General features: G+C 71.9%; 89 protein-coding genes and 7 pseudogenes (1 of these 96 running past the window's edge). 54 read left to right on the plus strand and 42 right to left on the minus strand.

Going from position 1 to position 115,343, the window contains the following annotated elements; translation table 11 throughout:
- Together IEZ04_RS08215 and IEZ04_RS08220 are read left to right on the plus strand one after the other, a co-directional pair.
- The coding region (locus IEZ04_RS08215; protein ID WP_189216064.1) for an alpha/beta hydrolase at positions 1-196 on the plus strand (196 nt) is incomplete at its 5' end.
- 7 nt (positions 197-203) lie between these two features.
- Positions 204-458, plus strand: a complete 255-nt coding sequence (locus IEZ04_RS08220; RefSeq protein ID WP_373296273.1) for a hypothetical protein — start codon at positions 204-206, stop codon at positions 456-458.
- 99 nt (positions 459-557) lie between these two features.
- Here IEZ04_RS08220 and IEZ04_RS08225 read toward each other — a convergent pair whose 3' ends face one another.
- The gene (locus IEZ04_RS08225) at positions 558-3,815 is read right to left on the minus strand and encodes a DNRLRE domain-containing protein (RefSeq protein ID WP_189216065.1); all 3,258 of its coding nucleotides are present in this window, start codon (positions 3,813-3,815) and stop codon (positions 558-560) included.
- A gap of 453 nt (positions 3,816-4,268) precedes the next feature.
- Between IEZ04_RS08225 and IEZ04_RS08230 the strand changes: the two genes are divergently transcribed.
- The gene (locus tag IEZ04_RS08230) at positions 4,269-12,230 is read left to right on the plus strand and encodes a polymorphic toxin-type HINT domain-containing protein (RefSeq protein WP_189216066.1); all 7,962 of its coding nucleotides are present in this window, start codon (positions 4,269-4,271) and stop codon (positions 12,228-12,230) included.
- A 3-nt stretch (positions 12,231-12,233) separates the two neighbouring features.
- Positions 12,234-12,650 carry a hypothetical protein gene (locus IEZ04_RS08235; protein ID WP_189216067.1) on the plus strand — a complete coding sequence of 139 codons (417 nt, stop codon included), beginning with the start codon at positions 12,234-12,236 and terminating at the stop codon, positions 12,648-12,650.
- Positions 12,651-12,741: 91 nt separating this feature from the next.
- Here the strand turns inward: IEZ04_RS08235 and IEZ04_RS08240 are convergent.
- Positions 12,742-13,284: pseudogene (locus IEZ04_RS08240) on the minus strand (tyrosine-type recombinase/integrase); the annotation flags it as partial.
- A 366-nt stretch (positions 13,285-13,650) separates the two neighbouring features.
- Between IEZ04_RS08240 and IEZ04_RS08245 the strand changes: the two are divergent.
- The 4 genes from IEZ04_RS08245 (at position 13,651) to IEZ04_RS08260 (ending at position 16,175) form a co-directional block, all read left to right on the plus strand.
- Positions 13,651-14,088 (plus strand): GntR family transcriptional regulator, encoded by a 438-nt coding sequence (locus IEZ04_RS08245; RefSeq protein WP_189216068.1) that lies wholly within the window; start codon positions 13,651-13,653, stop codon positions 14,086-14,088.
- A gap of 418 nt (positions 14,089-14,506) precedes the next feature.
- Positions 14,507-14,782 (plus strand): hypothetical protein, encoded by a 276-nt coding sequence (locus IEZ04_RS08250; RefSeq protein ID WP_229820899.1) that lies wholly within the window; start codon positions 14,507-14,509, stop codon positions 14,780-14,782.
- Positions 14,779-15,174 carry a type II toxin-antitoxin system VapC family toxin gene (locus IEZ04_RS08255; protein WP_229820900.1) on the plus strand — a complete coding sequence of 132 codons (396 nt, stop codon included), beginning with the start codon at positions 14,779-14,781 and terminating at the stop codon, positions 15,172-15,174. The genes IEZ04_RS08250 and IEZ04_RS08255 overlap by 4 nt, the downstream gene beginning before the upstream one ends.
- Before the next feature lie 590 nt (positions 15,175-15,764).
- The gene (locus IEZ04_RS08260) at positions 15,765-16,175 is read left to right on the plus strand and encodes a hypothetical protein (protein ID WP_189216069.1); all 411 of its coding nucleotides are present in this window, start codon (positions 15,765-15,767) and stop codon (positions 16,173-16,175) included.
- A gap of 1 nt (position 16,176) precedes the next feature.
- On the opposite strand, the gene IEZ04_RS08265 is transcribed toward IEZ04_RS08260, so the two are convergent.
- The gene (locus IEZ04_RS08265) at positions 16,177-16,434 is read right to left on the minus strand and encodes a hypothetical protein (RefSeq protein WP_189216070.1); all 258 of its coding nucleotides are present in this window, start codon (positions 16,432-16,434) and stop codon (positions 16,177-16,179) included.
- Between IEZ04_RS08265 and IEZ04_RS35575 the strand changes: the two genes are divergently transcribed.
- Positions 16,433-16,555, plus strand: a complete 123-nt coding sequence (locus IEZ04_RS35575) for a hypothetical protein (protein WP_268245657.1) — start codon at positions 16,433-16,435, stop codon at positions 16,553-16,555. The two genes, IEZ04_RS08265 and IEZ04_RS35575, sit on opposite strands and share 2 nt — an antisense overlap.
- Before the next feature lie 63 nt (positions 16,556-16,618).
- On the opposite strand, the gene IEZ04_RS08270 is transcribed toward IEZ04_RS35575, so the two are convergent.
- The 5 genes from IEZ04_RS08270 to IEZ04_RS08290 form a co-directional block, all read right to left on the minus strand.
- The gene (locus IEZ04_RS08270) at positions 16,619-17,377 is read right to left on the minus strand and encodes an iron ABC transporter ATP-binding protein (protein WP_189216071.1); all 759 of its coding nucleotides are present in this window, start codon (positions 17,375-17,377) and stop codon (positions 16,619-16,621) included.
- Positions 17,374-18,414 (minus strand): iron chelate uptake ABC transporter family permease subunit, encoded by a 1,041-nt coding sequence (locus tag IEZ04_RS08275; protein ID WP_189216072.1) that lies wholly within the window; start codon positions 18,412-18,414, stop codon positions 17,374-17,376. The genes IEZ04_RS08270 and IEZ04_RS08275 overlap by 4 nt, the downstream gene beginning before the upstream one ends.
- On the minus strand, positions 18,407-19,378 hold the full coding sequence (locus IEZ04_RS08280; protein WP_189216073.1) for an ABC transporter permease: 972 nt from the start codon (positions 19,376-19,378) through the stop codon (positions 18,407-18,409). The genes IEZ04_RS08275 and IEZ04_RS08280 overlap by 8 nt, the downstream gene beginning before the upstream one ends.
- 51 nt (positions 19,379-19,429) lie before the next feature.
- Positions 19,430-20,443 carry a siderophore ABC transporter substrate-binding protein gene (locus IEZ04_RS08285; protein ID WP_189216074.1) on the minus strand — a complete coding sequence of 338 codons (1,014 nt, stop codon included), beginning with the start codon at positions 20,441-20,443 and terminating at the stop codon, positions 19,430-19,432.
- A gap of 290 nt (positions 20,444-20,733) precedes the next feature.
- Positions 20,734-22,200, minus strand: coding sequence for a non-reducing end alpha-L-arabinofuranosidase family hydrolase (locus tag IEZ04_RS08290; protein WP_189216075.1), 1,467 nt, complete (start codon positions 22,198-22,200; stop codon positions 20,734-20,736).
- Between the two features lie 556 nt (positions 22,201-22,756).
- On the opposite strand from IEZ04_RS08290, the gene IEZ04_RS08295 reads away from it, so the two are divergent.
- The 6 genes from IEZ04_RS08295 to IEZ04_RS08320 all read left to right on the plus strand — a co-directional run bounded on the left by IEZ04_RS08295 (position 22,757) and on the right by IEZ04_RS08320 (position 32,152).
- Positions 22,757-24,187, plus strand: coding sequence for an endo-1,4-beta-xylanase (locus tag IEZ04_RS08295; RefSeq protein WP_189216611.1), 1,431 nt, complete (start codon positions 22,757-22,759; stop codon positions 24,185-24,187).
- A 100-nt stretch (positions 24,188-24,287) separates the two neighbouring features.
- Complete coding sequence (locus IEZ04_RS08300; RefSeq protein WP_189216612.1) at positions 24,288-25,589, plus strand: RICIN domain-containing protein; 1,302 nt, start codon at positions 24,288-24,290, stop codon at positions 25,587-25,589.
- A gap of 300 nt (positions 25,590-25,889) precedes the next feature.
- Positions 25,890-26,849, plus strand: a complete 960-nt coding sequence (locus IEZ04_RS34650) for a cation:proton antiporter regulatory subunit (RefSeq protein WP_229820901.1) — start codon at positions 25,890-25,892, stop codon at positions 26,847-26,849.
- 3 nt (positions 26,850-26,852) lie between these two features.
- A complete protein-coding gene (locus IEZ04_RS08310) occupies positions 26,853-28,106 on the plus strand; it encodes a cation:proton antiporter (protein WP_189216076.1) in 1,254 nt (417 codons plus the stop codon).
- 455 nt (positions 28,107-28,561) lie between these two features.
- Positions 28,562-29,002 (plus strand): pyridoxamine 5'-phosphate oxidase family protein, encoded by a 441-nt coding sequence (locus IEZ04_RS08315; RefSeq protein ID WP_189216077.1) that lies wholly within the window; start codon positions 28,562-28,564, stop codon positions 29,000-29,002.
- Positions 29,003-29,767: 765 nt separating this feature from the next.
- A complete protein-coding gene (locus IEZ04_RS08320; RefSeq protein WP_189216078.1) occupies positions 29,768-32,152 on the plus strand; it encodes a phosphoketolase family protein in 2,385 nt (794 codons plus the stop codon).
- A 477-nt stretch (positions 32,153-32,629) separates the two neighbouring features.
- Here IEZ04_RS08320 and adhE read toward each other — a convergent pair whose 3' ends face one another.
- The 4 genes and pseudogenes from adhE to ppdK form a co-directional block, all read right to left on the minus strand.
- Positions 32,630-35,284 carry a bifunctional acetaldehyde-CoA/alcohol dehydrogenase gene (gene adhE / locus IEZ04_RS08325; protein WP_189216079.1) on the minus strand — a complete coding sequence of 885 codons (2,655 nt, stop codon included), beginning with the start codon at positions 35,282-35,284 and terminating at the stop codon, positions 32,630-32,632.
- 165 nt (positions 35,285-35,449) lie between these two features.
- Positions 35,450-36,055, minus strand: a pseudogene (locus tag IEZ04_RS08330) (CBS domain-containing protein); the annotation flags it as partial.
- A 112-nt stretch (positions 36,056-36,167) separates the two neighbouring features.
- A complete protein-coding gene (locus IEZ04_RS08335; protein WP_189216080.1) occupies positions 36,168-36,551 on the minus strand; it encodes a hypothetical protein in 384 nt (127 codons plus the stop codon).
- A 102-nt stretch (positions 36,552-36,653) separates the two neighbouring features.
- Positions 36,654-39,350 carry a pyruvate, phosphate dikinase gene (ppdK, locus tag IEZ04_RS08340; RefSeq protein WP_189216081.1) on the minus strand — a complete coding sequence of 899 codons (2,697 nt, stop codon included), beginning with the start codon at positions 39,348-39,350 and terminating at the stop codon, positions 36,654-36,656.
- A gap of 233 nt (positions 39,351-39,583) precedes the next feature.
- On the opposite strand from ppdK, the gene IEZ04_RS08345 reads away from it, so the two are divergent.
- The 12 genes from IEZ04_RS08345 to IEZ04_RS08400 all read left to right on the plus strand — a co-directional run bounded on the left by IEZ04_RS08345 (position 39,584) and on the right by IEZ04_RS08400 (position 53,772).
- Entirely contained in the window at positions 39,584-40,531 is a 948-nt protein-coding gene (locus tag IEZ04_RS08345; protein ID WP_189216082.1) for a universal stress protein, read from the plus strand.
- Between the two features lie 49 nt (positions 40,532-40,580).
- The gene (locus tag IEZ04_RS08350; protein WP_189216083.1) at positions 40,581-40,724 is read left to right on the plus strand and encodes a hypothetical protein; all 144 of its coding nucleotides are present in this window, start codon (positions 40,581-40,583) and stop codon (positions 40,722-40,724) included.
- Between the two features lie 117 nt (positions 40,725-40,841).
- Positions 40,842-43,100, plus strand: coding sequence for a formate C-acetyltransferase (pflB, locus tag IEZ04_RS08355; RefSeq protein WP_189216084.1), 2,259 nt, complete (start codon positions 40,842-40,844; stop codon positions 43,098-43,100).
- Positions 43,097-43,870: a pyruvate formate-lyase-activating protein gene (gene pflA, locus IEZ04_RS08360; protein ID WP_229820902.1), complete on the plus strand. Its 774-nt coding sequence runs from the start codon at positions 43,097-43,099 to the stop codon at positions 43,868-43,870. Before pflB ends, pflA begins: the two co-directional genes overlap by 4 nt.
- A 302-nt stretch (positions 43,871-44,172) precedes the next feature.
- Positions 44,173-45,096, plus strand: coding sequence for a carbamate kinase (locus tag IEZ04_RS08365; protein ID WP_189216085.1), 924 nt, complete (start codon positions 44,173-44,175; stop codon positions 45,094-45,096).
- Positions 45,097-45,753: 657 nt separating this feature from the next.
- A complete protein-coding gene (locus tag IEZ04_RS08370) occupies positions 45,754-46,383 on the plus strand; it encodes a DoxX family membrane protein (protein WP_189216086.1) in 630 nt (209 codons plus the stop codon).
- A gap of 152 nt (positions 46,384-46,535) precedes the next feature.
- The gene (locus IEZ04_RS08375; RefSeq protein ID WP_189216087.1) at positions 46,536-47,441 is read left to right on the plus strand and encodes a universal stress protein; all 906 of its coding nucleotides are present in this window, start codon (positions 46,536-46,538) and stop codon (positions 47,439-47,441) included.
- Between the two features lie 43 nt (positions 47,442-47,484).
- On the plus strand, positions 47,485-48,507 hold the full coding sequence (locus IEZ04_RS08380; RefSeq protein ID WP_189216088.1) for a zinc-dependent alcohol dehydrogenase: 1,023 nt from the start codon (positions 47,485-47,487) through the stop codon (positions 48,505-48,507).
- Positions 48,508-48,515: 8 nt separating this feature from the next.
- Positions 48,516-49,382, plus strand: coding sequence for a universal stress protein (locus tag IEZ04_RS08385; RefSeq protein WP_189216616.1), 867 nt, complete (start codon positions 48,516-48,518; stop codon positions 49,380-49,382).
- Between the two features lie 640 nt (positions 49,383-50,022).
- Positions 50,023-51,801 carry a sensor histidine kinase gene (locus tag IEZ04_RS08390; RefSeq protein WP_189216089.1) on the plus strand — a complete coding sequence of 593 codons (1,779 nt, stop codon included), beginning with the start codon at positions 50,023-50,025 and terminating at the stop codon, positions 51,799-51,801.
- A gap of 361 nt (positions 51,802-52,162) precedes the next feature.
- Positions 52,163-52,855 (plus strand): response regulator, encoded by a 693-nt coding sequence (locus IEZ04_RS08395; RefSeq protein ID WP_189216090.1) that lies wholly within the window; start codon positions 52,163-52,165, stop codon positions 52,853-52,855.
- A gap of 557 nt (positions 52,856-53,412) precedes the next feature.
- Positions 53,413-53,772: a CoA transferase gene (locus tag IEZ04_RS08400; protein WP_229820903.1), complete on the plus strand. Its 360-nt coding sequence runs from the start codon at positions 53,413-53,415 to the stop codon at positions 53,770-53,772.
- A gap of 45 nt (positions 53,773-53,817) precedes the next feature.
- Here the strand turns inward: IEZ04_RS08400 and IEZ04_RS08405 are convergent, their stop codons facing one another.
- Positions 53,818-55,464: a glycoside hydrolase family 27 protein gene (locus IEZ04_RS08405; protein ID WP_189216092.1), complete on the minus strand. Its 1,647-nt coding sequence runs from the start codon at positions 55,462-55,464 to the stop codon at positions 53,818-53,820.
- A 605-nt stretch (positions 55,465-56,069) separates the two neighbouring features.
- Between IEZ04_RS08405 and IEZ04_RS08410 the strand changes: the two are divergent.
- A pseudogene (locus IEZ04_RS08410) lies at positions 56,070-56,489 on the plus strand (glycoside hydrolase family 6 protein); the annotation flags it as partial.
- 549 nt (positions 56,490-57,038) lie between these two features.
- The gene (locus IEZ04_RS08415) at positions 57,039-57,923 is read left to right on the plus strand and encodes a fructosamine kinase family protein (RefSeq protein WP_189216093.1); all 885 of its coding nucleotides are present in this window, start codon (positions 57,039-57,041) and stop codon (positions 57,921-57,923) included.
- A 179-nt stretch (positions 57,924-58,102) separates the two neighbouring features.
- On the opposite strand, the gene exaC is transcribed toward IEZ04_RS08415, so the two are convergent.
- The 5 genes from exaC to xylB all read right to left on the minus strand — a co-directional run bounded on the left by exaC (position 58,103) and on the right by xylB (position 64,722).
- Positions 58,103-59,626, minus strand: coding sequence for an acetaldehyde dehydrogenase ExaC (gene exaC, locus IEZ04_RS08420; protein ID WP_189216094.1), 1,524 nt, complete (start codon positions 59,624-59,626; stop codon positions 58,103-58,105).
- 57 nt (positions 59,627-59,683) lie between these two features.
- Positions 59,684-61,060 carry a GAF domain-containing protein gene (locus IEZ04_RS08425; protein ID WP_189216095.1) on the minus strand — a complete coding sequence of 459 codons (1,377 nt, stop codon included), beginning with the start codon at positions 61,058-61,060 and terminating at the stop codon, positions 59,684-59,686.
- A 64-nt stretch (positions 61,061-61,124) separates the two neighbouring features.
- The gene (locus tag IEZ04_RS08430) at positions 61,125-61,733 is read right to left on the minus strand and encodes an N-acetylmuramoyl-L-alanine amidase (RefSeq protein ID WP_189216096.1); all 609 of its coding nucleotides are present in this window, start codon (positions 61,731-61,733) and stop codon (positions 61,125-61,127) included.
- 185 nt (positions 61,734-61,918) lie between these two features.
- Positions 61,919-63,136, minus strand: a complete 1,218-nt coding sequence (locus IEZ04_RS08435) for an ROK family transcriptional regulator (RefSeq protein WP_189216097.1) — start codon at positions 63,134-63,136, stop codon at positions 61,919-61,921.
- A 140-nt stretch (positions 63,137-63,276) separates the two neighbouring features.
- Positions 63,277-64,722 carry a xylulokinase gene (gene xylB / locus IEZ04_RS08440; protein WP_189216098.1) on the minus strand — a complete coding sequence of 482 codons (1,446 nt, stop codon included), beginning with the start codon at positions 64,720-64,722 and terminating at the stop codon, positions 63,277-63,279.
- 125 nt (positions 64,723-64,847) lie between these two features.
- Between xylB and xylA the strand changes: the two genes are divergently transcribed.
- Positions 64,848-66,014, plus strand: a complete 1,167-nt coding sequence (xylA, locus tag IEZ04_RS08445) for a xylose isomerase (RefSeq protein ID WP_189216099.1) — start codon at positions 64,848-64,850, stop codon at positions 66,012-66,014.
- A 436-nt stretch (positions 66,015-66,450) separates the two neighbouring features.
- On the opposite strand, the pseudogene IEZ04_RS08450 reads toward xylA, so the two are convergent.
- Positions 66,451-67,389, minus strand: a pseudogene (locus tag IEZ04_RS08450) (ATP-dependent helicase); the annotation flags it as partial.
- Positions 67,390-67,659: 270 nt separating this feature from the next.
- On the opposite strand from IEZ04_RS08450, the gene IEZ04_RS08455 reads away from it, so the two are divergent.
- Positions 67,660-67,842 carry a tail-anchor membrane protein gene (locus IEZ04_RS08455; RefSeq protein WP_189216100.1) on the plus strand — a complete coding sequence of 61 codons (183 nt, stop codon included), beginning with the start codon at positions 67,660-67,662 and terminating at the stop codon, positions 67,840-67,842.
- 309 nt (positions 67,843-68,151) lie between these two features.
- Here IEZ04_RS08455 and IEZ04_RS08460 read toward each other — a convergent pair whose 3' ends face one another.
- Together IEZ04_RS08460 and IEZ04_RS08465 are read right to left on the minus strand one after the other, a co-directional pair.
- Complete coding sequence (locus IEZ04_RS08460; protein WP_189216101.1) at positions 68,152-68,448, minus strand: hypothetical protein; 297 nt, start codon at positions 68,446-68,448, stop codon at positions 68,152-68,154.
- Positions 68,449-68,615: 167 nt separating this feature from the next.
- Positions 68,616-69,215, minus strand: coding sequence for a class I SAM-dependent methyltransferase (locus IEZ04_RS08465; protein WP_189216102.1), 600 nt, complete (start codon positions 69,213-69,215; stop codon positions 68,616-68,618).
- Positions 69,216-69,537: 322 nt separating this feature from the next.
- Here IEZ04_RS08465 and IEZ04_RS08470 point away from each other — a divergent pair, with 322 nt between their 5' ends.
- From IEZ04_RS08470 to IEZ04_RS08480, 3 genes and pseudogenes are all read left to right on the plus strand, one after another.
- A complete protein-coding gene (locus IEZ04_RS08470) occupies positions 69,538-70,143 on the plus strand; it encodes a GTP-binding protein (RefSeq protein ID WP_189216103.1) in 606 nt (201 codons plus the stop codon).
- A gap of 214 nt (positions 70,144-70,357) precedes the next feature.
- Positions 70,358-70,771, plus strand: coding sequence for a roadblock/LC7 domain-containing protein (locus IEZ04_RS08475; protein WP_189216104.1), 414 nt, complete (start codon positions 70,358-70,360; stop codon positions 70,769-70,771).
- A gap of 128 nt (positions 70,772-70,899) precedes the next feature.
- A pseudogene (locus IEZ04_RS08480) lies at positions 70,900-71,850 on the plus strand (DUF6397 family protein); the annotation flags it as partial.
- 110 nt (positions 71,851-71,960) lie between these two features.
- On the opposite strand, the gene IEZ04_RS08485 reads toward IEZ04_RS08480, so the two are convergent.
- Entirely contained in the window at positions 71,961-72,836 is an 876-nt protein-coding gene (locus IEZ04_RS08485; RefSeq protein ID WP_189216106.1) for an acyl-CoA thioesterase, read from the minus strand.
- A gap of 25 nt (positions 72,837-72,861) precedes the next feature.
- On the minus strand, positions 72,862-75,375 hold the full coding sequence (locus tag IEZ04_RS08490; RefSeq protein WP_189216107.1) for a DEAD/DEAH box helicase: 2,514 nt from the start codon (positions 75,373-75,375) through the stop codon (positions 72,862-72,864).
- Positions 75,376-75,520: 145 nt separating this feature from the next.
- Between IEZ04_RS08490 and IEZ04_RS08495 the strand changes: the two genes are divergently transcribed.
- The gene (locus IEZ04_RS08495) at positions 75,521-76,315 is read left to right on the plus strand and encodes a metal-dependent hydrolase (RefSeq protein ID WP_189216108.1); all 795 of its coding nucleotides are present in this window, start codon (positions 75,521-75,523) and stop codon (positions 76,313-76,315) included.
- Between the two features lie 47 nt (positions 76,316-76,362).
- Here IEZ04_RS08495 and IEZ04_RS08500 read toward each other — a convergent pair whose 3' ends face one another.
- From IEZ04_RS08500 to IEZ04_RS08515, 4 genes are all read right to left on the minus strand, one after another.
- Complete coding sequence (locus IEZ04_RS08500) at positions 76,363-76,650, minus strand: type B 50S ribosomal protein L31 (RefSeq protein WP_189216109.1); 288 nt, start codon at positions 76,648-76,650, stop codon at positions 76,363-76,365.
- 49 nt (positions 76,651-76,699) lie between these two features.
- The gene (locus IEZ04_RS08505) at positions 76,700-77,191 is read right to left on the minus strand and encodes a DUF5709 domain-containing protein (RefSeq protein ID WP_189216110.1); all 492 of its coding nucleotides are present in this window, start codon (positions 77,189-77,191) and stop codon (positions 76,700-76,702) included.
- A 136-nt stretch (positions 77,192-77,327) separates the two neighbouring features.
- Complete coding sequence (locus tag IEZ04_RS08510; protein ID WP_189216111.1) at positions 77,328-79,109, minus strand: ABC transporter ATP-binding protein; 1,782 nt, start codon at positions 79,107-79,109, stop codon at positions 77,328-77,330.
- On the minus strand, positions 79,106-80,971 hold the full coding sequence (locus tag IEZ04_RS08515) for an ABC transporter transmembrane domain-containing protein (RefSeq protein ID WP_189216112.1): 1,866 nt from the start codon (positions 80,969-80,971) through the stop codon (positions 79,106-79,108). The genes IEZ04_RS08510 and IEZ04_RS08515 overlap by 4 nt, the downstream gene beginning before the upstream one ends.
- Positions 80,972-81,431: 460 nt before the next feature.
- On the opposite strand from IEZ04_RS08515, the gene IEZ04_RS08520 reads away from it, so the two are divergent.
- Positions 81,432-82,184 carry a hypothetical protein gene (locus IEZ04_RS08520; protein WP_189216113.1) on the plus strand — a complete coding sequence of 251 codons (753 nt, stop codon included), beginning with the start codon at positions 81,432-81,434 and terminating at the stop codon, positions 82,182-82,184.
- Positions 82,185-82,349: 165 nt separating this feature from the next.
- On the opposite strand, the pseudogene IEZ04_RS08525 reads toward IEZ04_RS08520, so the two are convergent.
- Positions 82,350-82,784 (minus strand): annotated as a pseudogene (locus IEZ04_RS08525) (MarR family winged helix-turn-helix transcriptional regulator); the annotation flags it as partial.
- 111 nt (positions 82,785-82,895) lie between these two features.
- Here IEZ04_RS08525 and IEZ04_RS08530 point away from each other — a divergent pair.
- Both IEZ04_RS08530 and mltG read left to right on the plus strand, forming a co-directional pair.
- Positions 82,896-84,698 (plus strand): ABC transporter ATP-binding protein, encoded by a 1,803-nt coding sequence (locus tag IEZ04_RS08530; protein ID WP_189216115.1) that lies wholly within the window; start codon positions 82,896-82,898, stop codon positions 84,696-84,698.
- Positions 84,699-84,741: 43 nt separating this feature from the next.
- Positions 84,742-85,614, plus strand: a complete 873-nt coding sequence (gene mltG / locus IEZ04_RS08535; RefSeq protein WP_189216116.1) for an endolytic transglycosylase MltG — start codon at positions 84,742-84,744, stop codon at positions 85,612-85,614.
- Between the two features lie 36 nt (positions 85,615-85,650).
- On the opposite strand, the gene IEZ04_RS08540 is transcribed toward mltG, so the two are convergent.
- A complete protein-coding gene (locus tag IEZ04_RS08540; RefSeq protein ID WP_189216117.1) occupies positions 85,651-86,733 on the minus strand; it encodes an NAD(P)-binding domain-containing protein in 1,083 nt (360 codons plus the stop codon).
- 84 nt (positions 86,734-86,817) lie between these two features.
- Between IEZ04_RS08540 and IEZ04_RS08545 the strand changes: the two genes are divergently transcribed.
- Positions 86,818-87,240, plus strand: a complete 423-nt coding sequence (locus tag IEZ04_RS08545) for a YjbQ family protein (RefSeq protein WP_189216118.1) — start codon at positions 86,818-86,820, stop codon at positions 87,238-87,240.
- Between the two features lie 278 nt (positions 87,241-87,518).
- Here the strand turns inward: IEZ04_RS08545 and IEZ04_RS08550 are convergent, their stop codons facing one another.
- Positions 87,519-90,233 (minus strand): heavy metal translocating P-type ATPase, encoded by a 2,715-nt coding sequence (locus tag IEZ04_RS08550; RefSeq protein ID WP_189216119.1) that lies wholly within the window; start codon positions 90,231-90,233, stop codon positions 87,519-87,521.
- A gap of 149 nt (positions 90,234-90,382) precedes the next feature.
- Positions 90,383-90,517 (minus strand): hypothetical protein, encoded by a 135-nt coding sequence (locus tag IEZ04_RS35770; RefSeq protein WP_308429787.1) that lies wholly within the window; start codon positions 90,515-90,517, stop codon positions 90,383-90,385.
- A 283-nt stretch (positions 90,518-90,800) separates the two neighbouring features.
- Between IEZ04_RS35770 and IEZ04_RS08555 the strand changes: the two genes are divergently transcribed.
- The 7 genes from IEZ04_RS08555 (at position 90,801) to IEZ04_RS08585 (ending at position 95,198) form a co-directional block, all read left to right on the plus strand.
- Positions 90,801-91,064, plus strand: coding sequence for a hypothetical protein (locus IEZ04_RS08555; protein WP_189216120.1), 264 nt, complete (start codon positions 90,801-90,803; stop codon positions 91,062-91,064).
- A gap of 22 nt (positions 91,065-91,086) precedes the next feature.
- Positions 91,087-91,383, plus strand: coding sequence for a hypothetical protein (locus IEZ04_RS08560; protein ID WP_189216121.1), 297 nt, complete (start codon positions 91,087-91,089; stop codon positions 91,381-91,383).
- Entirely contained in the window at positions 91,376-92,044 is a 669-nt protein-coding gene (locus tag IEZ04_RS08565) for a methyltransferase family protein (RefSeq protein WP_189216122.1), read from the plus strand. Before IEZ04_RS08560 ends, IEZ04_RS08565 begins: the two co-directional genes overlap by 8 nt.
- A gap of 6 nt (positions 92,045-92,050) precedes the next feature.
- Entirely contained in the window at positions 92,051-92,704 is a 654-nt protein-coding gene (locus IEZ04_RS08570; RefSeq protein WP_189216123.1) for an ABC transporter ATP-binding protein, read from the plus strand.
- Positions 92,701-94,242, plus strand: coding sequence for an ABC transporter permease (locus IEZ04_RS08575; RefSeq protein ID WP_189216124.1), 1,542 nt, complete (start codon positions 92,701-92,703; stop codon positions 94,240-94,242). Before IEZ04_RS08570 ends, IEZ04_RS08575 begins: the two co-directional genes overlap by 4 nt.
- Positions 94,239-94,649 (plus strand): hypothetical protein, encoded by a 411-nt coding sequence (locus IEZ04_RS08580; RefSeq protein ID WP_189216125.1) that lies wholly within the window; start codon positions 94,239-94,241, stop codon positions 94,647-94,649. Before IEZ04_RS08575 ends, IEZ04_RS08580 begins: the two co-directional genes overlap by 4 nt.
- Positions 94,650-94,856: 207 nt before the next feature.
- Positions 94,857-95,198, plus strand: a complete 342-nt coding sequence (locus tag IEZ04_RS08585; protein ID WP_189216126.1) for a hypothetical protein — start codon at positions 94,857-94,859, stop codon at positions 95,196-95,198.
- Between the two features lie 187 nt (positions 95,199-95,385).
- Here the strand turns inward: IEZ04_RS08585 and IEZ04_RS08590 are convergent, their stop codons facing one another.
- Positions 95,386-96,027, minus strand: coding sequence for a DUF305 domain-containing protein (locus IEZ04_RS08590; RefSeq protein WP_189216127.1), 642 nt, complete (start codon positions 96,025-96,027; stop codon positions 95,386-95,388).
- A gap of 107 nt (positions 96,028-96,134) precedes the next feature.
- Entirely contained in the window at positions 96,135-96,554 is a 420-nt protein-coding gene (locus IEZ04_RS08595; RefSeq protein WP_189216128.1) for a DUF6153 family protein, read from the minus strand.
- Between the two features lie 146 nt (positions 96,555-96,700).
- Between IEZ04_RS08595 and IEZ04_RS08600 the strand changes: the two genes are divergently transcribed.
- The 5 genes from IEZ04_RS08600 to IEZ04_RS08620 are packed head-to-tail and all read left to right on the plus strand — an operon-like array spanning position 96,701 to position 100,033.
- On the plus strand, positions 96,701-97,549 hold the full coding sequence (locus tag IEZ04_RS08600) for a DUF4158 domain-containing protein (RefSeq protein ID WP_189216129.1): 849 nt from the start codon (positions 96,701-96,703) through the stop codon (positions 97,547-97,549).
- Positions 97,476-97,838 carry a hypothetical protein gene (locus tag IEZ04_RS08605; protein ID WP_189216130.1) on the plus strand — a complete coding sequence of 121 codons (363 nt, stop codon included), beginning with the start codon at positions 97,476-97,478 and terminating at the stop codon, positions 97,836-97,838. The genes IEZ04_RS08600 and IEZ04_RS08605 overlap by 74 nt, the downstream gene beginning before the upstream one ends.
- Before the next feature lie 55 nt (positions 97,839-97,893).
- Complete coding sequence (locus IEZ04_RS08610) at positions 97,894-98,082, plus strand: hypothetical protein (RefSeq protein ID WP_189216131.1); 189 nt, start codon at positions 97,894-97,896, stop codon at positions 98,080-98,082.
- Between the two features lie 27 nt (positions 98,083-98,109).
- Positions 98,110-99,174 carry a Tn3 family transposase gene (locus IEZ04_RS08615; RefSeq protein WP_189216132.1) on the plus strand — a complete coding sequence of 355 codons (1,065 nt, stop codon included), beginning with the start codon at positions 98,110-98,112 and terminating at the stop codon, positions 99,172-99,174.
- 4 nt (positions 99,175-99,178) lie between these two features.
- On the plus strand, positions 99,179-100,033 hold the full coding sequence (locus IEZ04_RS08620; protein ID WP_189216133.1) for a Tn3 family transposase: 855 nt from the start codon (positions 99,179-99,181) through the stop codon (positions 100,031-100,033).
- On the opposite strand, the gene IEZ04_RS08625 is transcribed toward IEZ04_RS08620, so the two are convergent.
- Both IEZ04_RS08625 and IEZ04_RS08630 read right to left on the minus strand, forming a co-directional pair.
- Positions 99,983-102,055 (minus strand): HelD family protein, encoded by a 2,073-nt coding sequence (locus tag IEZ04_RS08625; RefSeq protein ID WP_373296274.1) that lies wholly within the window; start codon positions 102,053-102,055, stop codon positions 99,983-99,985. The genes IEZ04_RS08620 and IEZ04_RS08625 overlap by 51 nt on opposite strands.
- 114 nt (positions 102,056-102,169) lie before the next feature.
- Positions 102,170-102,332 (minus strand): annotated as a pseudogene (locus tag IEZ04_RS08630) (IS5/IS1182 family transposase); the annotation flags it as partial.
- Positions 102,333-103,151: 819 nt separating this feature from the next.
- Between IEZ04_RS08630 and IEZ04_RS08635 the strand changes: the two are divergent.
- Positions 103,152-105,272, plus strand: coding sequence for a LamG domain-containing protein (locus tag IEZ04_RS08635; RefSeq protein WP_189216135.1), 2,121 nt, complete (start codon positions 103,152-103,154; stop codon positions 105,270-105,272).
- Positions 105,273-105,396: 124 nt separating this feature from the next.
- On the opposite strand, the gene IEZ04_RS08640 is transcribed toward IEZ04_RS08635, so the two are convergent.
- From IEZ04_RS08640 to IEZ04_RS08660, 5 genes are all read right to left on the minus strand, one after another.
- A complete protein-coding gene (locus IEZ04_RS08640) occupies positions 105,397-106,266 on the minus strand; it encodes a geranyl diphosphate 2-C-methyltransferase (RefSeq protein ID WP_189216617.1) in 870 nt (289 codons plus the stop codon).
- 91 nt (positions 106,267-106,357) lie between these two features.
- On the minus strand, positions 106,358-107,449 hold the full coding sequence (locus tag IEZ04_RS08645; protein ID WP_373296275.1) for a family 2 encapsulin nanocompartment cargo protein terpene cyclase: 1,092 nt from the start codon (positions 107,447-107,449) through the stop codon (positions 106,358-106,360).
- Entirely contained in the window at positions 107,446-108,957 is a 1,512-nt protein-coding gene (locus IEZ04_RS08650) for a family 2B encapsulin nanocompartment shell protein (protein WP_189216137.1), read from the minus strand. The genes IEZ04_RS08645 and IEZ04_RS08650 overlap by 4 nt, the downstream gene beginning before the upstream one ends.
- 555 nt (positions 108,958-109,512) lie before the next feature.
- Positions 109,513-110,208 (minus strand): HAD family hydrolase, encoded by a 696-nt coding sequence (locus IEZ04_RS08655; protein ID WP_189216138.1) that lies wholly within the window; start codon positions 110,206-110,208, stop codon positions 109,513-109,515.
- 37 nt (positions 110,209-110,245) lie between these two features.
- Positions 110,246-110,800: an Lrp/AsnC family transcriptional regulator gene (locus IEZ04_RS08660; RefSeq protein WP_229820904.1), complete on the minus strand. Its 555-nt coding sequence runs from the start codon at positions 110,798-110,800 to the stop codon at positions 110,246-110,248.
- A gap of 274 nt (positions 110,801-111,074) precedes the next feature.
- Between IEZ04_RS08660 and IEZ04_RS08665 the strand changes: the two genes are divergently transcribed.
- Positions 111,075-112,562 (plus strand): FUSC family protein, encoded by a 1,488-nt coding sequence (locus IEZ04_RS08665; protein ID WP_189216139.1) that lies wholly within the window; start codon positions 111,075-111,077, stop codon positions 112,560-112,562.
- Positions 112,563-112,759: 197 nt separating this feature from the next.
- The gene (locus IEZ04_RS08670) at positions 112,760-113,863 is read left to right on the plus strand and encodes a lactonase family protein (protein WP_189216140.1); all 1,104 of its coding nucleotides are present in this window, start codon (positions 112,760-112,762) and stop codon (positions 113,861-113,863) included.
- Between the two features lie 183 nt (positions 113,864-114,046).
- Here IEZ04_RS08670 and IEZ04_RS08675 read toward each other — a convergent pair whose 3' ends face one another.
- Both IEZ04_RS08675 and IEZ04_RS08680 read right to left on the minus strand, forming a co-directional pair.
- Positions 114,047-114,970: a sirohydrochlorin chelatase gene (locus IEZ04_RS08675; protein ID WP_189216141.1), complete on the minus strand. Its 924-nt coding sequence runs from the start codon at positions 114,968-114,970 to the stop codon at positions 114,047-114,049.
- A 201-nt stretch (positions 114,971-115,171) separates the two neighbouring features.
- On the minus strand, positions 115,172-115,343 hold the end of the coding sequence (locus tag IEZ04_RS08680) for an N-acetylglucosamine kinase (RefSeq protein WP_189216618.1). Its footprint extends 782 nt past the window's final position; only the last 172 of its 954 coding nucleotides appear in the window; its start codon lies off the right edge, out of view; it ends in the stop codon at positions 115,172-115,174.

Raw genomic sequence — 115,343 nt, forward strand, 5'->3', positions numbered from 1 at the left:
GGCCGACGTCCTGCGCGACGAGGGCGAGGCCTACGCGAACAAGCTGCGCGCGGCCGGCGTGCCCGTCACCGCCGTCCGCTACCAGGGCGTCATCCACAACTTCGTCATGCTCGACGCCCTGCGCGAGACCCACGCCGCCGAAGCCGCGATCAACCAGGCCGTCGCCGTCCTGCGCACCGCCCTGCACACCGCCTGAGGCCGGTATGGGCACGAGCCCCACACCTGCCGTCGTCCTCGTCCACGGCGGTGGCACCCCCGTCGAGGTCACCATCGCCGAGGACGCCTCCCCGTCCGTCCTCGCCGCCGACGTGCCCGAGGGGGGCACCAGGGGCCTCGCCGCCGCGAAGCGGGCCGGGGCGGCCGTCGTCGAGGCCGAGGGCGCGTTCCACGCGGTCGCCGGCTCCCGGCCGGGGGCGGTGGCCGAGCTGATCCTGGAGGCGGTGCGCGCGACGGGCTGACCGGACGCGCGGCGGTACGCGAGAAGCCCCGGACCATGCGATGCGGGTCCGGGGCTTCTCGCGTACCGCGTCAGCGGGACGGAGGGGAGGGCGGCGGGGTCAGCCGAAGGCCTTGACGGCGCTCCAGTCGGAGGAGATCACCGTCTTCACCGGGGCGTTCGTGTTGGTCTTCGACGGGTGGTAGACCTTCACGTTGCCGGTGTCGGCGAACCGGGCCCAGAGGTCGGGGATGCGGTCCCCGTTGACGTCCGGGATGCCGATGACGGTGTCGACGTTGGCGGCCGTCCAACTGGTGCCGTAGACGGTGTCCTTGCCCTCCCTGGAGACCGCCGCGGTCTTCAGGGAGCCCAGGTCCACACTGCCGCCGACCGCGCCGGGCTTGCCGTGGCGGACGTACATGTTCCCGTTGACGGTGTTGCGCCACAGCAGGTCGGGAGTGCCGTCGAGGTCGATGTCGGCCACGTTGACGATGTCGCGGTCCGCCCACGCCTCGTAGTGCAGCTCCACCGCCTGCTGGAAACTGCCGCCGGTGTACCCGAGCAGCGCCCAGAAGCTGTCGCCGGTCCGCAGGAAGAGGTCGGGACGCTCGTCGCCGGTGACGTCGCCGACGGCTTTGATCTGCAGCCATTTCGCCGGATCGGGCGTTCCCGCGGGCAGGCGCACCCGCAGCCGCTCGTCGACGTCGAAGCTGCCGTAGCCGTCACCCGGGTAGAGCCAGAAGCCGCCGTCGGGTGTGCGGGCGAAGAGGTCGGTGATCCCGTCACCCGGGTAGGCGTCGCCGTACTTGGTGATCAGGGCCGCCTTGCCGGTGGCCGGGTCGTACCAGTGTCCGGGCGGGTTGAGCTTGCCGTCGCTCGTGTAGCCGGCGGCGAGGGAGGTGTAGAGCTCGCCCTCCTCGATGCCGGGGTAGGAGCGCAGGTTGCCGCTCGCGTTGATGGTGAGCAGGTCGGGGATGCCGTCGCCGCCCACGTCGCCGGGGCCGTCGGCGGTCTCGCTCGGCGGCAGGTAGAAGACGTAGTCGGCGCGCTCGCTCTGGTTGCCGACGGCGTCGCGGGCGTAGACCAGCAGGGCGTTGGGTCCGGCGTTCGGCGGTTTCAGGGTCAGGGTGACCGTGCCGACCGGGTTGCCGGCGTCGTCGGTGGTCTGGGTGGCGTTCACCTCCGTGTAGGAGTTGCCCGCGAACCCGTACCTGATCTTGGTGGCGCCGGCGGAGGTGACGGTGAACGAGCCGCTCTGGCCGAACTTCTTGCTCGTCCAGGTCGCTCCGTCGTCGGTCGCCTCGTCGAAGTCCTCGCTGACGATCTCCGGCTTGGAGGGCGCGGAGGCGTCCACGGTGAACTGGCAGGGCGAGGTCCCGGGCGGGAAGTAGCTGGAGAGGGCGCCCTCGGAGTCCTCCGCGCGGACGTCCCACTTGTACGTGGTCTTGTCGGTGAGCTTGCTGGAGGGGATGTCCAGGCTGGCCGTGCCGCTGCTGTTCGGCGTCACCAGGGTGCCCGAGGGTGTCGCGTCTCCCGACTTCCACCAGCGGAAGCGGAGCTTGTGCAGGTTGCCGTCGGGGTCGGTGGCGGTGGCGGTGAGCCGGATGTTCGTCTTGCCCACCGGCCGGGACTGGGGCGTGACCATGCAGGCGCCGCCCGGGGTGGTCTTGCCGTTCTTGGGCTCGTTCGGCTTGCGGTTGTAGACGAGCTGGATGGTCGCGGAGGTGGCGCGGAACTTGCGCCAGGTGTAGACGCTGGTCTCGTCGCTGGCGCGCATGCCGAGGGTGACGGTGGACGCGGCGGCGTCCGCGGCGTACTGGGCGGCGTCCTCGACGTCCCACGCCACGTACTCGTCGGAGCAGCCGTAGTCGCCGTTGCCGTGGGCGAAGGACAGGTCCTGCAGGTGGTCGGTCCAGCTGGGCTGCTTGTTCCAGGTGGTGCCGGAGGAGATCGCACCGGTCCGGTACAGCTTGAACTGACGCTTCTCGCAGGACCACGAGTGGTTGTTGAGCACCTTGAACGTGGCCTTGGTGACGGTGGCCCCCTTCGCGCTGCTGGGGAACTCCATCCGCCAGAAGGAGCGGGCGGTGCCGCGGGTCTCGTTCTCGTAGCCCACACGGGCGTCGGAGGTGCCGGAGTTGAAGTTGGTGCCGTTGTAGAAGCTGCTGTTCGGGTACGGCTTGTAGGCGACGGTCCACGCCTTCCAGCCGGGGTTGAGCGTGGGGTCGACGAACAGCGGGTACCGGACGTCGTCACGGCCGAGCAGTCCGGCGCCGGCCACGTCCAGGGAGAGACGGACGCCGGAGCCGTCCCTCTCCAGCGCGGTCCGCAGCGAACTGCTCCGCGCGCCCGGCTCGATGCCGCTGAGGCCGGAGAGCTTCAGGACGTCGGCGGCGGTGGCGGTGGAGGTGCGGGTCTCCGCACCGGGGGCGAGGTCGGACTCCTGGCCGGAGGAGTCCCACGCGAACGGGGTCGGCACGGAACCGATCTCGTCACCGGTCTTCGGGTCGAGGACCCGCACGGTGTCGGTCTCGGCGTCGTGCTCGAACTCGGCGGTGTCGGACCGCAGTCCGTAGTCGAGGGTGCGCAGGGCCGGGTGGTCGGCGGCCTCGCGGTTCTTGAGGATGAGGAGCTGGGCGAAGCCGCCCTCCTCGCGGGCCACGAGCAGCAGGTCGACGCCGGGGAGGACCTCCTGGTACAGGGCGCGCGGGCCGTCGAGGACCGGCTCGGGCAGTGAACCGGGCCAGGTGTACGCGACGGTGTGGCCGCCCAGTTCCACCTCGGCGAGGACGGTGTCCCCGTTCCCGGCCCCACTCCCGTTCCCGTCTCCGTCGGCGAGGACGCCGCGGCGGTACGAACGGTCGGCGCGGTCCCGGCCGTCCTCGTCCGTCCTGCCGCCGCCACCGTCGGCGAAACGGACGGGGAGGACCGGGTTGACGGGGCTGATGCCCAGTCCGTCACCGGCTCCGGCTCCCTCGTCTCCCTCGTCGGAGCGGTCCTCGGTGCGACGGAGGTCGGTGTCGATGGGGGCCCACCGGCCGTCGGCGGTCTTCGCCCGCTGCGGGGCCGCGTGGATCTGGGTGCGCATCCGGCCACCGGGCAGCGCCCACGTCTGGGCGGTGGCGGTGGTGGCGGTCTCGACCAGCACCTCCTTGCCGGTGCGCCGGGCTTCGGCGACGGCCTCCGCCTCGTCGCGGGGGCCGTCGCCGGCCTGTTCGGCCTTGGCGGTGCCGTTACGGGTGGCCTGCGCGTCGTCGTCGGGTCCACCGACGAACCACGGCAGCAGGGAAGCGATGAGTGCGGTCAGCACCAGGCCGAGGGTGAGGGACAGCCTGGCGCGGGTGCGCACGAGTGGTCTGAGCAGGCGGGGCGCGGTCACGGTGGTCGTCTCCGTAGGGACCGGACGAATGGGGCGGGCAGCACGAACAGCCCCGTTCGGCGGACCGCGGGGGTGCAGGCGCCCGCACCTTCGCACGCCAGGGCTGTGAACGCCCAGTGAGAGCACTGTTGTTGATCTGTGATCAACACGTGGAGTGACGTCTTCCAGACATGGTGTGGCGCGATCCGCAGGGTTTAGCCGCTCCGGACTTCGTGACTCCGTATGGCTTTCCGGCCAAGGCCCGACTTGTCCGATCAGTCGGATCGCTGTGAGTACGGGCGTGACCGACATCACCAGTGGCCACGCTCGGTCACTGTGCGTGCACTTGATCAAGAGACGGGGCGTGCAGGACGGTATGCGGCGCGAGCCACCGGGCGTGCGCTCTTTGACGTTCGCGCACCTCGTTTCGCTTTGTTTCCGCTGTTCCTTCACGCCTGGTGGGAGTCGACGCGTATGCGTGCAACAGGTCCGCGGCCCTGGTGGGGGGCCGCCCGGTCACCCTCGACCGAGTCGGGGCGCCGTCGGCGCCGGCACGCCCGCACGGCGGTCGTCGTCGCCCTGGCCTCGACGCTGACATGGACCAGCCTGTTCGCCGGGACCGCGATCGCGGTCCCGCCGCAGCCGCGCGAGAAGACGGCGGTCGACCTCCCGGACCTGCCGGAGAGCGAGAAGGTCGGCCAGGACGAGAGCGCGGAGCAGCACCTCACCACCGCGCCCGAGGTGGAGAACACCCCGTACCAGCCGGTGGCGGTCGAGCCCTGGACCGCGGGCACGGGCACCGCCGACCTGACCGGGGCGCAGCCCGGCCAGACGGTGCCCGTCGAGAACGTCCCGACCGTGTCCCTGGGCGTGCCCGAGGACGGCGACCCCGCGGCGCTCGCCGGTGAGTGGGCCGTCGACCTGAAGGCCCCGGAGGCGTCGGAGACCGCCGAGGTCGCGGGCCTGCTGATGGAGATCACCCCGCCGGCCACCGCCGACCCGGAGGCCGAGGTCACCGTCGGCGTCGACTACACCTCCTTCGCCGACCTGTACGGTCCGCAGGCCGCGGACCGTTTCGGCGTGGTGCTGCTGCCCGACTGCGTGATCGACTCCCCGGGCAGCGGCGACTGCGCGCCCGAGGAGGCCACCGGGGAGGACCCGGACTCCTCGGCCGATCCCGGCACCGCGGCGTCCGCGCTGATGGAGCCGCTGCCCAGCGAGATCGAGCTGGTCGACCAGGCGGACACCACGAAGCCGGCCACCACGGCGAGGACCGCGGGCCTGACCACGACCGCGAGGACCGCGAGCCTGGCCGCGACCGCCGCGGACGAGGGCGACGACAGCAAGGCGCCGCGGAAGCGCCGGACGGTCACCGCCAGCGTGCCGGTCGGCGAGCTGTTGGGCGACGCCCCGGCCGAGACCGCCGGCGCCGACGGCAGGACCGCCTCCGACACCGGCGTGTCGGCCATGTCCCTGAGGTCGGCCGCAGCCGACACCGGCTCCCGGGCCCTCGGCGTCCTCGACACCGGCGCCTCCGCCGCCGGTGACTTCACGGCCACCCCGCTGCAGTCCTCCGGTTCCTGGGCGGCCGGTTCGTCCTCCGGCGCGTTCACCTACGGCTACCAGGTGCAGGTCCCGGAGGCGGTGGGCGGTCTGACGCCGCAGGTGGCACTGAGCTACTCGTCGCAGTCCGTGGACGGCCGTACCTCCGCCACCAACAACCAGGCGTCCTGGATCGGTGACGGCTGGGACTACAACCCCGGCTCGATCACCCGTACCTACGCGAACTGCCGCGAGGACTCCAAGAAGGCCGGCTCCAACAACGCCAAGCACCGCACCGGCGACATGTGCTGGGGCTCGAACAACGCCACCCTCACCCTCGGCGGCGCCACCACCGAGCTGGTGTGGGACGAGGACGCGAAGACCTGGACCACCGCCAGCGGTGACGGCTCCAAGGTCGAGCAGAAGAAGGACACGAGCCTCGGCAACGGCGACGCCGACGGCGAGTACTGGATCGTCACCACCCGCGACGGCACCCGGTACCACTTCGGCCTGCACAAGCTCCCCGGCTGGTCCGACAACGGCTCCGCGACCGACGACCCGGTCACCAACTCCGTGCTCACCGTGCCGGTCTACGGCAACCACGAGGGCGAGCCCTGCTACAAGGCGGGCGACTGGGCCGGCTCCCACTGCAAGCAGGCGTGGCGCTGGAACCTCGACTACGTCGAGGACGTGCACGGCAACGCGATGTCGCTGTGGTGGAAGCGCGACACCAACTACTACGCCCGCAACTTCAACTGGAAGGCGCCCGTCGCCTACCACCGCGACGGCTACCTGTCCCACATCGACTACGGCCAGCGCCGCGACAGCGTCTTCGACGCCACCGCTCCGGGCCGCGTCAGCTTCACCGTCGCCGAGCGCTGCTTCCCCGAGGACGGACTCGCCTGCAGCGACGAGAACTTCAAGTCGAAGGACCCGGGCAAGTACCGCATCTGGTACGACACCCCGGCGGACCTGCGCTGCGAGTCCGGCAAGATGTGCTGGAACGCGGCCCCGTCGTTCTGGTCGACCAAGCGGCTGGAGACCATCCAGACCTCGGCGCAGCGGCGCACCGACACCGACGCCCGCCAGGTCGTGGACCGTTACAACCTGACGCAGTCCTTCCCGGTCCTGCGCACCGGCCCGAACACGGCGCTGTGGCTGGAGTCGATCAGCCGTACCGGCTTCGCCCGCAACGGCTCCACGGACAAGAGCGTCACCCTCAACCCGGTGCGCTTCGAGCCCAACGCCGACGACATGCCGAACCGGGTCATGCGCGGCGAGAACGACCCGCGCCCCGGCTTCTCCCGCCTGCGCGTCGCCCGCGTCATCAACGAGTACGGCGGCGAGACCGTCATCTCGTACAAGCAGCCCGAGGGCCAGTGCGCCACCGGCACCGGCCTGCCCGGCAAGGGCGACACGGCGCAGCTGAAGTCCAACACCCGGCTGTGCTACCCGGTCTTCTGGCATCCGGACCCGGAGAAGGAGGACATCGACTGGTTCCACAAGTACGTGGTGGAGAAGGTCGAGGAACTGCCGAACGTCGACGGCTCCTACTCGACCGAGACCGCGTACGCGTACAGCGGCGCCGGCTGGAAGCTGGCCGAGCAGGAGTTCACCAAGAAGTCCACGCGCACGTACTCGCAGTTCGCGGGCTTCGAGCAGACCACCGTCATCACCGGTGACGACGACGAGGCGATCGGCAGCAAGCGCACGAAGGCCGTCACCCGCTTCTTCCGCGGCATGGGCGACGACGTCCAGGTCAAGAGCGTCACCGGCGCGCAGATCGCCGCCGACGAGGAACCCTTCGCCGGCCGCATCGCCGAGGAGCTGACCTACAGCGAGGCCACGGACGCCGACGACAAGTGGCTCACCCGCTCCGTCACCGTCCCGACGGCCACCGAGCTCGCCCGGCGCGACCGCGGTGACGGCCTGAGCCCGCTGCGCGCCTGGCGCGTCAACGACGCCCGGCAGATCACGTACACCCGGGACAGCAAGGACGTCGTCCACGAGCTGGAGACGAAGACCACCTACGACACGACGTACGGCCTGCCCGTTCAGATCGAGGAACTCGGCGACAAGACCGATACCGGTGTTACCGGCGACGTCTCCTGCACCAAGCTGGAGTACGTCCACCACACGGGCAAGAACCTGGTCGGTCTCACCAAGCAGACCCTCACCTCCGCCACCACCTGCGCCGAAGCCGACTTCGGCGACCTGGAGAAGCTGGCCTCCGGCTCGCGCACGGCCTACGACAACGGCGCCTACGGCGCGGCCCTCGGCGACTCCACCCGTGGCCTCGTCACCCAGACCTGGTCGCTGAAGGCCGACGGCTCCGGCTTCCAGAACGACGGTGAGGTGGACTTCGACCCGATCGGACGCGTGGTGAAGACCACCGACCCCGACGGCAACGCGTCCACCACCACCTACGACCCGCCCACCGGCCAGGCGTTCCGCGTCACCGAGAAGAACACCCTCGGCCACACCTCGACCCAGGAGGTCGAGCCGGGCCGCGGCACCACCCTGAAGACGACCGACGCCAACGGCCACGTCACCCAGTCGGTGTACGACCCGCTGGGCCGCCTCTCCCAGGCGTGGGGCCCCGGCCGCACGCCGTCGTCCTCGGCCGTCCCCGACTTCGAGGCCGAGTACAACATCCCGGTGATCGAACCGGACGACCCGGACCGCAGACCGCCGTACATCGTCACCAAGACGCGCGGGCACGAGGACCGGGTCGAGAGGTCCGTCACCGTCTACGACGGCCTCGGCCGGGAGCGCCAGTCCCAGGAACCGGCCACCGGCGGCGGCCGCCTGATCACCGACACGCTCTACAACAGCTCCGGTGAGGTCTGGCAGACCAACAACGCCTACCTCGCCGACGGTGACCCGAGCGGCGAGCTCTTCACCCCGCTCGCCGACACGGCCGTCCCCAACATGACCCGGTACACCTACGACGGCCTCGGCCGCGTGGTGAAGGAGCTCCCGGTCCTCGGCGGCAGCCCGATGTCCTCCCGGGCCACCTCCTACGAGTACGGCAAGGACTGGTCCACGGTCGTCAACCCGGAGGGCGCCCCGTCCTACCGGGTGTGGTCGGACTCCCTGGGCCGCACCACCCAGGTGGACACGTTCACCGACCGCGAGCGCACGAAGTACACGTCGATGAAGTACGAGTACGACGCGCTCGGACAGCTGGTGAAGGCCACCAGCGCCCAGAACGCCAAGCGCACCTGGAGCTGGACCTACGACCAGCGCGGCCGGATGCTCACCGCCACCGACCCGGACGCCGGCACCACGAGGACCACGTACGACCACCTCGACCGCCCGGTGACCGTCACCAACGCGCGCGGCATCACCATCTGGACCGGCTACGACGACCTGTCCCGCCCGATCGAGACACGGCTCGACAGCAGCAGCGGCACCAGACTGTCGTCGAGCACGTACGACACCGCGTCCGGCGGCAAGGGCATGCCGGCGACCTCGGTCCGCTACACCGACGGCCAGGCCTACCAGCTGACGGTCGGCGGCTACACCTCCGACTACCAGCCGAAGTCCACCACCCTCACCCTGCCGGACGCCGTCACCGCCCCCTGGGGCTTCAAGAGCACCTACACGAACACCTACGAGTACGACGACACGGGCCTGCTCCTCAGCGGAACCCTCCCGGCGGCCGGTGGCTTCGACGCCGAGAAGCTCGTCGTCCGCTACAACGAGGACGGCCTCCCGCTCTCCGTCTCCGGCAAGGACTGGTACGGCGCGGAGACGGCCTACTCGCCCTACGGCCAGGTCCTCCGCTCGACCCTCGGCGCCCAGCCGTACCGGGTCTGGACCTACTCCACGTACGACGACGCCAGCGGCGCACTCACCGACCAGCAGGTCTTCCGCGAGCAGACGGGCGACACCTCCCGCGTCAGCGGCAACCTGGTCTCGCACCGCTCCTACTGGTACGACAGCGCGGGCAACGTCACGGGCATCCGCGAGCGCTCCACCGGCATCGCGGAACGCCAGTGCTTCACCTACGACCCGCTCGGCCAGCTCACCGAGGCCTGGACCTCCGCCGACCTCGACCACTGCGTCGACGGCCCGGTCAAGGACGACGGCACCCCGAACGTGACCGCCGGCCCGGACGACTCCGGTTACTGGCAGCAGTACGAGTACGACCTGCTCGGCAACCGCAAGAAGCTCACCGAGAAGAACCTGACCGGCGACACCGCCAAGGACGCGGTGACGACGTACGCGTACGGCGACCAGGAGGACGGCTCCCAGCCGCACACCCTCACCAAGGTCACCAAGAAGTACGTCACCGAGGCCGGCGCCCAGGTGACGGCCGAGGCGGAGCGCCTGTACGAACTGACCGGCGAGACGAAGCAGGTCACGTCCGTCGACAGCGGCGACACGCAGTCCATCACGTGGACTCCGGACGGCCAGGTGGAGCGGATCACGGGGCAGGGCTCCGGCGGCAGGTCCGCCTACGTCGGCCCCGGCGGCAAGTGCCTCGACCTGAACGCGGGGATCACCACCGAGAAGCAGCCGGTGCACCTGTACCCCTGCACCGGTGTGCCCGGGCAGAAGTGGGCCTTCCGCGTGGCGCCCGGCCAGTCCGACCCGGACCTGGGCACCATGACCGTCTACGACGACAAGTGGTGTCTCGCCCCGGCGTCCGGCACGGCCGGCTCCGCCCTGCAGCTCCAGAAGTGCAACGGCACCTCGGCCCAGCAGTTCAAGCGCACCGCGGACAGTCAGCTGATCCACGCGGCGTCCGGACTGTGCGTCGCGGTCAAGGACGGCGCGACCGCCGACAAGACCCCCGCCGTGCTCGCCACCTGCTCGGCCACGTCGACCGCGCAGAAGTGGGAGCCGCAGGACGAGACCCGCTACATCTACGGCCCGGACGGCGGCGCCCTGCTGACCGTCCAGGGCAAGCAGGCCACCCTGCACCTCGGTGACACGGAGGTCACCACCCAGCAGGGCGGCAAGCTGGTCAGCACCCACCGCTCGTACAGCGCGCCGGGCGGCACCGTCCTGCGCTACCTGTACGGCATGAGCAGCGGCGACGGCCGGCTCGTCGCCGTCACGGGTGACCACCAGGGCACCACCTACGCCGAGGTCGCCATGGACGGCGACATGCAGGTACGGATCCGCAAGCAGGACCCCTTCGGCAACCAGCGCGGCGCGTCCACCTCCGGCAGCAACCTCCAGACCCACGCCGGCTTCCTCGGCGCCACCGAGGACGACGCCTCCGGTTACACCCCGCTGGGCGCCCGTCTGTACGACCCGACGGTGGGCCGCTTCCTCTCGGCCGACCCGGTCCTGGACCTGGCCGACCCGCTCCAGGCGAACGGGTACGCGTACGCGCACAACAACCCGGTGACGCTGTCGGACCCGACAGGTCTGGCGGTCTCGCTGACGGCATCGGAACGGGCCGCGGCCCTGGCGGGCGCGGGTCTGTCGGCGGCGCAGGTGGCACAGGCCCAGTCGGACTCCCGGCGCTCGCTCAGCTCGGTGGTGCTCTCCGTCGCCTGGTCGACGCTGAAGGACTTCATCGGCATCAGCGACGCGATGGCCTGCTTCGGCGGCGACATGTGGTCCTGCGGCAGCCTGATCATCGGCGCGATCCCGTGGACCAAGCTCGGCAAGATCCCGTCGGTCCTCAAGGCGGTCAACCGCACCATCAACGCCATCCAGGCGTGGCGCTCCGCGAAGAAGAAGGCGGAGAAGGTCCTGGCGGCGGCGAAGGCGGCCGAACGGAAGGCTCTGTCGGCCAAGAAGGCGGCCATCGAGCGGAAGAAGAAGGCGGCCCAGGAGGCGAAGAAGAAGGCTGCCGAGAAGAAACAGACGACGAGTAACGCGGCAGTCAACCAGACGAAGAAGACAGGCAGCCCGGTCCAGAAACAGGCCCAGGCGAAGGCCGCGCCGAAGGTGTCGTCCGCGGCGAGCACGCACAAGAGCTCCGGCGGCGGCGGCAGCAAGGCCGGCTCGTCCAAGTCCGGTGGTTCCTCGGGCGGGTCGTCGCGGAGCAACGCGGGCAGCAGTGGGGACAGCGGTGCCGGCAAGGCAGGTGAATCCGGCGGCTCCTGTCCGATCAACAACAGTTTCGTCCCCGGCACCAAGGTCCTGATGGCCGACGGTTCCACCAAGGCGATCGAGGACGTCGAGGTCGGCGACAAGGTCCTGGCGACCGACCCGGAGACGGGCGAGACCACCGTCGAGACGGTCACCGCCGAGATCAAGGGCGAGGGCCTCAAGCACCTGGTCAAGGTCACCATCGACACCGACGGCGACAAGGGCGACGCAACTGCCACGGTCACCGCCACGGACGGCCACCCGTTCTGGGTGCCGGAACTCGGCGAGTGGATCGACGCCACGGACCTGACGGCGGGCGCGTGGCTGCAGACCGGGGCCGGCACGCGAGTGCAGGTCACGGCGGTCGAGCGGCGGACGGTGCAGGGCGCGACGGTTCACAATCTGACCGTCAGTGACGTGCACACGTACTATGTGCTGGCGGGGGCGACACCGGTACTCGTTCACAACTGTGGGGACGTGTATCGCAGCGACACCCGGGATCCCAGCGAAATCTTCGATGGAGGATTCGCGCCCAAGGGAGACAATATGAATCTAGAGGAGCACGTAGCGGGTGTCTCCGGGGTCTATACCCCCGACTCTGGATTCGTGTCGACGACCACCTCGAAGTCTCACGCGCTGAGCCGGAAGGGCCACACTTACGTAATCGACTCCAGAGGTGCATCTGGAGGGATTGACGTGAACAAGAGGATCCCTGGAAATGTTCACGCAAACGAGGCAGAGATAGCTGTTCCGCGTGCCATTGATTCATGTCACATACGTGGGTGCTGGCATGAAACAACAGGAGAGTGGATCCCAAATCCGAACTATCGGGAGTGAGGCATGGAGTCGGTTGAACTGCTGGCTGTAGGACGAGGTTCCTCAGTCGTTCCAGTCTCATTCGAGATCCTTGACAGGGAGGGGGCGAGCTTGAGAATGAAGTTCTCAGACGGAGACTGGAAGTCCTTCACTGAGTCGAATCTGTTCAAGTGTCTCCTGAGCGCTCGAACTGACCTGGAGAAGGAAGATCTCCTGCTTTGCTGCCAAGGCGCGCGACCAGACGTCTTTCCATCCGGAATGCAGCAACAGATGGATAATGGCCGCTTTGCTGCAGTCCTCTCCCGGTCCGCCGAAGAGAAAGAGATTGTCGACATCTTCGCAGCGGCGGAACCGTCGCAGGTGACTTCCGTGGAAGGCCAGCGAGTAGCCGTATATCAGTTCTTCAACTTGCCGATTTCTGATGCAGGCAGAGACGCGTAGAAGGACCTGGATCGGCGTGTGACGGCAACGCTGACGGCAACAGGGCCGAACGTCGGTGCCCCCCACGAGACCTCGTGGGGGGCACCGACGTTCATAGAGTGCACCAGCCGTCTGTTGCTGTATGGGGCGGATGGGCGAGGGGCGTCCCTTGTAGCGCGTTCCCCAGGGCGTTGATGGCTTGGCGTTGGAGCCGGAGTCGGACGTGGGCGTAGACGCCGGCGGTGACGCCGATGTGGGCGTGACCCAACAGCTCCTTGATGACGACGAGGTCGACGCCCTGTTCCAGGAGCAGGGTCGCGGTCGAGTGTCGGAGGTCGTGGAAGCGGATGCGGCGGAGCCCGGCCCGGTTGACGATTCGGCCGAAGCGGCGGGTGAGGTTGGCGGGGTGGAGAGGGCCGCCGGTCGGGGTGGTGAAGACGAGCCCGCTGTCTGACCAGGCAGTCCCGGCGACTCGGCGCTCTTCCTGCTGCCGTTCCTGGTGGGACTTGAGGGAGTGGACACATTCGGTGGGGAGGACGATGCGGCGTTCGGAGGCGCGGGTCTTGGTGTGCAGGATGGTCAGGCCGCCGGTGGGGGTGCGCTGGAGGGAGCGGTAAATGCTGGCGGTGCCGCCGTCGAGGTCGAGGTCTTTCCAGTGGCCGGAACAGTTGGGGAGTACGGGGGTTGGAGCTGTGCGGGCATGCGGAACGGGGCCTTTCGGCGGGAGCGCGGAAGTGGTACGGCGCGGGGTGGCGTGGGCAGGCCGAAGTGATCGGCTCACAGGGGAACGGGGCGCCTCGAAGTCGGGCGCGGGGCCGGACCAGTGGGGGCTTGGTCGGCGGGGCGCGGTGGTGATTACCGGCGGGTGCGTGACGTTAACATCACCTCACGGGTGCATTCAAGTGCATCCCTCCTCATTCCTTTCTGTGGGGTCGGGACGCGGGTAGTGTGGGGCCGGTTTCCCGGTTCGGACGGGCCGGATATTGCTGGTAGATGGCGTGGAAAGCGGGGGTGACCGGGCGTGGTGGTGGGGCGGCGCGGGCGCAGGCCGGCGGGCAGCGGGGTACCGCTGACGTTCGAGGTCATCGCCGAGACCCTGCGCGAGCGCATCCGCTCCGGCGGGCTGCGGCCGGGTGATGCGCTGCCGACGCAGGCCGTGTTGATGCGGGAGTTCGGGGCGTCGAGCCTGACCGTGCAGAAGGCCATGGTCCTGCTGAAGCAGGAGGGGTGGGCGGTTTCCCGCCCCGGCAAGGGCGCCTTCGTCGCCCACCACGACCACGCAGATGACGCCGGTGACGCTGATGACCTCGACGGCCCCGAGGCGACCGCGCCCGCCACCGGGACGGCGGCCCGCGTCGAGGCGCTGGAACGTGCGCTGGCCGAGGCTGCTCAGCAGATTGCCGACCTTCGTGGCCGCATCGAAGCCCTGGAGTCAGGCAGCGGCGAGGGGGGCCGCTGACCCGCCGTGCCGCGTGGCCCAGGACCGGACAAGCGTGGCCTGGGGGCGTGCGTCCAGATTTTCTCTACGAGGTTCAAGGCGGGCACCGCCCGCCGAGGCTGGCCGCCGTCGCCGGCGAACTCCGCCGTCCGCTCCCGCGATCAGGCGCTACCGGAGGCACCGAGCCGTCGCGGTAGCCGGGCTGCCGGGAGGGGCAACCGGCCAGATCGCCGGGATGACCGGGGCCGGGCTCCTGGCACAGCAAGCTATCGCCTACGACCGTCCTACGGCCGGATCGCAGGCAAGGGCCGACCAGGGGGCCGACTCTTCACGCGCGTCGCGCAGGCTCGCCGAGGGCGGTGGCCGGCACCACACCGGCGGGGGTGAACCTCTGCCGATCCGGCTGCCCCAGGCCGCAGGGTCGTCCTACACTGCTGGCGTGACCGCTGCATACGACTACGAGGACATGCACCACCTGGTGGACCGGCTCACCCCGACCCAGGTGCGACGCCTGCGCCTGCTCGTCACCCAGGATGAAGAACTGTCCCAGGTCGCCCAGTCGCTGCCGGCGGTCGACGCGAACGAGGACGAGGAGTCGGTCCCGGCCGGGCTGCTGGCCTTGATCGGCAGCGTGAACGGCCCAGAGGATCTGGCTGAACGGCACGACGACTACATCCGCGAGCGGATGCGCGAGCGCTTCGGCGACACGGCGTGATCGCCACGGTCCTGGACACCGGACCCCTGGCCGCGGCGTTCAACGCGGCCGACAGGCGCCACCCGGAGTGCGCCTCCCTGCTGACGTCGCTGACCGGCCGCCGTCTGCTGTCCAGCCCGGTCATGACCGAGGTCTGCTGGCTGCTGGAGCGCTGGCCCCAGGTCGAAGCGGCGTTCCTCGCCGAGGTCGCACGGGGAACATTCGAGCTGGTCCACCTAACTCCCACCGACCTGACACGCATGGGTGAGCTGGTCTTCCAGTACGCCGACTTCCCGCTCGGCGGGGTCGACGCCTCGGTCATCGCGGTGGCCGAGCGCTTCGGCGTGGACCGGATGCCACCCTCGACCGGCGGCACTTCAGCGTCGTCAAGCCCGCCCACGTCCCCGCGCTGACACTCCTGCCGTAGCCCGTCCAGTGGGGCTGTACCTCTGACGGCAGCGCTGACGGCAACAAGCACGGATGCCAGGGCACAGCCACGGACGCCGACGGAGCACGAAACCGCCGATGACCTGCGAAAACGCAGGCGGGGAGGGGTCGCGTAGCACACGTACTATGTGCTGGCGGATGCCACGCCGGTGCTCGTTCATAACTGCGGCACAACCGACTTCTACACCGTTCAAGGAGCGGATGATGCGGCTCGCCTCAGTTCCGGCGGGCACCCCTTCCCTACCGAACCGCACAGGGCGCACTTCGGGCCCGGTGTTTACTCATGGGGTAGCCGCGCCGAGGCCGAGGCTTACGCGGCAAACAAGCCCGGGGCTCAGATCATGAGATTCACGGTCCGAAACGAAGACCTCGCGGGTTTCTCCCAAGCGCATCTCGGGAGCATGTCGGACGATGCAGTGACGGACTTCATGAACAGACACAGCCTTCTGTGGGACGGTGAACCCAACCATGGCCTCGCTTACATCTCCAGACCGACAGCACGCGGAACGGAACACTTCTTCTCTTCTGCGGTATTCCACCTGTTGAGGTTTGACTGATGAGGCAATCCAGAACGTACGTATACAAGGTCTTGCAGTCCTCCTGGGGAATCAGGATCGCCATCACGGCGACGGCCGAACTTCAGGCGGGGCGCGAAGAGGAGCGCCTGGCATCTGATCTTCCTGTCTGGCTTGCCTTCGCCGGATCGGCCGCTGAACTATCGCCTCTTGATAAGGAGAGACTGGCTGAAGGGCTGTCGTCGGTTGCCTTCGAGGTCTCTCGCCGTGTGGACGGGCGCCCCGTCACTGTCACGGTAGGGGAAGTCTCGTACGTCGAATCCGACTTTCAGATCGAGGGACTCTCGGTGGCGATGTGTCGCTGGGCTGAGGCTGAGTTCAATCTCCCTCAGCGACAGATCATCGAATCCTTCGATCGAGTAGCCAACCGATATCTCTTTGATTGGCAGTAAGTCAGTACGCCAGATGCCCCGCCGTCATCCGCAGCGGGGCATCTGTGGCGAAAGCCCCCCGGCCGCCGTACTCGAAGCCGCCGACGTCCTGTGCGCCGCCATACACGAGGGCGAGCTGCGCCCAGGCGAGCGGCTTCCCGTAGCGCGCGAGTCGCAACGATGCTTCGGTGTTGCCGGCTCGTGCGAGCCGGCCGTCCCGGATCTGTGCGGATGACTGCCCAGCGCCGAGCGGACGAGGAAACGGCACGACCAGCGACATGACTGACGACGAGGTTGCCGCCGACGAGGAGCTATGCATCGAGGCCGGCACCGAGTCCGAAGCCGCCACCGCTCACCGCAACGCCATGTGCGCCGCATGTGGTCGGGTTCCGGATGCGTGAGCCGCTCCTTGCGCGCCCGTAACGTGATCATCATCGGCCCGGCGGTCGGCGGTGAGGAGCAGCTCAGCGGTGATGGACCGCCAACGGCCTCCCGTCCACCACGTGCACCCGCACCGGCGTGTCGAAGATGCCGCTCAGCGTCTCCGGCTCCATCAGTTCCTCCGGCGTGCCATGGGCCTCCACCTTCCCGTCGCGCAGGGCCATGACGCGGTCCGAGTAACCGGCCGCGATGTTGATGTCGTGGACGATCAGAACCACGGTCTTGCCCAGGTCGTCGGCGGCGGCCCGGAGCCGCTCCATCATGCGTACGCCGTGCTTGATGTCGAGGTTGTTCAGCGGCTCGTCGAGCAGGACGTAGTCCGTGTCCTGGGCGAGCACCATGGCGACGTAGGCGCGCTGGCGCTGGCCGCCGGAGAGCTGGTCGAGGTAGCGGCCCGAAAGCGCGGTGAGGTCGAGGAAGTCCAGGGCGCGGTCCACGTGCCCGAGGTCCTCGGACGTGAGGCGGCCCCGGCTGTGCGGGAAGCGGCCGAAGGCGACCAGCTCGCGGACGGTGACCCGGGCGGTGAAGTGGTTCTCCTGGCGGAGGATGGCGAGCTTGCGGGCGACCTCGGCCGAGGGCGCCTTGTGCACGTCGACGCCGTCCAGCGTCACCGTGCCCGAGGTGGGGTCGGTCAGCCGCCCGAGCAAGGTCAGCAGGGTGGACTTGCCGGCGCCGTTGGGACCGATCAGGGAGGTCACGCCGCCGCGTTCGATCCGGCCGCTGACCGGACCGAGGACGGTGTGGTCGCCGTAGGACTTGACGAGGTCGTGGAACTCGATCACAGGGAGCCCCTCCGGAGCAGGTGGGTCAGGAAGACCGCGCCGCCGAGGAACTCGATGACGACGGTGAGCATGCCGGACGCGTACAGGACGTGCTCCATCACGAACTGGCCGGTCAGCAGGGTCAGCAGGCCGAGCAGGAAGGCCATCGGCAGCACGAAGGCGTGCTGGTGCGTGCCCGCGAACTGGTAGGCGAGGAGCGCGGCGGTGAAGCCGAAGAACGTCATGGGGCCGACGAGCGCGGTGGAGAACGACACCAGTACGGCGACGACGATCAGCGCGGTGGTCAGTTCACGCCGGTGGTCCAGGCCGAGCCCCCGGGCGGTGTCCCGCCCGAGCAGCAGGACGTCGAGCCGGTGGCGGCGCCGCCAGAGCACCACCGCGCAGACCGCGCAGACGGCGAAGGCGAGCGGGAGATGGGTGGCCTCCACGGTGGAGAGCCTGCCGAACAGACGCGTGGACAGGACGTCGTAGTCGGCGGGGGAGAGGAGTCGCTGCAGGAAGACGGAGAGCGACTGGAAGGCGATGCCGAGGACGACGCCGGCCAGCAGCAGCACGTGCAGCGAGCCGGTGGGGCCGCTGAACAGCCACCGGAAGAGCAGGGTGGTGAACGCGACCATGAGCAGCGTCTGCGTGAGGAGCTTGGGCAGCCCGTCGGTCGTGGCCAGCACACTGCCGCCGAACACGAACACCATCAGGGTCTGCATCAGGGTGTAGACCGCGTCGAAGCCCATCAGCGACGGGGTGAGGATGCGGTTGTGGGTGACCGTCTGGAAGACGACCGTGCCGACGCCCTGCGCGAACGCCGCGACCGTGATGGCGCCGAGGAGGATGAGCCGCCGCTCGATCGCGAACTCGAAGGACCCCTTGACGAAGAGGGAGAGGAAGCACGTGGCGGCGACGGCCACGAGGACGGCCACGACGATCAGGCGCCGGGCCGGGGAGGGCTGCCGCTTCGTCGCCGCGGCGGGCCGGGACGGGGCGGATCCGCGCACCGCGGCCGTACGCGTCCCGGTCGCTGCCGTACGTGTCTCAGGCATGGACCGCTCCCTTCAGGGCGCGTCGGCGCAGGGTCATCGTCAGGAAGAGGACGGCGCCGACCGCGCCGAGCACCACCGAGGCGGGGATCTCCAGCGGCGCGACGACGGTACGTCCCACCAGGTCGCACACGATCAGCAGAACGATCGCGGCCAGTACCGTCCAGGGCAGGTTGGAGCGGACGTCGTCGCCGCGGACGGCCGAGACCAGGTTGGGCACGACGAGGCCGAGGAACGGCAGGAAGCCCACGACGATCGAGGTGACGCCGGTGGCGAGCGCGACCATGGCCAGGCCCAGGAAGAGCACGCGCTTGTAGTGCAGGCCCAGACTGGTGGCGACCGAGCGGCCGAGGCCCGCGATGGTGAACCGGTCGGCGGCGACGTACAGGACGACGACGATGACGCCGACGACCCAGAGCGGCTCGTAGTGACCGCGCACCACCGAACTGAAGCCGCCGGACCGCCAGGCGGACAGCGTCTGCATCAGGTCGGTGGCGGAGGCGATGTAGAGGGTGACCGCGCCGACGACGGCACCGAGCATGATGCCGACGATCGGCACGATCACCTGGGACCGCAGGGCGATCCGGTTGAGCAGGGTGAGGAAGAGCAGTGTCCCGGCGAAGGCGAAGACGGCCGCGCAGGCCATCTTCACCAGGATCGGCGCACCGGGGGCGAGGAGCGTGAGAAGGAGCACGCCGAGCGCCGCCCATTCGCTGGTGCCGGTGGTGGTCGGTTCGACGAACCGGTTCTGCACCAGCATCTGCATGATGACCCCGGACACCGCCATGGCGGCGGCCGCGAGCACCAGGGCGAGGGTGCGGGGCACCCGTGACACGAGGAACATCCGGCGTGCCTCGGGATCGTGCAGCAGGGTGTTCACATCGATGTCGTATCCCCCCGTCATCAGGGAGGCTGCCACCAGGGCCAGGGTCACCAGGACGGCGGCGGGCAGGGCTAGTCGGCGCATCGGGCGGTGCTCTCTCGGCTCCTCGTCACTCGGTCAGGTCGGCGGGGCCGGTTACGCGGCGGCCTTCTCGAAGGCGTCGGCGACCTCCTGGAAGGCGTTCGTGTAGGCCTGCGCGCCCTCGGTCACGTAGAAGTCCGCCGGGAGGTAGATCACCTGGTTCTTCTCCCGGAAGGTGGTGTTCTTCCAGGCCTCCTGGCCCTCGACGAGCGTCTTGGCGGCCGTCGTCTCCTGCCCTTCCTCGGCGACGGCGGCGTCACGGTCCATCAGGATCATCCAGTCGGGGTTCAGCTGGGCGATCGTCTCCGGGGCGAGACCGGAGTCGTTGTGGACGGAGGTGTCCTCCTGGCCCTCGCCGCCGAGCACGTTCTTCAGGTTCAGCGGCTCGGCCAGCCGGCCGATCCGGGAGGCGCCGTTGTCGACCTTGCCCGCGGTGACGACCCCGAGGAAGACGGACTCCCCGTCGGTGGCGTCCACGGCGGCCTGCTCGGCGGTGTCCAGGGCCTCGACGATGTCAGCGGCCTGTTCCTCCTTGCCGAAGATCTTGCCGAGCGTCTCGGTCTGGGTCTTCAGCGACTCGACGTAGCCGCTCTCGGCGTCGTCGGACGGTGCGACGTCGATGGTGTCGGCGATCTTCGCCAGCTGGTCCTGGTGGTCACCGAACCGGTAGCCGCCGATGATGAGGTCCGGTTCGGCGGCGTTCAGCTCCTCGAACTTGGGTTCGCGGTGGGTGCCGACGTCGGCGATGGAGTCGTCCTCGGCCCAGTCCTCGAAGCCGTTGGCCGGCAGCAGGCCCTTGGGGACGGCGACCGGCTTCACGCCGAGCGCCTTCAGGGTGGCGAACGAGGTGTTGTCCAGGGCGGCGACGCGCTCCGGCGCCTTCGGCACGCTCTGCTCGCCGAGGTTGGTCGCGATCGTCACCTCTTCTCCGGAGCCCTTCGCCTCCGCCTGCCCGTCACCGCCGGAGGAGCAGCCCGTCAGCAGGACGGCCGTGCCGGTCAGCGCGGCGACGGCGAGAGCGGGTCGCGGGCGACGACGGAACAGACGGGAGGGGCGGGACTGAACCATGGTGCGGCCTTCCGAGCCTGCCAGGGGCAGGCGACAAGCGGGGACAAGAGCACGACGAAGCAACCGGCACGACGGATCACCGCCGTGCCGGGCCTGCGACTTAGGTAAGGCTAACCTGTGTTTTGCCTGCGCTTGGCGTGGGGGTCCGCCCATGAGGCCAGGGCGCGATGCCGGCGCGCTGTCGGACGTGTCGTGCCGGAAGAGGTCGGCGGCCTGTGGGGGCCGGTGGTGACCGGGGCGACGGCCACCACCGGCCCCGCACCGGAGCCGGACCGTGTCGTGTCGTGTCGTCAGCGCCGCAGTGTCAGCAGACCCGGACGGTAGGGCAGGAGGCCGTAGTCACCGCCCGAGCTGGGGCTGCGCCCCTGGTAGAGCAGCTGCAGATTGCAGGGATCGACGGTCATGGTCTGATCGGGGCTGGTGCGGATCAGTTCGCCATGGCTGATGTCGTTGGTCCAGGTGGCGCCGCTGTTGGCCTTGCCGGCGAAGGGGTTGCTCTCGCTCGTGGCCTGGGGGGTCCATGAGCCGTTCAGGCTGGTGGCCGTGAACGAGCGGAAGTAGCGGCCCTGCGAGCCGATCGCCTCGACGATCATGAGGTAGCGGTTCTGGCCCTGCAGCTTGTAGACCTGCGGGGCTTCGAACAGGTTGTTCGTCGTGTCGCTCATGACCACGGTCGAGGCCGTGCCGAAGCTGCCCGGGAAGTTCCCGATCGGCATACTGGCCCGGTAGATCTTGCCGTTGTCACCGGCGAAGAACAGGTACATGTTCGTCCCGTCACCGATGAGCGTCTGGTCGATGGGTCCTGTCGGGGAGCCGGAGATGCCTCCGGAGAAGAGCACCTGCGGGGACGACCAGCCATTCGGGTTGGTGGGGTCGCTCGACGTCCGGTAGGAGAAGGCGGTCCCGCCCCACTGGTAGGCGAGCACCCAGATGTTCTTCGGCGCGAAGTAGAAGAGCGTGGGCGCGACGGTGGCACTCGACATCGTGTTCTGGCTGGCCGAGGCCATCTCCGACCAGTTGGTGAACAGGCCGAAGTTCATCGAACCCCAGCTCGTCCCCGTGTCGTGCGTCGTCGCATAGACGAGCTGCCTGCCGTTGTAGGGGGCGACGGTGAAGTCCTTGAGCGAGACCCACCCCGGCTTGGGCTGCGCCAGCGCGCCCGTCGACGTCCAGCGGTATGTCGACGGAAGGTCGCACTGGCCGGGATTCCCGGCCCCGACCCGGACGAGCTGCCACTGCTGGTTGGTGCCGCCCCAGTCGTCGTACTGGACGATGTTCGCGTTGTCGGCGGTGGAGCCGCCCTGTACTTCGAGTGCCTTGTTGCTGTGGCGCGACACGATCCTGACGTAGCCGTCCGAGCTGTCGGCCAGCCGCCACTGCTGGTTGGCGGCGTTCAGGTCGGACCACTGGACGATCGAGCCGCCGTTCGCGGTGGACCAGTTGTAGACGTCCAGCACCTTGCCCGAGTGGCGGGACTTGATGCGGTAGTAGCCGTCCCCGGAATCGACGAACTGCCACTGCTGCTGGTTCTGGTCGTTCCTGGTCCACTGGGTGGTGCGGGCGCCGTCGTCGGTCGCCATGTTGTAGACGTCCAGGGCTTTGCCGCTGTTGCGGTTGACCAGCACATACCAGGCGTTGGGGTCCACGGTCGCCGCGCCGGCGGGCTGGGCGCCGAGGAAGGCGGCCACGAGCAGCAAGGGCGCAAGGACGGCGAGTAATCGTCTTGGGCGGACCGGTGACGGGTGGCGGAACCTCATCAAAGGGCCTCCTTCGGGGGCGGGGGTGAGGTGACCTCGATGAATTGCGGAGCGGACGTGCCAGGGGGAGGGGCCGTCTCGAAAGGTTTCGAAGAAGGCCCGGAATCTTCGACGCCACAAGCTAGGAATGCGGGGCCCTCCGGTCAAGACTTGTCGCCAAGTTCGCAAGAGTGATCGCCATTCTCGAGGGTTGTGGACAGAAGGGCGATCCCGAAAGTTTCGGGCGAAGAGCGGAAACTTTTTCTGCGGGGAGTATTGACGATCTTCGTCAACACCTCAATCATCCCTGTCTGAGGAACCGGCCGTGGTTCGGGATACCGAACCATGCCTGCCCTGCCCTGGGCGGTCAGTGCTGCACGACAGATCCACGCAGCACCGAAGCACCCTGCGCCACCCCGTTCTGTACCGGTGAGTTCGCAGCAGCGCATCCTGACTCTTCGCGCAGTCGGAGAGGTACGCGACGCCGCGTGGCGGCCCCCCGGCTGAGCCGCGATGGAGTACCCGCATGCCTCTGTCGAAACACCGCCGTCTCGATCCCGATCCTGGAGGCACAGCCATGGGCTCGTACGCCCTTCCCAGACCCGTTGTCCGCCGGAGGGTCCGCGGGCTGCTGTTGGCGCTGCTCGTCGGCGTCCTGGGTGTGGTCACCGCACTGGTCGCGCCGCCGGCCGCACACGCCGCCGAGAGCACGCTCGGCGCCGCCGCCGCGCAGAGCGGCCGCTACTTCGGCACCGCCATCGCCGCGGGCCGGCTGGGCGACTCGACGTACACGTCGATCGCGAACCGTGAGTTCAACTCGGTGACGGCCGAGAACGAGATGAAGATAGACGCCCTCCAGCCGCAACGGGGCCAGTTCAACTTCGCCAACGGTGACCGCGTCTACAACTGGGCGGTACAGAACGGCAAGCAGGTGCGCGGTCACACCCTGGCCTGGCACTCCCAGCAGCCCGGCTGGATGCAGAGCCTCAGCGGCAGCGCACTGCGCCAGGCGATGATCGACCACATCAACGGCGTGATGGGCCACTACAAGGGCAAGATCGCCCAGTGGGACGTCGTGAACGAGGCCTTCGCCGACGGCAGTTCCGGAGCCCGGCGCGACTCCAACCTGCAGCGCACCGGCAACGACTGGATCGAGGTCGCCTTCCGCACCGCGCGCGCCGCCGATCCGGCCGCCAAGCTCTGCTACAACGACTACAACGTCGAGAACTGGACCTGGGCCAAGACCCAGGCCATGTACAACATGGTCCGGGACTTCAAGCAGCGCGGCGTGCCGATCGACTGCGTGGGCTTCCAGTCGCACTTCAACAGCGGCAGCCCCTACAACAGCAACTTCCGCACCACCCTGCAGAACTTCGCCGCCCTCGGCGTCGACGTGGCCGTCACCGAACTCGACATCCAGGGCGCCTCGCCCACGACCTACGCCAACGTGGTCAACGACTGCCTGGCCGTCGCGCGCTGCCTCGGCATCACCGTCTGGGGCGTGCGCGACACCGACTCCTGGCGAGCACAGGACACGCCGCTGCTGTTCAACGGCGACGGCAGCAAGAAGCCCGCCTACACCTCCGTCCTCAACGCACTCAACGGCGGTACCTCCACGCCCCCCGCGGACGGCGGACAGATCAAGGGCGTCGGTTCGGGCCGCTGCCTGGACGTGCCCAGCGCCAGTACCTCCGACGGCACCCAGGTCCAGCTGTGGGACTGCAACAGCGGCACCAACCAGCAGTGGACGTACACCGCCGCCGGTGAGCTCCAGGTCTACGGCAACAAGTGCCTGGACGCCGCCGGCACCGGCAACGGCGCCAGAGTCCAGATCTACAGCTGCTGGGGCGGCGACAACCAGAAGTGGCGCCTCAACTCCGACGGATCCATCGTCGGCGTCCAGTCCGGCCTGTGCCTCGACGCCGTCGGGAACGGCACCGCCAACGGCACCCAGATCCAGCTCTACTCCTGCTCGAACGGCAGCAACCAGCGCTGGACCCGCACCTGACACGGCCCGCCACGAACGAAGGGGTGAATCGATGACGGCCCACGATGCGGCCCTCCTCGTCCCTCCACGAAGACATCGCTGGTGGTCCCGGATCGCCGCCGTGGTGGCGGCGACCCTCGCGGTCGGCATGCTCGCCGCGGTGGATCCGGCGCCCGCCGAGGCGGCGACGGTGGACACCAACACCTGGTACGTCCTGGTCAATCGCAACAGCGGCAAGGCGCTGGACGTCTCCGGCGCGTCCACCGCCGACGGCGCGCGGGTCGGCCAGTGGACGCGCAACGACGGAGCCAACCAGCAGTGGCGGTTCGTGGACTCCGGCGACGGCTTCTACCGCCTCAAGGCCCGGCATTCGGACAAGGTTCTCGACGTGGCCGGCGCCTCGGCCGCGGACGGTGCCGCGATCCAGCAGTGGGCCGATCACAACGGGGCCAACCAGCAGTTCCGCCTGGCCGACTCCGAGGCGGGCCACGTCCGGCTGATCAACCGCACCAGCGGCAAGGCGGTGGAGGTGCAGGGCGCCTCCACCGCCGACGGCGGCAACGTCGTCCAGTACACCGACTGGGGCGGCGCCAACCAGCAATGGCAGATGATCAAGCTGTCGTCGGGTGGCGGCGGCGGATGCGGCAGCGCCCCGACTCTGGCGAGCGGTACGCACACGATCCAGAGCGGTGGCAAGAGCCGCAGCTTCATCCTGAGGGTCCCCACCGACTACGACAACAACCGCCCCTACCGGTTGATCTTCGCTTTCCACTGGCGGGGCGGAACCGCCAACGACGTCGCCTCGGGCGGCACGAGCGGGAGCGCATGGTCCTACTACGGCCAACAGGAACAGTCGAACAACAGCGCGATCCTCGTCGCCCCCCAGGGCCTCGGCAACGGCTGGGCCAACTCGGGCGGTGAGGACGTCACCTTCGTCGACGACATGATCCGGCGCATCGAGGGCGGCCTCTGTGTCAACCCGGCACAGCGTTTCGCCACGGGATTCAGCTGGGGCGGCGGTATGAGCTACGCACTCGCGTGCAGCCGGGCGAACGTCTTCAGGGCCGTCGCGGTCATCTCCGGCGCTCAGATCAGCGGGTGCAGCGGTGGCACCCAGCCCATCGCCTACTTCGGGATCCACGGCATCAGCGACTCCGTCCTCAACATCGCGCAAGGGCGGTCCCTGCGCGACAGGTTCGTCAGCACCAACGGCTGCACTCCCCAGAGCCCGCGCGAGCCCGCGCCGGGCAGCCGAACGCACGTCACTACCACCTACTCGGGCTGCCGTGCCGGACACCCGGTCCAATGGGCGGCGTTCGACGGAGACCACATACCCGGTCCGGTCGACGGCTCCCCCTCCGAAAGTGGCGTGGCCACCTGGACCAAAGCAGAGATCTGGAGGTTCTTCGCACAGTTCCAGTGACACGCACGCACCACGGAGTGGAGCCGGGACGATCCTGGCTCCACTCCGTCGACGTCCATGCGCGTGGGGCGGCGGTGAGACCGGGGCCCGGCGCGGGTCGAGGCGCTCCTCGAAGAAGGCGGCCGCGGCAAGCGCGTCCTCCGCCTGCGGAGCGACGAGACCAGGGCCGTCGACGGTGGCGGCACGGACCCCGGACAAGGGCTGACGGCCCTCGGTGAGGACCGGGTGGCCCTTGTTCACGCGCCGGCATCGACGCGACGCTGACACCGGGAGAAAGACCTGGTCATGGAGGTGTGCGTCATGGTTCCGCCTGTTGCCGCCGGTGTCGGCGGCTCCGCCGGGAGCCTCGCTGCCGCCGAGTGCGCGGCCGGCGGGACCGCATGCCGCGAACGCCCGCTGCGACTGCCGCACGCCCGCAACCGGCACCCACGCCAGGGCGGCGGCGAGGCCACGGACGCGGCCCGGCGGCATCCGGCCCGGCGCGTCCCGCGACAGGCGCACGGGCGTATCCGTACGGCCTGCCCCGGCCTGCGCGTGGACGACGAGCAGACCGAGGGGCCGGTGACCGGGGCCCTGCTGAAGGCCGCCGAGGACGCCGAGCCGCTGCTGCTCGGCTCCCGCGGACCGAGCGGGACCACCGGATCCCTCGTGGGTTCCGCATCCCTCCTGCGGCCGGGGCCGGTGCCCGGGTGCCCTGCGGTACGTGCCGCAAGCCCCGGGTACGGCAGGCCGGGCCCGCAGGTCCGCACAGATACCGCAACGGCCGACGGAGTGATGCATGTGGACGTCAACGAGGTGCTGCTGCCCGGCGTGGGACTGCGCTACGAGTTCACCAACCACGAGGGCGAGCGGGTCGGTGTCGTCGCCCAGCGCTCCGGGGAGTTCGAGTTGGTGGTCTACCCGGGAGAGGATCCCGACGAGGCCAGGCCGGTGCTCCGGCTCACCGGCGAGGAGGCCGACACCCTGGCCGAGATCCTCGGCGCCCCGCGCATAGCGGAGCGGTTCGCCGATCTGACGCGCGAGGTGCCCGGACTCGGCGCGGGACAGGTGGAGGTCCGGCCCGGCAGCCCGTTCGCCGGCCGTCCGCTGGGGGAGACCCGGGCCCGGACCCGTACCGGCGCCTCGATCGTGGCCGTCGTCCGCGGGGAGGACGTCATCGCCTCGCCAGGACCGGCCCAGCGCCTGCGGGCCGGTGACGTCCTGGTCGTCATCGGCACCCGCGAGGGCATCACCGGAGTCCAGCACATCGTGCAGGGCTGACCGGTGCACACACCCGTCGCCCTGCTGCTGGAGCTGGGGATCATCCTGACCGCGTTGAGCGTGCTCGGCGCCGTCGCCCGGCGCTTCGCCCTGTCACCCGTGCCGTTGTACCTGTTGGCGGGGCTGGCCCTGGGCGACGGGGGACTCGCCCCGGTGCCGGCTGCACGCGAGTTCGTCGACACGGGTGCCGCCATCGGTGTGATCCTCCTGCTGCTCACCCTCGGCCTGGACTTCACGGTCCGGGAGTTCACCACCAGTCTCCACCGCCATCGGTCCTCCGCCGTCGTCGACCTGGTCCTCAACGCCGTACCCGGCGCCGTGGCGGGATGGCTGCTCGGTCTGGACGCGCCGGGAGTCCTGGCGCTGGCCGGCGCCACCTACGTCTCCTCCTCCGGCATCGTCGCCCGTCTGCTCGGCGACCTGCGCCGGCTCGGCAACCGGGAGACCCCGGCGGTGCTGTCGGTGCTGGTGCTGGAGGACTTCGCCATGGCCGCCTACCTGCCTCTGCTCGCCGTCGTCACCGCCGGCGGCACATGGGTGCAGGCACTGTTCGCCGTCCTGGCGGCCACGGCGGTCGTGACGGTGGTGATCGCCGCCTCCGGCCGCTGGGGCCATCACGTCGGGCGGGTGCTGTTCCACGCCGATGCCGAACAGGCGCTGCTCAGGGTCCTCGGCGCCACTCTGGTCGTCGCGGCGCTGGCCGAGCTCGTCCACATCTCCGCCGCCGTCGGAGCCTTCCTCGTCGGGCTCTCGCTGACCGGCGCCGCCGCGGACCGGGCCCGCACCGTGCTCGGCCCGCTGCGCGACCTCTTCGCCGCGGTGTTCTTCCTGGCCCTCGGCCTCTCCGTCGACGTCGGTGACCTGCTGCCGGCACTGCCCGCCGCGACGGCCCTCGCCCTGGTCACCGCCGTCACCAAAGTGGCCGCGGGATGGTACGCCGCCGGCCTTGACGGGACGGGCCGCCGAGGGCGACTGCGCGCCGGGACCGCGCTCATCGCCCGCGGCGAGTTCTCGGTCGTCATCATCGGCCTCGCCGCTCCCGCACAGGGCAGCCTCGGGGCCCTGGTCACCGCCTACGTCATGATCCTCGCTGTGTGCGGGCCCCTGGCCACCCGTTTCGCGCCCACGCGCGCGGCACCGCCGCCGAAGGCGGAACCGGACGGCGGGTCAGGTGCGCTCAGCGGGACCCGTCCGTTCCCGGCACCGCCACCGGGCAGTGCGCACGGCGTGCCGGGCCTGGCCGACCGGCCTGGCTGACCGACCCGGGCAGCCGCCCCGGGAAGCGTTCCGCCGCCCGGGCGTCGGCCGCCGTCAGTGGTGCGGAGCGGCCGGCCGCGACCAGTGCCTCCCGCATCCGGTCGTGGACGGTCTCCGGTTCCACGGCTGCCGCCGGGTCTCTCCCCGGACGGCCGGCGAGCACCTCGGCCGGCGGGCGCTCCGTTTCCCGGCCGTGGCGCCCGGCGGCTCCGCGCCGGCCGCCGACGCGTTCCTGCGGCGTACGCGGGCAGCGACGGGCGCCACGCGGTACGTACAGGTCCGCGACGGACGGTGCGGGCGCCTAGCACGGAGCGCGGTGGCGGGACCATCGGCTCCGGCCGTGGCGGTCCCTCTCCGGCGCCGCCGGGACCCCTGGCCCCTCGTCCGTGGGTCCCGTCCGGTCCAGGGTGGAAGAACGCAGTACGGCGGTATCAGAAGAAGGACGGGTCGGCCCAATGTACGCCAATGACGGTTTCCGCGAACTGAAGCGGCACGAATGCCTGCGGCTGCTGGCCGGGGTGCCCGTCGGCCGCATCGTCTACACACGCCGGGCCCTGCCTGCCGTGCTGCCGGTCAACTTCGGTCTCGACGGCGACGGTGCGGTCCTGCTGCGGACCTCCGCGGTGTCGGACCTGGTCCGCGCGGTCGACGGTGCGGTGGTCGCCTTCGAGGCCGACGAGATCGACGCGGCCCGGCACTCCGGCTGGAGCGTCGTCGTCACGGGCCCGGCCTCGGTGGTGACCGACCCCGCCGAGCACCGACGCCTGACCCGCAGCTGCCCCCTCTCCTGGGCGCCGACGCCCCAGGAGGTCCTCGTCCGCATCCGACCCGAACTGGTCACCGGACGTGAGCTGATCGGCGGACGCACCCTGTACGGGGTGGACCTCACCACCTGAACGTCTCCGACCGTGCCCCCCGCCCTGTTCGTCGTGCGGCCGGGCCGGGAAGCGTACGGGCCGACGGGCGTACGGCGTACGGACGGGTCCGGTCGGCCACTGCCCTGCGGCGTCCGCCGGCGATGAACAGCCGCGGGGCCGCCGAGGGACGATGTCCGGCCGCCCCGCGGCCGCGTTCCGTGCGCCGTCCGCGCCGTGACCGACCGGGACGGCGCGGAGCCGTTTCCGGAGTCGGCCGCCGTACGGGTCCACGTGCGCGCCCTCCCGGTCGGACGGCGCAGACCGGGGCGGTCGGGGGGCGTGCCCTACGGGCGTCGGCCGAGCGGAGCGGGGGCGCCCCGCTGGCGTGGGCACCCGGCGCTCGGCGGTGCCACCGGCCCGCTGCCCGGCCCGGGCGGGAAGCGACACCGACGAGACCGCGGCCGCCCGTGCCTCCGGCAGGCGGTGCGGCATGCGGGTCGGCTGCGTGTCCGGCACCGCTCGACGCGACGGCACGCCTCGCCCAGGCCCCCCTCGCCGGTGGCCGCCGCGAGCCCGGCCAGGAGCGTCGGGCCCGCAACAGACCGGGCGGAGGAAGCCGTACCGCGGTGCGGTGTCGGCCCGCCCGCGCGCGGACGGAGCACCCCGGGTTCGAGACCGGCAGCCGCACGGTCCACAGCGGACCGGTTCACGTCGCGCCCTGTCGCTTGCCCGGCGGACAGGAGAGGGTGAGGACGTACGGATCCGCATGCACCTCCGACCGCATCCCGATCCGGAAGGGATCCCATGACGTCCGTCGACACGCAGCAGGCGCCCGCCTCGCTCACCGAGGACGAGCTGAGGACGCTGGACGCCCACTGGCGCGCGGCCAACTACCTGTCCGTCGGCCAGATCTACCTCATGGCCAACCCGCTGCTGACCGAGCCGCTGCGACCGGAGCACGTGAAACCGCGGCTGCTCGGCCACTGGGGCACCTCACCCGGGCTGAACCTCGTGTACACCCACCTCAACCGGGTCATCAGGACCCGTGACCTGGACGCCCTGTGCATCTGGGGCCCCGGGCACGGCGGTCCCGCGGTGGTCGCGGGCTCCTGGCTGGAGGGCTCCTACACGCAGACCTACCCCGACATCACCCGGGACGCGGCCGGCATGGCGCGGCTGTTCAAGCAGTTCTCCTTCCCCGGCGGGGTGCCGAGTCACGTGGCACCCGAGACGCCGGGCTCGATCCACGAGGGCGGCGAGCTGGGGTACGCGCTCTCCCACGCCTACGGCGCCGCCTTCGACAACCCCGGCCTGCTGGTCGCCTGTGTGATCGGCGACGGCGAGGCGGAGACCGGGCCGCTGGCCGCCTCCTGGCACTCCGACAAGTTCCTCGACCCCGTCCACGACGGCGCCGTGCTGCCGATCCTCCACCTCAACGGCTACAAGATCGCCAATCCGGCCGTGCTCGCCCGGCTGCCGGAGCCCGAACTCGACGAGCTCCTCAAGGGCTACGGCCACGACCCGATCCACGTCACCGGCGACGACCCGGCGGCCGTCCACCGGGCGATGGCGCAGGCCATGGACACGGCGGTGGACCGTATCACCGCCCTCCAGCGCGCCGCCCGCGAGGACGGCGCGACCGAGCGCCCCCGCTGGCCGGTGATCGTGCTGCGCACCCCGAAGGGCTGGACCGGCCCCGGACACGTCGACGGCCTGCCCGTGGAGGGCACCTGGCGCTCCCACCAGGTGCCGCTGTCCGCCGTGCGCGACACCCCGGAGCATCTGCGGCAGTTGGAGGCATGGCTGCGCTCCTACCGGCCCGAGGAGCTGTTCGACGAGCACGGCCGCCCCCGCCCCGACGTCCTGGCATGCGTGCCGGACGGCCCCCGCAGGCTGGGCGCCACCCCGCACGCCAACGGAGGCCTGCTGCTCCGGGAGCTGCCCCTGCCCTCGCTGGAACGGTACGCCGTCCCCGTCGACAAGCCGGGGGCGACCCTGCACGAACCGACCCGCGTACTGGGCGACATGCTTCAGGACGTCATGCGGGCCACCGCCGGCCGGCGCGACTTCCGCCTGGTGGGTCCCGACGAGACCGCCTCCAACCGGCTGCAGGCCGTCTACGCGGCCAGCGGCAAGGCGTGGCAGGCCGGCACGCTCGACGTGGACGAGCACCTCGACCGGCACGGCCGGGTGATGGAGATCCTGTCCGAGCACACCTGCCAGGGCTGGCTGGAGGGGTACCTGCTGACCGGCCGGCACGGGCTGTTCTCCTGCTACGAGGCGTTCGTGCACATCGTCGACTCGATGGTCAACCAGCACATCAAGTGGCTGCGCACGACCCGCCGCCTGCCCTGGCGCGCGCCCATCGCCTCCCTCAACTACCTGCTGACCTCGCACGTGTGGCGGCAGGACCACAACGGCTTCTCCCACCAGGATCCCGGCTTCGTCGACCACATCCTCAACAAGAGCCCGGAAGCGGTGCGCGTCTACCTGCCGCCCGACGCCAACACCTTGCTGTCGGTCGCCGACCACGCGCTGCGCAGCCGCGACTACGTCAACGTGATCGTCGCCGGCAAGCAGCCCTGCTTCGACTGGCTGACGATGGAACAGGCGAAGGTCCACTGTGCGCGCGGCGCCGGCATCTGGGAGTGGGCCGGCACCGAGAACGGTGGCGCACCGGACGCGGTCCTGGCCTGCGCCGGGGACGTGCCCACCCAGGAGGTGCTGGCCGCCGCCCAGTTGCTGCGCGGGCAGCTGCCGGAGCTGTCCGTGCGGGTGGTGAACGTCGTCGACATCGCCCGGCTGCTGCCCGGGGAGGAACATCCGCACGGCATGAGCGACTTCGAGTACGACGGCCTGTTCACCACCGACAAGCCGGTGATCTTCGCGTACCACGGCTACCCGTGGCTGATCCACCGCCTCGCCTACCGCCGCACCGGCCACCCGCACCTGCACGTGCGCGGCTACAAGGAGATCGGCACCACGACCACCCCGTTCGACATGGTCGTCCGCAACGACATGGACCGCTACCGCCTGGTGATGGACGTCATCGACCGCGTGCCGGGCCTGGCGGTGCGCGCCGCGGCCGTACGCCAGCGGATGGAGGACGCCCGGCTGCGCCACCACGAGTGGATCCGCGTCCACGGCACCGACCTCCCGGAGGTCGCCGACTGGTCCTGGGACGGCTGACCGAGCCCGACAGGGTCCGGACAGGGGCGTCGACCTGCTGTCCGGACCCTGTGCCCTCCGACGGGCGTCGACGACGCGGGACGTGCATCGGTCTGCCGGACGGACGAAGGCCGTACGGGCCGGCCGTGTCGCCCGCATGGGAAGCCGGGCCGTCGTCCGCCGGGCGTGCGCCCGCCGGGCGACATGGAAGGACGGGCCGCCGAACGCCGGGCAGACACACCGGACGCTGAGAACACGCCGCCGTACCGTCGGGGGAGCAGCTCGTCGATGCCCGTCGCCGAAGCCTCGGCACGTGGTGCACCTCTGGTGGGGCCGGAGCCGCGAGTCCTCCGGTACGGGCGGGCGCAGGAGATCCGGCGCCCCGCGCGGCCGGCTCTTGTGTCGCCCGTGGGCGGGCCGTGGTGCCTGCACAGCCGGCCGGGCAGGGGCTACGGAGCCCCTGCCCGGCCGGCTTCGGTGTCCGTCGGCCGGCTGTGCTCAGCCGTAGTAGGCCGCGCGCATGATTCCCTGCATGTCGTCCAGCATCGGCATACGGGGGTTGGCGGGCGCGCACTGGTCCTCGTAGGCGTTGAGGGCCTGCTGGGGCAGGGCGTCCAGGAAGGTCCGCTCGTCGATCCCGAGCGCGCCGAACGCCGGCTCGATGCCCACGGCGTCGCGCAGCTGCTCGACGGCCCAGGCGAGGGAATCCACGCCCTCGGCCGGGGTGGCGGCGGGCAGGCCCAGGGTGCGGGCGATGTCCTGGAAGCGTTCGGGGGCGCGGTAGTTCTCGTACTTGGGCCAGCCGGTGAGCTTGCCGGGGACGGTGCCGTTGTAGCGGATGACGTGGGGGAGCAGGACGGCGTTGGTGCGGCCGTGGGCGATGTGGAAGGTGGCGCCGAGGGTGTGGGACATGGCGTGGACGATGCCGAGGAAGGCGTTGCCGAAGGCCATGCCCGCGATGGTGCCGGCGTTGTGCATCTTCTCCCGTGCCTCGGGCGAGCCGTCGCGGTCGTTCACGGCCGCCTCCAGGTGGTCGAAGACCAGGCGGATCGCGTGCAGCGCGAGGCCGTCGGTGAAGTCGTTGGCGTAGACGGAGACGTACGCCTCGATGGCGTGGGTGAGGGCGTCGAAGCCGCTGTCGGCGGCCAGCGCCGGGGGCAGCGCGGTGGTCAGCAGCGGGTCGACGATGGCCACGCTGGGGGTGAGCGCGTAGTCGGCCAGCGGGTACTTCTTGCCGGTGGCGGGGTCGGAGATGACCGCGAACGGGGTGACCTCGGCGCCGGTGCCGGACGTGGTGGGGATGCAGACCAGGCGGGCCAGCCTGCCCAGCGTCGGGAAGCGGAAGGCGCGCTTGCGGATGTCGGAGAACTTCTGCCGCATGTCCGCGAAGTCGATGTCGTGTCCGGCGGCCTGCTGCTCGTACAGCAGCCACATCACCTTGGCCGCGTCCATCGGGGAGCCGCCGCCGAGCGCGATGATCGTGTCCGGGCGGAAGTCGCCCATGAGGCGGGCGCCGTGCCGCACGGAGTCGATGCTCGGTTCGGGTTCGACGTCGTCGATGATCTGGACGGTGACCGGTTCCGGCCGGCGCTGCAGGACCCGGGTGACGCGGTCGACGTAGCCCAGGCGGGTCATGGTGGCGTCGGTGACGACGGTGACGCGATGGACGTCGGGCATGGAGGTCAGGTAGCGGATGGCCTGCGGCTCGAAGTAGATCTTCGGCGGGACCTTGAACCACTGCAGGTTGTTGTGGCGGGTGGAGACCCGCTTGACGTTCAGCAGCTGGGCGGCGGAGACGTTGTTCGACACCGACGTGCTGCCCCAGGAGCCGCAGCCGAGCGTCAGCGAGGGCAGCAGGCTGTTGTAGATGCCGCCGATGGCGCCCTGCGAGGAGGGGGCGTTGACGATGACCCGTACGGTCTTCATGTGCCTGCCGTAGGCTTCCGCGAGCTCCGGGTCCTCGGTGTGGACGACGGCGCTGTGGCCCTGGCCGTGGAAGGCGACCATGTCGGCGGCCAGGCCGAAGCCCTGCTGCTCGTCCCCGGCGCGCAGGACGGCCAGGACCGGGCAGAGCTTCTCGCGGGTGAGCGGCTCGTCCGGGCCGACCCGTTCGGCCTCGACCAGGATCAACGAGGTGCCCTCCGGTACGGAGAACCCGGCCTGCTCGGCGATCCACGCCGGACTCCGCCCGACGGCCGCCGCGTTGACCTTGGGCTCGCAGCCGCCGTGCGCCCCGCCGGTGGCGGGGAAGAGGAACGCCTCCAGCTTCGCCTTCTCCTCGGGGGTGGCCAGGTGGGCGTGGAGGGTGCGGAACTCGGCCAGGGCCGCGTCGTAGATCGCGTCGTCCAGGATGACGGCCTGCTCGGAGGCGCAGATCATGCCGTGGTCGAAGGACTTCGACAGCACCAGGTCGTTGACGGCCCGGCGCAGCTTGGCGGTGCGGTGCACGTAGGCGGGGACGTTGCCGGCGCCGACGCCCAGGGCGGGCTTGCCGGCCGAGTAGGCGGCCTTGACCATGGCGTTGCCGCCGGTGGCGAGGATGAGCGAGACGCCCGGGTGCCGCATGAGGGTGCCGGTCGCCTCCACCGAGGGGGTCTCGATCCACTGGACGCAGTGCTCGGGCGCGCCGGCGGCGACGGCGGCGTCGCGCACGATGCGGGCCGCCTCGGCGCTGCACCGCTGGGCGGAGGGATGGAAGGCGAACACGACCGGGTTGCGGGTCTTCAGCGCCATCAGCGCCTTGAAGACCGTGGTCGAGGTCGGGTTGGTGACGGGGGTGATCGCGCACACCACGCCGACCGGCTCCGCGATCTCGATCATGTCCTCGATGTCGTCCCGGGCGATGACCCCGACGGTCTTCATGGGACCCATGCTGTGCGTGACGTGCTCGCAGGCGAACATGTTCTTGGCCGCCTTGTCCTCGAACAGGCCGCGCCCGGTCTCCTCCACCGCCAGCCGGGCCAGCGCGGTGTGCTGGTCGAGGGCGGCGACCGAGGCCTTCTTGACGATGTGGTCGACCTGTTGCTGGGTGAGCGTCTCGTAGTCGGCGAGCGCCTTCAGGGCGGCCGTCACCAGCCGGTCCACGGCCACTGCGGTGTCGGAGGGGGCCTCGGTCTCGACCGTGGCCCCGGTCCGCGCGTCCTGTCGGGTCATGGTGGTGTGCCTCCGTTGTCAGGGGCCGCCGTGGACGTACGGCGGTGCCGGGACGGGAGCCGCACCGCGGTGGTGCGCCGCTCCCCGGCTCCACTGTCCCGGGGAACCCGGTGCCGCCGCGGGCGCCGTAGGTCCCCTTCCACGTCCGTCCGGCCCGGACCGGCAGGGACGGTCGGCCCCGGCCGGTGCGCAGTCGTCGATGCGGAACGTCAGACCGTTCACCACGCCGACGACGCCCTCCAGCCGCCACACCGCGTGCACGGCCTCCGGAACCTGACTGCGCAGCTCCACGCGGCCGTCGAGGGTCACCACCCCGTCGCGGACGGAGACGCGGACGGAGTCGGGCGGCAGTGCCAGGCCGCCGACGACAACCTCCGCGGTCACCTGGCGGCGGATGTCGTCGTCCGTGCGGAGGAAGACCCGGAGCAGGTCGCGGCGGGTGGCGATGCCGATGAGGCGGTCCTCCTCGTCGACCACGGGCAGCCGTTCCACGCCGCGGCGTTCCATCAGCCGGGCGGCGTCCGGGACGCTCTGCTCCGGGTGCACGGTGATCGCCGGTGCCGACATCAGGTCCTGTGCGGTGACGGTGCCGGCCGGGCTCCGGCCCGCCCGGTCCGCCTGGGCGCGCACCAGGTCGGTCCCGGAGACCACACCGAGCACCTTGTCGTCGTCGTCCACCACCGGCAGCCCGCTGATCCGGTGGTGGTCGAGCAGCCGGACGACCTCCTTGAACGGCGTCGTCCGGCGGGCCTGGACGACCTCCCTGGTCATCACTTCACCCACGGTGTACGACGTCACGGCGGTCCCTCCTTCGCGAGCACGGCGGGGAGCGGGCATCGGACCGGCCCGCTCCCCACCGGGCCGAGTCGGGCGCTGGGCGCCCCTACTGCCGCGGGCCGCCGCGCCACGGGGGTGGCGCGGCCGTCCTGCGGGCCGTGTCCCGGCGGTGCGCGGCGCGTTCCGTGCGGCTGCGCAGCCGGTCCTGCAGCCGGCCGGCGAGCTCCCGGGCGCTCGCCTCGCGGGCGTGCGCGGCGACGTGGTCGCCGCCCACCCGGATCCCGGCGGTGGCCGACCAGGGCGGCTCGACGTGGTGGGCCGACGTCCTGGTGACGCGCACCTCGCCACTGACGGGCGGGAGTCCGGGACGGCCGAGCGCGGCGCCCGGCTTCGTCCGCAGGTACGCGAGCGATTCCTCGTCCACGTCGCCCTCGGCCCGCACGCGCACGGCGGTGGTGAGGTCATGGGTGGCGATGTCCCCGGCAGTCATGTGGTCCGCTCCTTGTGGTCGTTCCGGCAGCCCCGGGAACGCCGCGCACCGCGTCCCGCTTCCGGGCCGGCCCGCCCCGGACGGGAGGATGGGGGTCCCCGTTCACCTGGTGTCGCTCACCTCGGTCCCCTCCAGGGCGGCCCGCCCGGCCTCCAGCCGCGCCACCGGGACCCGGAACGGCGAGCAGGAGACGTAGTCCAGGCCGGCGGTGTGGAAGAAGCGCACCGAGGCGGGGTCGCCGCCGTGTTCGCCGCACACGCCGATCGTCAGGTCCGGCCGGGTGGCGCGGCCCTCGGCGACGGCGATCCGGACCAGGCGGCCCACGCCGTCCAGGTCGAGCGTCTCGAACGGGGAGACGGGGAAGACGCCCCGGTCGAGGTAGGCGGAGAAGAACTCCGCCTCCACGTCGTCGCGGGAGAAGCCCCACGTGGTCTGGGTGAGGTCGTTGGTGCCGAAGGAGAAGAACTCCGCCTCCTCGGCGATCCGGCCCGCCGTCAGCGCCGCCCGCGGCAGCTCGATCATGGTGCCCACGGGGCAGGTGACGGGGACGCCGGCCGCCGCGGAGACCTCGGCCAGCACCCGTTCCGCCTCCTCGCGCACGATGCGCAGTTCGCGGACGTCCCCGACGAGCGGCACCATGATCTCCGCCCGGGGCGTGCCGCCGGCCCGCGTCCGCTCCACGACGGCCTCGCCGATCGCCCGGACCTGCATGGCGACCAGACCGGGCACCAGCAGGCCGAGGCGCACGCCCCGCAGCCCGAGCATCGGGTTCTCCTCGTGCATCCGGTCCACCGCGGCCAGCAGTTCGGCGTCGTGCGGGTCCGGCAGGTCGCCGTGGGCCTCGGCGGCGGCGATGCGCACCGCGAGGTCGGTGCGGTCGGGCAGGAACTCGTGCAGCGGCGGGTCGAGGAGCCGGATGGTGACGGGCAGGCCGTCCATCGCCTCCAGGATGCCCGTGAAGTCCCGCCGCTGGAGCGGCAGCAGGGCTGCCAGGGCCCGGTCGCGCTCGGTGTCCGAGCGGGCCAGGATCATGTCCTCGACCAGCTTGCGGCGCTCGCCGAGGAACATGTGCTCGGTGCGGCACAGGCCGATGCCCTGCGCGCCGAACCGGCGGGCGCGGGCGGCGTCCTGGGGCGTGTCGGCGTTGGCCCGCACCTGAAGCCGCCGCACGGTGTCGGCCCGGGCCAGCGCACCGGCCACCGCCTCGACCACGCCGGCCGCTTCCCCATCGGTGTCACCGGTCTCCAGGAAGCGCATCACCGCCGAGTCCACCAGCGGCACGGAGCCCGGATACACGGCTCCCGCGCTGCCGTCCACGGACAGGGCCGTGCCTTCCCCGACGACGGTGCCGTCCGGAGCGGTGAAGCGCCGCGCCCGGACGTCCACGGAGAGCTCCTCGGCGCCGCACACGCACACCTTTCCCATGCCGCGGGCGACCACGGCGGCGTGGCTGGTCTTGCCGCCGCGGCTGGTGACCACCGCCTGGGCGGCGATCATGCCGGGCAGGTCGTCGGGAGTGGTCTCCTGGCGGACGAGGACGACCCGCTCGCCGGCCGCGGCGCGCCGTACGGCCTCGGCGGAGTCGAACACCGCCGCGCCGGCCGCGGCACCGGGGGAGGCCGCGACGCCGTGCGCGAGCGCGGCGCCGGTCATCGAGGCGTCGAAGCGCGGGAACATCAGCCGGGCCAGCTCCTCGCCGCTCACCCGGGCCAGGCTCTCCTCCGGGGTGATGAGCCCCTCGTCGGCCAGTTGCGCGGCGATGGCGAAGGCGGCCTCGGCGGTGCGCTTGCCGATCCGGGTCTGCAGGATCCACAGCGTGCCGCGTTCGATGGTGAACTCGATGTCGCACAGGTCCCGGAAGTGCCGCTCCAGGGTCCTCAGGTGCTCCCGCAGCCGGGCGCAGGAGCCGGGGTCCAGGCGTTCCAGCTCGGTCAGGGGCACGGTGTTGCGGACGCCGGCGACGACGTCCTCGCCCTGCGCCTCGGGCAGGTAGTCGCCGTACGGGCCGGGGCGTCCGGTGGCCGGGTCGCGGGTGAAGGCGACGCCGCTGCCGGAGTCGGGGCCGAGGTTGCCGAAGACCATGCGCTGCACGGTGACGGCGGTGCCCAGGCCGTCGGGGATGTGCTCGCGCCGTCGGTACAGGCGCGCCCGGTCCCCGTTCCAGGACGTGAAGACGGCCAGGACCGCCCGGCGCAGCTGCTCGGCGGGGCACTGCGGGAACCAGTCGCCGGTCTCGTCGTGGATCAGATCCTTGTAGATCTCCACCAGCCGGGCGAGGTCACCGGCGCCCAGGTGCACGTCGTCCGGGACGCCGCGCACGTCCTTCAGCCGCGCGGACTCCTCCTCGAACAGGGCGCGATCGACGCCCATGACCGTGCTGCCGAACATCTGGAGCAGACGCCGGTAGGAGTCCCAGGCGAAGCGCTCGCTGCCGGACACCTTGGCCAGGCCCAGGACGGAGTCGTCGTTCAGGCCGATGTCGAGGATCGTCTCCATCATGCCGGGCATGGAGAACCGGGCGCCGGAGCGCACGGACACCAGCAGCGGGTCGTCGGGCTGCCCCAGCCGCCGGCCGGCGGTGGTCTCCAGGGCCGCCAGGTGGTCGGAGACCTCCCGCGCCAGGCCCGCGGGCTCGCCACCGGTGGTGAGGAAGGCCCGGCAGGCCTCGGTGGTGAGGACGAATCCCGGCGGGACCGGCAGCCCCAGCCGGGTCATCTCGGCCAGGTTCGCTCCCTTGCCACCGAGCAGACCGGCCATGTCACGGCCGCCCTGTGTGAAGTCGTACACGTAACGGACCATGACACCGCGCTCCTCAGCCGTGGGGTGGTGGTACCAGCGTCGGACGCTGGAGCCGCTGCCCGCGAGGTGCCGGCAGTCCCGCTCGGGGGGCCGGTCGGCCTGGGTGCCCGCCGCCGGGCCGCCGCAGGGCCGAAGGGGACCCGCAGCCGGGCTGTACGGCCCCTGGGCCCCCGTCTCCGCCGGGAAGAGGCTCGGGGACATCGCGAGGAAACACGGACCCGGAGGGACGACTCATGCTTCATGACATCGCCGTGGGGGTCGACGGCTCACCCGCGAGCCTCGCCGCCGCGCACTGGGCGGCCCAGGAGGCCCGGCGGCGGGGAACCGGACTGACCGTGGTGCACGCCTGGCACCCTCACGCCCATCCCGCGTCGTCCGTTCCCTTCGGCCGCGCCGAGCACGACTGGGCCGCGCAGATCCTCCAGGAGGCCGTACGCGGCGTCCGCACGGCCCGTCCCGGTCTGCGGATCACCGAGCGCCTCGTGTGCGACGCGACGGTCGACGCCCTGGTCGCCACCGCCGCCGACGCCGGCATGCTGGTCCTCGGAGCCCCGGGCCTGGGGTTCGTGGGCGGCTTCGTCACGGGATCCGTGTCCCAGCGCGTCGTCGCCCGGTCGGTCCGCCCCGTGGTGCTGGCGCGGGCGGGGCGGCGCGCCGCCGACGAGCACACGCCGTCCGCGGCCGGCATCGCCCCGGAGGAGATCCCCGGGACGCCCTGCCGCGAGGTGGTTCTGGGGCTGCACACCGGCCACCCCTGCGACGAACTGATCGGGTTCGCCTTCGACGCCGCCCGGTGGCGCGGCACCGGCCTGCGGGTGGTCCATGCTTTCCGGGCGCCGTCCGGGTCCGCCCCCGACCCGTCGGTGACCGTCCCACCGGTCGTCCCCACCGCGGGCCCGGCCCTGTACCCGCGGGCACGGGCGCAGGCGCGGGCGCACGCGGAGGACATGGTGGGCGCGGTGCTGCGCCCCTGGCGGGAGAGGTACCCGACCGTGCCCGTGACCGGGACGGTCACCGAGGGCCGTGCCTCCGTCGCACTCGTGCACGCGGCGCGGGGCGCCGGGCTCCTCGTGGTGGGCCGCCGCACGGACGGCCAGCGGATCGGTGCCCGCACGGGTCCGGTCGCACACGCCGTCCTGCACCACGCCGACTGCCCCGTCGCCGTGGTCCCGCACGACTGAGCCCGCCTGCCCGGACCTGGGTGCCTGCGGGCGGCCGGGAACCCGGCCCGTGTCCTGTCCGGCACTCCTCGCCGCCGGCCAGGACGCGACGGCCTACGCCGCCCTCCACCGCCGGCGGGCGCACCGTCGTCCGTCCGGCCTCGCCTCCGGCCGCGGCTCCCGGCACGGTGCGCCGTACGCGGGCGGGGGCTGAAGGTCCCGGCGGACCGGGGCCGGACGGAACCCGGCCGTGTCCTGTCCGGCACTCCTCGCCACCGGCCAGGACGGCCAGCATCGACGGTGAGGAGACCGCTCGACGAGAGGACCTGTGATGACCGCGACGGTGACAGCCGGCCCCCGGACCGCCGACGCCTGGCGGCAGTTCGCCGGGAACGGGTGGCGTGAGCGCATCGACGTGCGCGACTTCATCCAGGCCAACTACACGCCGTACGAAGGCGACGCGGCCTTTCTGGCCGGCCCCACCGACCGCACGCGCGTGGTCTGGGAGAAGGTCAGCGCGCTGTTCCCGGAGGAGCGGCGCCGGGGCGTCCTCGACGTCGACGCCGCCACCCCCTCCACCATCACCTCGCACGCCCCCGGCTACATCGACCGGGACCGTGAGCTGGTCGTCGGCCTGCAGACCGACGCCCCGCTGAAGCGCGCGATCATGCCGAACGGCGGCCTCAGGATGGTCGAGAACGGGCTCGCGGCCTACGGATACCGGCCCGACCCGTTCGTGAGCAAGGTCTTCGGCACGTACCGCAAGACCCACAACGACGGCGTCTTCGACGCCTACACCCCGCAGATGCGGGCCGCCCGCAAGGCGGGGATCATCACCGGGCTGCCGGACGCCTACGGCCGCGGCCGGATCATCGGCGACTACCGGCGCGTCGCCCTGTACGGCACGGACCGGCTGATCGAGGCCAAGCGCGCCGAACGGGCCCTGCTGGACGCGCGCCCCTCCGGCCCCGACGTCATCCGCGACCGCGAGGAGCTGGCCGAGCAGATCCGGGCGCTGGGCGAGCTGGCGCGGATGGCCGCCTCCTACGGCTGCGACGTCTCCCGCCCCGCCGTGACCGCGCACGAGGCGGTGCAGTGGCTCTACCTTGGCTTCCTCGCCGCGGTGAAGGAGCAGAACGGCGCGGCGATGTCGCTGGGCCGCACCTCCACCTTCCTGGACGTCTACCTCCGGCGCGACCTGGACGAGGGGCTCCTCGACGAGACGCGCGCCCAGGAGCTGATCGACGACTTCGTCATCAAGCTGCGGATCGTGCGGTTCCTGCGCACGCCCGAGTACGACGCGCTGTTCTCCGGCGACCCGACCTGGGTGACGGAGTCCATCGGCGGCATCGGCGCGGACGGACGCCCGCTGGTCACCCGCACCTCCTTCCGCTTCCTGCAGACCCTGTACAACCTGGGCCCGGCCCCCGAGCCCAACCTGACCGTGCTGTGGTCGCCCCGGCTGCCCGCCGGCTTCAAGGAGTTCTGCGCGCAGGTCTCGATCGACACCAGCGCCGTCCAGTACGAGTCCGACGAGCTGATGCGCCCCCGCACCGGCGACGACACCGCGATCGCCTGCTGTGTCTCCGCGATGGCGGTGGGGAAGCAGATGCAGTTCTTCGGCGCGCGCGTCAACCTCGCCAAGGCGCTGCTGTACGCGGTCAACGGCGGCCGGGACGAGATGACCGGCGACCAGGTCGCCCCGGAGACACCGCCGCTGACCGGGGAGTACCTGGCCTACGACGAGCTGTCGGCGGCGTACGACCGCATGCTGGACTGGCTGGCGGAGACGTACGTCGACGCGCTCAACGTGATCCACTACATGCACGACAAGTACGCCTACGAGCGGATCGAGATGGCGCTGCACGACCATCCCGTGCACCGCTTCATGGCCTGCGGCATCGCCGGCCTGTCCGTCGCCGCCGACAGCCTGTCCGCCGTGAAGTACGCGCGGGTGAAGGTGGTGCGCGACGACACCGGACTGGCCGTGGACTACGAGGTCGAGGGCGAGTTCCCGGCGTACGGCAACAACGACGACCGCGCCGACGCCCTCGCCGCCGGCCTGGTGGAGTCGTTCATGGCCAAGGTCCGACGGCACCCCGCCTACCGGGACGCCGAGCACACCCAGTCGGTGCTGACCATCACCTCCAACGTCGTCTACGGCAGGCACACCGGCAACACCCCGGACGGCCGCCGCGCCGGACAGCCCTTCGCACCCGGCGCCAACCCGATGAACGGCCGGGACCGGCACGGGGTCGCCGCCTCCGCCCTCTCCGTGGCGAAACTGCCGTACGAGCAGGCCCGCGACGGCATCTCACTGACCACCACGATCACCCCGGAGGGGCTGGGCCACGTCCCCGGGGAGCGCGCGGGCCACCTGGTCGGCATCCTCGACGCCTACATGTCCGCGGGCGGGTTCCACATGAACGTGAACGTGCTGGACCGCGCCGTGCTGGAGGACGCCATGGAGCACCCGGAGAAGTACCCCGAGCTGACGATCCGGGTGTCCGGGTACGCGGTCAACTTCGTCCGCCTGACCCGTGAGCAGCAGCTCGACGTGATCAGCCGCACCTTCCACGGATCGCTGTGAACGGCATCGCGGACGGTACCGCGAACGGCACCGCGAGCGACGCGGTCACCGGCCGGATCCACTCCTGGGACCTGTCCACCGGCGTGGACGGTCCCGGGACCCGGTTCGTGCTCTTCGTCAGCGGCTGCCCGCTGCGCTGCCTGTACTGCGCCAACCCCGACACCTGGCACATGCGCGACGGCCGGGCGGTCACCGTCGACGAGGTGATGGCGGAGATCGACAAGTACCGTGCGTTCCTCACCACGGCCGGGGGCGGGATCACCGTCACCGGCGGCGAGCCCCTGCTCCAGCCGGCCTTCACCGGCGCCCTCCTGCACCGCTGCAAGGAGGCCGGACTGCACACCGCGCTGGACACCTCGGGCTTCCTCGGCGCCCGTGCCACGGACGGACTCCTCGCCGACACCGACCTGGTGCTGCTGGACATCAAGGCCTTCGACGTCACCACCTACCGGAAACTGACCGGCGGCGAACTCGCCCCGACCCTGAACCTCGCCACCCGTCTCGACCGGCTGGGCAAGCGCATGTGGATCCGGTACGTCCTGGTGCCCGGCTGGACCGACGACCCGGAGGCGGTCGACGGGCTCGCCGGCTTCCTCGGGGGCCTCGGCAGTGTCGACCGGGTCGACGTCCTGCCGTTCCACAAGCTCGGCGCGGCCAAGTACGACGCCTTGGGCCTTCCCTTTCCCCTGCGGGAGACGCCGGTTCCCGACGCGGACCTGGTGGGCCGGGTCCGCGGCCGGTTCCGCGACCATGGTCTGGCGGCCCACTGACCTACTGACCCGGGGCGGCGCCTCCGGACCCGGTCCCGTACGCCCCGCCTTCGGCGGTCCCGGCCAGAAAGCAGCTGTCCAGCCCGGTCGCCCGCGCCGTACACAGTGGGGCACTGCCCGCCGTCCTCGTACGACGACCGCACCAGGCTCGGCGGGCAGCCGCACGAGACCTGAGCGACCCGACCGGGCCGGACGTCACCGGCGACGTCGTCTCCTCGTCCGCCTCCCTCGTCCGCGGCCAGGCGGAGAACCGGCTGTGCACCGTCAGGGCCGCCCCGTCGCCACCCTGGAGGACCGGCATCATGCGCATAGTCATCGCCCTCGGCGGCAACGCCCTGCTGCACCGGGGCGAACGCCCCGACGCCGATGTGCAGAAGGCGAACATCGACCGCGTCACCACCGCGATCGCCGCCCTCGCGCGGGAACACGAGATCGTGATCACCCACGGCAACGGCCCCCAGATCGGGCTGCTCGCCGTGGAGAGCGCGGCCGATCCCGCCCTCAGCGCGCCCTACCCGCTGGACCTGCTCGGCGCGCAGACCCAGGGCATGATCGGCTCGCTGCTGGTCCGCACGCTGCACGACGTCCTGCCCGGACGTCGCATCGCCGCACTCGTCACCCACACCGTCGTCCGCGCGGACGATCCCGCTTTCGAGCGGCCCACGAAGTTCGTCGGCCAGGTCCCCCCGCACACCGTGGCCCGGGCCCCGGCCCGCAGGCCGAGCCGGCGGATCATCCGGGACACCACCGGCCGGCGCGGGATCGTCGCCTCGCCCGCTCCGGAGCGGATCGTCGAAGCCGGCACCATCCACGATCTGCTGGGCGCGGGCACACTCGTGATATGCGCCGGCGGAGGCGGCGTCCCGGTCACCGCCGACCCGCTCACCGGCGCGCTCAGCGGCGCGGACGCCGTGGTCGACAAGGACCTGACCGCCGCCCTCCTGGCCGAGGACCTCAAGGCCGACTTCCTGCTGATCCTCACCGACGTCCCCAACGTCTACACCGACTACGGCACCCCGCGGCAGCGGCCCGTCCTCGACGCCACCCCCGCCGAGCTGCGCCGCGGCGCTTTCGCGGAGGACTCGATGGGGCCCAAGGCCGAGGCCGCCGCCCGGTTCGTGGAACGGACCGGGGGGATCGCCGCGATCGGGGCTCTGGACGCCGCCTACGAGATCGTCCACGGCAGGTCGGGCACCCTGGTCCGCCCCGGCACGCCCGTGGTGTGAACCACCACGGGTGACGAGCCGGGAGGCTTCGCGAGGAGCGGTCCAGGGCGGACGGCAAGCAGGACGCCCCCTCGGAATCCCCGGAAGAAGGCGCGGCAGCGCGGAAGGGACCCGGTAGGCCCCGCCCGGCCCGGCCGCGCGGCGACGGGAGATCCCGCCGCCGGCCGGGAAGGGGGCGGCCGACCGGCGGATCGGCCGATGGCCGCGCCCGGCCGGGGAGACGGTGCGGAACCGTCTCCCCCGCCTGCCCGCAGCGTTCGGCGTGGAGCGCACTGCCGGACGCCGTCATCGCCCCGCACCCGGCGCGGTCACCGCCGCGGCGACCGGGTGCTCCGGTACCGGGGCGGCGAGCGTCGCACTGCTCGGGGGAATCCGCCTTCCCGCCCCGTGCCCGTGCCCGGGGCCGGGCCGGTGCGGCTGGGTGGATGCCCTCCCCGGCCTCCCCGGGACGGACGAGCGGGAGGGGGGCCGTCCGGGGCCCCGCGGGGCCCCGGACGGCCCCGGTCCCCGGCCGAGGCCGAAGGTCCCGCGCCGAAGGGACTGTTCGGCTCCGCGTCCGCGCCCATCGGCATCCGGCGTCGGACCGGCCCCGGCAGCCACAGTGAAGGTGTCAGAAACCAACCGGACCGACCGGACCGACTCCGAAGGATCACCGTCATGGCCGTGCACCAGCACTCCCACCGCAGCGCGGACTTCCACCTGCCGTCCTTCCGCAGGAACCGGACCGCCGCACCCGAGTCCGCAGCCGTGTCGGCACACACCGGCACGCACACCGCACGGGCCTACGTCTTCGCCTCGGCGCGCCTGCTGATGGGCTTCGTCTTCCTGTGGGCCTTCCTCGACAAGACCTTCGGCCTCGGCTACAGCACTCGGCCCGGCAAGGGCTGGATCGACGGCGGCTCGCCCACCGAGGGCTTCCTCGGTCACGTCGCCGTCGGACCGATGGAGTCCACCTTCCACGCGTGGGCCGGCGCCGCCTGGGCGGACTGGCTGTTCATGCTGGGCCTGCTCGGCGTCGGCCTGGCGCTGACCGCCGGGGTGGCCCTGCGTCTCGCGGCCGTCGCGGGCACCGTGATGATGGCGCTGATGTGGGTGGCCGAGTGGCCACCGGCGCGGCACCTGTCGGACGGCTCCCCGAGCATGTCGACGAACCCGTTCGCCGACTACCACCTCGTCTACGCCCTGCTGCTCGTCGCGCTCGCCGTCGCCTCCGCCGGCGACACCCTCGGCCTCGGACGGCTGTGGGCCCGGCTCCCGCTCGTCCGCGGCAACGGATGGCTCCGCTGAACGGCACCGGTGCGGTGGGCCCGCCGACGGACCCACCGCACCGGCCCGCCGACGGAGCCGGTCGGCCCCGGCCGGGGACCAGCGGCCCCTGCCCCGCGAACCCGCTGAACACGACACTGAGACCGCACCACCCCACACAGGAGGAGGGCGTCATGCCCCGCACCATCACCGTAGGAGTCGACGGCTCGCCCGAGAGCCGGGCCGCAGCCGAGTGGGCGGCCCGTGAGGCGCGGTTGCGCGACCTGCCGGTCAAGCTGGTCCACGTGCGGCAGCCGCTGCCGGAGCCGACGGTCCAGGTCCCCCTCCCCGACGACGAGACCCCCCAGCACTGGTATGAGCGCATCCCCCGGGAGGCCGCCGAGGGGCTGAGGCTGCGTCATCCCGGTGTCGAGGTGAGCACCGAGCAGCGCGCGGGCACGCCGGCCGACGCCCTGGTGGACGCCGCCCGCGACGCGGAACTGCTGGTCCTCGGCTCCCGCGCGCTGAGCGGGATCGGCGGCTTCCTGGTCGGGTCCGTCGGACAGGCCGTGGTCGCCCGCACCGAGGCGCCGGTGGTTCTCGTACGCGCCGGTGAACAGGCCGCCGACGAACACGTCATGGACCCCGCCGGCATCCCGTCCGCCGCCACCGCCTTCCGGCCCGTCGTCCTCGGCCTCGACACCGGCCACCCCGACGACACGGTGCTCGCCTTCGCCTTCGAGGAGGCACAGCGCCGCGGGACCGCCCTGCACGCCGTCCAGGTCTGGAACCTGCCGCCGTACAGCGTCTACGACCTGGTCGCGGGGGTCGACCTGCACGCCGAGGCCGCCCGCCGGTGGGCCGCCGAACTCACCGGCGTACTGCGCCCCTGGCGGCAGAAGTACCCGGACGTGGAGGTCGTCGAGACGTCCCGCACCGGCAGCCCCGCCGCCCGCCTCGTCGACGCCGCCCGCGACGCGTCCCTCGTCGTGGTCGGCCGGCGGATCCGCCGCAGCCCCTTCGGCGTCCACATCGGCTCGGTCACCCACGCGGTGCTGCACCACTCCACCGCCCCCGTCGCCGTCGTCGCGCACGACTGACCCGGCCGGCCACGGAAAGCCGGCCACGGAAAGAGGAACCGTCATGAAGGCAGCGGTCGTACGGGCGTTCGGCGAGCCCCTGGTCATCGAGGAGCGCCCCGACCCCGAGCCCGGCCCCGGCCAGGTCCGGATCCGGGTGGAGGCGTCCGGGCTGTGCCACACCGACATCCACGCCGCGCACGGCGACTGGCCCGTGAGGCCCACCCCGCCGTTCGTGCCCGGGCACGAGGGCGTCGGCCTGGTGGAGAAGCTCGGGGCGGGCGTCACCCACCTCACCGTGGGACAGCGGGTCGCCGTGCCCTGGCTCGGCCGGGCCTGCGGGCGGTGCGAGCACTGCCTGTCCGGCTGGGAGACGCTGTGCGAGCAGCAGGTCAACACCGGCTACGGCTGCGACGGCGGGTACGCGGAGAAGATGCTGGCCTGGGCCGACTTCGCCCAGCCCGTACCGGACGGCATCTCCGCCGTCGAGGCCGCCCCGCTGACCTGCGCGGGCGTCACCACGTACAAGGCACTCAAGGTCGCCGGCGTCCGGCCCGCGCAGCTCGTCGCGGTCTCCGGCGTGGGCGGCCTCGGCCATCTCGCGGTGCAGTACGCCAAGATCGCCGGGGCGCGGGTGGCCGCCGTCGACGTCACCGACGACAAGCTGGAGCTCGCCCGGGAACTCGGTGCCGACTTCGTCGTCGACGCCCGCACCCAGGACGTCGGCGCGGAGCTGAAGCGGCTCGGCGGCGCGCACGCCGCCCTCGCGCTCGCCGTGAGCCCGGCCGCCTTCGAAGCCGTCAACGCAGGGTTGCGGCGCGGCGGCAAGCTGGTCATGGTGGCCCTGCCGGCACACGGCACGATCCAGGTACCCGTCTTCGACACCGTGCTCAACGGCACCTCGGTGATCGGCTCGATCGTCGGCACCCGGCAGGACCTCGCCGAGGTCTTCCAGCTGCACGCGGCGGGCCGGACGAGGGTCGTTCACGAGACCCGTCCGCTGGCCGCCGTCAACGAATCCATCGACGAGGTGCTGCGCGGCCAGGTCAAGGCCCGCATCGTGTTCGATCTCGACACAGGACGGTGAGGGCGATGGTGAGCCTCCCCCTGGTGGTGGGAGTGGACGGTTCCGAGCCCAGCCTGCGGGCCGTCGACTGGGCGGCCGACGAGGCCGCCCTGCGCGGGGTGCCCCTGCGCGTGGTGTACGCCTCCCTGTGGGGGCGGTACGAGGGTGCCGCGCTCGCGCCGGAGATCGGCGAGCCCGCCGGGCACGTGACCGCCGAGGACATCCTCGGTGCCGCCGCCCGGCGGGCCCGGCGTCACCACGCCGGCCTCTCCCTGACCACCGCGGTGGTGCCCGAGGAACCTGAACACGTCCTGGTGCGCGAGAGCCGCGACGCCACCGCCGTGGTCGTCGGCCACCGCGGGCGCAGCGACCTCGCCGAGCTGCTGCTGGGCTCCGTCAGCCTGACCGTGGCCGCCCACGCCCACTGCCCGGTCGTCGTACTCCGCGGCAGCCACGACAACCGGGCCGCAGCGGAAGGGCACGGCCGTATCGTCGTCGGCGTGGCCGGCGACGCGCCGACGGCGGCGGTGCGCTTCGCCCAGGAGGAGGCACGGCGGCGCGGTGTCCCGCTGGAGGCGGTACGGGCCTGGCGGTGCCCCGCGCACGACACGGCCGACCACCCCCTGCTCGCGGGCCGTCCCGAGCGACTGTACGAGGAACGGGCCGTACGGGAACTGGAGGCCGCCCTCCGGGACACCCCGCCCGACGTGAAGGTGCGCCGACGCACCGTCGAAGGCCCCGCCCGCCGGGTGCTTCTCGCCGTCTCGCACGAGGCGGACCTCCTGGTCGTCGGCCGGCACCGCCCCCGGCACCTCGGCCCGCGCCTCGGGCGGGCCGCCCACACGGTCCTGCACCACTCCGGCTGCCCGGTGGCGGTCGTGCCCGACGCGGCCTGAGCACGGACCGTCCGCCGGCTCACGCGCGGACGCGCGGGACACCGGCGTGAGGCGGGGGCGAGTGGCCGTCCCGTGGTCCCCGGCCGTCCCGTGGTCCCCGGCCGTCCCCTGGTCCCCGGCCGGCCCATGGGTACCGCCGGTCCCGCCGTGCACTCGGCGGCGTCGGCATGCCTCCGTGCGGAAGCGTGCGGGAGAGCGACGGCCGTACGGTCCCGCCCTGACGCTTCGCCGTCCCCCGAAGCACGCGTGCGGGACCGGGACATGACAGTCCGTCCGTGCCGACTGCTTCGCGGCCGAGGACGCGCGCCCCGGCTCCACCACGTGCATGTCGCCCATGGGCTGCGCGGATCCGTACCGCAGACGTCACCGCGTCGACCTTCATGACCGCATCCTGCGGGCACGCGCGGTCCGCGGACCGGGAGCGTCTCCCCGCCGACACGGGGCGCGCCGCACGGTGCCGCGGCACGAGACACCGACTCGCACCGTCACCGCACCACAGGGCACGCGCACCCCTGTCCCGTCCGTCGCCGGCCGGTGCCGGGTGGTGTGCGTCCACGCGTGGACAGGACGCCGGCGGCCGGGCCCTGCCGTAGCAGGCCGGGGTGTCCTCGGGTAGGGCCGTTGGGGCATGCTGCACCACATGGCCAGTCGTGAGGACGAGAACGCGGCGGTGAGCGACCGGTCGGGGGCACAGCGTCCCGGCCCGGTCCCGCCGCTGCGGATGGATGCGCTGCTGAGCGAGCTGCAGGAGCACGTCGAGCGGGTGCGCGGCGGCCGGGACCGCATGCAGACGCTGCTCGACGCGGTGATGGCGGTCGGCAGCGATCTCGACCTGGAGGACCTGCTGCGACGGATCGTGCAGTCCGCGGCCGACCTGGTGGACGCCGAGTACGGCGCGCTGGGCGTGCTGGGGGAGGAGGGCACGATCCGGCAGTTCATCACGGTCGGCATGGACCAGGGGACGATCGCGCGGATCGGCCACTATCCCGAAGGCCAGGGCATTCTGGGCCTGTTGATCCGCGAGCCGCACCCGCTGCGCCTGGAGGACCTCGGCGAGCATCCGGAAGCGGTGGGCTTTCCGCCGGGGCACCCGCCCATGCGCACGTTCCTCGGCGCTCCCGTACAGGTCCGGGACAAGATCTTCGGCAATCTCTATCTGACCGACAAACGCGGTGGGACGCCCTTCGACGCCGACGACGAGGCGGTGCTGCGCAGCCTGGCCGCCGCCGCGGGCGTGGCGATCGACAACGCCCGCCTGTACGACGACAGCCGCCACCGCGAGCGGCGCCTGGCGGCCGGCGCCGAGATGACCCGTGCCCTGCTGTCGGGGGCGCCCCCGGAGGAGATCCTGCGGTCGCTGGCCGACACCGTCCGGGAGATGACGGACAGCGACCTCGTCACCCTCGCCCGCCCTGTGGGCGAGGGCGACGGCCTGGTCGTGGAGGCCGCGGCCGGTGCGGCGGCCGACCAGGTGCTGGGTCTCGCCCTGCCCGCCACCACCCTGGCGGCGAAGGTGTACGCCACCGGGAAACCCCTCACCAGCGACTCCCTCAGCGACGATCCCCGTGCCTCGGGTGGCAGCGCCTCCGTCGTACCGCTCGGGCCCGCCTTCTTCGTACCCGTCGGCGACAGCGAGGCGATACGCGGGGTGTTGCAGGTGGCCGACGCCCCCGGCAGGCCACCGTTCACCGACGCCGCCGTCGACATGGTCCTCACCTTCGCCGACCAGGCCGCGCTGGCGCTCCAGCTCGCCGAGCACCGACGGGACGCCGAACAGCTGGCCCTGCTCGGCGACCGCGACCGTATCGCCCGCGACCTGCACGACCAGGTCATCCAGCGGCTCTTCGCCGACGCGCTGACCTTGCAGGCCGCACTCGGCCGCGTCCGCGACCAGCCCGCAGCGGCCGAACGCATCCAGCAGGTCGTGGACGACCTGGACGCCACCATCAAGATCATCCGCTCCACCGTCTTCGGCCTCCAGCACCGCGACCGGCAGCAGCGGACCGGCGGACTGCGCGCCCACCTGCTGACCCTGACCGACGAAGCCACCCGGACACTCGGCTTCGCCCCGTCCCTGCGCATGACGGGTCTGCTGGACACCGACGTGCCCGCCACCCACGCCGACCACCTCCTCGCCGTCCTGCGCGAGGCCCTGTCCAACGCCGCCCGGCACGCGCGGGCCACCACGGTGGAAGTCACCGCCGAAGCCGTCGGCCGGACGCTGCGGCTGACCGTCACGGACAACGGACGCGGTATCGACCCGGCCACCACCCGCCGCAGCGGGCTGGCCAACCTGCGCAGCCGCGCCGAGGAACTCGGCGGCATGTTCCGGCTGGCCCGCCGCGATCCGACCGGCACACTCCTGGAGTGGACGGTGCCCCTGCCCGTCGGCAGCGCGGCTCCGGGGGCGGCCGGTTGATCCCCTCAAGGGCCCGTCGCCGCGCCCGGTCCGCCGGTGCCCGTACGGAGGAGGGGGCCGACTGTGCACGGCGTCCGCGGACATGCGACATCCGGGGGAGACCTGGTCGCGGACGGGTGCCTGGATGGTGCCGCCGGCCGGCAGGGCCACCATGACCGGCGCGCCGCCGTGCCGCGGAGCGCCGCGGACGGCGGCCGACGCCTGCTCCACGACGGCCGGCGCCCGCTCCGCCGCGCGATGCCCGGGCCTTGGCGCTTCGGCCCGTGATGGCGCAGGATCTCCGACAGGCAGGGGGCCGGTCCCGCCCGGGGGGTGGGGGCCGAGGGACGAGAAGGCAGCGTGGAACGCGGAGGAGCGTGTGATGGCGGACAGCCAACGACCTGTACCCGGTGAACCGATCCGGGTCTTCCTGCTGGACGACCACGAGGTGGTACGGCGCGGGGTGCACGACCTGCTCGACGACGAGCCGGACATCACGGTGGTCGGCGAGGCGGGCACCGTGGAACAGGCACTGGTACGCGTCCCCGCGCTGCGCCCGCAGGTCGCGGTGCTGGACGTGCGCCTGCCGGACGGCGACGGGGTCACCGTGTGCCGGGAACTGCGTTCGCGCATGCCGGAGCTGGCCTGCCTGATGCTGACGTCGTTCGACGACGAGGAGGCCCTGCTCGACTCGATCATGGCGGGTGCCTCCGGATACGTCCTCAAGCAGATCCAGGGCTCGGACCTGGTGTCGGCCGTCCGCACGGTCGCCAGGGGCCAGTCACTGCTGGACCCGAGCGCCACCGCCAGGCTGATGGCCCGGCTGCGCAGCGATCAGGTCAAGGAGGAGGAACCGGACGCGCTGCCCGGGCTGACCGACCGGGAGCGGGAGATCCTGGCCCTGATCGGTGAGGGGCTGACCAACCGGCAGATCGGCCAACGCCTGTACCTCGCGGAGAAGACGGTGAAGAACCAGATCTCCCGGCTGCTGGCCAAGCTCGGTGTGGAGCGGCGCGTCCAGGCCGCGGTGATAGCCACCCAGGCCCAGGACCGGCTTCGCCAGCGGAAGAACTGATCCGCCGCCACCCTCGGGAGACATGCTGGGTGACGGGACGCGGGCCCACGGGCCGGGGACGGGCGGCCTGCGGCCTGGGACGTACCGGACAAGCGTCTCGGACGGGGTCGCGCAGGAGCGCCGTTCGGTCCGCGGCCGGCCCGGAAGGGACGCACGCGCAGCCTGTGCGGTGGCGCGCGACGCCGGGCTGACCGCGGGCGTGATCTCCGTATCGCGGTTGCCTGGAACGCAACAGTGCCTCCAGGCGACCGACTTCAGGATCCGGAGGAAGAGGACCTGGAAGAAGCCCAGCTTCCGGGGGCTGTAGGGACGAAGGATGTTCTTCGTCTGCTCGTGATACAGCGAGAGTGCCTCGCCGACCTGCCTGAACAGTGGATGTGTGCTGCTCGTTGGAGGCGCTGGCCCGGGAACGACCCGGATCTTGTTCTGCTACCGCCCGCGCCGGCACAACGGCCGCCGGACCGTCTCGGGCCGCAGGCCCGGCGCTCGCTGCCTCTGCCCCCCGGGGCCGTCCGCTCGGCGTACTTCCTGCGCCGAGGCTTGCCGTCCGGGCCGACGTGGTGGTGCGGAACTGCCGTCCCGTCTCCTGCTACGGGCAGACCGGGCCGTGGGCGCAGCGGCCGGGCCGGCACGTCGACGGCTCCCTGCTCGACGGCCAGCCGGCCTGGCTCACGTATGTCGCGCAGGGCTACTTCACCACCGGGACGGCACCGCGCCCGCACGGCACGGCCCACCCCACGATCGTGCCGTACCGGGCCCTGCGCACCGGTGAGGGGCATCTGATGGTCGCCGCCGGGAACGACAAGCTGTGGCGGGCGCTCGCCGAGACCATCGGGTGCGGCGAGCCGGCCGACGACCCGCGGGGGAGGACCGTGACCCGGCTGAAGGTGACGGTCTCCGTAACGGGGCAGGAGTGATTCGCGGTCGCGGACTCCGCGGAACTCGGGGCGGCGGTGCTTCGCTCACACGCGGGACCACTTCTGGCCGGCCTGGCCGTTGCAGGTCCACAGAACCAGTCGAGTCCCGTTGGTGGTCGCTGCGCCGTCGGCGTCGAGGCACAGTCCCGCGTGGACGTTACGGATCGACCCGTCGCCGCCGACGGTCCACTTCTGGTTGCTCTGGCCGTTGCAGGGCCAGGTGATGACCCGGGTGCCGTTCGCGGTGCCCTGGTCGTAGGCGTCCAGGCACTTGTCGCCGAAGACGCGGATCTCGCCGCCGGCCCACGTGGTCCACAGCTGGTTGGCGGCCGTGTGGCAGTCCCAGAGCAGCACCGTGGCGCCCGCGGCGGTGGAGGCGTTGTCCACGTCCGCGCAGCGGCCGGACGCGGTACCCCGCAGGCGCGACGTGGTGGCGGTCAGCGGACTGCCGCCGGTCACCCGGAACACGGCGACGCCGTGCGCGGGGACGCTCGCGGAGATCTGCCCGGACGTGCTCGACGTGCCGCCGGTCCACAGATCGGTGAGGGTGAACGGCCCGCCGGAGAGACCGACCTGCGCCGCCGACGTGGTGACCGTCGCGGTGCCGCCGCCGCGGTTGAACAGGCCGACCGCGACCGAACCGTCCGACAGCGGCTTGGCGAACACCTCGGTGGCGCCGTCGTCACGCACCCTGCGCCCGCCCGCGCCCAGCGGATCCTGGTTCACCGCCAGCAGACGCGGGTTGCGCAGGATCGCGCTGACGTCGGCGGACATGGTCCGGATGTCGTTACCGGCCATGAGCGGGGCACCCAGCAGGGCCCACAGGGCGAAATGGGAGCGGGACTCGGTCGGCGACAGGCCGGGGCGGCCGACGACCAGCATGTCGGGGTCGTTCCAGTGCCCTGGCCCGGACTGCGCCGCCAGCGGCGCGGTGACGTCCAGGACGTTGCCGACGCCCATCGGATAGCTGTTGGTGTTGCCGTTCTGCCAGATGTCCAGCAGGTCCTCGGTCGTCCGCCACAGGTCGGCGACTTCGCCCCAGTCGTACGTGGCGCCGGTGATGGCGTGCAGGCTGTTGGGGTTGATGCTGTAGACGATCGGCCGCCCGGTGGCGCGCAGGGCGTCACGCATGAGCGTGAACCGCGAAACCTGCTCGTCACGGGTACCGCTCGGGGAGCACCAGTCGTACTTGAGGTAGTCGACGCCCCACGAGGCGAACGTCGCGGCGTCCTGGGCCTCGTGTCCCCTGCTGCCCGTGGATCCCGGGTAGGCGCCCGTGGCCTGCGCGCAGGTGCGCTCGCCGGGCGCCTGGTAGATGCCGAACTTCAGGCCCTTGCCGTGGATGTAGTCCCCGAGCGCCTTCATCCCGCTGGGAAACTTGGCCGGGTTGGCCCGGAGGTTTCCCGCCGCGTCACGCTGCGGGTCGAACCAGCAGTCGTCGACCACGACGTACCTGTAGCCGGCGTCCCGCATGCCCGAGGACACCATCGCGTCTGCGGCCTGGCGCACCTGGGTCTCGGTGATCCCGCACCCGAAGCTGTTCCAGCTGTTCCACCCCAGCGGTGGGGTGAGCGCCGGACTGCCCGGTGCGGCCGAGGCGGTGGACTGGGCTGAGACCGTCACGGACGCGGCCACTGTCAGCGCGGCGGCCGTGAGGAGGCGGAGCAGTCGTCCGCCTGATCGTCTGGGCACCAGAGACTCCTTCAGCACGCAAAGATGAAGAGGATGAGGTTCGAAATTTCGAGCACCATTCGGAAACTTCGCGGCCCCACGGAGCCTAGAGATGTGGATGAACATGTCAACAGTGCCCGCAGGATCGATCCCGCCGCGCGATCGGCGATGCCGCGAAGTCGGCTCGTGCCCACCATCCGGCCGCCGACCCGCAATGACGCAACCCCAGAGCATTTCGAAACCTTTCGATGGAACAGACGAAGCATGCGAAAGGGGTTGACGGGGTGCGTGGGCCTCCTGTCATGCAGATTGCTCGACTGGCCGTCCCGCATTCGATACTTCGAGCACGCGGAAGCCGGTCCGTACTCCACGAAGCTGAGAAGACCCCCCGCATGGAATTGTCATGGCTTCACCAATCAGTCACTCGTCGTCGGACGCTCGCGGCCGTCGCGGAGTACACGAACCCGGTGATCTGCCAGCCGAGTACGACCTGAACGGCGCCCGCGGTCAGCGCTTCAGTGGGAGCGCTGACAGGGGTGGTCGTACCACCGCACTTCCCTCGGCGCGTCACATGCTCGGGACGAGAGCGTGCGACGCATCCCTCACCCGGAGAACGAGGTTCAGTCATGCGCCGCAGACTTCGCGCCCTGGCCGCAGCGCTCTTCGCGCTGCCGCTGGCGTTCGCCGCCGCACCGTCCGCCCACGCGGCCGACCCGACCACCATGACCAGTGGGTTCTACGTGGACCCCGACTCCAGCGCGAAGAGGTGGGTGGCCGCCAACCCCGGTGACGGCCGGGCCGCCGCGATCAACGCCTCGATCGCCAACACCCCGATGGCCCGCTGGTTCGGCTCCTGGAGCGGCACCATCGGCACCGCCACGGGTGCCTACGTCGGGGAGGCGGACCCCCGGGACGAACTGCCCATCCTCGTCGCCTGCAACATCTACAACCGCGACTACTGCGGCGGCCACTCCGCCGGCGGAGCCGCTTCGCCGTCCGCCTACGCCAGTTGGATCGCCCAGTTCGCCGGCGGGATCGCAGGCCGCTCGACCTCGACGGTGCCGCGCGTGCGCCGGGCCGAGACGATGGGCCCCGCCCCGCAGGCCGGCGCGCCGATTGGGCGCACTGTTCCGCCGATCACCTTGCCTGGCTGGGACGTCCTCCGAAGGTACCGATAGCTTGATCCCCCGCACGTGGGGAACGGAGGGTTACGGGTGGCAGAACGCGGGGACAGATGGCCGGAAGCACCCCTCGGCGCCCCGCCAGGGCCGCGTCACGGCAGACGATGCCGCGCCGGTCGAGCCGGCAACCGCCGCGGGCCGGGATGCGACGGACCCGACGCGATCGACTGCGAGCCCGTCGGCCACGACCGAAGCCTGGTGCAGGCCGCGCAGGTGAGAGCCCGAAGTCCTGAAGTCCTGGCCCAGCGCTCGAACGAGCTCGTCCACACGTTGACCCAACGGAGTCCGAGGGCCATGCCGGACACGACCTCGGCCAGCCTCGGCCCTCGCGAGGCCTCGACCCGCTACCAGCGGGCGATGCTCGACAAGACTGCGGACGACCTTGATGCGTGACCAGCAGAGAGGAGTACATCCGTGACAGAATCGACGTCCTTCCTGCTCGAACGCCTGCATGCGGCCGGCCTGACCGACGTTGTCGCGATCGAGCCGGCCACTGGAGGCCTCGCCGCGACCGCGGGGCTCGCGCGCCGCGGTGACGGTACGTCGGTGTTCGTCAAGGCGTTCGGCGAGCCGCCGTCAGACGACGCCTTCGCCGCGGAGGCCGAAGGGCTCACCGTGCTGCGCGAGGCGGGCGGCGTCGCCACGCCGGACATCATCCTCGCGGACCGCGACCTGCTCGTGCTGTCCGTGCTGCAGCCCCGGCCGGGTACCGAGGCATTCTGGGAGAAGCTCGCGCATGCGCTCGCCCACCTCCACACCACCACCCGGCACGCCCGGTTCGGGTGGCACCGGGACAACTGGCTGGGCCGTCGTCGGCAGGTCAACACCTGGGAAGGCGACGGGTTCGCGTTCTTCGCCCAGCACCGTCTGCTCCGCTGGCTCGGCGAGCGCCGCGTCCAGGAGGCGCTCGACGCCGCGGACCGGGCGGCGCTGGAGCGGCTGTGCGACCGGCTGCCCGAGCTGCTGCCGGTCAGGCCCGCGTGTCTGACGCACGGCGACCTGTGGGCGTCGAACGCCATGGCTACCCCCGACGGGCGGCCCGCGCTGATCGACCCGGCCGTGTCGTACACGTGGGCCGAGGTCGACCTGGCCCACCTGTGGACGACGACGCCGCCGCCGGAGGCGCACGTATTCTTCGAGCTGTACGCCGAGCTGACCGGACTCGACCGCGACTGGCGCGAACGCATGCCGATCCTCCAGCTACGCCAGCACCTGGCAGTGATCGCCCAGTTCGATCCCGACTGGGGCGCCGCAGCCGTCGTGCGCGCCACACTCGCCCCGTTCCGGCAGCGGCACTGAGCTCGGTTCGGCTTTCCCGGTTTCCTCGTGATGACGAGGGTGCCAAACGGTCAGCTCCTGAATGTCCGCGACTACATGGACGGAGTTGGCGTGGCTCACGCGGCGGTCCGACTGGCGGCATCGGCCACCAGCCTCAGCAACCGCTGCTGAACCTCTGACTTGACATCGGACTCGTTCGTCTAGAAGAAGCCCAGCTTCCGAGGGCTGTAGGAACAAAGAATGTTCTTCGTCTGCTGGTAGTGGTCCAGCATCATCTTGTGGGTCTCGCGGCCGATGCCCGAGCCCTTGTAGCCGCCGAACGCCGCGTGGGCCGGGTAGGCGTGGTAGCAGTTGGTCCAGACGCGGCCCGCCTGGATGGCGCGGCCCGCGCGGTAGGCGGTGTTGACGTCGCGGGTCCAGACGCCGGCGCCGAGACCGTACAAGGTGTCATTGGCGATCTTCATGGCGTCGTCGAAGTCCTGGAACGACGTCACGGACACCACCGGCCCGAAGATCTCCTCCTGGAAGATCCGCATGCGGTTGTCGCCCTCGAAGACGGTGGGCTGGACGTAGTAGCCGCCCCGCAGCTCGCCGTCGTACTCCACGCGTTCGCCGCCCGTGAGGACCTTGGCGCCCTCCTGCCGGCCGATGTCCAGGTAGGAGAGGATCTTCTCCAGCTGGTCGTTGGAGGCCTGGGCGCCGATCATCGTCTCGGTGTCGAGCGGGTGGCCCGCCTCGATCTGCTCGGTGCGGGCGACCGCGGCCTCCATGAAGTCCGCGTAGACGCCCTGTTGCACCAGCGCGCGGGACGGGCACGTGCAGACCTCGCCCTGGTTGAGCGCGAACATGGTGAAACCCTCGAGCGCCTTGTCGCGGAAGTCGTCGTCCGCCGCCCAGACGTCGTCGAAGAAGATGTTCGGGGACTTGCCGCCGAGTTCGAGCGTGACCGGGGTGATGTTCTCGGAGGCGTACTGCATGATCAGCCGCCCCGTCGTGGTCTCGCCCGTGAACGCCACCTTCGCCACGCGCGGACTCGACGCGAGCGGCTTGCCCGCCTCCACGCCGAAGCCGTTGACGATGTTCACCACGCCCGGCGGCAGCAGATCGGCGACCAGGCCCATCCAGTAGTGGATCGACGCCGGGGTCTGCTCGGCGGGCTTCAGGACCACCGTGTTGCCCGCGGCGAGGGCCGGTGCCAGTTTCCACGTCGCCATCAGGATCGGGAAGTTCCACGGGATGATCTGCGCGACGACCCCGAGCGGCTCGTGGAAGTGGTACGCCACCGTGTCCTCGTCCAGCTCCGCGAGCGAACCCTCCTGCGCGCGGATCGCCCCCGCGAAGTACCGGAAGTGGTCGATCGCGAGGGGGATGTCGGCGGCCAGTGTCTCCCGGACCGGCTTGCCGTTCTCCCAGCTCTCGGCGACGGCCAGGGCCTCCAGGTTCGCCTCCATGCGGTCGGCGATCCTGCGCAGGACGTCCGCCCGTTCGGTGACGGACGTACGGGCCCAGCCCGGCGCCGCGGCGTGGGCGGCGTCCAGCGCGCGCTCCACGTCGTCGGCGGTGCCCCGCGCGACCTCCGTGAAGGGCTGCCCGTTGACCGGACTCGGGTTCTCGAAGTACTGACCGCCGGCCGGCGGCACGTACTCCCCGCCGATGAAGTGGTCGTAGCGCGCCTCGTACGAGACGATCGCGCCGTCGGTACCGGGCGCCGCGTAACGCGTCATGACTGCCTGCCTCCCGAGGACACGCTGCCCGCCGTCGGACAGCTCTCGGCGCCGAGGCTAGGGAGGGGGAGGTTGCGCGGACGTTGCGCTCCTCGGGTGCGTACGCCGTGCCGCCGGGCGTGCCCATCCCGGTGGCGCCGCCAGCTCCGACTCCAGCTCCGCCGTGCGCGAGCACACCGCGGCCGTCGGCCGGACCGCCGCCAGCGCGCGCCACACGTCGAGGTCGTCCTCGCCCCATGGCGCGTGCACCCAGTCCGCCAGCAGGTCGGGGTCGCCCCGCGCGACGAGCGCCGTGCGCAGCGCGTCGGCGAGCCGGTGCCGCAGCCGCACCACCGCCGGGGCCCGCGAAGCGGGGAGCAGCGGGCCCCCGTACGCCGCCACCGCCGCCGTGACCGCCCCCGTCTCCAGTCTGCGTTCCACCACGGTGACGTCCGACTCGACCGGCACCGTGAGCCGGTACGGACGGGACGCCAGCAGCCCGGGGCCGAGCAGTCTGCGCAGCCGGGCCAGTTCCGCGCGCAGGGTCACGGGCGTCACCGACCCGTCCTCGTACAGCGCGCACAGCAGCGCGTCACCGGTCAGCCCCTCGGGGTGCCGGGCGAGCAGCACCAGGATCTCGCTGTGCCGCCGGCTGAGCACGATCCGGCGGCCGCCGGCCAGCAGTCCGGCCTCGTCACGGCCCAGCGCGGTCAGTTCGAGCACGTCGTCCGCGCCCGCGCCGGGCGGTGCCAGCAGCGCGAGATGGGACTCCGCCGCACGCGCCACCGCCTGGACGAAACCGAGGCTGTGCGGATGCGCGAGACCGTCGCCTCCGGTGATGTCGACCGCGCCGAGCACCCGCCCCGTGCGCGGATCGTGCACCGGAGCCGCCGCGCAGGTCCACGGCTGGACCCGGCGGACGAAGTGCTCGGCCGCGAACACCTGCACCGGCCGGCCGAGGGCGACCGCCGTGCCCGGCGCGTTGGTGCCCACCGCGCTCTCCGCCCAGCGGGCACCCGGCACGAAGTTCATCCGGTCCGCCCGGCGCCGGGTCGTGGGATGTCCCTCCACCCACAGCAGTCTGCCCTGCGCGTCGCACACCGCCAGCAGGTGCTCGCCGTCCGCCGCGAACGAGCCCATGAGCTCTCTGACCAGCGGCATCACCCGGGCGAGCGGGTGCTCCGCGCGGTAGGCGCCGAGGTCCCCGTCCATGAGCTCCACGCCGGCGCCGCCGTCCGGGGCGACCCCGGCGCGCGCGGAGCGCCGCCACGAGTCGGCCACCACGGAACGCACGGGCCGCTGCACCGTGCCGCCCTCGGTGAACCTGTCGTGGGCGCGGCGCAGCGCCCGTACGCGCTCGGCGGGATCGGCCCCCGGCTCCAGGGCCACCCACGGATCGGTCAACTCGGCCTCCCCGGACGTGTCGTGGCCGAAAGGGTCGCGGCTTTCTCCCATGGTCACTCCCGCCAGGGATCCGGGACAAGGAGCGTGCAGCCGTCCCGCGTTCCCTTCTCCGCTCTCAGGCGCTGTTGACGAGCCGCAGGTAGCGCGCCCAGTCCCAGTGCGGGCCGGGGTCGGTGTGGTCGGTGCCCGGTATCTCGTGGTGGGCGATGATGTGGGCGCGGTCCTTGGGGATGCCGTGTCGGTCGCAGATCGCCGCGGTCAGTGCGGCGGACTGTTCGTACAGGGCGTCGGTGAACCAGGAGGGCTGTTCCACCCGGCCCTCGTGCTCGATGCCGATGCTGCGCGTGTTGTGGTCCCAGTCGCCCGCGTGCCAGGCGATGTCGCGCTCGCGGACGCACTGTGCCACGCTCCCGTCCGCGGACCGTACGAGGTAGTGCGAGGACACCCCGTTCCGCGGGTCACGGAAGACGGACAGGGTGTTCCGGTACGTCGTCTGGGTCACGTGGATCACCACGAGGTCGACGGAGCGGGGCGCCGGGACGCCGGCCGCCGTGGCGGCCGTGTAGTTGGCCGGGGAGGCGGGCTCCCACACTCCCCGCGGGTAATCGGGAGCCCGGGGACGTTCACCCGCGCGCGGGGCGGGCAGCAACGCGTAGGGGACCACGGCGAGGGCGGTGCCCCGCAGCACGCGGCGTCTGCTGGGTGACGGTCCGGAGCGCTCCACGGGTCCGCCTTTCCTGCTCTCCTGAGTCCGGGCATGGGCGAGTACGGGCGTGGGGTGAGTACGGGCTCGGAACGAGTACGGGGGGGATGGTGCGTGCGTTCGATGCCACCCCTCTGATCACGCCGGTGGCGGAGCCGCGGTTTCACGTGGCCGGGATGTGATGCGCTCCGTCCGGCACCCGCCCCTCACGACCGCCCGGACACCGCCGCCGGATCGTCGAGCACAGCCCGTACCACCGAGTGCGCCGCGCCCAGCAGCGGTCCCTCGGGGCCCAGCCGGGACACGGTCACCGCGCGGGCGGGCCCGGTGGTGCGCCGGGACAGCTCCCGCTCCAGCGCGGGCAGGAGCCACGGCGCCAGGTCGGCCAGCGCGCCGCCCAGGACGACCGTCTCCGGGTCCAGCAGGTTGACGGCGCCGGTCAGCGCGATGCCGAGTGCGGAGCCGGCGCCGCGCAGGGCCCGCCGTACGTCCTTGTCGCCCCCGGCGGCGCGCTCGGCCAGCAGTCCCACGCGGTCCTCGCCGGGCTCCACCCCGGCCGCCCGCAGGACGGCCTCCTTGCCCGCGTACTGCTCCAGGCAGCCACGGCCCCCGCAGGCGCACGCCGGTCCCTCCGGACGCACCGGTACGTGCCCCAGCTCGCCCGCGAACCCGCGCGTACCGCGCAGCAGCCGGCCGTCGACGACCAGGGCGGCGCCGATGCCGATCTCGGCCGAGACGTGCAGGAAGTCGCGCGGGACGCCCTCGCCGAGCCAGAGTTCGGCGAGCCCGCCGAAGTTGGCCTCGTTGTCCACCGTCAACGGCAGGTCGTCCGGCAGCAGCGCGCCGAGGTCCGTGCCGTGCCAGTCGAGGTTGGGCGCGCGGACCACCGTACGGGCGTCCCGCGCCACCAGACCGGGCACGGCCACCGCGAGCCCGGCCGGCCACAGCCCCTCCCGTTCCGTCTCGGTGACCACCTGGCGCACCAGCGCGGTCAGTTCACCGATCACCGGCCCGGGGCGGCGGCCGCGGTTCGCGGCGTGCCGCACGGCACGCGCGCGTACCTGCCCGCGCAGGTCGACCGCGCACACCTCGAGATGGTCGACGCCGACCACGGCGCCGATCCCGGCGGGGCCGCGGTCGCTGAGGGCGAGCGCCGAACCCGGCCTGCCCACCCGCCCGGCGCGGCCCGGCCGTTCCGGCCCCAGCTCGTCGAGCAGCCCCGCGCGGATCAGCTCGTCCACCAGGGTCGAGACCGCCGCCCGGGTCAGGCCGATGCGGGAGGCGACGGCGGCGCGGGACAGCGGCCCCTCGGCGTGGACGGTGTGCAGGACCCGGGAGAGGTTGCGGCGCCGCATGCCCTGCTGGGTGTCGGGCAGCCCGCGGCCGGGGCCCGCGGGGAGGGCCTCGTGCGGCGGTGCGGTCATGCCTCCGCTCACCTCTTGGTCAGTCACTCCGTCAGTCCTCGTCCGGCCGGTCCCCGCGCGGGCGCCGGGCACGCCGCACGTGTACGGCGCCCGCGGGGCTGTTCTCGTCAGGGCGCGCGTCCACGCCCGCGCGCCGCCCGTCAGCTGCTGCCGGGCTCCCGCTCCAGGAGGGGCGCCGCGTCGGAGAGTACCCCGGAGATCCTGGTCATCGTCGCCTCGTCCCGTTCCACGGCCGTGAGGACCGGCCCGCGCGCGGTGTTCCAGCGACGGGCGACCGCCGCCGGGTCCTCCCCGGTCAGCAGACCGGCGGCCTGGGCGGCGGCACCGAGCGCGACCAGCTCCTTCGCCTCCGGCACCTGCACCGGACGCCCCGACAGCCGCAGCACCGTCCGCTGCCAGGCCGTGCCCCGCGCGCCCCCGCCGATGAGGAGCAGCGGCGCGGAACGGTCCGCGTCCTCGTCGAGCACCAGGTCCAGGGCGCCCAGCAGCGCGTGCACCGCGCCGTCGTAGGCGGCCTGGAGGAGCTGCCCGGCCGTCGTGTCGTGCCGCAGCCCGTGCAGCAGGCCGGAGGCGTGCGGCAGGGCGGGGGTGCGCTCGCCGTCGAGGTAGGGGAGCAGGGTCACGTCCGTGCCCGGCTCGACGGCCTCGCGGTCCAGGTTCAGCAGCGCGGCCAGCCGGTCCACGGCGAGTGTGCAGTTCAGGGTGCAGGCCAGCGGCAGCCAGTCACCGCGCGCGTCCGCGAAACCCGCCACGGTGCCGGTCGGGTCGGCGGGGCGGCGCGTCGACACCGCGTACACCGTCCCGGAGGTGCCGAGGCTGAGCACCGGGGTGCCGGGGAGCAGTCCCAGGCCGAGCGCCGCCGCCGCGTTGTCGCCCGTCCCGGGCGCCACCAGCGTGCCCTTGGCGAACGGCAGCTCACCGGTGTCGCGCACGGTCCCGGCCACCTCGCCCGGCCGGACGACCCGCGGCAGCAGGGCGGGGTCCAGCCCGACGTGCCCGAGGATCTCCTCGTCGTACGCCTCCGTCCCCGAGGCCCACCAGCCCGTCCCCGAGACGTCACCGCGGTCCGTCGTGCCCTGCCCGGTCAGACGCTCGGTGAGGTAGTCGTGCGGGAGGCGTACGGCGGCGGTGGCGCGGACGGACTCGGGCTCGTTCTCGGCGAGCCAGGCCCACTTCGTGACCGTGAAGGAGGTGGACGGCACGCTCCCGGTGCGCTCGGCCCACCACTTGGGCCCGCCCAGTTCCGCGACCAGCCGGCGGGTCTGCGGCGCCGACCGCACGTCGTTCCAGAGCAGCGCCGGGCGTACCGGGTCGCCCTGGGCGTCCAGCGTGACGAGCCCGTGCTGCTGGCCGCCGATCGACACGGCCGCCGCCTCGCGCGCGGGGGCGCCGCACTGTTCCAGCGCCGCGCACAGCGCCTCCCACCACTGCCGCGGATCGCTCTCCCGGGCCGTGCCGGGGGAGACGGTGTGCGGCGCCTGTCCGCTCGCCACCACCTGTCCGGTCGACGCGTCGACGACCAGGGCCTTGGTGGACTGGGTGGACGTGTCCACACCGACGACGAGCGGACCTTCGGCTGCTGACATCGGGCTCTCTCCCTCTTCCGCGGCTCGCGCACCTCAGGACATCCGGTCTCTTCCCAGAGATGCGTTCGCATACTAATTTGTCAATCGCCATGACGAAATAGTCGGAGCGAGCAAGGAGCCGCGGCATGAACTACCAGCCCACCCCCGAGGACCGGTTCACCTTCGGCCTGTGGACCGTCGGCTGGCGGGGCAACGACCCGTTCGGCGACGCCACACGGCGTGCCCTGGACCCGGCCGAGTCGGTGCGGCGGCTGTCGGAACTCGGGGCCTACGGGGTGACCTTCCACGACAACGACCTGATCCCCTTCGGCGCCTCCGACAGCGAGCGCGAGGCGCACATCAAGCGCTTCCGGCAGGCCCTGGACGAGACCGGCATGAAGGTGCCGATGGCCACCACCAACCTGTTCACCCACCCGGTGTTCAAGGACGGCGGCTTCACCGCCAACGACCGGGACGTGCGCCGCTACGCGCTGCGCAAGACGATCCGCAACATCGACCTGGCGGTCGAGCTCGGCGCCGAGACCTACGTGGCCTGGGGCGGCCGGGAGGGCGCGGAGTCGGGCGGCGCCAAGGACGTGCGCCTGGCGCTGGAGCGGATGAAGGAGGCCTTCGACCTGCTCGGCGAGTACGTCACCGCCCAGGGCTACGACATCCGCTTCGCGATCGAACCCAAGCCGAACGAGCCGCGCGGCGACATCCTGCTGCCCACCGTCGGGCACGCGCTGGCGTTCATCGAGCGCCTGGAGCGGCCGGAGCTGTACGGGGTCAACCCCGAGGTGGGACACGAGCAGATGGCCGGGCTGAACTTCCCGCACGGCATCGCCCAGGCCCTGTGGGCGGGCAAGCTGTACCACATCGACCTCAACGGCCAGCACGGTACCAAGTACGACCAGGACCTGCGGTTCGGGGCCGGGGACCTGCGGGCCGCGTTCTGGCTGGTCGACCTGCTGGAGGACGCCGGCTGGACCGGGCCGCGGCACTTCGACTTCAAGCCGCCGCGCACCGAGGACCTGGACGGCGTGTGGGCGTCGGCCGCCGGCTGCATGCGCAACTACCTGATCCTCAAGGAGCGGGCCGCGGCCTTCCGCGCCGACCCCGAGGTGCAGGAGGCGCTGCGTGCCTCGCGGCTGGACGAGCTGGCACAGCCGACGGCCGCGGACGGCCTCGAAGCGCTGCTCGCCGACCGGTCCGCGTTCGAGGAGTTCGACGTGGACGCGGCCGCCGCGCGCGGGATGGCGTTCGAGCGCCTGGACCAGCTGGCCATGGATCACCTGCTGGGGGCGCGGGCCTGAGGCGTCGTGCCCTGACGGCTGGGTGAGCCGGGAGCGGGGCCGGGGCGGCTTCGGGTCACGCCCGGTGCAGCGGAAGCACTCGCTCCGCGCCATGGGTGTGCCACAACTCCCGTACGCGGGGTGTGGTGCGGCCGGCCGGGGGCGGCCCTGGTGGGTATGACCATGCCGCCCCCGCCGCCCCGGCCACCGCAGGACGCTTCCGGCGGCCCTTCCGGGGGCCGCCGGAAGCCGCTGCTCGTCCTGCTCGCCGTGCTCATGGGCCTGGCCGTCGCCGCCGCCGTGTTCCTGGCGGTCACCGGAGGGAACGGCTCACCGGACGAGAGGGCGCCCGTCGGGAGCGGTCCGGGCACGGGGCGTACCTCCCCGACGTCGCCGCCCGACGTCGCCGCCCGGCGTCCCGACGGGCGTCCCGACGGGCGTCCCGAGCCGCTCCGCGCGGTGGCCAGACGCGGGCGGCGCGGCGCAGCGAGAGCAGGGCGTCCAGACGCGCGCGCGGGCCGAAACCCTCGGCTCCCGCCCACACCGCCGGGGCGTCCGCGACCAGCCCGGGATCGTCCAGGCTGTGCACCTGCGGTACGGCACGGAAGGTCAGCCGCGCCTCGTCCGGCCCGGCCGACGCGAGCCCGGGCACCTCGACGCGCAGCGAGAGGCGTACGCCCGCGTCATGCCCGGCGGCGGCATCGGCGGCCCAGGCGCGCAGTCCGGGTACGTGCCGCGGCTCCGGGACCGCGAAGACCGGACCGCCCGCAGCGAGCGCCGCCGCGGGTGAGCGGGGGAGCGCGTCGGCGACCGCGTCGAGAAAGCCGCGCAGCAGCCGCTCCGGGTCCGGCAGCCGGAGGGGGCCGCCGTCGGTCGTGAGCACGGGGGCGGTCCTGGGCACGGCCGTGGTCACGGGCACGGTGGCGTTCACGGGCACGGCGTGTGCTTCGGGCGGCATGGCCGCGGTCAGTTCGCGGATCCGGTCCACGTCCTCCGCGCGCAACGGCCCCGCGCGCCATGCGTCGTGATCGGCCGCGGACGGACCTGGCAGCAGCAGTCCCCGCGCGGCGAACCGCAGTGCCAGCAGAGCCGCCGTCGCCCAGAAGACGGTGGCCCGGTGCGCGTGCGCGACGGCACGCGCGCGTGTGAGGACCGGCAGGGCGGAGCGCACGGGCAGCAGGGCGGTGGGTATGGTCACCGCCTCGACGCCCCCGTCGCCGGGCACGACGACGGTGAGCTCACCGACCGGGCCGGAGGCGGGCACGGGAGGCCGTACGCCGTCAGGGCGCCAGAAGGCCACACGACCGGTACGTGCCGGATCACCGGGCACGAAGACGGCACAGCAGCGGGCCAGTTCGGCGAGTCGGGCAGGTGGTGCCGCGAGCTGGTTCTGCACAGCGATGGCACACTACTCAAGTTTCACTACTGACTCCGAGCGGTTGACGGTACAGCATCCCGCCTTCCTCCCACAGTGCTCCCGTGGTGCCATGAGGAGGTGCCGTGAGGCGGTGCCGTGAGGCGGCGCCGTGAGGTGGCGCCATGGGCCATGTCAGGGCACATCTCAGGGTCGTATCAGGGACACCTCGGGGTCACGGCTCGGAACTGCGCACGGCGCGGGCCCGTTCCCGGGACAGACAGCGGTAGTGGCCGCGAAGGAGGCGACGAGATGTCGAAGAACGCGAAGATCGCCGCAGGGGGTGTGGCGGCCGGGCTTCTCCTGATGATCTGGCTGCCCTGGTGGGCAGCCCTGTTGATAGTCCTCGGAGTGCCGGCGGCGGCGTACCTCACGCTGGACCCTGCTCAGCGGCGCAGGCTGCGCCGCGTGTCGCGCAAGGAGCTCGGCCGCTGAGCAGGTGGCCGCCGGCCCGTCGCCCAGCCGGGCCGTACCGCCGTTGCCGTCGGTCCTGACCGCCAGGGACCAGCCATGGCCGTCGGCACGGAGGAGCCGGGCGTCGCCCGGGGCGAAGGCGAAGGAGGAGCGGACACGCCCCGGGGGCGGCGGCGCGTCCGCATGCGCGCGTGCCTCCGCGAGCGCACGACGGATACGGCCGCGGGTGCCGTCGCCCGTGCCCGTGTCCTTCGCGGACATACGTACGGGTCGGGGGCCACGGGCCGCGCGTACGGACCGGGAACGCATCGGCTCGGCGCGGCCCGCCGTTCAGGCGGCGGGCAGGCCGAGGAGGTCGCGCGCCACCGTCCGCGGCGTCTCGTCCCGTTCCCGCGCGAGCGCGATGACGGCCCGGCACGCCAGCTCGCTCACCCCGAAGGAGAGTGCCTCGGGCGACACCCATGTCGTGGTCTCGTCGATCTGGTCCTGGTCGTCCTCGGCGCACGCCGAGATGTACGCCGCGGCCGCCTCGAAGAGGTTGGGCCTCTTCTGCCGGCTGCCCGTGTTCGCGTCCGCGCGCAAGGAGTTGAGGAATCTGCTGGTGGACTTGTGGAGCCTGCCGAACATGTGGCTGCCCTCCCCGTGTGTCGCCCCGCACGATCACTCATGCCTTCCCTCCTCAAACGTAGGGTCGGGAGCCCCGCAGCAGAAGAGGAGGCACACGGTGGGCGGCCCGGACGGCTGCGGCCCGGACGGCTGCGGCCCGGACGGCGGTCGGGAGCCGGGCGACCGGTTCAGCGGCCGCGCACGGCCAGCGCGAGGAAACGGTCGTCCTCGTCGGCGTACGACGTCATGCGCCAGCCGGAACGGGCCAGCAGCGGACCGAGGTTGTCCTCGGCCCGCAGGTCGTCCGGTGTGAGACGCCGCCCCTGGCGTGCCGCGAGCGCGGCTCTGCCGATGGGGTGGAAGAGAGCCAGCGTGCCGCCGGGACGGACGACCCGTGCGAGTTCGCGCAGACCCGCGACGGGGTCCGGGAGATGGGCGACGAGCCCGGCGGCGAACACCGCGTCGAGCGACTCGGCCCGCAGGGGCAGGGCCGCCACGTCGGTGAGCAGCAGCCGCCCGGCGCCGTCGCGTCCCGTTCGTACCGCGGCCTCCAGCATGGCCGGAGTCAGGTCCGCTCCCAGGACCGTCCCCGAGGGACCCACGGCGGCGCGCAGCGGCGTGAGGGCCCGTCCGGTGCCGCAACCGGCGTCGAGCACCCGGTCTCCCGCGCGCAGCCCCAGCTCGGCGACCGCGGCCGCGTAGGCGGGCCCGTCGTCGGGGAACTTCGCGTCCCAGCCGGCCGCACGGGCCGTGAAGAACGCCTGGACGTGGGTGCGGTCGCCGCTCATCCCCACATCATTCCCCACCGGCACCCGGTGCCGCCGCGCGAGGCGATCGAGATCCGAGGGCGTGCCCGGGGGCCGGGGGCGGGTCCGGGGGCGTGTCCGAGGGGCCGGGGCGGGTCCGGGGGCGTGTCCGAGGGTGTTCCGCTCACATCGCTCCGGCTGGTACTCGGCTTCCGCTCCTCACCCGGCGACGAACGCGCGCAGTCGGTCAGGCCGATCGAAATCCGGCCGAACCCCACGGAGGCGCCCGGTTGTTGCCATGATGCTGTCTTCGCAAGTGTGTACCGACATCGACATCTGCCGGCACTCCCGAGAGAAGTGATCGATGGTCTCCGAGCACTACGACGCCACCGGCGCGGACACGACCGTCCTGGCGTTGAAGATCCTGATCGCCGGTGGTTTCGGCGTGGGCAAGACCACCCTGGTGGGAGCACTCAGCGAGATCCGGCCGCTGCGCACCGAGGAAGTGCTGAGCGAGGCGGGCCGGTCCGTGGACGACACCACGGGCGTGGAACGGAAGAAGGCCACGACCGTGGCCATGGACTTCGGGCGCATCACCATCAGGCCCGACCTCTCGCTCTACCTGTTCGGCACCCCTGGCCAGGACCGTTTCTGGTTTCTCTGGGACGAGTTGGCGCACGGCGCACTCGGTGCGGTCGTCCTCGCGGACACCCGGAGGCTCGGGGACTGCTTCCCCGCGGTGGACTACTTCGAGCACCGGAACATCCCGTTCGTGGTCGCCTGCAACTGTTTCACCGGCGCCCGCACCTACGAGCCGCGCGAGGTGTCGCGCGCCCTCGATCTCGACCCGGGCACTCCCGTGCTCCTCTGCGACGCGCGCGACCGCGAGTCGGGGAAGGAGGTGCTGATACGGCTCGTCGAGTACGCCGGGCGGATGCACACCGCCCGCCTGCTGGACTCGGTGAGCTGACTTCCCTCTTCGCTCCCGCGAAGCAATGGTGGCCAGAAGTCCCGAGGGCTGCGAGGACCTCGTCCCGTCGGGAGCTTCCGGCGCTCGCCGCATCCGCTCGTCGGTCATCTTCCGTGTCATGGCTCCAACCCGCTTGCCCGCGCCGTTGAGGTGGGGAAGGCTGATTCGTCGGATCCTCCGCCCAGGGAGGAGCGACCTCAGGGGGGCACCGACGATGCCGCGGCGCACGGGACTCGGCTGGCTGCTGGACGACCTGATAGAGCGTGTCCCACACGTGCGGCACGCCCTGGTGCTGTCCGGCGACGGACTGGTGACGGAAGCGAGTACCGGCCTGCGGCGCGAGGACGCCGAACACCTCGCCGCCGTGGCGTCCGGGCTGCACAGCCTCGCCAAGGGTTCCGGCCGGCACTTCGGCGCGGGAGAGGTGCGGCAGACGGTGATCGAGTTCGACGACGCGATGCTCTTCGTCACCGCGGCCGGCGAGGGCAGCTGTTTATGCGTGCTGAGTGCCGTCCAGGCCGACGTCGGAGAGATCGGTTACGAGATGACCCGGTTGGTGAACCAGGTCGGTGAACATCTCGGCGTGGCCGCCCGTCCATCCGAGCGATCTTCCACACCGGAGTTCTGACCTGCACATTCCGTGCTGACACGAAAGTTGTCCACAGGCTCGCCCGCGATGTCGGGCGAACTGGCTACGGTTTTTCCCACGCAGGCGCCGAGCGGCGCCGGCACGTCGTCGCACGGGGGAGAACCGTCATGTCCGGCACCCTTTCGGGGAAACGCCCAAGCCGCACCGCCACCACCCACGGGGCACCGCTCTCACCGAGTCGTGCCGCACGGGAACTGGGGCTGAAGCGCCGGGAGTTCGACCTGGCCGTCCACCTCGGACGCATCTGGACGACCGAGGACGGAGGCGGCGGCCCCCGCGTCACCCGGGCGGAGATCGACCGGGTCCGCGCCGGGGAGGGCTTCCCCGGGGAGCTGAAGGAGTGCCTCAAGATCGTGGGCACTGCGGAGGGAGCCGCCCTGATGGGAGTGGCGGGCGCCCGGTTCACGCGCCTCGCGCGACTGGGCCGGGTGATTCCCGTTGACTTCTACCTCAACCGTTACCGGGCGGTGGTCTGGCTCTACCGGGCGGAGGACCTGCGCCGGTTCGCCGCGGACGAGGCGAACGCGCCTCTGCTGGACGGCCGGACACCGGACGACCTGCGCGAACGACTGGAGGCAGGAGTGGACCTCCGCCCCCGTGCCTGGCGTGGGCGCCATCTCGGGCACCTGCTGGACCGGGCCCACGACCCCTGGGCGCGGGCCGCGGCGATGGCGTCCTTCCTCGATCCTGTCCAGATCGCGGAGCTCGTTCCGGACCCGTACGAACGGGCCCACCTCAACCGCCTGCGCCCCGCCCGGCCCGTCCACGGGGCTCCGGACTCGCCGATCGTCCAGATCACCGCCCGTGTCACCACGGCGGACGACCCGGACGAGATCGCCCGGCTGCGCGCCGGCGTGCGGCAGACTCTCGCCGAGGCAAGGGAGCACCGGCCGGCGCCACGGCCGACGACCGCCCCGGAAGCCGAACCACGGCCGGTCCCGCGTCCCTCGCCCCCGGACTCACCGCCCCTGGACTCACCGCCCCTGGACTCACCGCCCCGCGAGGCACCGGCACCGGGAAAACGACGAGGTCTGCTGGGGCGATGGCGCCGCAGGCGCCTTGACGGACCGCCACCCGACAGGCGCTCTACATCACCCGAGTCATCCTGCTCACCCCAGCCGCCCTGCTCACCCCAGCCGCCCAGCTCACCCCAGCCGCCCAGCCCACCTCAGTCGCCGAGCCTGCGGAACAGCCCCTCCTGCACCACGGAGACCAACAGCCGGCCCGCGCGGTCGTAGATGCGCCCACGCGCCAGCCCGCGACCGCCCACCGCGATCGGGGACTCCTGGTCGTACAGGAACCACTCGTCCGCGCGGAACGGCCGGTGGAACCACATCGCGTGGTCCAGCGACGCCATGTCGAACCCGCGCGGGCCCCACAGCGGCTCCACCGGGATGCGGACGGCGTCCAGCAGCGTCATGTCGCTCGCGTACGTCAGCGCGCAGGTGTGCACGAGCGGGTCGTCCCCCAGCGGCCCGACCGCGCGCATCCACACCGCGCTGCGCGGCTCGGCGCCCACGACCTCGTCGGGTGTCCAGCGCAGCCGGTCCACGTACCGGATGTCGAACGGCTGGCGCCGGGCCATGCGCTCCAGCTGCTCGGGGAGCGCGCCCAGGTGCTCCCTGATCTCCTGGGCGACCGTCGGCAGCGACTCGGGGTCCGGCACCTCGCGGGCCGGCGGCAGCTGGTGCTCGAAGCTCCCCTCTTCAGGCTTGTGAAAGGAGGCGGTCAGATTGAAGATCGTGCGGCCCTGCTGCACGGCGGTGACGCGCCGGGTGGTGAACGACCGCCCGTCCCGTACCCGCTCGACCTGGTACACGATCGGCACACCGGGACGGCCCGGGCGCAGGAAGTACGCGTGCAGCGAGTGCACCGGCCGGTCGCCCTCCGTGGTGCGCCCGGCGGCGACCAGGGCCTGGCCCGCGACCTGGCCGCCGAAGACCCGCTGCAGGGACTCCTGCGGACTGCGGCCGCGGAAGATGTCGACCTCGATCCGCTCCAGGTCGAGCAGGTCGACGAGTCTCTCGGCCGGGTTGGTCGTCATGTGCTTGTCTCTCCCGTGCTCGTGCTCAGAGCTGTCCGACGTCGGTGACCTTGACGACGGCGCGTCCCTCGGCGTCGGAGGCCGTGAGGTCGACCTCCGCGCTGATGCCCCAGTCATGATCGCCGTTCGGGTCGGCGAAGGTCTGGCGGACGCGCCACAACCCGTTCTCCGGCTCCTCCTCGATCATGAGCAGCCGCGGGCCGCGGGCGTCCGGACCGGTGCCCAGCTCCTCGTACTCGTCCCAGTACCGGTCCATCGCCTCGCCCCACCGCTCGGCGTCCCAGCCGGACTCGGCGTCCAGCTCGCCGAGTTCGTCCACCTGGTCGAGCGCCGCGAGCTCGACGCGCCGGAACATGGCGTTGCGGACCAGGACCCGGAAGGCGCGCGCGTTGGCGGTCACCGGTTTGACCTGGTCGGCCTTCTCCTGGGCCTCCTCGGCCGTCATCTCCTCCGGATTGGCGAGCTGCTCCCACTCGTCCAGCAGGCTGGAGTCCACCTGGCGCACCATCTCGCCGAGCCAGGCGATCAGGTCCTCCAGGTCGTCCGACTTCAGATCGTCGGGGACGGTGTGATCCAGGGTCTTGTAGGCACTGGCGAGGTAGCGCAGCACGATGCCCTCGGTGCGGGCGAGCTCGTAGAAGGAGACGAACTCGGTGAAGGACAGCGCCCGCTCGTACATGTCGCGGATGACGGACTTCGGCGACAGCGGATGGTCGCCGACCCAGGGGTGGCTCTTGCGGTACGTGTTGTACGCGTGGAAGAGCAGCTCCTCCAGCGGCTTCGGGTAGCCGATGTCCTGGAGCCGCTCCATGCGCTCCTCGTACTCGACGCCGTCCGCCTTCATCGCGGCCACGGCCTCGCCGCGCGCCTTGTTCTGCTGGGCGGCGAGGATCTGCCGCGGGTCGTCCAGCGTGGACTCCACCACGGACACCATGTCCAGGGCGTACGAGGGCGACTCCGGGTCCAGCAGTTCGAACGCGGCGAGCGCGAACGTCGACAGGGGCTGGTTCAGCGCGAAGTCCTGCTGGAGGTCGACCGTGAGACGCACGATGCGGCCCTCGGCGTCCGGCTGGTCGAGCTTCTCCACGATGCCGCCGTCGAGCAGCGAGCGGTAGATGGCGATCGCCCGGCGGATGTGCCGGAGCTGCTGCTTGCGCGGCTCGTGGTTGTCCTCCAGGAGCCGTCGCATCGCCTCGAAGGCGTTGCCGGGACGGGCGATCACCGACAGCAGCATCGTGTGCGTCACCCGGAACCGGGAGGTCAGCGGTTCCGGCTCGGAGGCGATCAGCTTCTCGAAGGTGTTCTCCGTCCACCCGACGAAACCCTCCGGGGCCTTCTTGCGGACCACCTTGCGGCGCTTCTTCGGGTCGTCGCCGGCCTTGGCGAGCGCCTTCTCGTTCTCGACGACGTGTTCGGGGGCCTGGGCGACCACGAAGCCCGCCGTGTCGAAGCCGGCGCGCCCGGCACGTCCCGCGATCTGGTGGAACTCACGGGCGCGCAGGGTCCGCACCCGATTGCCGTCGTACTTCGTCAGGGCCGTGAACAGTACGGTGCGGATCGGCACGTTCACTCCGACGCCGAGCGTGTCCGTGCCGCAGATGACCTTCAGCAGACCGGCCTGCGCCAGCTTCTCCACCAGCCGCCGGTACTTCGGCAGCATGCCGGCGTGGTGGACACCGATCCCGTGCCGTACGTAGCGCGAGAGGTTGCGGCCGAACTTGGTGGTGAACCGGAAGTTTCCGATCAGCTCGGCGATCTGGTCCTTCTCCTCGCGCGTGCACATGTTGATGCTCATCAGCGCCTGGGCCCGCTCCACCGCCTGGGCCTGCGTGAAGTGCACGATGTAGACGGGCGCCTGCTTCGTCTCGAGCAGCTCGGTGAGCGTCTCCGTGAGCGGGGTGACGCGGTACTCGTAGGAGAGGGGGACGGGCCGGGTCGCCGAGCGGACCACCGAGGTGGGGCGGCCCGTGCGCCGGGTGAGGTCCTCCTCGAACATCGAGACGTCGCCGAGGGTCGCCGACATCAGGATGAACTGCGCCTGCGGCAGCTCCAGGATCGGGATCTGCCACGCCCAGCCGCGGTCCGCCTCCGCGTAGAAGTGGAACTCGTCCATCACGACCTGGCCGACGTCCGCGTCCTTGCCGTCACGCAGGGCGATCGACGCCAGCACCTCGGCGGTGCAGCAGATGACGGGCGCGTCGGCGTTCACGGAGGCGTCGCCGGTGAGCATGCCGACGTTCTCGGTGCCGAAGAGCTTGCACAGCTCGAAGAACTTCTCCGAGACCAGCGCCTTGATCGGTGCCGTGTAGAAGGTGACCTCGTCCCGGGCGAGCGCCGCGAAGTGCGCACCGGCGGCGATCATGCTCTTGCCGGAGCCGGTGGGGGTCGAGACGATCACGTTCGCCCCGGAGACCACCTCGATCAGCGCCTCCTCCTGATGCGGATAGAGGGTGAGACCCCGTTCCTGGGCCCATGCCTCGAAGGCTTCGTAGAGGGCGTCCGGGTCGGCGGTCTGCGGCAGCTGATCGATGAGGGTCACGGACCCATCTTGCCTGCCGTCCCACCCGATGCGGGAATCGGCTGCCGCCCTGAAGATCATGAACGTTACGCTGTGGCGCCGACGGAGAGTCACCGCGCACGGCCAACCGGGCAGCGGCACAAGAGAAATGGGGCGGGAAGCGGCCATGATGGGACCAGCACACTCACTGTCGGGGGCCGCGGCCTGGCTCGGCGTCGGGGCGGCCGCCGCCGCGGCCGATCGCCCGATGCCCTGGCCGGTCCTGCTGGTCGGCGCGCTGATCTGCGCCGGCGCCGCGCTGGCCCCGGACCTCGACCACAAGGCGGCCACCATCTCGCGGTCCTTCGGACCCGTGTCGCGCTGGCTGTGCGAGATCGTCGACAAACTGTCGTACGCCGTCTACAAGGCGACGAAGGGGCCGGGCGACCCGAGACGCTCCGGCGGGCACCGCACCCTGACGCACACCTGGCTGTGGGCGGTGCTGATCGGTGCGATCTGCTCCGTCACCGCGATCACGGTGGAGCGGTGGGGCGTGCTCGCCATCCTCTTCGTGCACATGGTGCTCGCCATCGAAGGCTTGCTGTGGCGGGCGGCCCGCGGCTCCAGCAGCGACGTCCTGGTGTGGCTGCTGGCCGCCACCAGCGCCTGGATCCTCGCGGACATCCTCGACCAGCCGGGCAACGGGGCCGACTGGCTGTTCACGGCGCCGGGCCAGGAGTACCTGTGGCTGGGGCTGCCGGTCGTCCTCGGCGCGCTGGTGCACGACCTGGGCGACGCCCTGACGGTCTCCGGCTGCCCGGTCCTGTGGCCGATACCGGTGGGCCGCAAGCGCTGGTACCCCGTCGGCCCGCCGAAGGGGATGCGGTTCCGCGCGGGCAGCTGGGTCGAGCTGAAGGTGCTGATGCCCGTGTTCATGGTGCTCGGCGGGGTGGGCGCGGCGGCGGCGCTCAACGTGATCTGAGCGGCGGGGAGCCTCGCCGTCGCCCGCCTGCCGTCACCGGCGCCGCCTCAGGCCGTACCCGTGCCTCCGATGCCGTCGCCGATCCCCTCGCCGCTTCCGCCGTAGCGCCGCTCGAACTGCGCGATGCGTCCCTCCGTGTCCACGGTCCGGGCCCTGCCGGTGTAGAAGGGATGACTTTCCGCGGAGATCTCGACGTCCACGACCGGGTACGTCTCGCCGTCGTCCCACTCGATCGTCCGGTCGCTGGTCGCGGTCGACCGGGTGAGGAAGGCGAAGCCGGCGGCCCGGTCGCGGAAGACGACCGGGTGGTAGTCGGGGTGCTTGTCCTGCTGCATGGGTGCTCCTTCGCTGGGGAGGGTGGTCCGGGCCGGGCGGACGGCGGCGTCAGCCGGGGGAGGGCGGGGTGTCCATGTCCCATCGCTCGTCGTCGACTATGTGGATCGCGGCCTCCTCGGCCGAGGAGGCCGCGCCGTCGATGCCCACGTCGGTGGCGACCAGATCCTTCTCCTCGTCCTCGTGCGCGCCTTCGTCGGGGGCGACAAGACGGCCCGCGCGGATGTCGCCCACCTCGTTGTCCAGGAGTTCCCCGTCCGAGTCCACCCAGTCGCCGATCCCGTCCCCCTCGGACGGCGCCACGTCCGGGACCTCCTCCGCCAGCCGCTCGTCCAGACTCTCGCCCTCCCGCCGCTCCGCCGCCGTCACACCGGTGTGCTCCACGGCCCACGGCCGCTCCGGCGGCGACCAGCCCCGGTCCAGCGGATCGTTCACCCCGTCGTCCTCCAGGGTGTCCTCGGCGTCCAGCAGCCCCGCGTCGTCCTGGATCTCGGACGCGTCGGGCTGGTAGACGTCGTCCCCCCACTCTCCGGCGCTGTCCACGGTGCCTCCCGTCGTTGTCGGTCGGTGAGCGGAACCGGTGCCACGTCCAGCGTTCCACCGGCTCTCGGGCCGGTGCAACGGCAGAGCTCGGCACCGGCCCGGTGGTCCTGCCGCCCGGTCCTGCCGCCCGGTCCGGTCAGCCGTGCCAGGACCGCCACAGCGCCGCGTACGCGCCGTCGGCCTCGACCAGCTGGTCGTGGCTGCCCAGTTCGCTGATGCGGCCGTTCTCGACGACGGCGATGACGTCGGCGTCGTGCGCGGTGTGCAGCCGGTGGGCGATGGCGATCACGGTGCGGCCGTCGAGGACACGGGAGAGGGAACGCTCCAGGTCGCGGGCCGCACGCGGGTCGAGCAGCGAGGTCGCCTCGTCCAGGACCAGGGTGTGCGGATCGGCCAGCACCAGCCGGGCCAGCGCGATCTGCTGGGCCTGCGCCGGGGTGAGCGCGAGCCCGCCCGAGCCGACCCCGGTGTCCAGCCCGTCGTCCAGCGCGCGGGCCCAGCCGTCCGCGTCGACCGCGCCGAGCGCCGCCCACAGCTGCGCGTCGGCCGCGTCCGGGCGGGCCAGCAGCAGATTGTCCCGCAGGGAGCCCACGAAGACGTGGTGCTCCTGGTTGACGAGGGCCACATGATCGCGGACGTCCTCGGCGGGCATCCGGGACAGCTCGGCGCCGCCCAGGGTGACCCGGCCGCCGCGGGGCCCGTAGATCCCGGCGAGCAGCCGGCCCAGCGTGGACTTGCCCGCGCCGGACGGGCCCACGAGGGCGAGCCGGGTGCCGGGGGCGACGCTCAGGGACACCTCGCGCAGCACGTCGACACCGGCCCGGTAACCGAAGCGCACCCCGTCCGCGCGCACGTCGTGCCCGTCGGGGACCACGGTGGAGTCCCCCGCGTGCGGCTCGATCTCCCGTACGCCCACCAGCCGGGCCAGCGACACCTGCGCCACCTGGAGCTCGTCGTACCAGCGCAGGACCAGGCCGATCGGTTCGACGAGCATCTGCGCGATGAGGGCGGCCGTGGTCAGCTGGCCGACGCCGATCCAGCCCCGCAGCACGAACACCCCGCCGATCATCAGCACCGAGGCGAGAACCGTGGTGTGGGTGAGGTTGACGACCGGGAAGAGCACCGAGCGCAGCCACAGGGTGTACCGCTCCCACGCCGTCCACTCCCTGATCCGCCGGTCCGACAGCGCGATCCGGCGCTCGCCGAGCCGGTGCGCCTCGACGGTGCGGCCGGCGTCCACGGTCTCGGCGAGGGCGGCGGCGACGGCGGCGTACCCGGCGGCCTCCGACCGGTAGGCGGAAGGCGCGCGCCGGAAGTACCAGCGGCAGCCGAGCACCAGCAGCGGCAGGGCGAGCAGCACGGCCGGCGCGAGCGGCGGCGCGGTCACGGCGAGCCCGCCGAGCAGCAGCACCGCCCACACCACACCGATCGCGAGCTGCGGCACCGCCTCGCGCATCGCGCTCGCGAGCCGGTCGACGTCCGTGGTGATCCGGGACAGCAGATCACCCGTCCCGGCCCGCTCCAGCACCCCCGGCGGCAGCCCCACGGACCGTACGAGGAAGTCCTCGCGCAGGTCGGCCAGCATCCGCTCGCCGAGCACGGCCCCGCGCAGCCGCACCTGCCGCACGAACACGGCCTGTACCAGCAGGGCGGCGACGAACAGCCCGGCCGTGAGTTCCAGACGCAGGTCGCGGGCGCCCTCGGAGACGCGCTCGACGAGTCCGCCGAGCAGGTGGGGACCGGCCATCGAGGCGACGACGGCGACGGTGTTGACGGTGACGAGCAGGGCGAAGGGCCGTCTGTGCCGTCGTACCAGCTCGGTCACGTAGCCGCGTACGGTGCCGGGCGAGCCGACGGGCAGGGTGCTCGCCGTCGTCGGGGCGGCCGGGTCGTGGGCCGGCGGTGCCACGCCGATCATGCTGTCTCCTCGATCTCTTCAAGCGCCGCCCGCACACCGAGCACGGTGGCCCTGTCCGGCGCGCGCACACCGTGGACGGCGGTCGCGTCGACCGGTGCGCCGTGCCGGTCGGCCTCCTCGTCGGTCTCGCGGGTGACCACCGCCCGGTACCGGGGTTCGGCGCGCAGCAGGTCCTGGTGCGTGCCGACCGCGACGACCGTTCCCTCGTGGATCAGGACGACCCGCTCCGCGCGGTCCAGGAGCAGGGGCGAGGTGGTCAGGACGACCGTCGTGCGGCCCGCCCGGAACGAGCGGATCCCCTCGGCGATCCGGGCCTCGGTGTGCGAGTCGACGGCGGACGTCGGCTCGTCCAGGACCAGCACCTCCGGGTCCGTGAGCAGCGACCGGGCGAGGGCGAGGCGCTGCCGCTGGCCGCCGGACAGGGACCGGCCGCGTTCGGTGATGCGCGCGTCCAGCGGATCACCGGCGTCGGGCGATCCCTGGACGAGGGAGTCCAGCACGTCCGCGCACTCTGCGGCGTCCAGGGCGTCCGCGGCGTCGACGGCGCCGGAGGCGGGCACGTCGAGCAGTTCGCGCAACGAGCCCGACAGGAGCACCGGGTCCTTGTCCTGGACGAGAACGGCTGTGCGGGCGCAGGTGAGCGGCAGGTCGTCCAGCGGCACGCCCCCCAGGAGCGCCGAGGAGGTCTTTCCGGAGGCGTCCTCCTCCGTCGCGTGGCCGCCCAGCCGTTCAGCCAGCCGCCCCGCCGCGTCCGGGTCGCCGCACACCACGGCGGTGAACAGGCCGCCGGGAGCGAGGAGTCCGGTCTCCGGGTCGTACAGATCACCGGACGGCACGACGGCCTCGCGTGTCCCCTCGGTGTCCGTGGCCCGCTCCAGCGACAGCACCCGGGCGGCCCGCCTGGCCGACGGCCGCGAGAAGGAGTACGCCATGGCGATCTCCTCGAAGTGCCGCAGCGGGTACGCCAGCAGCATCACCGCGCTGTACACGGTGACCAGCTCGCCCACCGCGATGCGCCCCTCGCGGGCCAGCCGCACGCCGTACCAGACGACCGAGATCATGAGCAGCCCCGGCAGCAGGATCTGGACCGCCGCGATGAGCGACCACATCCGGGCGCTGCGCACGGCCGCGTGGCGCACCTCCTGCGAGGCGCGGCGGTACCGCCGCAGGAACAGGTCCTCGCCGCCGATACCGCGCAGGACGCGCAGCCCCGCGACGGTGTCGGAGGCGAGTTCGGTGGCGCGCCCCGCCTTCTCGCGCTGGACCTCGGCGCGCCGGGTCGCGGCCGGCAGCAGCGGGAGAACGGCGAGCGCCAGGACCGGGACGCCCGCGGCGACGACGACGCCCAGGGCCGGCTGGTACACGAGCAGTCCGGCGCAGACCACCACGACGGTGAGCGCGGCCGCGGTGAAGCGCGACACCGCCTCCACGAACCAGCCGATCTTCTCCACGTCATTGGTGGACACCGCGACGACCTCACCGGCCGCCACGCGCCGGGTCAGCGCCGAGCCGAGCAGGGCGGTCCTGCGGGCCAGCAGCTGCTGGACGCGTGCGGCGGCGGTGATCCAGTTGGTGACTCCCGCACGGTGCAGGAAGAGGTCGCCCACCGCGATGCCCGCGCCGCACAGTGCCAGCAGTCCGCCCGCGAGGGCGAGTCCGGCACCCGAGCCGTCGACGACCGCCTGCACGGCCCGGCCCACCCCGAACGGCAGCCCGCAGACGGCCGTGAAGTGCAGCAGGCCCCAGGCGAGGCACTTGAGCTGCCCGCCGAGCTGTTCGCGGAAGAGCCACCACAGGAAGCGGGGCCCCGAGCGCGCGTCCGGCACACCCGGGTCGGGGAACGGGAGGTCTTGGATCTGCATGGTGTCCCAGTGACTCGTGATCGGAAAGCGGACAGGAGCGGACAGGAGCGAACAGGGGCGGACGGGAGCGGACGGGAGCGGACGGGAACGGACAGGAGCGGACAGGAAGGATGAGGGAGAAGGGCGGGAGGAAGTGCGGGGAATGCGAGGACGTGCGGCAAGTACGAGAGGTGCGAGAGGTGCGAGAGGTGCGAGGCGTGCGAGGCGTGCGAGAGGTGCGAGAGGTACGGAGACGTGCGTGACCCGTGAGGTGCGGGCCGGTGCGGTCGAGAGCCGGCCTCGGGGACCGTCCGCGCGCCGCCCAGGTCGGTGGCGAGCTGTGAAAGGCTCCGTCACCGGGTGTCGGCGGGCAAACGCTTTTCCGCGAAGTGGCAAAGATTCGGCCTGCTTTCCTCGTGCACGGCCGGGAGCGGCCGGGGTACGGGCCGCCGCGGCGGCGCACGGTGCGACGATGGAGCGCATGCGAACAGGCGGTGCGAGCGGCGTGATACGGGCACGGGCCGCCGCGGCGGTCTGCGGCGCCCTGGTGATGTCCCTGGCCGGATGCGGGGGTACGGACGGCGGGAGCGGAACGCAGGGCCAGGGAGCCACCGGTGGTCCGACGGGCCGGGCCAGGGCGGGCACCGTCGGGCTCGAACGCATCCCGGACGTCGGCGACCGCCTCCAGCGGCGCATCCCCGACGACTCCCGTCAGGTGGTGGCCGTCTACGGCGAGGGCGAGAACGACGCGGACTCCACCGTCGTCCTCTACGCCAAGAACGGTTCCACCTGGGACCTAACCCGCAGCTGGCAGGGGCACAACGGGAAGAAGGGCTGGACCACGGACCACCACGAGGGCGACAACCGCAGCCCTGTCGGCGTGTTCACGCTCAGCGACGCGGGCGGTGTCCTGGCCGACCCCGGCACGAAACTGCCGTACACCCGGTCCGCGTCCTTCCAGGCCCCGCGCTCCTGGGCGAAGTCGCACTGGCACGACTTCGACTACGTCATCGCGATCGACTACAACCGCGTCAGGGGCACCTCGCCGAACGACCCGACCCGCCCCGGGGGCCGGTCCGAGGGCGGCAGCATCTGGCTGCACATGGACCACGGCAGCGGGACGTCCGCGTGCGTGAGTCTGTCCCGGTCGGGGATGGAGTACCTGCTGCGCACGCTCGACCCCGAGCTGCACCCGGTGATCGTGATGGGGGACAGGGCGGAGCTGCAGGCCTGACGGCCCGTCACCACGTCACTTGTCGCCGTCCGCCGTCACGACGGTCCGGCCGTCGCCGTCCGCCGCGACGGCGCTTCGGCCGTCGCCCGCCTGTGTGATGACGGTCCGGTCGTCGCCGTCCGTCGCGGGACGCGCCGCGTCCCCGTCCGTGGCCATCACCTCCGGCGGTATCCCGTCGAACAGGGTGTCCAGCAACCCGCCCAGTACGGTGCGCTGCTCGTCCGTCAGCGGGGCGAGGATCTCCTCGGCCGCCGTGCGGCGTGCCCGGCGCAGCTCCCGCAGGACCGCGCGCCCTTCGTCCGTGACCTCGATACGGATGACGCGACGGTTGGTGGGATCGGGCACCCGGCGCACCCGTCCGCTCGCCTCCAGCCCGTCGACCAGGGTCGTCACGGCCCGGGGCACCACCTCGAGCCGCTCGGCGAGGTCGGCCATGCGGGGCGGCGCACCGTAGTGCGCGAGCGTGCGCAGCAGCCGGGACTGCGCCGGCGTGATGCCCAGTCCGCACCGCTCCAGATGGCGCTTCTGGATGCGGTGCACGCGCCGGGTCAGGCGCAGCAGCTGCTCCGCGAGCAGGCCGTCGGCGTCGGGAGAGGTCATGCCGGAACAATATCAGGATGCCGTTCATTGTGAGCATAGGTAACAATGAGCTATGCTCCACCAGTCGTCCATCGGCCGATGTCCACGAGCACCCGATCCCCGTAGGAGCCCATGCATCCCGACGAACCTCCCGCCTGGACGCCCCCGCCCGCCGAGCCCGGCCGGCCGCGGCAGGTGCGCCGCATCCTGAAGCTGTTCCGTCCCTACCGGGGCCGTCTCGCCGTCGTCGGCCTGCTCGTCGGCGCCGCGTCGCTGGTCTCGGTCGCCACGCCGTTCCTGCTGAAGGAGATCCTGGACACCGCGATCCCCGAGGGGCGCACCGGCCTGCTGAGCCTGCTCGCGCTCGGCATGATCGTCGGCGCGGTACTCACCAGCGTCTTCGGCGTGCTGCAGACGCTGATCTCCACGACGGTCGGCCAGCGCGTCATGCACGACCTGCGCACCGCCGTGTACGACCGGCTGCAGCGCATGTCGCTCGCCTTCTTCACCCGGACCCGCACCGGGGAGGTCCAGTCGCGCATCGCCAACGACATCGGTGGCATGCAGGCGACCGTCACCTCCACCGCGACCTCCCTGGTCTCCAACCTGACCAGCGTCGTCGCCACGATCATCGCGATGATCGCCCTGGACTGGCGGCTGACCGTGGTCACGCTGCTCCTGCTGCCGCTGTTCGTGTGGATCAGCCGCCGCGTCGGCAACGAACGCAAGAGGATCACGACCGAGCGCCAGAAGCAGATGGCCGCCATGGCCGCCACCGTCACCGAGTCGCTGTCCGTGAGCGGCATCCTCCTCGGCCGCACCATGGGGCGCGCCGACTCGCTCACGAAGTCCTTCGCCGGCGAGTCCGAGCAGCTGGTCGACCTGGAGGTGCGCTCCAGCATGGCGGGCCGCTGGCGCATGGCCGTCATCACGGTCGTGATGGCCGCCATGCCGGCCGTCATCTACTGGACCGCGGGGATGGCCTTCCAGCTCGGTGGCCCGTCCGTCTCGATCGGCACGCTCGTCGCGTTCGTCTCGCTCCAGCAGGGGCTGTTCCGCCCCACCGTCAGTCTCCTGTCGACCGGCGTCCAGATACAGACCTCGCTCGCCCTGTTCCAGCGCATCTTCGAGTACCTCGACCTCCCCGTCGACATCACCGAGCCCGAGCACCCGGTCCGGCTCGGCCAGGTCAAGGGGGAGATCCGCTTCGAGAAGGTCGCCTTCCGGTACGACGACAGGAGCGGCCCCGTCCTGGACGGCATCGACATCACCGTCCCCGCGGGCGGCAGCCTCGCCGTCGTCGGCCCCACCGGCGCCGGCAAGTCCACGCTCGGTTACCTGGTGCCGCGCCTGTACGACGTGACGGAAGGCCGCGTCACACTGGACGGCGTGAACGTGCGCGACCTCGACTTCGACACACTCGCGCGCGCGGTCGGCGTCGTCTCCCAGGAGACGTACCTCTTCCACGCCTCGGTCGCCGACAACCTGCGCTTCGCCAAGCCGGACGCCACCGACGAGGAGCTGCACGCGGCGGCGAGGGCCGCCCAGATCCACGACCACATCCTGTCCCTGCCCGACGGGTACGAGACGGTCGTCGGGGAGCGTGGCCACCGCTTCTCCGGCGGAGAGAAACAGCGGCTCGCCATCGCCCGTACCATCCTCCGCGACCCGCCCGTGCTCATCCTCGACGAGGCCACCAGCGCCCTGGACACCCGTACGGAGCACGCCGTGCAGGAGGCCATCGACGCGCTCTCCGCCGACCGCACCACCATCACCATCGCCCATCGGCTGTCCACCGTTCGGGGGGCCGACCAGATCGTGGTCCTCGACTCCGGCCGCGCGCTCGAACGGGGAACGCACGAGGAGCTGTTGGCACGGAACGGGCGGTACGCCTCGCTCGTACGGCGGGACGCCCGACTGGAGCCGACAAGATGAAGATAAGCGGGGTTTGTCGGTATTCGCGGGTTACCGTGCCCGCATGCAGACGAACATTCCGCCACGGAGCACGATGCGACTCACGCGCCGGGGCCGGTCCGCCCTCATCGCGGCCGGAGCCGTCGCGGCGGCCACCGCCGTGGCGGTGCCCCTGCTGATCACCGGGTACGGCGACCGCGCGGCGGGCAGGCGCCCGACCTCGCTGGTCGTCCCGGAAGGCTGGCGGTCGGCCCAGATCTACGAGGCCGTCGACAAGGCACTCGCCCTGCCCGCGGGCACCACCAAGAAGTCGCTGGGCAAGGCACGACTGAAGCTTCCGGCCGACGCCCAGGGCAATCCCGAGGGATATCTCTTCCCGGCGACGTACCCCCTGGACGAGAAGGCGACCCCGGAGTCCCTGCTGTCCACCATGGTCGACACCGCGAACGAGAGGTTCGGCGGCGGCCGGATCACGGCCGGGGCCCAGCGCAACGCCCTGAACGTGTACCAGGCGGTCACCATCGCCAGCATCGTCCAGGCCGAGGCCGCCACCAAGACGGACATGGGCAAGGTGGCCCGGGTCGTCCTCAACCGCCTGGAGCGGGGTATGCCGCTGCAGATGGACTCCACCCTCAACTACGCGCTGAGCCGCTTCACGCTGGACACCCGCGAGAGCGACACGCGCATCCAGAGCCCCTACAACTCGTACCAGCGCATGGGGCTGCCGCCCACGCCGATCGCCAACCCGGGCGAACAGGCGATGCGGGCCGCGCTCCGGCCGACCCCGGGCGACTGGCTGTACTTCGCCACGGTGAAGCCGGGCGACACGCGCTTCACGGCCGACTACGCCGAACACCAGCGGAACGTCGCCGAGTTCAACCGCCACCGGGAGCGCGAACGGAAGAGCGAGGGAAAGAGCGCCGAGCCGGCGAAGTGAGACGGCGACGCGGGGGACGGGGCGTCCCACGGCGCGTCACGCGGCGAGCGGCTCCCCCGCCAGCAGGCGCCCGATGTCCCGGACCGCGGCACGCCCGGCCCGGTTCGCGCCGATCGTGCTGGCCGACGGGCCGTACCCGACCAGGTGGATCCGGGCGTCGGCGACCGTGCGGGTGCCCTCGACACGGATGCCGCCACCCGGCTCGCGCAGCCGCAGCGGCGCCAGGTGGCCGACGGCCGCGCGGAACCCGGTCGCCCACAGGATGACGTCGGCGTCCACGTGCCGTCCGTCGTTCCACTCCACCCCGTCCGGCGTGACCCGGTCGAACATCGGCTGCCGATCCAGCACACCGTCCGCCAGGCCCCGGCGGACGGCGTCGTTCAGCGGCAGCCCCGTCACCGACACCACACTCCTCGGCGGCAGCCCGCGCCGTACCCGCTCCTCCACGAGCGCCACGGCCGCCCGCCCCGCCTCCTCGTCGAACGGACCCTCCCGGAAGACGGGCGGACGCCGGGTCACCCACGTGGTCGCGGCGGCGAAGGGGGCGATCTCCAGCAGGTGCTGTGTACCGGACGCACCACCGCCCACGACGACCACCCGCTGCCCCGCGAACTCCTCCGGTCCCGCGTACTGCGCCGTGTGCAACTGCCGCCCCCGGAACGTCTCCTGGCCCGGGTGGTGCGGCCAGAACGGACGGTCCCAGGTGCCGGTCGCGTTGATCAGGGCCCGTGCCGACCACACCCCGGCGGAGGTCTCGACGAGCAGCCGCCCCGCGTCCCCCTCGCGCACCGCCCGCACGTGGACCGGCCGGCGCACCCGCAGGCCGAACTCCCGCTCGTACGCGTCGAAGTACTCCCCGACGACCTCGGAGGACGGACGCGCCGGATCCGCGCCCGTCAGCTCCATGCCCGGAAGCGCGTGCATCCCGTGCACCTTGCCCCACGTCAGCGAGGGCCACCGGAACTGCCAGGCGCCGCCCGGCCGGGGGGCGTGGTCGAGCACCACGAAGTCGCGGTCCGGCTCGGAACCGGTGCGCCGCAGATGATAGGCGGCGGAGAGCCCGGCCTGACCGGCCCCCACCACGACGACGTCGACCTCACGTGCCCCGGAGTTGTTCACGTTTCTACCAACCACCCGAGGTGCGCGGATCTTCCCGGCAGGCCGCCCGGCACGCCGAGGGGCCGGGTGAGCGAGGATGGACCCATGTCCGATGCCTTCACCACCCGAGTCCTGAACGTCTCCTCCGGCTCCCGGGAGACCGTCGTCGATCTCACCCGCGACTGCGAAACGTTCCTGAGGGAGGTGGCCGCCGGCCGCGACGGCCTCCTGAACGTCTTCGTCCCCCACGCGACCGCCGGTATCGCCCTCATCGAGACGGGCGCCGGCAGCGACGACGACCTGCTCACCGCCCTGCACTCGCTGCTCCCCGCGGACGACCGCTGGCAACACCGCCACGGCAGCCCCGGCCACGGCCGCGACCACGTCCTCCCGGCGATCGTCCCGCCCCACGCCACCCTCCCGGTCGTCGGCGGCAGTCTGGAACTGGGGACCTGGCAGTCGGTGTGCCTCGTGGACACCAATAAGGACAATGCCAACCGTCAGGTGCGGCTGAGCTTCCTCGGCTGACTGGGAGACGGAACCGTAGCGTCGAACCACGGCCGTACCGAATACCTCCCGGCCCGTGCGTGATCAGCCCGTGTGAGTCATGATCCTGGGCGCGGCGGGTGGCGGGATCCTCACCCTCGACCTCTTGCCCCGAATGAGGTCCGGGCGCTCCCAGGAGACGCGGAACCAGTCAGGGGCCCGCCCCGTGAGACCGGGTTGGCCACGCCCTGCTCGGCGTCGTCCGCGCGAAGTAGGCGAACCCGGCGGGATCGATCTCGCCGGGGTCTCCCGTACCGCACCTACTCACGCCGGACGTCGTTCGGCTGGGCCGCCGAAGCCGCATGGCGCTCCGGGGCCGCGTCGTAGGCGGACGCGCAGTCCGTGGAGCAGAAGTACAGGGTGCCCTGCGGGGTGTCCCGCCGCTCCGGTGCGGTCGCCGGGTCGACCTGCATGCCGCACACCGGGTCGGTTGCCGGCGGTGCGGACGGTTCGGTGACACTTTCCACCGTCGGCCGTACGCCCGTGTCCTCGGCGTCCGGCAACGGTGCCGGAAGCCAGCGGCGGAGCCGGGAGGCGTTGGTGACGACGGAGAGGGAGGACAGGGCCATGGCCGCGGCGGCGATGATCGGGCTGAGCCGGATGCCCCACAGGGGGTGGAGGGCGCCGGCGGCGACCGGGATGCCGACGGCGTTGTAGATCAGGGCGAAGAACAGGTTCTGCCTGATGTTGCGCATGGTCGCCCGGGACAGCCGGATCGCGGTGACGACGCCGGACAGTGAGCCGGAGATGAGCGTGATGTCGGCGGCCTCGATGGCGACATCGGTGCCGGTGCCGATCGCGAATCCCACGTCGGCCTGGGCCAGGGCGGGCGCGTCGTTGATGCCGTCGCCGACCATGCCGACGGTCCGGCCCTCGCCTTGAAGCCTGCGGATCTCGTCGGCCTTGTGCTCCGGCAGCACCTCGGCCAGCACCCGCCGTACGCCGACCTGGCCGGCGATCGCGGCGGCGGTGCGGGCACTGTCGCCGGTGAGGATGACGGTGTCGATGTCAAGGCCGTGCAGGGCGGCGATGGCCTGGACGGAGTCCTCCTTGACGGTGTCGGCCACGGCCAGCACGCCGGCCGGTCGCCCGTCCACCGCGGCCAGTACGGGCGTCTTGCCCTGGGTGGCGAACTCCTCGGCCGACACGGCGAGTTGCCCGGTGCCGATGCCGGCGTCCGAGAGCAGACGGGCGGTACCCACGAGGACGGACCGGTCGTCCACGGTGGCCCGAACGCCCTTGCCGGTGACGGAATCGAAGGCCGATGCGGCGGGCACCTCCAGGCCGCGCCGGCGGGCGCCCGCAAGGATCGCGGTGGCCAGCGGGTGCTCGCTGTCCGCCTCGGCGGCGGCGACCAGCGCCAGCAGGCCGTCCACCGTCAAGCCGTCGGCGGGCCGGATGTCGGTGAGGACCGGCTTGCCCGCGGTGACGGTGCCGGTCTTGTCGAGGACGACGGTGTCCAGTTGGTGCGCGGTCTCCAGGGCCTCGGCGGAGCGGATCAGGATCCCCGTCCGAGCGCCCTTGCCGGTGCCGACCATCACCGACAGCGGGGTGGCCAGGCCCAGAGCGCAGGGGCAGGCGATGATCAGAACGGCCACGGCCGAGACGAGCGCGAGCGTCAGCGCGGGAGAGGGGCCGACGGTGTACCAGAGGGCGAAGGCGGCGACGGCGATCGCGATCACGGCGGGCACGAAGTAGGCGGAGATCGCGTCGGCGAGCCGCTGGATCGGCGCCTTGGACGCCTGAGCCTGCTGCACCAGCCGGATGATCTGGGCCAGCATCGTGTCGGCGCCGACCTTGGCCGCCCGCACCCGCAGGGAACCGGTGGTGTTGACGGTGGCGCCGATGACCGTGTCCCCGGCCCGCTTGGTGACGGGCATCGCCTCCCCCGTGACCATCGACTCGTCCACCGCCGACGTCCCGGAGAGGACCTCGGCGTCGACGGGGATCTTCTCGCCGGGCCGGACGGCGATCTCGTCGCCCACGACGACCTCGTCCACGGGGATGTCGGCCTCCGAGCCGTCCCGTACGACGCGGGCGGTACGGGCCTTCAGTCCCAGCAGCGCCCGGATGGCCTCGCCGGTTCCGGCCTTGGCCCGTGCCTCCAGCAGCCGCCCGAGCACGATGAGGGTGAGGATGACGCCGACCGCCTCGAAGTAGACCTCGCGGACGTCCTCCGGCAGCAGCGACGGGGCCAGCGTGACCAGCAGGCTGTAGCCGTAGGCGGCCGAGGTGCCCAGCGTGATCAGGGAGTTCATGTCGGCGCTCCGGTGGCGCAGGGTCAGCCAGCCGATGCGGTGGATCGGCCACCCGGTGTAGAACATCACCGGCGTGACCAGAGCAAGCTGTACCCAGTGGTTCAGCAGCCAGCCCGGCACCCGGTCGGCACCGAAGAGCTCGTGGGCCATCACGGCGAACAGCACGGGCAGCGTCAGCACCGTGCCGACCGCGACCCGCCGCCCGAGGTCCGCGATCTCCGCACGCCGCTCGGCGACCTCGGCTGCCTCGGCGTCGGCCGCGGACGTACGGTCCCCCGGTGCCGTGACAACAGCCGTATCAACGGCCGGGAGTCCCTCGTCGCCGCTCGGGCCGCCGCCCTCGCCCGGGTCGACGACGAGCGTGCCGTGGATCATGTTCATCCCGCAGGCGAACCCGTACGACCCCGTCCGCTCGGGCCGCAGGCGCACGGTCGTGCGCCGGTACGCGGGCAATCCGGCGCTGACCCGCAGATCGGGGAAGACGACCCGGTTGGTGCACTCACCGGACTCCTGCCGGTCGAAGACCAGCTCGACCGGCACTCCCTGCCGCACCCGGATCACATTCGGGCTGTAGCCGCCCCGCACGCTCACCTCGATCCGCTGCACTCCCCCCTCCAGCCGTGCGGCGCGAGCGCGGCGTGGACCGAAGAAGAACCAGCCCAGCGTGGCGACGAGTACGACGGCCAGGGTCACGACGACGATGTCGGCGGTATCCATCACAGGCCTTCTCTCTGTCCGGCTCCTTCCAGACTGCACCCGGATACCCCTAGGGGGTAAGGGACCTATGGCCCCGGTGCGTTGGCCTCATCGACCCAAGACGGGCCGCTGGGCGCGGTGGACCGTGAAGGTGAGCTCGTCGGGGAGGCTCAGGCGCCGGGCTCCGTCTCCCGTCGGTCCGTGAAGAAGCGGGTGACCGCGATGTTCTGGTACGACCACGATCTCAGCGCATGGGGCTGGTTCGCCGTGTCGACCGGCATGATCCTCTTCTGGGCGTTGATCATCACCCTCGGTGTCCTGCTCGTCCGCGCCCTGGCCCGAGCGGGCGACACCGGGACGGCGGCCGGCACCCGGGTATGCCGACTCCGAGAAACCGCTCGCCATGGGGCACCGCCCACGCCCTTGAGGCAGTGGGAAGTTTCGCCCGCGGTGAGATCGACGAGGACGGATACGACCGCCGTCTGACGGTCCTGCCGTCCTGCGCGGACGCACCGGCGACCGCGCCCGGCTCACCGAGGGCCGACCGCACAACCACCCGACGGGCACGCTTCTTCAAGGAGGCCCGCGATGAAAACCGACCAGCACAACTACGGCCTGTACGCCGTCGCGGTGGCGATCGCCGTGGTCGGTGCCCTGGCACTCGGCGTGCCGGTGGCCACGCTCCTTTTCCTGGCCATCGCGCTGGCCTGCCCGCTGATGATGCTCCTCATGATGCGCGGCATGCACGGCGGTCGTGGTGGCATGCACGGCGGCGGCCACGACACGACCCACGAGTCCCGGCCCGAGGACGCCCCGTCGGTCAAGCACGACCAGCCGCGCCCTCGGAGCTGACCGACCGGTCCGGGAGGCCACCATGTCCGCGGTGATCGCCGTTCTGCTCGGGGTGGTCATCCTGGCCGGTGTCGTCTACGACACCGCCCGTCTGATCACCCCGCTGGCGTTCCGCTGCCCACCCCTGGCCCGCCTGCGCGGCCGCCGCGCCGCCCTGGAGGCCGCTGAGCGGTGGACCACCGGACTGCTGCTCCACGGCCGCATCACACCGGCCGACCACCAGGGCCGGATGAGCCGTCTCGCCCGCGGCGAACGCCACCCGGGCCCTACCCGGCGCCCCCGGCACCCGAGCGCACCCCGAGGAGGCCGCCATGGCTGACGCCGCCTACGGTCTGTGGCCCCTGGTCGTCCTGAACACCCTGCTGTTCATCGCCTTCGCCGCGAGCTTCTTCCACCCGAAGAGCAAGCGGGACTGGCGGGCGATGGGCGCTTACAGCGCGTTCCTGGTCGCCCTGTTCACCGAGATGTACGGCATCCCGCTGACCGTCTACCTGCTCGGCAGCTGGCTCGGCTCCCGCTTCCCGCTGCTGCAGGACACCCATGCCGGCGGCCACCTGTGGAACGACCTGACCGGCTGGAGCGGCGATCCGCACCTGAGCCCCTTCCACCTGGTCAGCTATGCCGCCATCGGCTGCGGATTCTGGCTCATCGCCACAGCCTGGAAGACCCTGCACGCCGCCGCCCAGCGCGACGAACTGGCCACCACCGGCGCGTACGCCTGGGTGCGTCACCCGCAGTACGACGGCTTCCTGCTCATCATGATCGGCTTCCTGCTCCAGTGGCCGACCATCCCGACGCTGCTCATGTTCCCGGTTCTGCTCCACGTCTACGCACGCCTGGCCCGCAGCGAGGAACGCGAGGTCGCGCAGCGCTTCGGCGAGCAGTGGACGGCGTACGCCGCCGACACGCCCGCGTTCTGGCCCCGCCGCCCACGCCACCCTGCCGACCGGCGCACGCCCCGTGCCCCGGCACGGAGGTGAGTCGTCATGACGGCCGGCCGGGAAGGTGTACTGCTCCGGGCCACCGGCATCGAGAAAAGCTACCGGCGCGGTACTTGGCCGTCCCGCCAACGGCTGCCCGTCCTGCGCGGCGTCGATCTGTTCCTCGCCGCGGGCGAGGTGGTCGGTCTGGTGGGGGAGAACGGAGCGGGCAAGAGCACCCTGATGAAGATCCTCGTCGGCGCGCTGGCCCCCGACGCCGGCTCGGTCACGTGTGCCGGACGGCTCGGCTACTGCCCGCAGGAGCCCGTCGTCTACGAACGTCTCACCTGTGACGAGCACTTCGAACTCTTCGGCCGTGCCTACGGACTGGCCGACCAGGCCGAGCGTCGCGCCCGCCGGAGGCTGTACGAGGAGCTCGGGTTCGAGCGGTACGCGGCGGTGCGTACCGACCGCCTCTCCGGCGGTACCCTCGCCAAGCTCAACCTGGGCCTGGCGCTGCTGGCCGACCCCGAGGTGCTGCTGCTGGACGAGCCGTACGCGGGCTTCGACTTCGACACCTATCTGAGGTTCTGGGCACAGGTCGGCGAGCGGCGCGAGCAGGGCCGCGCGGTGCTGGTGATCAGTCACTTCGTGACCGACGAGGAGCGGTTCGACCGGATCGTCGAACTGCGCGACGGGCGGGCGGCGGTACGGCGATGACGTCCACGACCGTGCTGCTGGTACGCCGCTTCCTGACCGAGGCCGCCCGCACCCCGGTCAACATCCTCACCCTCGTCCTGGTACCCGTGGTGTTCGTCGTCGTGGCCGCGGAACCGCTCGCGGACGCGGCCGAGTTGCTGGGCGGCCCGGGCGGGCCCGCGGTGCAGACCGCCACGGCCGGCTGGGCGGCCGGGTTCATCGCCGCGATCGGCATGTACTTCCAGGTCCGCGAGGCCCGGGCCGCCGACCGTCGTCTGGTGCGGGCCGGGCTGGCCCCCGCCCGGCTGGTGACCGCCCGCACGGCCACCGGGCTCGCCCTCGTCCTGGTCGCCTCCGCGGCGGCACTGACGGCGCTGGCCGCCCGTACCGGATGGGGCGACGAGCCGGAGCGGGTGCTGGCCGGCACGCTGATGTACGCAGTGATCTACCTCGCCATCGGTACCCTGGTCGGCGCGCTCGTCGCACGCCCGGTCAACGGCACGGTGCTGATCCTGTTCGTGTGGATCCTGGACGTCTTCCTCGGCCCCGTCCTCGGTGCCGCCGACCGTCCGGCCACCCGGATCCTGCCCACCCACTTCGTCACCCTCTGGATGGCCGACCTGCCGTCCGGGCACGGCGGCCGGATCGGCGACCTGGGCCGGGCCCTGCTGTGGGCCGCCGCGGCGCTCGCGACGGCCTGGGCGACCGTCACCGCGACCAGCCGCACCGCCCGGCGGCGCGGGCGGAGCGGGCAACTGGCCACGGGGGTACGGATGGGCCTGCGGGAAGTGGCCCGCAACCGGGTGCTGTGGGCCCTGCTGATCGCCGTGCCCGTCGTCTTCGTCCTGCTGGCCGTGGCCACCACCCCCGACGAACCGACGACGATCAGCGTGCGCGAGAACGGCCGGACCATGATGAAGGAATTCTGGCTGCCCGACGTCCACGGCGGCACCATGGCCCCCATCGCGATCGCCTCGCTCGCCACCCTGGCAGGGCTCTTCACCCTGCTCGACGCGCGCACCGGAGACCGCCGCCTGGCCCTCGCCGGCTTCCGTCCGCTGCCGCTGCTCACCTCCCGGCTGATCGTCATCGCCCTGGGCGCGCTCGTCGCCACGACCGCGTCGCTGGCCGTCACCGCGACCGTCTTCGACGCACGCCAGTGGGGCTGGTACGCGGCGGCGAACGCCTTGATCGCTCTCAGCTACGCCCTCGTCGGCGTCCTGGTCGGTCCCCTCTTCGGCCGGGTCGGCGGCGTCCTGATCGCCTTCCTGCTGCCCTTCGTCGACCTCGGCATCGAACAGAGCCCCATGCTCCGCCCCGCCCCGCCCGCCTGGGCCCACGCCCTGCCCGGCTACGGCCCCGGCCGCGTGCTGACCGACGCGGCGCTGACCCCCGGCTTCGACGAGACGGGCAGTCTGCTGATCGCCCTGGCCTGGCTCGCGGGGCTCGTCCTGGCCGTCACGCTGCTGTTCCGCTCCACCGTTCGCCCGGCCGGTGCCGCCCGCCGCGCCATGGGTACCCAGGTGCCGCCGGCAGGCGGACGAGGGGCGGCGACGTGACGAGGACGGCCGGAACGACGAGGGGCCTCCTGGCGCGCCTGCTGCTGCTCGGCCTGCTCCTGATCGGCCTCGGCGTCGTCCACACGCTCGCCCATGCCGCCGCCCATGACGGCGTCGCCGGACACACCACCACCCGCCACCTCGGCCCGGCCGATGCGGCGGACCTCGAGTCGGTCACCGGAGCCGGCGACATCCCGCACCCCACGAACGCCGTTGCCGCGTCGGACGTGGACTCCCTGCCCGAGGCCGGCTGCTGGGCCTCCGTACCCACCGGGCCGTGGCAGGGCCTTCCGGCTCGCTCCGAAGCCGGGATCACCACCGTCACACACGCGACACCGCCCACTGACGGGCGGGTCGGCCACCACGCTCCGACGGCACCTCACGCGCCGGGAGTTCTGCGGATCTAGAGAGGGGCCCGCGCCGACGGCACCACTGTGCCTCGGCGCGGCCCGCCGTTCGGGCTCATGCCGACGTGGGCCGTCCGACCGCTCCCCCTGTCCCTCCGGGCCGACGGCGATGTCCGGAGCGCCGAGCTCGGCACGGCTGTCCCAGGTGGTGCGATCGGTGCTGACGCGCAGGACGCCGCGGGTGCTGTCGTAGCCGCAGACGGTGCCGTGTGCGAACTCGAGGGAGTGGAAGTCGGTCGTGCCGCCCAGGGAGAGGGTTTTCCAGGTCTTGCCGGAGTCGGTGGACTGGAGCAGGCCGCGGTTGCCGTGGTCGCCGCTGTCCTCGGCCGGGTGGCCGCTGCCGAGGAAGGTCTTCGGGCCGATGACGGTGAAGCCCGTGTAGTCGGCCTTGTCGCCGACCCGCTGCGCGGTGCCGTCGTCGGCCACGGCGATCACGCCCTCGTGGGTGGCGACGTACAGGCGTTCGTTGGCCGGGTCGATGCCCAGGCCGTGGACGTGGCTGACGGCCAGGCCGTCAGCGCCGTCGGCCGACTCCGAGCCGGACGGTGAATCAGGGACGGAGGAGCATGCGGCCAGTACCGCCGCGACAGCGGCCGAGGCGATGGCGGAGGCCGCGCGGGAACGAATCCTCATGCTGAGGTCTGCTGGAAGGCGCGAGGAGGAGCGGGGAGGAACGGGGAGCGGCGAGCGGGCGACGGAACAGGGGTGCCCCACCCCGTCGCCCGCCGTGGGACCGTCAGCTCTTGCCGAGAAGCTTGTTCATCTCCTCGATCTCGGCGGTCTGCGCGGTGATGATGTCGTCGGCCAGCTTCTTGGCCGGCCCGTACTGGCCCTCGTCCTTCTCCGTGGTGGCCATCTCGACGGCGCCCTCATGGTGCTCGATCATCATGGTCAGGAACATGGTGTCGAAGTCATGGCCGGACGCCTCCATGAGCTGGGCCATGTCCTCGGTGCCCATCATCCCGGGCATGCCGGAGGAGTCGTCGCCGTGCCCGCCGTGGCCCATGCCGGGCATGCCGGAGGGCACGTCCTCACCCCATGCCTCCAGCCACCCGGACATGGTCCTGATCTCCGGGTCCTGGGCCTTCTCGATACGGGAGGCGAGGTCCTCGACCTCGGCGGAGGACGCCTGGCTCCTGGCCATCCGCGCCATCTGGAGGGCCTGCTGGTGGTGCGGAATCATGCCCTGCGCGAAGTCGACGTCCTGGTCGTTGTGGGCACCGGCGGTGTCCTCGGCGCCGGTCGGGGCGGACGGCTGCGTACCGGAGCCGGTGTCGGAGGAGCCGCCGTCGCTGCCGCAGGCGGCGAGGACGAGGGCGGCGGTCACGGCCGTGACGCCCAGTGCGGCACGGCGGACGAGGGAACGGGGGCTGGTCATGGGGTGTACTCCTGCGATGTACGAAGGTGGGCGCGCCGGTCGGCGCGGGACATGACGGAGCGCCGCATCCACCCTCGACGACGGGGCGGGCACGGCTCGGCCTTGTCCTAGATCCGCAGGAGTTGCAGTTCGGCCAGGGTGGGCGGGGCACGCCCGCCGTCGGGCGCGGCGGCGAAGGCGCCGGGCAGGTGGTCGGCGGGTGGGGCCGAGCCGACGGGGTCGGGCATCGGCGCGGGAAGAACCGGCCCCGCGCCGATCGCGCCGGACGCACAGGTCGCGTCGGCGTGCTGCGCGTGCCCGCCGCCGCTGCCGTCGCCGTGACAGATGAACGCGGCGCCGGCCATCTCCATACCCGCGTGCGCCGGGACGGCGGCGGAGTGATGCGAGGAATGGCCGCCTGAGGCGACCGCGTCGGCGGGCCCGAGGGCGTGCATACCGAGCAGCCCGGCGAGCAGCCCGAGCAACAGCAGCGCACGCCACCGCCCGAGGGGCGAACGCGCACGGCGCAGCTGCTTAGGGGCTGTCACGTCTCTCATGCTACGGAAGCGACCCGCTGCATGGAGGCCGACAGGTACAAAAAGGCGAACCAAGGCGCGCTGCAGCTTCGCAAGAGCCGGTTGCCGCAGTTGGCTCCCCCATGGCCAGGCCCCTGACCTGGTACTTCACTGTCAGGGTGGCGGAGATCCGAACCCACGACCACTTTGTCCCGAACGAAGAAGCCGTGGGTCGTGTCCCGTCGCCCGCCGGGCCGGTCAGTGGTTCACTCGCCGGGCAAGTGCGTGTCTATGCCGAGGTTCAAGCGGCTGATCACCGCGATGAACTGCATCTGTTCTTCGCGTCGAGCCGCGACGAGGCCGAGTGGGCCGTGGCTCGCACCGACTGCGACGAGCATCTGCTGGCCCAGTTATCGGCGTTGAAGTCGTACCAGCGCATGGGGTGTTTCCCGAAGCTGGAGGAGATCCCGGAAACGGTGGTCGACTTCGTGCGCCGCGCGGTGGAGCTGCCGGAGGGCACCGTGCCGCGTGCCGCGAACCGTACGGCGGAGCGGCAGCGCACCGCGGTACGCCAGCGGACGGGGCTGTCGTACGGCAAGGCGAAGGCCCGGAAGACCGCCGAGGCGGTGATGCGGAGCGAGGCCGTGTCGAAGAACCGTCCGGCGGACCTGATCAACATCGCGCTGGAGAAGGTCGTGGAGGCCGGGCCGGAGCTGCCGGGCTTCACCACGCTGGACGCGCTCGCGGCGAAGATTCGTACCGAGGTGAACGCCTCGATCTGCATGGGCGTCTACGACCAGCTCAGCGAGGTCCACCGGGACCGGCTGCTGGCCCTGCTGTCGGAGAAGGACGAGGAAGGACGAGTCCGGCACCACGAAGTTCAACAGGCTGGAGCAGACGGCGAAGGCCCCGACGTGGTCGCACTTCCGTGGCCAGGCCGAGCCCCTGGGGTGGGTGGACGAGCTGGGCGAGACCGGGGTGTGGCTGTCCGGCGTCGCCTCGGGGAAGATCACGGACTTCGCCGGTGAGGCGGACGCCGCGGACGCGCCGGGGCTTCGGGACTACGACCTGGTGAAACGGCTCGCGCTGCTGGTGTGTCTCGTGCACAAGGCGCGGATGCGGGCCCGGGACGATCTGACCACGATGTTCTGCAAGCGGGTCGCGTTGCACGTCGAGCGGGCCAAGGCGGAGCTGGAGAGTATCCGGGAGCAACAGCGGGCCATAGTTGAGGTGTTGTTCGGGAACTATCGCACCGTGCTCCAGCACATCGACGCCGACGGCCCCGTCAGGCCGCGCGGGAGAAGGCGGCCACGCTGACGGGGGAGATCCTGGCAGCGGCCGGGGAACTCGACCAGGCGCGGAGGCCGACGCCGTGGCCGTACGGTTCGGCGACCAGCTCGCGACCGGCCTGCACGCGATGGCGAAGGCCCTGCGCGTGCAGGCCGGTGCGCTGGGGGTGCCTGCGGCGGCGGTGGACGACTTCGGAGGGTCCGAGGGACAGTACGAACAGATCGAGAAGGTCGCAGCCCACCATGGCGACTACTGGGGGGTGCTGCTGTAAGGGCACCTGCTCGAGGACCGCTCCACGATGTACGACCTGACCGGCCGCCTGAAGCTGAAGGCCACTTCGGAGGACAGCCGCGTCCTGGACGCGCTCGCGCACGCCCGCCGGTACAAGACCTCCCGCGACTACATCCCGGAACGGCACGAGGACGGCCGTCCGGTCGACATCTCCTTCGCCACACTGAACTGGCGGAAGGCCGTCCGGGACAAGTACCGGCCCGGCGCCTTCCTCCGCAAGCATTTCGAGGCGATGGTCTTCGCCGCGCTCGCCGAGGAACTGCTCACCGGCGACGATGCGCCGTACGACGCGGTGTCGTTCCGCCGGCAGCTGGAGGACAAGCTCACCGCGGCCGCCGCGACGGCCGATGCCGGGTACCCGGACAACGAGGGTCTGGTCATCGACCCCGAGACCGGCATCCCCTTCCTCAAGGCCCACCGCTCCGAGGTCCAGCGGGCCTCGGCGAAGGCCCTGGAGCAGGAGATCAAGGCCCGGACGCCGGAGCGCTCACTGATCGGGATTCTCTCCCGCACGGCCTACTGGGTGGAATGGTGGCGCCGCTCCGGCCCTGCCTCGGGCAACGAGCCGAAGCTGACAGGCCCCTTCGGCCGGTACGTGATCATCACGTGCGTGAAGGGCACCAACATGGGCCCCTACGAAGCCGCCCGCCACATCCCCGGCGTGAGCGGGCACGAGCTGTCGCTGGCCGCGAACCGGCCCTTCGCCATCCCGACGCTCAACGAGGCGATTGCCGACCTGGTCAACGCGCACGTCCGCCTGGACATCTCCCAGGCGTGGGGCGACGGCTCCACGGTAGCCGCGGACGGCACCCACATGGACACCCACGTCAACAACCTGCTGTCCGGGACGTCCGTGCGGTACGGCAAGCCGGGCGGCATCGCCTACCACCACATGTCGGACACGTACATCGCGCTGTTCACGCACTTCATCCCGTGCGGGGTGTGGGAGGCCGTCTACATCATCGAGGGCCTGCTCAAGAACACCTCGGAGCTCAAGCCGACCACCGTGCACGCCGACACCCAGGGCCAGTTCTTTCCCGTCTTCGCGCTCGCGCACCTGCTCGGTTTCTGATTTTATGCCCCGCATCAGGAACTGGAAGGACCTCACCTTCCCACCGGCCCACCAAGCAGACCGAGTACGTCCACATCGACGCCGACGCCCTGTCAGGCGAGAGCGGCCGCAACGTCATCGACTACGACCTGATCGAGTCCCAGTTCCGGCACCTGGTGCGGGTGGCGATCTCGGTGCGGGAGGGCGCCATTCCTCCACCCTTCTACTGCGGCGCCTGCGCGCGGGCTTCCGCAAGAACGCCACCTACACCGCCTTCCGCGAGGTCGGCCGCGTGATCCGTGCCGTCCAGCTCCCGCGCTACCTCTCGCACGCTCCGCTACGCCGACGGGTGACGGCTGCCACGAACGAGGTCGAGGCGTTCAACGGCTTCTCCCAGTGGATCGGCTTCGGCAACGGCGGGGGCATCACCGACAACGACCCTGTCGAGCAGGAGAAGACCGCGAAGTTCAACGCGTTGTTGACCAACGAGGTCATCTTCCACAACACCCTGGACATCGCCGAGATCGTGCGCCAGCTCCTGGAGGAGGGATGGAAGATCGACCCCGAGGACCTGGCCCACATCCCCCGGTACCTGACCGAGCACATCAAACGGTTCGGCGAGTACTCCACGCACGAACTCCGCATTGAGCCGGAGGCGTACGACCCGAAGCTCGACGTCGGCTTCACCCTGCCGCGAAGGGGATCTGAACGTCGTCGGCTTGGACCAGGCCGCATGTTGCCGGGCGAAGCGGCGTGCAGCCCCGTGCGCGCGGGCCGGTGCCTGTACCGCGCCGGGTGCGCCCGCGGCGATGACGCGGGCGCCGAGTCGTCAGGCGGGCTGGGCGGTAATGGTGCAGAGGCGCTTGGTGGCCCGGGTTAGGGCTACGTACAAGTCCCTCTCCCCACCGGGACGGTTCGTGATGATTTCCTCGGGGGCCACGACGACGACCCCGTCGAATTCCAGTCCGCGTGCTTCGGACGCCGGCACGATGCGTGCGTGGTGGGCGATGCCCTGGGCCGTCAGCTCGCCCACCTTGGTGTCCGCGCAGATCACTCCCAGGAACTCGCCCGGGTACGCGGTGCTCTGGGCGCGTACTTCCTGAGCGACGGCGGTGACCAGCCCGTCCGGAGGTGTGGTCACGGTGCGAGGGCTCTCACCGCTCCGCAGTGACCGTGTGGGCTTCTGGTCCGGAGCGATCCGGGTGAGCAGGTCCCGGACGCTCTCCAGGATCTCCTGCGTGGTGCGGTAGCTGACGGTCAGGTTGTGCAGTCTGAACCGCGGTCCGACGTGAGGGCTCAGCGCCTCCTTCCAGTCGCGTGCCGTCGCGACCGGGCCTGCCTGGGCGAAGTCACCCACCAGCGTCATCGCCCGTGCCGGACAGCGGCGGACGATCATCCGCCACTGCATGGCGGTCAGTTCCTGCGCCTCGTCGACGACGACGTGCCCGTACGTCCGCTCGGGAGGGCCGTCGACCAGGCTCGCCGCCTCGTCCAGCAACGGCACATCGGCATCGGTCCACGGGGCGTCCGGACCGCGCAGCAGAAGGGACCGCTCCTCGTCGGTCAGGCGGGGCAGGCGCCCGGCAAGAGCGTCGGCGTTCGTCAGGAGCGCCTTCACGAGGTCACCGGGTACCAGCCGCGGCCACAACGCCTCGACCGCTCGGTCGACGCCGGCGTTGTTGAGGAGATCGGCCCGGATGGCGTCCAGGTCCAGCTCGTGGACCGGACCCGGGTCGGCCGCACCTTCGGCACGGCGCCGGGCGGCTCCCGTGAACCGGTCGAGGTCGATGCCTGTCATCCGTTCGGCATCGGCGTCGATCTGCTCCAGGACGTCGCTCATGTCTCGTTGCATCGCGTCGGTGACGGCGTCGACCAAGAGCTCCTTGAACACCTGGCGCGCGGGGTTGTGCCCGGGTGCGGCTGCCACGGCGGCGTCGCGTGCCGCGGCGACTTCCTCGGCGGAGAGGTGAACCGGTTCCTGTCCGACCCGCACGGTGAAGTCTCCGGCGGGGGCCTGGTGGGCGCGCAGCAGGCCGGCCAGGGCGTCGGCGAGGTCGGCGCTGCCCTTGAGACGCGCCGTGTCGAACGGGTCCACCGTGTCCGCGGGCACTTTGGCCAGTTCCCGGCAGGTCGCCAGAACGACGTCGTTCTCTCCGAGCGAGGGAAGGACCTGGGAGATGTAGTCGAGGAACCGGGCGTTCGGGCCCACCACCAGGACACCCTCCTCCGCGGCGCGCGGGAACGCGTACAGGACGTAGGCCGCCCGGTGCAGGGCGACCACCGTCTTGCCGGTGCCGGGTCCGCCCTGCACCACGGTCACCCCGCGGTGGGCGGAGCGGACGATCTCGTCCTGCTCGGCCTGCAGCGTCGCGACGGCCGCCTGCATCCTGCCCGTACGCCGTGCCGACAGAGCCTCGGTCAACGGGCCGTCCCCCACGACGTCCTCGTCGGTCGGGGCGGTTCCGTCCAGCAGTTCGTCGCTCACCGAGACGACCGTGCGCTCCTCGAGGCGCAGGTGCCGGCGCCGCCGCAGGCCCATCGGGTGGACCGGTGTCGCCTCGTAGAAGGGCCGCGCCGCGTTCGCGCGCCAGTCCACGAGCAGAGGCAGGTCATCTTCCTCCCTGCGCAGTCCGATCCGCCCGATGCGCAGCGCCGTGCCGTCCGTCCAGTCGATGCGCCCGAAGACCAGCCCCTTTTCGGCACCCTCCAGCCGGCCGATCTCCTTGGCCAGGCGCTCGGCAGCGATTTCCCTCTCGTATGCCTCACCGGCGCTGTCCGCCGGAGCCCTCAGCACACTCGCTCGAGCTGCGCGCACCTCGGAAAGCCGCTCGGTGAGTAACTCATACAAGGAGGACACGTAATCCTGCTCCGATTCAATCGTACGCGCAGCGAAATCATTCATTTTCGACAACAGGGGGCTCCTTCGGCTCGCCCCACACCATACGGTCGAAGTCCCCTGCAGATAAGTCTTGACTTGATGGGTGGAGATATGTCCCTACGGCTGAGGCTTTTCCCGTCATCGGTCTGAGCTGGCCAATTGGGTGAGGCTGGCCTGGACGATGCAGATGATCCGGTTGGCCGAGCACCGGAGCTTGCGAAGGAGTCGCCAGGACTTGAGGGTGGCTGGCCTGCTCGACGAGGGCGCGGATCTTCACGTGGGACCCGTTCACCGCCTGCTGCGCCTTTCTTCAAGCTGTCGGGCAGGGCGGTAGTTATGCACGGTTCACCGAGTCCATGACCGTCGACCGTATGGCGTATCACGCTTTCCGCCGTTCCGTACATCGATAATTGAGCTCCCGATGCTCGCCTGTCTCATAGGCGAGTCTGCCCCTGCATGACGGTGATTTTTTGCCGCGCTCGGGAAAGGGGGAAGATGCGGCGAGGTGACTGGCGCCATCAAGCTCATTGCCAGAAGGGCATCTGGTTTCGTCTGGCGACCCGAGCGAGGAGGAAAGCGTAAAACGGGGTGAAATCTTCGATCGGTCCACCCCTGCCCGACCAAGGCCGACGGCCCCGTCTCAAGATGGCGGCACCACGCTGCCATCGGTCGCGGCCGAACCAGAGAACGGATCGGTGACCTCTCCCCGCCCAACCTGGATCCGCCGGGCTTCGGCCTCCGCATCTTCGCTGTCGTCAAAGGGTGGCGAGCTCAAGAGGTCAGCGCATCACCGCTGCAGAAGGTCAGCGTGCATCGACACCGCGGTGGTCCATCTCCGCGCCGTACAAGTCAATCCGCGACAGGAATGGTTGCGTCAGACGTGCTCTTCGTCACCCGGCCGCGCCGGGTCCCTCGCGAGCCCGTCCCGCGGAGTCCGCCGATTGCGCGCCGACCCGGGAAACCGTGTGAATGCGTTCGAAGATCGCTCTATAGTCGTGCAGCCCGAGACTGACGGTGAGCATGACAGCCCAAGTCTCCGCGAGGCCCCTGCGCGGGCCGAAGACGGTGAACGGCCCCCGCGCACAGGACCGGAGAATCGACACAGGGGGGACCCAACCGTATGAACACGCATTCCGGCCGGCGTGCCAGAACCGCCGCCGCAGCCACGGGACTGGCAGCCGTACTGCTCGCGGCCACGCCAGGCGTTGCCACGGCAGCCGGGGAGAACCTTCCTCCGCTCCAGCCGAGCACCGGCACCCTCACCGTCAACCGGACCAAGGGCTGCTCCGGCGAACCCGTCCACGTTCCCGGCGCGCCCGAACTCCGGGCCGTCGTCGAGGACACGACGCAGGACAACGAGGAGTGGGAGTCCAACCGGGCCGGTGCCGAGTTCGAGGTCTGGTGGACCGGCGCCGACGGGATCCAGCAGCGCCGCAGCCACACCTCCGGCGTTGTACAGTCCCCCATCACCCGGATGTGGCAGACCCCCTCCGAGCTCCCGGCCGACACCGTCGTGTCCTGGCACGTCCGGGCCGTCGACGAAGAGGGCGCGACCTCCGCATGGAGCGACGAAACCCCCGGTATCACCTGCCGGTTCATCATCGACACGGTCAGTCCCGAGCCGGCGACGGTCGTCTCGGAGCAGTACCCGGACGGTGACAGCAGCTGGCACGACGGCGTCGGCGTCTACGGCAGCTTCACGTTCGACTCCCCGTCCGAGGATGTCGTCGAGTATGTCTATTCCGTCCTCGGCGCCGGAACCACGCGGGTCCGCCCCGAAGAGCCGGGCGGACCGGTCACCGTCCGGTGGATGCCGGAGGACAGCGGGGTCTACTACGTGCAGGTCCGTGCCGTCGACCGGGCCGGGCGGTCCAGCTCCCAGACGACTCACTACATGCGCGTCGCCGCCGGCCGCGCACCCGTCGCCCACTGGACGCTCGCCGATCCGGCCGGAGCCGACAACGCCGCCGCCGAGGCCGGCCCCGCGGCCCGCGCCGAGGACGGCGTCGTCTTCGGCGCCCCTGCTCCCTCCCGTACCGACCTCACGTCCACCGTCACCCTCGACGGCCGGAACAACAGTTACCTCACCCCCGACGCCCCCGCGACGGACACCGCCAGAACCTTCGCCCTCTCCGCCTGGGCCCGTCCCGCCGCCACCGACACTCCGATGACGGTGGCCAGCCAGGACGCCGCCGACGGCACATCCACCTTCACCCTCGGCCTGCGCCCGACCGCGGACGGCCCGGCCACCTGGGTCTTCCGCTATGGCGGCACCACCCTCACCGGCGGCAGCGCCTCCGTCGGCGGCTGGGCCCACCTGGTCGGCCTGTACGACACCGAGGACGACACCCTGCGCCTTCACGTCAACGGCAAGGAGGTCGCCTCCGAGACCGGCGTCGCACCGATGGCCGCCCCCGGCGCCTTCCAGATCGGCCGCGCCCGCGATGACGGCGGTGCGCACTGGCAGGGAGAGCTCGGCGACGTTCGCGTCTGGGACCGGGTCGTGTCCCGCAAGGAGATCGAGAGGCTGGGTGCCCGCCCCGCCGATCTGGTCGCCGCCTGGGACATCGAGCGGACCGACGACGATGTGATCCCCGACCGGTACGGCGACGAGCCGCTCACCCTGCACGGCGGCGCTGGCTTCTACACTCCCGACTACGCGGCCTGCCTCGAAGACCCCGAGTGCGTCGAGTTCCCGGCGGACGCCCTCGACGGCAACGACCACCTGACACTGGACGGCACGGACGACTACGCCGCCACCGGCGGTTCCGTCGTCGACACCGCGGACAGTTTCAGTGTCGGCCTGTGGGTCCGCTTCGCCGACACCAGCCCCGACCGGCCGATGACCGTCCTGTCCCAGGGCGACGCCGACAGCGACGCCTTCAAGGTCCGTTACGACCCGGCCGCGTCCGAGTGGCAGCTGGTCGTCACCAGCGGCAGCGAGCCGGGCGCCACGGAGACCGTTGTCGCCGGGCCCGGTGCTCCGACGTCCTACGCCGACGAAGTGGCCGTCGTGTACGACGACTCCGAAGGCCGCATCACCCTGTACGTCGGGGGCGAGGCCGTGGCCACCGCGGAGTTCGACGCCTCCTGGAGCGCCACCGGCCCGCTGCAGATCGGCCGTGGCCACACCGCCGACGGCGGCTGGGGCGAGTACTTCCACGGCGGGGCGGACGCCGTCCGCGTGTTCCGCGGAGCCCTCACCGCGGCCCAGGTGAGGTCATTCGCCTACCTCCACTAGAGATCTGGAGGACGGCCCAGGGCTTCGTCGGCACATCCGTGGGCCCCAGTCGCCCTTGCGCTGTCCTCCCCCGGGCAGCGGACGAGCCCGGCCCGCACCGCGGACCGGGTCCAGCCCGGCCGGGTCAGACCCGGTCGGCCGCGATCAGCAGGTACTGGAAGCTGCCGTTCGCGTACGCGGTCAGGAAGGTGTCCTCGATGCCCGTGACCAGGTGGTCGGCCTCCTTGCGCAGTTCCCAGTAGGGGACGGCCGCCGCGGTGAGGTCCTGGACGTGGACGGGTACGAGCCGGTTGCGGGCCATGGCGCGGAAGTACTCCGACCGGGGGTGGATGTCGCAGATGTAGTGGGCGTTGATGAGGGACACCTCGCGGGACGCCCGCCCGTACGTGTCGTCGTAGCAGCCGGTGATGGTGACGTAGCGTCCGCCGCGGCGCAGCAGCCGGGCGTGCTCCGCGAACAGCAGGTCCAGCTCCACGTACATCGTGGACTCGTTGTTCCAGGACGCCGCGTAGGTGCCGGGGGCGAACCCGGTGTCGAGCATGTCGCGGTGGTGGTAGCGCACCTTGTGCGCGATGCCCCGCAGCCTCGCCTGCTCGTTGGCGAAGTCGGCCTGCTTGCGGGAGATCGTGACCCCGTCGGCGCCGCACCCGTGGCGCAGATGGGCGACCACGCTGCCGCCGCCGCGCCCGCAGCCGGCGTCGAAGACCCGGTCGGCGGGGGAGAGGTCACCGAGGTGGGAGACGAGCAGCTCGGCCTGGGCCTGCTCCAGTCGGTGCAGCTCGGCGGTGATCTTCTCCCGGCGCCGGTCCGGGTCGGCCTCGTCCAGTACGGACCGGTCGGCGTCCCCGATGCCGTAGTGGTGGTGGTAGAAGTCGTCGATCCTTCCGAGCTCGAGGTTGACCGGGTTCTCCTCGGCGTTCCAGTAGGCCGCGACGCGGTTCTGGTACGTGGTCTGGGACGGCACCGAGGGCGTCGTGATGTCGGCGTCGAGCATGGTCAACGGGAACTCCTCGTGGTCGTGATGTGCGTGTTCGTGCGGGCTGGCCGCGTGGGGGGTACGTGCGCGCGGGGACGGGAGGGGCGGCTCACCAGTAGTCGGGCAGGTGATAGCGGTGGGTGTTGGTGGCGTGCCACTCGTGGTTGCCGGAGACCCAGGCGGCGAGACCCGCGGCGTAGCGCCCCACCAGCGGTGATGTGGCGGACAGGGCCGCGGATTCCTCCTCGAACGCCGCCATGATCCGGTTGTGGATCTCGACGGCCTCCAGGTAGGCGGCCTTCAGCCCGCACCGCTGATCGGCGGCGATGACCCGGGGCAGGTTGAGATGGGCGGGGTCGGCCAGTTCCTTGGTGAAGGAGTACAGGTCGTTGACGATCGTGGTGGCGTTGCAGGCCAGGGCGGTGATCCGCTGGATCTCGGGCCGGGCGTACACCGGCTCGGGCAGCTCGTAACCGTCCACGGCGTCGACGATCGACAGACAGGGGCGGAAGTTGTTGAACTGCCGCATCACCAGGTACTCCCAGACCCGCGGCACGTACCGGATCTCCGTCCACGCCGCCTCGGCGAGGTAGCCCATGTGCAGCCGGGCGATGTCGTGCACGAAACGGCCGGTCTGGCTCGGGGTGGCGAAGGCGGCGTAGTCCTTCAGCGCCCAGTGGTAGGAACGCAGCGGACCGTCCGCCCGCACGCCGTGCCGCCACTCCTCCTCCAGCTCCGGGGTGCCGTGGTACGGATCGAGCGCCGACTGGGCCATGATCAGCCGACCTCCCAGGCCGCGCGGTGAACCGCCCCTGCCTTCCTCCGCCTCGCAGTAGCAGCTGTCGACGACGTTCTCGGCCAGCAGCAGCTTCCCCGCCACGGTGAGGCGCTCCAGGTCGAGGGCGCCCGGATGCTGGAGCACGACGGCCCGGCCGAACCGGAAACCCGCGAAGTCCCCGGCCCATGCCTCGGGGAACAGCTCCAGCTCACCGGCCCAGGCCTCCAGCCTGCGGTCGATCTCGGCCGCCTTCTCCGGATCGGCGGGGACGGCGGGCCGGTACAGCAGCCCGGGAACCGCTCCGCCGCGCCGGGACGGCGTGATACGGGGCGGGCTCGGCGGCCCGGGCAGCCGCCAGACCTGCGGGGCGCCGGATTCCCGGGGCACGCCGGATGCGTCGGACGCCGATGGCGAAGTGCTCATTCCGGCACCCGCCCGACCTGGACGTTCTCCAGGGCGCCCGCGGCGTCGGGCACCAGGATGGCCAGGGAGTAGTAGGCGGTCACGAGATAACTGGTGACCGCCGCCCGGTCGATGCCCATGAAACGCACGTTGAGCGCGGGCTCGTACTCCTCGGGGATGCCGGTCTGGTGGAGACCGACGACTCCCTGGTTCTTCTCACCGGTGCGCAGCGCGATGATGCTGCTCGTGTGCTGCGGACCGATCGGGATCTTGCCGCAGGGGAACATCGGGACGCCGCGCCACGCGGGTACCTGGTGCCCGTCGACGTCCACGGTGCCGGGCACCAGTCCACGCCGGTTGCACTGCCGGAGGAAGGCCGCGATCGCCTTCGGGTGCGCGAGGAACATCCGGGTGCCGCGGCGCATCGTCAGCAGTTCGTCGAGGTCGTCCGGGGTGGGCGGACCGGAGAAGGTGCTGATGCGCTGCGAGTGGTCGATGTTGTGCAGCAACCCGAACTCGGGGTTGTTGACCAGCTCCCACTCCTGGCGTTCGCGGACCTCCTCGACGGTCAGACGGAGTTGCTGCTCCGTCTGGTCCATCGGGTCGTTGAAGAGATCGGCGACCCGGGTGTGCACGCGCAGCACCGTCTGCGTCAGGGACAGCTCGTACTCGCGCGGGGTCAGCTCGTAGTCGACGAAACCGCCGGGGACGACGGGCTCGCCCACGTGTCCGGCCTGTACGGGAACCGCGGCCTCGCCCTTGCGGTTCATGGGCTCGCGCTGCCGCCGCGTGAAGGCGTCCAGATGGGCGGCCAGGGACGGGACGCGCTCCACGAGGTCCGCGAGGGCGTCCCCGGGGAGGGCGAGCACCGTTCCCGGGGTCTCGGCCCGGACCGACCCGAGCCACAGCGGGTCGGCGCGGCCCACCGTCTCGTCGCCCAGGCCCTCGCCGTCCGTGACGACCCCGAGGACCTCCTCCTCGCCGTACCGTCCGGTCGTGTAGCGGGTGAACCGGCCGTGGACGACCAGATACGTCTCGGTCACGGGCTGCCCGGCCTCGAAGAGGACCTGACCGGCGCGGACGGTGCGCACCCGGAACCGTGCGGCGAGCTCCCGCAGCACGTCCGTGTCGGAGTAGCCGCGCAAAGCCGGGAGTTCGGTGAGCGTCCGCGGGACGACACTGACGCGGTCGCCGCCGTTGTGCTCGAACTGCACCCGGCCCCGGCCGACGCGCAGCTGGAGCCGGCGGTTCACCCGGTAGGTGCCGCCCCTGACATCCACCCACGGCAGCATCCTGAGCAGCCACCGCGAGGTGATGGCCTGCATCTGCGGCACGGACTTGGTGGTCGTGGCGAGCTGACGCGCCGCTCGGGTACCGAGGCTGGTGAACTGCCGCGCGTCGTCGGGTCCGCCGGGCGCCGTGGCGCCGACGGTGTCACCCGGGTGATCCGGGTGTTGCGGGTGATGCGGGTGCTCCGGGCCGGCCGGGTTCTCCGGCGAGCTGTCCGGGACGGTCACTGTCCCTCCCATGCATGTACGGACGAAGGCGAGATGTTGAGCGGACGAGGACGGGGACAGGCGGAAGGGCCGGGAGCCCCGCGGTGGCCGGCGCGGGAGGGCGCCGCGGTACGGCCGTGCGGCCGTGGGCGGGCCGGGCTGTTCCGTACGGATGGGACGTTCGGTGTCCGCGGGAGGCCGGGGACACGGACGGAGCCTCGTGGCGGTTCGTGCGGTCGGGCTGTGCGTGCTGCAGGACAAGACAAACAGCCTCGGTGGCGGTCGTGCACCGCGTGAAAGGGGCGCTTTCCGAGCCCTGGTGGTACGGAGCTGTCGCACGGGCCTGTGCGACAGGGATGCGTGTGCTCCTGCGCCGGTCTCCTGTACCTGCTCACCGGCGCGGAGGGCGCGCGAACGTCTGCTGCCGTGGCGGGCGTGGCCCGGTGACACCTCGCGCGTGCCCCCGGCGCGTGGTCTTCCTGCGCGCGCCGCCCGCGTCCCCTGTGTCCTGTGTGGGTGTCGGCGGACGCGCCTTCGCGTGACCTGTCCGCCCGCCTGACCTGCCCGCCCCGCCCGACCCGCCTCGGGTCAGGCGGGGCGGGCCGGGAGCGCGAGCCAGTCCATGGCCTTCCGGGCGCTGAACGCCCGCTGGCCGCCGCGTACCAGCAGTTCCGCCGTGGCGAACGCCGGGTCGTCCTCCTGCGCGGCGAGGTACGGGACCGCGATGCAGCGCATGCCGGCCGCGTGCGCTGCGGCCGCGCCCGGAGCCGCGTCCTCCACGACCACACAGTCGGCGGGAGCGGCGCCCAGCCGCCGCGCGGCCTCCAGGAACACGTCGGGCGCCGGCTTGCCGTGGGCGACCTCGTCGGCCGAGACGACCGTCCTCAGCCGGTCGGCGAGCCCCGTACCGGTCAGGATCGCCTCGATCGCCTCCCGCGACGAACCGGAGGCCACCGCCATCGGCACCCCCGCGTCCGCCAGCAGACCGACGAACGTCCGCATCTCCGGGTACGCGCGCGTATGGGCCCGCGCCAGTTCCAGGTACCGGCGGTTCTTGTCGGCGAGCAGCTCCTCGGCCGGGGCGTCGAGGCCGTACCGCTCCCTCCACAGGGCGATCGTCTCCCGCGTGCTGATGCCCACGTACTGCTCGTGGTCCGCCCAGGTGAAGTCCGTGACGCCCTGCGCGGCGAGAGTCCGCCGGCCCGCCTCGAAGTAGGCGGGTTCGCTGTCCACGAGCGTTCCGTCGAGATCGAAGACGACCGAGGTGCTACCGAGGATGCTCATGGGGCCAGGATGCCAAGGGTGATCGGGGCTCCGGGAGTCAGCCCCCGGACGCCGGGCGTGGTCCGGACGCCGGGCGGGGGCCGGGCGCCGGGCGGGGGCCGGGCGTCGACGGCCGTTCCCCGGCTGCCGCCCGGCCGATCGACTCCACCAGCGGCAGCAGCCGGCGCGGCACGCGTTCGCGCAGCGCCACCTCGGTGCGGGTGCGGACCACGCCGGGCAGGCTGATCACCTTCTGGATCACATCCTCCAGGTGGGCGTTGTCGCGCGCCACGACCCGGGTCAGCAGATCGCCGCCGCCCGTGATCGAGAACGCCTCGATGATCTCCGGCACGGCGGCCAGGGCCTCGCCCACGTCGTCGAGATGGCCCTGGGTGACCTCGATGTGCACGAAGGCGAGGACCGGGTGGCCGAGGGCGGCGGGCGACAGCGAGACGCCCGAACCGGTGATCACTCCCTCCCGCTCCAGACGGTCCAGGCGGGCCTGCAGGGTGCCGCGTGCGACGCCGAGGATGCGGGCGTACTCGCGGGCGCTGGTGCGCGGTTGTTCCAGGAGCAGTCGCAGGATGCGGGTGTCGAGTTCGTCCACGGCCATGGTCCGTTGGCCTCCCGGTGGCTTTGAGTGAACGGGGATCAGTGTACCAATGGCCCAGCTTCGCGGCGTCCTGTTGAGCCATTGCCGTAGTGATGCTTTCCTGATCACCGACGATGGCGCCGCGCAGCGCAGGACGGCAATGAGGCCGGATCCGTGCCCGCGGCGCCATTCCCGTGTCTGCGTGGTCCGGGTGGTCCCGGTGGTCGGGGCGCTCCGGATGTCCCGCGTACTTGAGTGCTTGTTCGGGAGGGGCGTGTTGCCGGCGGTGAAGAGAATGTTCATGGCTCCGGATCCGGGCCTGCTGCGGCTGCGGGTGTCGTTGCGCGCGGTGCTCGGTATCGGCCTCGCGGTGGCCGCGTCGGAACTGGCCGGGCTGTCGCTGACCGCCTCGATCACCGGCGGACTCGCGGCCCTGCTGGCGCTGTTCACCGTCGCCGACGCCACCGTGCGCGGCCAGGCGGCCACCACGGCGCTGCTGCCGGTCGTCGGTTTCCCGGTCCTCGCGCTCGCGACCACCCTGCACGGTTCGCCGGCGCTGCGGGACGCGAGCTGGCTCGTCGTCGTCTTCTGCGGGGTCTACGCCCGCCGCTGGGGGCCGCGGGGCCATGCGCTCGGCATCTTCGCGTTCATGACCTTCTTCGTCACCCAGTTCCTGCACGCGGTACCGGGTCAGCTCCCGGAACTGTACGGCGCGATGGCACTGGCGCTGGTCGTGGCGTTCGGCGTGCGCTTCGGCGCCTGGTGCGTCGAGCGGCGCGTCCCGCCGGCCGTCGTGCCCCCTCCGCTCGGCGGGCGCGGGCTGGCCCGGCCGACCACACGGCAGGCCTTCCAGGCCACGGCCGCCTGCGCCTTCGCGCTCGCCGCCGGGCAGGTCGTCTCCGAGACCCGCTGGTACTGGGCCGTGGGCGCCGCCTGGTGGATCTTCGTCAACACGGCCTCGCGGGGCGAGACGCTCGTTCGCGGCTTCCGGCGCGTCCTCGGGACGGTCACCGGGATCGCGGCCGGACTGCTCGTCGCCGTGCCCCTGCACGGCGCCCCGGCGCCGACCGCCGTGCTCGTCGCCGTCTGCGTGTTCGGCATCTTCTACACGGCGCCGCTCTCCTACAGCTGGATGATGTTCTTCGTCACCGTGATGGCCGGTCTGCTGTACGGGCTGCTCGGTGTGCTGCACCCGGGGCTGCTGGTGCTGCGGTTCACGGAGACGGCCGTCGGCGCCGTCGGCGCCGTGCTCGCCGTGGCGCTGGTGCTGCCCGTCACCACGCACACCGTCACCGACCGCTGGGTGCGGCGGGCCCTGCACGCCGTGCACGGGTGCACCGCCGCGGCGGCCCGGCGGCTGGCGGGGGACGCCGCCGCGGACCCTGCCTCGCGCGCGGCAGAGCTCGAGGTGCTGCTGGGGCGCGTACGGCTGTCGGTCGCCCCTCTCGTGCACCCGCTCAACCCTCTGCGGGCGCGCAAGGAGCGGGCCCGCCAAGTGCTCGCCCTGCTGGACGACTGCGCCCGGGAGGCGCGCGGTCTGGTGGCGGTCGCCACCGATCCGGACGCCTCGCACGACGCCCGTCTCACGGCCGCGTGCCTGCGGGTGGAGACGGCGGTGGAGACCCTGGTCGGAGCCGTACCGGAGCGCGCCGTACCGGCGCACGCGGGGGCACCGGGACATCACCCGGGCGCGGAGCAGGCCCTCGCGCACCTGCACGGTCTGGAGCGGGCGCTCACCGCCCTGGCCGCGCCCCTGCGGCGCACTCCGCTGGCCGGCGCCTGACCGGCAGGGCACCGGCACGCCACCGGCGGCCCGCCGACTGTACCCATTTGGTCTAGACCTGCTGCTACCGTCTGTCCCGGGACGGACCGGAGCGGACCGGAGTGGACCGGAGCGGGCTGAACGGACCGGAGCGGACCGGAGCGGGCTGAACGGACCGGAACTGACCGGAACGGGCGGAACGGCGGAAGGGGACGGCGATGGCGGAGAAAGAGGCACACGGGCGGGGAGAACGGGCGTTCATCGGATCGTTCACGACGGCGGGCGGGCCCGGCATCGTCGTGGCGGCGGTGGACGGGGAGAGCGGCGCGCTCACCCTGCTCGGTGGCTCGAACGGCACCGACGGCACCGACGGCACCGACGGCGCGCACGGTGCGGGCGGGGCGGGCGATGTCCCGAATCCGTCGTACCTCGCCCTGTCACCCGGCGGCGACCTGCTCTACGCGGTCAGCGAGACCGACGAGGGCGCCGTGGCCGCCTACCGCGTGACCGGCCACGGCGCCCTCGTGCCGGCGGGGCCGCCGGTGCCCGTGCCCGGCGGCGGCCCCACGCACCTCGGTCTGTTCGCCGGCCACGTCCTGACCGCCGACTACGGCTCCGGTAGCGTCTCGGCCGTACCGCTGCGCGCCGACGGCAGCCTCGCGGAAGCGGCCTCCGGGGTGTTCCGGCACACCGGCTCCGGCCCGCACCCGGAGCGCCAGCGGGGGCCGCACGCCCACCAGGTGCAGGCCGACCCCAGCGGCCGCTGGGCCGTCGGCGTCGACCTCGGTACGGACTCGGTCCTCGTGTACACGCTGGACGCCGGGGTGCCCGTCCCGCACCACGAGACCGCGCTGCGGCCCGGCTCGGGGCCGCGCCACCTGGCCTTCCATCCGGACGGCCGGCACGCCTACGTGGTGCACGAACTGGCCCCGGTCGTCACCGTCTGCCGGTGGGACGCGGCGGCGGGCCGGCTGCGTCCCCTCGGTGAGGTCCCGCTGCTGGCGGGGCCCGTGAAAGGCGACGCGTACCCCTCCGGGATCGCCGTGTCGGCCGACGGCCGCTTCGTGTGGACGGCGACCCGTGGCCGGGACGTGCTGTCCGTGCTCGCGGTGGACGGGGACGGCGGGACGCTGCGGCTGGTGGAGACGGTGCCCTGCGGCGGGCACTGGCCGCGCGCGCTCACCGTCTCCGGGCGGTTCCTGTACGTCGCCAACGAGCGCTCCGGGGACGTCACGTGGTTCGGGTTCGACCCGGACACGGGCGTGCCCCGGCGCGGCGGCTCGGTCACGGTGCCCGCCGCGTCGTGCGTGGTGCTCGGCTGACGCACGCGCCGCCGTCCGGCCTACGGGCTGCCGTCCGGCCTACGGGCTGCCGTCCGGCCCACGGGCTGCCGTCCGGAGCACAGGCCGCCGTCCGGAGCACAGGCCGCCGTACGACGTGAGGGTCCGCTCCTGCATCGGGAGCGGGCCCTCACCGCGTACGGGAGCGATCGGGTGCCGGACGGCTCAGCGGGCCGGCATGCTCTGCGGCTGCTGCGGGGCGATGCCGAGCGCCGTCGTGTACTTGGACAGCACCAGCTTGCCGATCGCCGGGTACGCGCCGAGCGCCTCGGCCGCGGAGCAGCCCGCCTCCTCGGCGGCAGCCTCCAGCAGACCGGCGTCGATCTCCGGGCCGATCAGGTACGGGGCGAGCGCGAGCTGCTGAGAGCCGGCGGAACGCAGCTGCTCCGCGACGGACACGATCGAGCCGTCGTCGTCGAGCGCCGCCGCCATCACCGGCACGGCGAGCCGCGCGGCCAGCAGCATGCCCGTGATCCCGGCGGCCTGCACGGCCTCGTCGCCGCCCACGGACGCCAGGATGATGCCGTCCGCGGCCGTCGCCACGGTGAACAGCCGGGCGCGGTCGGCGCGCGCCAGACCCGCCTCGGAGAGCCGCACGTGCAGCGCCTCGGCGAGCAGCGGGTGCGGACCGAGGACATCGGTCAGCTCGGCGCCGACGCGGCTCTCCATCACGGCCTGGCGGATCTGGCGCAGCAGCGAGCCGTTCGGACCGGCCAGCAGGGGCACGACCACGCCGACGGGCCCGTCGGGCTCCTTCACGTCCAGACCGGCGGCGCGCGCGTGCTCGTAACGGGCCGTGCGCTCCTCGCCGGCGCGCGTGAGCACCGACTGCAGGGTCGGGAACTCGTCACCGTCCCCGTCGACGTACCCGATCCGCGCGTCCAGGCCGGGGAGTTCGGAGCGGGCGATGCTCACGACCTCCTCGGCGAGGCTGCGCGTGGCGGCGCTGGGCGTGCCCGGCACCGCGAGGACGAGCGCGGGCGCGTCTTCGGGAGCCACCAGGGGTTCCGGACGGCGGTGCCGCCCGGGCTGGCGGGGTCGCGGCATTCGTACAGGCAGGCCGGATGCGGGCCCAGTGGGGGAGCTCATGGCGTCGCATGCTACTGGCTTCCTGGGTTCCCCTGTTCGGAGAGGGTGCAGGTGAGCGGTATCCGTCCGCATTTGTCTGATGGGTCACCCGCTGGTCGGCGCGGAATCGTGCCGCCCGCCATGACGTGCGGTGTCTCGGGGCGGGAGCGGGGAGCGGAGGAAGGTGTGCCCGGCAAGAGGGGGCGAAGCCCTTCCCGGACGTCAGTTTCCGGCCACCTCGTACAGCATCCGCCCGTCGCGCGGCAGAGCGAGGGCGCCGGCCGCCAGCTCGGTGGCGATCCGGACCGCACCGTGCAGCGGGTCGCCCTCGGCCGGCACGTGGCGCGCGTGCGGCAGCCGTTCCTTCAGCTCCGTCTCCAGGGGTACGAGGAGG

This window comes from Streptomyces ruber (assembly GCF_014648075.1).
Lineage (GTDB): Bacteria > Actinomycetota > Actinomycetes > Streptomycetales > Streptomycetaceae > Streptomyces > Streptomyces ruber.

Coding starts and splice junctions, on each gene's coding strand:
- IEZ04_RS08220 (WP_373296273.1), top strand. CDS start 204: ATGGGCACGAGCCCCACACCTGCCGTCGTCCTCGTCCACGGCGGTGGC.
- IEZ04_RS08230 (WP_189216066.1), top strand. CDS start 4,269: ATGCGTGCAACAGGTCCGCGGCCCTGGTGGGGGGCCGCCCGGTCACCC.
- IEZ04_RS08235 (WP_189216067.1), top strand. CDS start 12,234: ATGGAGTCGGTTGAACTGCTGGCTGTAGGACGAGGTTCCTCAGTCGTT.
- IEZ04_RS08260 (WP_189216069.1), top strand. CDS start 15,765: ATGAGGCAATCCAGAACGTACGTATACAAGGTCTTGCAGTCCTCCTGG.
- IEZ04_RS35575 (WP_268245657.1), top strand. CDS start 16,433: ATGACTGACGACGAGGTTGCCGCCGACGAGGAGCTATGCATCGAGGCC.
- IEZ04_RS08265 (WP_189216070.1), bottom strand. CDS start 16,434: ATGTCGCTGGTCGTGCCGTTTCCTCGTCCGCTCGGCGCTGGGCAGTCA.
- IEZ04_RS08275 (WP_189216072.1), bottom strand. CDS start 18,414: ATGCCTGAGACACGTACGGCAGCGACCGGGACGCGTACGGCCGCGGTG.
- IEZ04_RS08280 (WP_189216073.1), bottom strand. CDS start 19,378: ATGCGCCGACTAGCCCTGCCCGCCGCCGTCCTGGTGACCCTGGCCCTG.
- IEZ04_RS08285 (WP_189216074.1), bottom strand. CDS start 20,443: ATGGTTCAGTCCCGCCCCTCCCGTCTGTTCCGTCGTCGCCCGCGACCC.
- IEZ04_RS08290 (WP_189216075.1), bottom strand. CDS start 22,200: ATGAGGTTCCGCCACCCGTCACCGGTCCGCCCAAGACGATTACTCGCC.
- IEZ04_RS08295 (WP_189216611.1), top strand. CDS start 22,757: ATGGGCTCGTACGCCCTTCCCAGACCCGTTGTCCGCCGGAGGGTCCGC.
- IEZ04_RS34650 (WP_229820901.1), top strand. CDS start 25,890: ATGGTTCCGCCTGTTGCCGCCGGTGTCGGCGGCTCCGCCGGGAGCCTC.
- IEZ04_RS08315 (WP_189216077.1), top strand. CDS start 28,562: ATGTACGCCAATGACGGTTTCCGCGAACTGAAGCGGCACGAATGCCTG.
- IEZ04_RS08320 (WP_189216078.1), top strand. CDS start 29,768: ATGACGTCCGTCGACACGCAGCAGGCGCCCGCCTCGCTCACCGAGGAC.
- adhE (WP_189216079.1), bottom strand. CDS start 35,284: ATGACCCGACAGGACGCGCGGACCGGGGCCACGGTCGAGACCGAGGCC.
- IEZ04_RS08335 (WP_189216080.1), bottom strand. CDS start 36,551: ATGACTGCCGGGGACATCGCCACCCATGACCTCACCACCGCCGTGCGC.
- ppdK (WP_189216081.1), bottom strand. CDS start 39,350: ATGGTCCGTTACGTGTACGACTTCACACAGGGCGGCCGTGACATGGCC.
- IEZ04_RS08345 (WP_189216082.1), top strand. CDS start 39,584: ATGCTTCATGACATCGCCGTGGGGGTCGACGGCTCACCCGCGAGCCTC.
- pflB (WP_189216084.1), top strand. CDS start 40,842: ATGACCGCGACGGTGACAGCCGGCCCCCGGACCGCCGACGCCTGGCGG.
- IEZ04_RS08365 (WP_189216085.1), top strand. CDS start 44,173: ATGCGCATAGTCATCGCCCTCGGCGGCAACGCCCTGCTGCACCGGGGC.
- IEZ04_RS08370 (WP_189216086.1), top strand. CDS start 45,754: ATGGCCGTGCACCAGCACTCCCACCGCAGCGCGGACTTCCACCTGCCG.
- IEZ04_RS08375 (WP_189216087.1), top strand. CDS start 46,536: ATGCCCCGCACCATCACCGTAGGAGTCGACGGCTCGCCCGAGAGCCGG.
- IEZ04_RS08380 (WP_189216088.1), top strand. CDS start 47,485: ATGAAGGCAGCGGTCGTACGGGCGTTCGGCGAGCCCCTGGTCATCGAG.
- IEZ04_RS08390 (WP_189216089.1), top strand. CDS start 50,023: ATGGCCAGTCGTGAGGACGAGAACGCGGCGGTGAGCGACCGGTCGGGG.
- IEZ04_RS08395 (WP_189216090.1), top strand. CDS start 52,163: ATGGCGGACAGCCAACGACCTGTACCCGGTGAACCGATCCGGGTCTTC.
- exaC (WP_189216094.1), bottom strand. CDS start 59,626: ATGACGCGTTACGCGGCGCCCGGTACCGACGGCGCGATCGTCTCGTAC.
- IEZ04_RS08425 (WP_189216095.1), bottom strand. CDS start 61,060: ATGGGAGAAAGCCGCGACCCTTTCGGCCACGACACGTCCGGGGAGGCC.
- IEZ04_RS08435 (WP_189216097.1), bottom strand. CDS start 63,136: ATGACCGCACCGCCGCACGAGGCCCTCCCCGCGGGCCCCGGCCGCGGG.
- xylB (WP_189216098.1), bottom strand. CDS start 64,722: ATGTCAGCAGCCGAAGGTCCGCTCGTCGTCGGTGTGGACACGTCCACC.
- xylA (WP_189216099.1), top strand. CDS start 64,848: ATGAACTACCAGCCCACCCCCGAGGACCGGTTCACCTTCGGCCTGTGG.
- IEZ04_RS08455 (WP_189216100.1), top strand. CDS start 67,660: ATGTCGAAGAACGCGAAGATCGCCGCAGGGGGTGTGGCGGCCGGGCTT.
- IEZ04_RS08460 (WP_189216101.1), bottom strand. CDS start 68,448: ATGTTCGGCAGGCTCCACAAGTCCACCAGCAGATTCCTCAACTCCTTG.
- IEZ04_RS08465 (WP_189216102.1), bottom strand. CDS start 69,215: ATGAGCGGCGACCGCACCCACGTCCAGGCGTTCTTCACGGCCCGTGCG.
- IEZ04_RS08470 (WP_189216103.1), top strand. CDS start 69,538: ATGGTCTCCGAGCACTACGACGCCACCGGCGCGGACACGACCGTCCTG.
- IEZ04_RS08475 (WP_189216104.1), top strand. CDS start 70,358: ATGCCGCGGCGCACGGGACTCGGCTGGCTGCTGGACGACCTGATAGAG.
- IEZ04_RS08485 (WP_189216106.1), bottom strand. CDS start 72,836: ATGACGACCAACCCGGCCGAGAGACTCGTCGACCTGCTCGACCTGGAG.
- IEZ04_RS08495 (WP_189216108.1), top strand. CDS start 75,521: ATGATGGGACCAGCACACTCACTGTCGGGGGCCGCGGCCTGGCTCGGC.
- IEZ04_RS08500 (WP_189216109.1), bottom strand. CDS start 76,650: ATGCAGCAGGACAAGCACCCCGACTACCACCCGGTCGTCTTCCGCGAC.
- IEZ04_RS08510 (WP_189216111.1), bottom strand. CDS start 79,109: ATGATCGGCGTGGCACCGCCGGCCCACGACCCGGCCGCCCCGACGACG.
- IEZ04_RS08515 (WP_189216112.1), bottom strand. CDS start 80,971: ATGCAGATCCAAGACCTCCCGTTCCCCGACCCGGGTGTGCCGGACGCG.
- IEZ04_RS08520 (WP_189216113.1), top strand. CDS start 81,432: ATGCGAACAGGCGGTGCGAGCGGCGTGATACGGGCACGGGCCGCCGCG.
- IEZ04_RS08530 (WP_189216115.1), top strand. CDS start 82,896: ATGCATCCCGACGAACCTCCCGCCTGGACGCCCCCGCCCGCCGAGCCC.
- mltG (WP_189216116.1), top strand. CDS start 84,742: ATGCAGACGAACATTCCGCCACGGAGCACGATGCGACTCACGCGCCGG.
- IEZ04_RS08545 (WP_189216118.1), top strand. CDS start 86,818: ATGTCCGATGCCTTCACCACCCGAGTCCTGAACGTCTCCTCCGGCTCC.
- IEZ04_RS08550 (WP_189216119.1), bottom strand. CDS start 90,233: ATGGATACCGCCGACATCGTCGTCGTGACCCTGGCCGTCGTACTCGTC.
- IEZ04_RS35770 (WP_308429787.1), bottom strand. CDS start 90,517: ATGATCAACGCCCAGAAGAGGATCATGCCGGTCGACACGGCGAACCAG.
- IEZ04_RS08555 (WP_189216120.1), top strand. CDS start 90,801: ATGAAAACCGACCAGCACAACTACGGCCTGTACGCCGTCGCGGTGGCG.
- IEZ04_RS08560 (WP_189216121.1), top strand. CDS start 91,087: ATGTCCGCGGTGATCGCCGTTCTGCTCGGGGTGGTCATCCTGGCCGGT.
- IEZ04_RS08565 (WP_189216122.1), top strand. CDS start 91,376: ATGGCTGACGCCGCCTACGGTCTGTGGCCCCTGGTCGTCCTGAACACC.
- IEZ04_RS08570 (WP_189216123.1), top strand. CDS start 92,051: ATGACGGCCGGCCGGGAAGGTGTACTGCTCCGGGCCACCGGCATCGAG.
- IEZ04_RS08575 (WP_189216124.1), top strand. CDS start 92,701: ATGACGTCCACGACCGTGCTGCTGGTACGCCGCTTCCTGACCGAGGCC.
- IEZ04_RS08590 (WP_189216127.1), bottom strand. CDS start 96,027: ATGACCAGCCCCCGTTCCCTCGTCCGCCGTGCCGCACTGGGCGTCACG.
- IEZ04_RS08615 (WP_189216132.1), top strand. CDS start 98,110: ATGTACGACCTGACCGGCCGCCTGAAGCTGAAGGCCACTTCGGAGGAC.
- IEZ04_RS08620 (WP_189216133.1), top strand. CDS start 99,179: ATGCCCCGCATCAGGAACTGGAAGGACCTCACCTTCCCACCGGCCCAC.
- IEZ04_RS08625 (WP_373296274.1), bottom strand. CDS start 102,055: ATGAATGATTTCGCTGCGCGTACGATTGAATCGGAGCAGGATTACGTG.
- IEZ04_RS08635 (WP_189216135.1), top strand. CDS start 103,152: ATGAACACGCATTCCGGCCGGCGTGCCAGAACCGCCGCCGCAGCCACG.
- IEZ04_RS08640 (WP_189216617.1), bottom strand. CDS start 106,266: ATGCTCGACGCCGACATCACGACGCCCTCGGTGCCGTCCCAGACCACG.
- IEZ04_RS08645 (WP_373296275.1), bottom strand. CDS start 107,449: ATGAGCACTTCGCCATCGGCGTCCGACGCATCCGGCGTGCCCCGGGAA.
- IEZ04_RS08650 (WP_189216137.1), bottom strand. CDS start 108,957: ATGGGAGGGACAGTGACCGTCCCGGACAGCTCGCCGGAGAACCCGGCC.
- IEZ04_RS08655 (WP_189216138.1), bottom strand. CDS start 110,208: ATGAGCATCCTCGGTAGCACCTCGGTCGTCTTCGATCTCGACGGAACG.
- IEZ04_RS08660 (WP_229820904.1), bottom strand. CDS start 110,800: ATGGCCGTGGACGAACTCGACACCCGCATCCTGCGACTGCTCCTGGAA.
- IEZ04_RS08665 (WP_189216139.1), top strand. CDS start 111,075: ATGTTCATGGCTCCGGATCCGGGCCTGCTGCGGCTGCGGGTGTCGTTG.
- IEZ04_RS08670 (WP_189216140.1), top strand. CDS start 112,760: ATGGCGGAGAAAGAGGCACACGGGCGGGGAGAACGGGCGTTCATCGGA.
- IEZ04_RS08675 (WP_189216141.1), bottom strand. CDS start 114,970: ATGAGCTCCCCCACTGGGCCCGCATCCGGCCTGCCTGTACGAATGCCG.